The sequence below is a fragment of the Streptomyces sp. NPDC054770 genome (genome assembly GCF_053611985.1).
In genome coordinates this window covers 1-113,199 of the sequence record NZ_JBSHBL010000012.1, presented here as the reverse complement: position 1 = coordinate 113,199, position 113,199 = coordinate 1, and the positions used below count along the sequence as shown (strand labels likewise).

Genomic DNA, 113,199 nt, shown 5'->3' with positions numbered 1-113,199 from the left:
TACGTCGAGAACTTGAAGCCCTTGCGGTAGTCGAACTTCTCGACGGCGCGCACCAGGCCGGCGTTGCCCTCCTGGATCAGGTCGAGGAGGGGCAGCCCGCTCCTCGGGTAGCGCCGGGCGACGGCCACGACCAGGCGGAGGTTGGAGCGGATGAAGACGTCCTTCGCCCGCTCACCGGCGGCGACGAGCGCCTCCAGCTCCTCACGGGTGGCGTCCGACGCTGACTCCTCCTCGCCGTCGAGGACCTGCTGCGCGAACACACCCGCCTCTATGGTCTGGGACAGCTCGACTTCCTTGGCGGCGTCGAGGAGCGGTGTGCGCGCGATCTCGTCGAGGTACATGCCGACCAGATCGCGGTCGGCGATCTCGCCGCCATGGCCGCGAACGCCATGGGCGCGAACACTGCTTGCCGAGTCGGCCGTCTCGCCGGAGGCGGCGGACTGACGACGGGCGACGGCACGGGTTGCCATGCGTGCTCCCTTGCGATGGTGGGCGGGCGGGGTGGTCCTGTCCGGTTCTTCTCGGTCCTTCGGTGGATGCTCGGCACCAGGCCGGCAGTGCTCGGGAACTCCACTCCTGGAACTCCTGGGACTCTCGTCCAGTGCCCGGCATCCGAAGGAAACAACGACTGGAATCCGGACAGAATTCCCATGCTGCCCCCCGGATTTTCTGATCATGCAGTATCCTGCGCAACCACGTGAGGAGGCACGGTGTCGTCGGAACGTACAGAGGTGCAGGTCAGGCCGGGAGTCGAGGGAGACCTCGAAGCCCTCACGGAGATCTACAACCACTACGTTCGTGAGACGTCCATCACATTCGACACGGTGGTCTTCGCACCGGAAGAGCGTCGTCCGTGGCTGCTCTCCCACCCGGAAGACGGCCCGTACCGCCTGATGGTTGCCATGGCGGCGGACTCACAGGAGATTCTCGGGTACGCCACATCCAGCCCCTACCGCGCGAAACCGGCCTACCAGACGTCGGTGGAGGTGACGGTGTACGTCGCCCCGGACGCCGGCCGGCGCGGGGTCGGCACGCTTCTCTACAAGGCGCTCTTCGAGGCGCTCGCGGGCGAGGACCTGCACCGCGCCTACGCGGGCATCGCGCAGCCGAACGAGGCGTCCACCCGGCTGCACGAGCGCTTCGGCTTCCGGTACGTCGGCACGTACCGCGAGGTGGGCCGCAAGTTCGGCCGCTACTGGGACGTGGCCTGGTACGAGAAGGACCTCTGACCGGACCGGCTCAGCCGAACTGCACCGACCGCTTCGCCATCCCCATCCAGAACCCGTCGATCACCGAGTGCTGCGCGTCCAGTTCGCCGGCCGCCTCGGCCGCGCCCATGGTGACGAAGAGCGGTGCGAAGTGCTCGGTGCGCGGGTGGGCGTAGCGGCCGGCCGGGGCCTTGTCGAGGAAGTCGAGCAGGGCGTCCCAGTCGCGGTTCTCCAGCGCCCGGTGCCCCCAGTCGTCGAACTCGGAGGACCAGGAGGGCACCCCGCCGCCGGTGTGGCGCAGGGCGGCCAGGTTGTGGGTGAAGAAGCCGGAGCCGACGATCAGCACGCCCTCGTCGCGCAGCGGGGCGAGCCGGCGGCCGATCTCCATCAGGCGGACCGGGTCGAGGGTGGGCATGGAGATCTGCAGGACAGGGATGTCCGCGGCCGGGAACATCTCCACCAGGGGCACGTAGGCGCCGTGGTCGAGACCGCGGTCCGGGATGTCCTGCACCGGGGTGCCGGGCGCGTGCAGCAGCTTGCGCACGGACTCGGCCAGCTCGGGCGCGCCCGGGGCCGCGTACCGCACCTGGTAGTAGTGCTCGGGGAAGCCCCAGAAGTCGTAGACGAGGGGGACGGTCTGTACGGCACCGAGGGCGAGCGGGGCCTCCTCCCAGTGGGCGGAGACCATCAGGATCGCCTTGGGGCGAGGAAGGCCCGCACTCCAGGCCGCGAGTTCGCCGGGCCAGACGGGGTCGTCGGCGAGCGGCGGTGCGCCGTGGCTCAGGTAGAGGGCGGGCATGCGCTCCGGTACGGCGGCGGACATCGCGTCGACTCCCTCCGGGTGCCGGGCCCTCCCGGCCCCCACGGCTCCAGTGTTTTAACTCTCAAGCTTTCTGCGTACACCTTACGCCCCACTTGTTTAATCTTCAAGGAGAAGCCTCGTACAGTGGGTCCCATGAACCCGGCATCCGAATCCGCCACCGCGCAGAACCGTTGGCTCACCGACCACGAACAGCGCGTCTGGCGCTCGTACCTGAACGCCACGACCCTGCTGGAGGACCATCTGGACCGTCAGCTCCAGCGGGACGCGGGGATGCCGCACATCTACTACGGCCTGCTCGTCGGGCTCGCCGAGGCACCCGGGCGGCGGCTGCGGATGACCGAGCTGGCCATGCAGTCGAAGATCACCCGGTCCCGGCTCTCGCACGCCATCGCCCGCCTGGAGAAGAACGGCTGGGTACGGCGGGAGGACTGCCCCTCCGACAAGCGGGGCCAGTTCGCCGTCCTGACCGAAGAGGGCGCCGAGGTGCTGCGGCGCACCGCACCGGGTCATGTGACCGCCGTACGGCAGGCGCTGTTCGAGCGGCTGAGCCCGGAACAGCAGCAGGCCCTCGGCGAGATCATGCAGATCGTCGCCGAGGGCCTGCAGCCCAACGAAGCGGGCGCGGACCTGCCCTGGCTCCGCTGAGGAGCACAGGAACAGGTCCGCGTGCGGGTACCCGGTCGGTCGGTGACCGGCGGCCGGTCAGCGGCCGGTCACAGTGGTCGCTCTGAGGCTCAGTGGGCGACCACCGGGACCGCCACCTCGTCCTCCGCGCCGTCCCCGGAGGCCACCGTCGTGGTGTCCGGCTTGCCGGCGTTGACGAAGCTCACCACGATCACCGCGGCCAGCACCAGCATGCCGACGGCGACCCAGATCGCGTTGGCGTAGCCGTGCACCGCGCCCTCCATCTGGACCAGCTGCTGCTGCGACTTCGAGGTCGCGGTCGCGATGTGGTCCTTGATGTACGACGTCGTCGCGGACGCGGCGATCGTGTTCAGCAGGGCCGTACCGATGGCGCCGCCCACCTGCTGCGAGGTGTTGACCATCGCGGAGGCGACACCGGCGTCCCGGGGCTCGACGCCGAGCGTGGCCAGGGACATGGCCGGCATGAACGCCGTACCCATGCCGAGACCGAGCAGCAGCATCGCGGGCAGGATCGTCGAGGCGTACGACGAGCCGATCTCGATCTGGGTCATGACCAGCATGCCGGTCGCGGCGACCAGGAAGCCGGGGCCCATCAGGGTCCGGGCCGGGACCCGGGTCATCAGCCGGGCGCCGATCTGGGTCGAGCCGACCATCATGCCCGCGATCATCGGCAGGAAGGCGAAGCCGGTCTTGATCGGCGAGAAGCCCTTGATGACCTGGAGGTAGTAGGTCAGGAAGAGGAACGTGCCGAACATCGCGATGACCGCGATGCCGAGGGAGAGGTAGATACCGCCGCGGTTGCGGTCGAGGACCACGCGCAGCGGCAGCAGCGGGGCCTTGATCCGCATCTCGGTGACGACGAACGCGATCAGCAGCACCGCGGAGGCCACGAACAGGCCGACGGTGGTGGCGTCGCCCCAGCCGTCGGACTCGGCGCGGGTGAAGCCGTACACCAGGGAGACCAGGCCGAGGGTGGACAGGAGCACGCCCGGGATGTCGAGCGGGTTGCGGTTGCGGCCGCCCTCCGGCTCGCGGATGACGAAGTACGCGCCGAGCGCGGCGACGACGGCGAACGGGATGTTCACGAAGAACGTCCAGCGCCAGTCCAGGTACTCGGTGAGCACACCGCCGAGGATGAAGCCGACGGCGCCGCCGCCACCGGCGATCGCGCCGTAGATGCCGAACGCCTTGGCACGCTCCTTGGCGTCCGTGAACATCACGGCGAGCAGGGAGAGCGCGGCCGGGGCGAGCATGGCGCCGAAGACGCCCTGGAGGGCACGGGCGCCGAACATCATCGCGCCGCTGGTCGCCGCACCGCCGAGCGCGGAGGCGGCGGCGAAGCCGGTCAGGCCTATGACGAAGGCCCGCTTGCGGCCCCACAGGTCGGCGATCCGGCCGCCGAAGAGGAGGAGACCGCCGAAGGCGAGGGCGTAGGCGGTGACGACCCACTGCCGGTTGCCGTCGGAGATGCCCAGGTCGGCCTGGGCGGAGGGCAGCGCGATGTTCACGATGGTGGCGTCGAGGACGACCATCAGCTGGGCGAGCGCGATGAAGACGAGCGCTTTCCAGCGGTTGGCATCACCGGACGATGCCGGTGCGCCGGGAGCCTTGGCGGCTGTTTCTGACATGGGGGTACCCACTTCGTTACTTCGTGACGGAAAAAGTGATGCGTGCAGTAAGAGACCGGCGGACGGCCCCGAACTGATCGGCGATTCGCGGCTGAGTGGCTGGGTCGACTGTGTCGGCTGGTTCGACTGGTTCGACTGGTTCGACTGGTTCGGTTGTGTCGACTGGTTCGGCTGGGTCAGGCCTGGCGCAGGTCCTCCATGGTCACGGCCGTGCCGGGCAGGGCGGAGCGGGCCGGTGCCCGCAGCCCGTCCAGGAACAGTTGCAGATGGCGGTGGACGAAGCGGTCGTTGACCAGGCAGTCGGTGCCGGCCGGGGGCCGGCTGAGCTGGGCCGCGGCGATCATCACATCGCCGACGCCCACGTCCGGACGGAGCTGTCCGGCTGCCTTGGCGCGGTCCATGAGCTGCCCGATGAGCTCCTCGCACCGCTGCCGCGCCGCTTCCAGGTCGGGGTGGTTCTTGTCGAAGGTGCTGGCGACCATCGGGCACAGCGCGCTGACCCGCTCGTCGGCGGACGTGTGCACGAAGCGCTCCAGCGCCTCGAAGGCGTCCCCGCTCTCCGCGAGCGCCAGTTCGGCCGCTTCCGACGTCCGGTCCATCACGGAGCAGACGACCTCACGGACGAGCGCGTCACGGTCGGGGAAATTGCGGTACACCGTGGCGTTGCCGACGCCGGCCCGGCGGGCGATGTCGTCGAGCGGCACGTCGGGGCCGTACTCGGTGAACATCTCGCGGGCGGCGCTGACGATCCGCTCCCGGTTGCGCAGGGCGTCGGCGCGGGGCCGGGGTGCCTTGCGCACGGCGGGGACGGCAGTCGCGGTCTGCACGGCGTACTCCTGGTCTCCTGGTTTCCGCGATCCGGGGAGGCGTTCCCCGGTTCGCGCGGACACAGGTCTAAACGGGGAGGCGGTCCCCGGTTATTTCCACACCTTCTCCCAATCTCACGTGACCTGAGTCACACTCCCCTGCCCTCGGTGAATCCCACGTTCGGCCTCTCCAGCGCGCGCCCGCCGCCCCCTCGACACAGGGTGATCGAAAGGGTGCAGTCGGAGACCGGCGGCTGCCGTGGAGCGAGAGGTCCATGCATGCAGCCGCAGCCCAGCCGCCGGATATCCGCTCGCCTTCGTATCGCCGGTATCACCGGTATCACCGGAATCGCCACGAGTCTCACGCACCGCCGCACCTCGCCACGCCGTCGCACGCCGTCGATCCGTCGCTCGGCACCGACCCCTCGCGCGGCACCGGCCCTTCGATCGGCACCGGCCCGCGGGACAGGGCCGGGCCGCCGCATACGCTCCCGCCGTGCGGTCTGCCTCGCCGCCGTCGCCGCGCTGATCCTCGCGGTCGGTACCTCGGCGAGCACCGGGCACCTCACGGCGGCCCCCTCGCCGGCCGGCGCCGGACCGATCGCGCTGGCCCGCTCCTCCGTCTACGGCCCCTGCATGATCAGCGGCGGCCACGACATCCAGATGACCGAGGGCATCCCCACCCCGGGCGGCTACTCCCGCTCCACCGGCACCGTGCACGCCCTGACCCTGATGGTCGACTTCCCCGACGCGCCCGGCCAGGGCAACGCGCTCGACCGCTACCGGGAGTTCTTCCCGCAGACCCAGGACTGGTTCCGCACCGCCTCCTACGGCAAGCTCGACTACCGGCCCGTGGCCCCGATCGACCACTGGCTGCGGATGCCGAAGCCGTTCAGCGCGTACGGCATAGAGCGCGGCGCGCCCTTCGACCCCGGCTACCGGCAGCTGGTCCAGGACATCGTGGCCGCCGCCGACCCGGACGTGGACTTCCGGTCGTACGACCTCCTGAACGTGCTGGTCACCCCGAATGCAGGCCCCTCCGCCCTGGACACCGTGCTGTCGGTGACCTTCGCCGGCAACGGCGACGCCCCGGTCGCCGACGGCACGCCGGTCGCCAACGCCTCCTTCGTCTACTCCCGCCAGGACGACGGCTCCGGCTCCTACGACCGCACCGGCTACCGGGTCCTCCCCCACGAGAACGGCCATGTCTTCGGCCTGCCCGACCTCTACACCCAGGAGGGCGGGGGCGCGGTCGGGCACTGGGACATCATGAGCGAGGACTGGGGCGCCGACAACGACCTCCTCGCCTGGCACAAGTGGAAGCTGGGCTGGCTGGACGCCGACCAGGTCAGCTGCGCGTCGGCCCGGGGCACCGCCGAGTACCCGCTGACCCCGCTCTCCCGGGCCGGCGGACGCAAACTCGTCTTCGTCCCCGTCGACGCCCGCACCGGCTACGCCCTGGAGGTGCGCACCAAGGGCGGCAACGACGAGGAGGTCTGCCGCCCCGGCGTCCTCATCTACAAGGTCGACGCGAACGTCGACACCGGCCGCGGCCCGATCAAGGTGTACGACGCCCACCGCGACACCGGCGGCTGCACCCGCAGCCCCAACGTCCAGGCCGAACTCTCCGACGCCCCGTTCGGCCCGGGCGAGAGCTTCAAGGACCCGGCGCACGGGATCGAGGTGCGGGTGGAGGGGGTGGACGGGGAGGGGAACTACCGGGTGCGGGTGACGCGGGGGTAGCGGGCGCGGTGAGGGGTGAGGGTCGGGGACAGGCCGGTGGTGGTGGGGGTGGGTTGGCGGACCCGGCGCCGGTCAGGGGGGACACGGTTTACGGTAGGCGTGCGCTGATCGCCGTGACGGAGGTCGTCCAGCAGCCGTGTCGGAGATCGCCGGACCGCCGGATCGCCGGCACGAAGGTCACGGTGATCGCGGAAACCGTCGTACCGGAGCCGGAGAGCCGATGACCGCCCCCTTGTCCTCCTCCCCCGCGGCGCACCAGCCGCCCGCCGAGGCGGTGACGCCGTTGATCCGGGGCGTGGCGGTGCTGGAGGCGCTGACCGAGGCGGGCGGGACGCTGAGCGCGAGCGCGCTGGAACGGCGTACCGGCCTCGCCCGTTCCACGGTGGACCGGATCACCGCGACCCTCTCCCGCATGGGCTACGTCCGCCCGGACGGCCGGGAGGCGGTGCTCGCCCCCCGGGTGCTGGAGCTGGGCAACGCCTATCTGGCCGCCCTGCGCCTGCCCGCGTTGCTGGACGGGCACGCCGACGCGCTCGCCGACGAACTCGACGAGTCCGTCTCCCTCGCGGTGGCCGACCGGGACGGCATCCGGTTCATCCACCAGGCGACCCGGCGCCGCGCGATGTCCGTCAGCTTCCGCATCGGCGACCTGCTGCCGGCCGAACGCACCGCCCCCGGCCCGCTGTTCGCGGCCGAGTGGACGCAGCGGGAGTGGGCGGCCTGGCGGGCGCGGCGCGCGGCGGACCCGACCGACGCGGGCTTCCCGGCCGTACCGCCCCGGAACCCGGCCGCCGCCGACGACTTCGAGGCACGGGCCGAGCAGACCCGGCGCACCGGCTGGGCCCTGGACGACCAGCTGGTCGAACCGGGCCTGGTCGCGGTGTCCGTCCCGGTCCGCGAGCCCGGCACCGGCCGGGTCGCGTGCGTGGCGAGCGTCGTCAGCCACACCAGCCGCCACACGGCGGCGGACCTGCGCGAGACCCTGCTGCCCCGGCTGCGTACGGCGGTGACGGCGATGGAGGCGGAGCTGCGCGAGGACGCGGCCCGGCCCGCGCAGCCGGGGCCGCCCCCGTCCGGCCTCGCCGTGTGGACCACGGCCTCGAAGCACGAACTCGGCCGCGACTTCGTGGAGTCGCTGGCCCGGGGCCTCACCGTCCTGACGGCCTTCGGCGCGGGCCGCTCGGCGCTGACCCTGACGGATGTGGCGAAGGCGACGGGTCTGGCCCGGGCGACGGCCCGGCGGGCCCTGATCACGTACGAGCACCTGGGCCTGGTGACCGCGGCCGGCCGCGACTTCGCCCTCACCCCGCGGGTGCTGTCCCTCGGCTACCCGCCGCTGTCCCGCACCACTCTCGCCCGCCTGGCGGAACCCCGGCTGCGCGCCCTCGCGGACCGGCTCGACGAGCCGACGGCGTTGGCGGTTCTGGTCCCGGGGACCGATCCGGCGGAGATCCAGTACGTCGCGGTGGCGGCCGCGAGCCGGGTCCTGACGGTGGACATCACGGTGGGCACCCGGCTGCCGGCGAGCCGTACCGCGCTCGGCCGGGCCCTGCTGGGCCTCGCCGAACCGGGCGGATACGCCCTGGCGGACGAGGAGCTGGAGTCGGGCCTGCGGTCGATCGCGGTACCGGTACGGGACCGGACGGGCCGCCCGGTCGCCGCCCTGAACGTGGCCACCCACGCGGCCCGCCGCACCCTGGCGGAGTGCGTCAGCGAGGTGCTGCCCGCCCTGCACGCCACGGCGGACCAGGTCCAGGACGACCTCCACATCGCGTCCCGCTTCACCCACGTCCCGCTGTTCTGAGGCGCCTGGGACGCCTGGGACGTCTGGGACTTCTGAGGCGGCGGGCCCGGGAAATGCAGCGGGCGGTGCCGGACGTCCCTCCCGGCACCGCCCGGGACCGTGCGCCGCTCAGCCACGGTCCGTCCTGGGGTGGGTGCGGCTCAGGCGACGCCCGCCCGCTCCTCCCGCGGCTCGTCGGCCTCCGCCGCCGGCTCGGTCTCCCCCCGGAGTCCGGGCAGCACCGCGAGGACGATCATCGTCCCGGCGGCCATGATGATCCCGCCGATCAGGCTCGTCAGGGCAACACCGTGGGCGAAGGCCTCGTGGACGGCGTCGAGCAGTGCCCGGGCCTGCTCCGGTCCCCCGGCGGCCGGGTTCTTCGCGACCTGCCCGGCGACGGCGATCCCGCCGCCCACCGAGTCCTTGGCGGTGTCCAGCGCGGCGGCCGGGAGGCGGTTGCCGACCAGGTCGGCCAGCCTGTCGCGGTAGGCGGTGCCGAGCAGCGAGCCGAGGATCGCGATGCCCAGCGAGCCGCCGAGTTCGAGGGCGGTGTCGTTGGCACCGCCGCCCACGCCCAGCTCCGACTCGGGGAAGGAGCTCATGATGGTGTCGGTCGCCGGGGAGACGCTGAGGCCGATCGCGAAGCCGAGCATCGTCATCGTCGGCAGGAAGTCGGTGTAGCCCGAGCCCTCGTCGATCCGCGTGAGCAGGAAGACGGCCACGGTCCCGATCACCATCCCCGCCACGACCATCGGCTTCATACCCAGCCTCGGGGTCAGCCGCCCCGTGATCGCGGCGCCGACGAAGACCGCTCCGGCCAGCGGCAGCAGCCGTACGCCGGTCTCCAGCGCGCTGTAGCCGAGGACGAACTGGAGGAACTGGGTGGCGTAGTAGATCGCGCCGAACGTGCCGAAGAAGAAGAACAGCACGGCGAGCATCGACCCGGAGAACGGGCGCAGGCCGAACTTGCGGACGTTCAGCATGGGGTGCGGGTGCCGCAGTTCCCAGGCCACGAACGCCGCCAGACCGACACCCGCCACGACGGCCGCGATGACCGGACCCTTGCCCCAGCCGAAGTGCGGCCCCTCGATGGTCGCGTAGACCAGACTGCCCACCGACACGATCGACAGCAGCCCGCCGACGTAGTCGATGCGGCCCGGCTTCTCCGCCCTGGACGGCGGCACGAGCGCGAGGGCGCCGAAGACGGCGACGACGGCGATCGGGACGTTGATGAGGAACGTCGAACCCCAGGCGTGGTCCTCCAGCAGCCAGCCGGCGACCAGCGGCCCGACCGCGATGGCCAGGCCGGACGTCGCGGTCCACGCGGTGATGGCCTTGGCCCGCTCCCGCCTCGGGAAGATCGCGACGAGCAGCGACAGCGTGGCCGGCATGACGACAGCAGCCCCCACGCCCATGATCGCGCGGGCGGTGATGACCAGGTCGGTGTGGTGGACCTGGCTGCCCATGACCGAGCCGCCGGCGAAGACCAGCAGGCCGAGGACCAGGGCACCGCGGCGGCTGTACTTGTCGCCGATCGAGCCGAGCACGAGCATCAGCGCGGCGTAGGGGACGGTGTAGCCGTCGATCACCCATTGCAGGTCACTGCTGGACAGGCCCAGGTCCGTCGTCATGTCCGGCGCGGCCACGATCAGCGACGTGTTCGCCATGACGACGATCAGCAGGCTCAGGCACAGCACGACCAGGGCCCACCAGCGCCGTGGATACGGCTCGCTCATCTTCTCGACGGGGGTGTTGGCGGGGAACGGCACGGGAGTCTCCCAGGGACGTGGGGGGCGAGGGGTCACTTAATTACCCATCGATGTGCAGATTATTTTATTACTCACCCGTGTGCAACTATCGAGAGACGCCGAAGCACCGAGGCCCTCGAACTGCCCCCGGATGAAGGAACCCCGATGCACCACTCCCACCCGTACGACCCCCACGAGCCGTACGACCCCCACGACACCCCTCACACCTACGAACCGCCCGTCACACCCGCCCCGGCATCCGCACCCGCGCCCGCACCCCGAATCACCCGCCGAATCGCCCGACGACCGGCCACCCTCGTCCTCACCCTCGCCCTCCTCCTTCTCCTCGTCCCCGTCGCCGTCGACCGGTTCCTGGCGGCGCGGGTGGAGTCGCGCGCGGCGAAGGCGTTCCAGCAGGGCATGCACACCCCCACGGCCCCCGAGGTCCATGTGCACGGCTTCCCGGTCCTGACCCAGATCGCCTCCGGCAGCCTGCGGGACGTGGACATCACCGCCCACGACATCCCCGCCGCCGACTCGACCGGCCCACTGCCGGTGAGCGAACTCTCCCTGCACCTCACGGGGTTGACGAAGTCCGACGACGACCGGCGGGCGCAGGCCCGGTCGGCCGAGGCGACCGCCCACCTGACCTACGCGGACGTGTCCGACGCCCTCGGCCTGGAGGTCTCCCGGGACAGCCGGCCCGACCGGATCAGGGCGACGGCCGCCCTCCCCCTCGGCAACAGCGTGACCACGACGACCACCGTCTCGGCAGCCACCGGCAACCGCATCGCGTTCAGGGACTTCAAGGTCACCGGCAGCCTCCTGTCAGGGGCGGCGGAAACAGTCCTCGACGCGGCCTTCGAGCGGCCCGTCCAGCTCCGGAACATCCCCGACGGCCTGCACCTGCGCTCGATCACCGCCACGGACCACGGCCTCACCGCCCGCTTCTCGGGCACGTCGGTCACGTTCCACGCATAGGAGCGGTGGCTCAGGGTGAGGCCGGCCGGGGAGACGGGGTCGCGGAGGAACCGCGCAGGTCTGCCGTGGTGGCGCCCACCACGGCGACGGCGCCGAGGCAGAGCAGGCCACCACTGACAAGGGCCGCCGCTCCCGAGGTGGCGGCCGCGACGAGGCCGCCGCGCAGGTTTCCGATATCGGGTCCGGCCTGGCCGACGATCTGTTCGGCGGCGCTGACGCGGCCGAGCAGTTCCTTGGGGGTGTGCAGCTGGACGACGGTGCTCCGGGAGACGACGGAGACGGTGTCGGCGGCACCGGCCGCGACAAGGAAGGCCAGCCCGGCCCAGGGGTCGGTCGAGATCCCGAACAGCGTCAACGACGCGCCCCAGGCCGCGGATCCGCCGAGCATGACCAGGCCGGGGCGGGGGAGCCGGGTGAAGGTTCCGGAGAAGAGCGATGCGGCAACCCCGCCGACGGCGATGGCCGTGAGGAAGAGCCCGAGAGTGCGGGGGTTGCCGCCGAATCGTTCGGCGTTGACCAGGGGGAACAGGCTGACGGGCATGGACAGTACGGTGGCGGCCAGGTCCGTGAGCAGGGCCCCGCGGATGACGGGGGTACGGCCCAGGAAGGCCAGACCGTCCAGTACTCCGCGCAGACCGGGCCGCGCGGGTTCGCCCCCGGGGTCCATCCGGGGCAGGCCGAACGCGCCGTGGAGCGCGGCGAGGAAGCTCAGGGCGTCGATCAGATAGCAGGCGCCGACCCCCAGCCCGCCCACGAGCAGTCCGCCGAGCGCGGGACCGAGCAGCATGGCGCCCTGGAAGGCGATGCGCCCGAGCGCCAGGCCCGCGGCCAGTTGGTGCTTGGGCAGCAGGTGCGAGACGAAGGTACGCGAGGCCGGACCGCCGCCCGCACCGAAGCAGGACTGAAGCGCGACCAGCCCCAGCACACCGGCGACGGGGACGCCCCCGAGAAAGCTCTGCAACGCGAGGAGAAGCGAACACACGGCTTCCCCGCCGGTCGTGAGGAGATAGAGCCTCCGGCGGTCCACACGGTCGACGAGCGATCCGGCGAACAGCCCGAGTACGACGAGGGGGATCGCCTGCGCCAGCCCGACGGCGCCCGTCCAGGTGGTGCTCCTGGTCGCCTGCCAGACCTGGTACATCACGGCGACGAGAGTCATCTGACCGCCGAACCCGGACAGGGTCCGCCCGATCCACAACCGCCGGAACGGACGTGAGGACCGTAACGGGCTCACATCGACCAGCGCGCGCCCCACCCTCACGAAGGCTCCTCAACCTCAGCCTCGGCCAGCCTCCCGACGATCCGGTCATGGAAACTCTTGCGCTCGAGCGCCCGCTCGATATCGGTGACGACCCGGGAGAGCGGGTAGGGAATCTCGGCCTCCAGCTCCGCGAGGGCGGCTTCGGTGGCCCGCCATTCCGCCCCGAGACGACCCACAACACGACGGGCCTTCTCGGTGAGCGTCACCTTCCTGGTCCGCGCGTCGTCACCCACGACGGTCTCGACCCAGCCGGCCTCGCGCATCGCCGCGACCTTCTGACTGAGCGCCGAATGCGTGCGCTGAACCGACTCGGCCAGTTCCGCGATGGTCATGGGCCCACGAGCATGCAGCCGCAGCAACTCCATGACGAAGCTGGGCTTGAGCCCGTCGATCCGCTGCCCGGAGTAGACCCGGGCGATATCGGCATCCAGCGACGCCTGAAGCAGCCGCAACGGCCGCCAGAGGCTCTGCTGCGTCGGATCAGGTACAGACGAGTCGGCCACACACCAAACAATAACAGCACTTATATAAGCACTGTCCCTTCCCTACCCACCCAACCGACCCACACCCGCAGCCCCCAAGGCGCCCCCGCACAGAGGCCCCCACCACGCCCCACCCCCATACGCTGATCCGCTAGGCTGTCAACGACCGTCCCCAACGACGGTCCCCGCCTTCGTAGCTCAGGGGATAGAGCACCGCTCTCCTAAAGCGGGTGTCGCAGGTTCGAATCCTGCCGGGGGCACAGTGCCTGACCAGGCGCGGAGCATCGAACAGGGCCCTCGGAGTGATCTCCGAGGGGCCTGTTTCGTGCCTGGTGGGGACAGGGTGGGGACACGGCGTGTGTGCCGTATGTGGGCCGCATCCCGACGCAGGCCGACGGTCCAGCTACGCGGCGGACGCCTCGCCCTCCGTCTCGGGTGCGGTCTCTGGCGTGCCGACCTCGGCCGGCACGAGCTGAGGGCCCTGCGGCGGCGCGTCCTCCCCGCCCTTTCCGCCCCGCTGCCCCGCCTTACGCGGGACGATCGCCACTGGCGCATCTGCGGCCTCCAGCTCGAGCTGTGGGAGCACGCTGGTGTAGGTGTCGGCGGTGAGCTTGAACGAGGAGTGGCCGAGCAGGACCTGAATGGCCTTCATGTGGACGCCGGCCGCCAGGGACAGCGTCGCGGCGCAGTGGCGCAGGTCGTGCAGGCGGATCGGAGGCAGGCCGAGCCTCTGGATCAGCCTGTTGAAGATCTGGGAGACGTACTCCGGGTGGTACGGGCGGCCGTCCTCCCACGTGAAGACGCGGCCGGAGTCGACGTACGGCCCGTACTTCTTCGGCTTCTCGCGGTGCTTCTCCTCCCACTCCGCGCGCTCGGCCTGCTGGCGTCGCCGCCAGAACTTCAGGAGCTCGTGGGTCTGGCTGTCGAGCCGGACGGTGCGGGCGCCGCTGTCGCTCTTGGGGGTGTCCTCCCAGACGTCGTAGGAGGCCGCGACGAGCTGCTCGCTGATGTGGACGGTGCCGACGGTCATGTCGGTCTCGCGCCAGGGCAGGCCGCAGGACTCACCGCGCCGGGTGCCCCGGAAGACCATGAGGTGGAACATCGGGTAGAGCCGGTGTTCGGCGACGCCGTCGAGGAAGGCGCCGGTCTGCTCGGCCGTCCAGACCATGACGGGACCGGGCTTCTCTCCGATCTCCTTCCAGCGGGCCACGCGCTCGTCGGTCCATACGAGCGGCTTGGGCGGGCTGTACTTGGGCAGGACGAGGTGCTTGGCCCAGTTGTCGCTGATGAGCTTCTCGGTGTTCTTGGCGTAGTCGAGCGCCGCGCTGAGCTCGTTCTTCATCTTCAGTTGCACGCCCGGGCCGGTGATGTAGCGCGGCTTCCTGCGGGATCCGCGCAGCTTCTCCTTGGCGGCGTTCCAGTGCTGCCGCAGTTCGGGCGGCCGCGGCCTGGCGGCCCGCTTCCAGGCCCCATGGGCGGCCTCGCACTCCACCCTGGCGAGCTCGGCGGCGTCGGCGTTGGCGGCGTGCTGCTCGTTGTCGCGCCAGATCTGCTCGAACATCTCCTGGATGTGCCGGGTGCGCAGGTCCCGCATCCTGATGTGCCCGAGGTTCGGGACGAAGACCCGGTGGATGTGGTCGTGGTAGGTCTTCCAGGTGGACCGCTTGAGGTCGACGCGCTTGGCGAACCAGCGGAGCAGGAACTGCTCGACGGTCTCGTCCGACAGCACATCGATGCCGTCCTGGGCCTTGTCCCAGATCTCCTGGGCTGCCTCCTCGGCCTTCTTCTTGGTGAGGAATCCGCCCTTTCGCGGTCGACGCCGCTCCCCCCTGGGTCCCGGCGGTAGTTCGACGTAGTAGTACCAGCTGCCGTGGTCTCTCTTGCCGGCGTCTGGGCACTCAGCGCCGAGCTCCCGCATCTTCGGCCTGTTCCTGGCGTCGAGGACCGGAGCGCCGTCCTCACCTGTGACGGGTTCCTTGCAGCCACAGCGCTTGTAGACCGAGCCCTTGAACAAATCCCCTCCTGCGAATCTCGCGAGCGACACGAAGCGCTCATGTGTTGAGACAGACATTTACTCAATCGACTGCTGGCGCCTACGTGTCGGATCTTGTCCGGCCGCCAGGGAGAACTTAGACTCCGTCGGCACTTCCTGGGAGGCGCGGGGGCGGAACAGGAGAGTCCGAGCATGCGAGACCGAAACAATCCGGCCACCGACAACGCGGCGGTGCCTGCATGTCGATGACACGGAACGAGGTACTGGCCCTGCCCGTCACGGTCGACGTCCTGACGGCCGGCAAGGCGTTCGGCTTCAGCAGGAACACAACGTACGAGCTGATCAGGTCAGGCGAGTTCCCGGTACCGGTGCATCCGTACGGCAAGGGCAAGCGAAGGGTGCTGACCGCGGAGCTGTGGGAGGCGTTGGGAGTGCGGCCCCTGGAATAGGCCCGGACCCCGAGGCCGATCCGGCTCGGCAGAACCCTCCAGTAACCGACCTCCCCGCTGTACAGTCCCCCATGCTTGGCTGAGGCGGGGGGCCACAGGCCGCTGTCATGTCGGGGTGACAATGCTGCGCTTTGGCATACGCTGTCCAGGGGTAGCAGGGGGATCTGGGCTGGAGAGAGCATGAGGGCCTATGGCCACGACACGGACGGTGTCACCGCCGTCCCGGAGGAAGCCGTCCACTTGGCGGCGGCCGCCAAGCGCGTCCTCGCAGGGCACACGATCGCGGACACCGCGGACTGGATGACGGAGAATGCCGGGCCGACGGTGTCGGGGCGCGCCTGGTCTCCCACGACACTGCGCCGTCGGCTGCGCAACCCCGCTGTCGCCGGCCTTCGCGAGAACGCCGACGGCGAACTCGTGAAAGGCCCGGCGGAGCCGCTGCTCGACCGTGAGACGTTCGACGCGCTGCAGGAGCTGTTCACGCGGAACGGCCGGAGTCAGGGCACCAAGCCGAAGCACGTGCACTATCTGTCGGGTGGCATCGCGACCTGCAAGCTGTGCAAGAAGCCACTGGTGGCCCGGTCCACAGCGAACGGCGGGCGCGGATACGTCTGCGAGGGCGAGGGCTGCGGCAAGGTGCGGATCTCCGCGGAGCCGCTGGACGAGTACGTCGGTGACCGGGTCGTCGCCGCGCTGGCGAGCCCGGCGCGGCTCAAGAGGCTGGCCGCCATCCGGGACCGGTTCTCGGCGGAGGCCCGGGAGGCCGAGCGGTTCCAGCAGGAACTCCGCGGGCACAAGGAAGAGTTGGCGCAGGCGTTCGGCGCCAAGGACCTGAACCTGAGCGAGTTCCGGGCGGCGAAGGCGGCCCTGGAGGAGCGGCGCGGTGAGGCGATGGCCGCTGTTCGCCGGGGCAGGGCTCTCGACGAACTTCCGGAGTTGACCCCGCAGGGCGTCGAGACCTGGTGGAACGAGACGGCCGGCCGCGAGCAACGCCGCAACCTGGTCCAACTGACCGTACGGGAGGTGCGCGTTGGCCCCGCCACGGTGCGCGGTTCCCGGAAGTTCGACGAGACGCGGTTCGAGATCTTCTGGCGGTAGTGCCCGGATGGACCGCCGAACCCAGCTCCCCGCTCTACGAGTTGGGCCCGGCTGGTTCTCACCGACTTGCCGCGGGTCAGCTTCAGACCAGGCATTCGAAGACGCCACCGGCGACCAGGCAGCCAAGTGCCGTGCCGGCCGCCACCTGGCCCAGGGTGTGATCACGCAGCGCCACTCTCGACCAGCCGATCAGCGCGACCAGTGGAAGGGCAGCCGCCCACCAGTGGCTGACGCCCACGGTCAGGATCGTAATGGCGCCGGCGGCGACCGCCGTGTGCACGCTGATCTTCCAGAACGCCGTCACCGGCAGGATCGCCCCGAGCGTGGCCAGCATGGCCACGACGAGGGCGGTCATCTGCACGGGTGCGTCGAGCACCACCATGGCCGCGACGGCAACGCCGACGGACGCCATGATCACGGGTATGAGATGTAGCCGGCGTTCACGCTGGCCGACGTGGCGGTCGGTCCAACGTCCGGCACGTATGCCGTACTTGATGTACGCCACGGGGATCACCGCGGCGAACACGACGGCATGGACGGCCCAGGCCAGGCCGACGAGTCTGTCCTCCTGGGCTGCCCCGAGCAGAAGACACACGGCGAGGATGACGTTCTTCGGTTCCAGGCCGTCGGTGATGGCGCGAGCGGTGCGGTTCTCCGTCACCGGGGACGTGGTGGTCATGCCGTCTTCCTGTCGGGCGCGACACGGGCTTCGAGGGTGTCCATGAGCGGAGAGTGGTAGTGCTGGGCCACGCGGGTGAGCCAGGCCGCGTTGGCGTCGAGGTCGGTGCCCAGGGACAGCAGCGGGAGGGTCAGGGGCATGTCAGCACTGGCCATGTCGTCGGCCCGCCCGCGGCGACCGGTACGCAGGCACAGCGCCTGGGCGGCCGCCTCGGCATCGTTGTCTTCGAGGCCGCAGGCGTGGGCTGCATCCCGTGCCCTGCGCGGCAGCTCGGCCTCGATCCACGGGAGGACTTCGAGTGCGGAGTCGCTGATATCGAGCACCCGTTGGTCGAGCCGTTCCCAGAGGCCGCGGGGGTCGTACTGGTCCCGGAGCAGAGACGGCCCTTCGGCCAGGACGCGCATGACGGCCTCGGCAGGCAGGACGGAGACCAACTCCTGCCACAGGGGCCGCAGGGCGATCAGCTGCCGTCGGCGTTGGAGCAGGCGGGAGACGGCCTCCCAGCCCCGGAACGAGACACCGGCCAGGATCAGGCCGATGGCCACGATCTGGATGAGACTGGAGAGATCGTCGGCCTCCGCCGCGGACATGGGGTACGTGGCGTCCAGAAGGCCGTACGCCAGATAGCTGCCCCGGAAGAAGGCGTAGCCGACGCCTGTCCAGCAGCCCAGGGACATCACGTACATGCACGCGCTGAACATCCGCTGCCCTGAACGCCGGGCGGTCCGCGCGGCCACCGTGCACAGGGCTCCCGAGAAGGTCATCGCCAGGGCCAGGGTGCCGAGGTAGGCGGTCACATAGGCGGTTCCCGCCCGGTGGCCGAACTGCGCCCCGATGAAGTTCCGCCCTCCGTCGGCGTCGACGAGGGCGGGTACGGCGAACGGGAACAGCAGGCAGGCGGCAGAGAGAGCGACCACCGCGAAGACGGTTCGCGGCCACGCGGCCGTCAGCCTCTGCCAGCGCCTGCGGGGGCCCGCGGCGGCCGCGACGGAGTCCACCCACCGCCACAGCAGGAACGAACTGAGCATCACAGCCAGGTGCTTGACCAGTACGGCGAGATCGCCGACGCCGGTCCACTGTGTGACACCGCGCTCGAAGAAGCCCAGGCGCAGTGTGGCGGCGCCCGCGAGCAGCGCCAGGACGGCCCACAGCTCTCGTTGGCCGCGACTGCCGCGAAGGTAGCCGATCCGGGACAGGCACCAGGTCCAGAGCGGCACGATGGTGCATAACGCCATGACGTCGTCGCTGATCATGTGAAGGGGTTCCTCAACCGTCGGTCAGAGGCTGCGGTGCAGCCGGTCGAGCAGGGGGTCGGTGTGCCGGCCTGAGCTGTGTGCGCCGGCCCGCTGGCGGAGCAGCATGGCGAAGGACTCGGCCTCGTCCTCGCGCTCGATGTAGAGCGGATCCCGTCGGTTGTGCGGGGATCGGGTACGGACACCCAGGAGGTCGCCGCCAAGGAACGCCGGGGACAGCCAGGTGAACGTGACCGCCTCCTCCTCGGCCTCTGCTGGCTGGGGTGGCGTCTCGTCGGCCCGTACGACGGGGAGCGGAGGGTGGCCGAGGAGCTGGTGACCCAGCTCGTGGGCGTAGGTGTGGACCGCCTGAGCACCGGCGGCCTCCGGCGCCACCCAGATGTGGTCCGCCTCCTCCGTCGGCCACCACAGACCGCACGGGCGTTGCAGGCCCGGTGGGAACGGTTCGCGGTGCAACACCAGCGGCCGGTGGTGCTGCTCGACGGCGGCCTGGTGCAGCGTCTCCAGCGTCAGTGGGTGAGGGACTGGAAAGCCGTCAAGGGCTGCGGCGCAGCGGCGGCGGGAGGCGGGACCTAACACGCGCTGATCGCACCACCCTTGGGGGTTGGGACGTGGGGGATGATCACTGGGGACTTCCGGAAATCTCGGTGTCAGTTCTGGGGCTTCTGCATCTTCTGCAGGCTGGAGATGAACTCCATGGCGAGCTTCAGTCCGCGGGAGTCGAGCCGACGGGCGCTACGGGCCAGCAGCTGAACGCTCTCGGCCTCCTCGGCCACCTGACGGTCCACCTTCTCCGTGTGCCTGCGTCGCGCGTCGAGGAGCTTGTTCGCCTCGCCGGCCACTGCTTCGTGTGTGGCAGTGCCGTCCTTGAAGGCATCCAACGGCACCTGGAAGAAGGCCGCGATGTGCGCGACCTTGTCGAACGACGGTTGGGGACCGCCCGGTATACGCAGCTTGCGGATCGTCTCGTCGGAGATCACGCGCCGTCCCGCACGCCGGTTGATGGCGTCCGCCACCTCGGAGTTGCTGAACTCCACGCCGTTGCGGGCCGCCGCCGCGGCCTCGAACAGAAGGTTCAGCATTCGGGCGCTGAACGACCACTCGTCCGCGGCGGAGCCGACAGATCGTGTCACGCGCATCTCCTCTACCAACGACCACTCGCGCCACATGCTAGTCACTGCCACAAATCTTTGGTGGGCCATTCTCAGCCAACCAAAGATCCTTGACAGCTCATGAAGATGCTGTGTTGGATCCGTAACGCAAGTGTGCGGTTATGTTCCTGTCAAGTGCCTCTGATGCGCAACTCTGGTTCCGCGCGCAAGGACGCCGAGGGCCGACCGCACCGTTCTTCACGCCGTCTGCCATCGAAGGGGCCTCCTGATGCGAGCCGCCCGCAACTCGCCCGCTCCGTTATCCGGACCGCCCCACCCCGCGAACCCCGCGCACACGGAGCCCGAGCCGAGCCGGCATCGCCAGAGCCCCGCGATGCCGGATGGACACAGGGCGTCGGGGACCGGACCACAGAGGGACAACTCCGGCGACCAAGGCGCGGGCGCGCAGCGACCGAGCTCGCCAGACGCGAACGAACAGGCCGACGAGTCCGCCCGCACCACCCCGGAGGACGACCCCGAGATCACGGGCGACTGGCAGGACATGGAGATCCTGAAGGTCCTCATGGGGGCCGATGTCGAACTGGATGGAGATGACGAGGACCCCAACACCCATGACCTCGCACGGAGAGCAGGAGGGGACCCCGGGGCGGGCTTCAATATAAATAACACTTGACGTTCAAGATCGATTGACAATAGTATTTACCTATCACCTCACAGGAACCCCTCCTGCGAGACCAAGAGTGCGAGGAGTCAGCGACATGAACGTCACCGAGGCGAGCATCGAGGTCATCGCGGTTCCGCTCACGGACATCGAGCCCAACCCGGACCAGCCCCGGAAGTACTTCGACGAGACCAAGCTGGAGGAACTGGCGGCCCAGTTCCGCTCTGTGGGCCAACTGCAGCCCATCGTGGTCCGCCCAGCCGGCGACAAGCTCCAGATCGTGATGGGCGAGCGTCGCTGGCGGGCGATGCACCTGGTGGAGGGCGCCACCACCATCGAGGCCAAGATCGTGGGCAGCGTGGACGACGAGCAGGCGTTCGTGATGGGCATCTCCGAGAACATCGGCCGTGCGGACATGACGCTGATGGAGGAGGCGCAGGCATACGCGGATCTGGTCGGGTTCGGATACCAGGCGGAACGCATCGCGGAGATGTTCGGCAAGACCACCGACTACGTGCGGTGGCGGATGGACCTGCTGAACCTCACCACGGACATCGCGGAGCTGGTGGCCGAGGGGAAGATCAAGGCGGACTTCGCCTGGTACTTGTCGAAGCTGACGCCGGCGAACCAGAAGGTGGCGGTCACCCGGTACATGAAGGGCGACTTCAGGACGGAGACGGACGCCTCCACCTTCGCGCAGGCCCTGCGGATGAAGGAGAACCAGGAGGGCTTCTTCTCCGAGAAGGAGCTGTCGGAGAAGGAGAAGGAGGACAAGGCCAAGGAGCGCAAGCAGGCCAAGGGCAAGGTGGACCAGGTCGAGCGGGCCGGAACACTGCTGGAGGAACTGGCGAAGCTGACACCGTCGGAGCTGGCGGACCTGTTCCAGGGCGAGGTGGGCAAGCACCTGGACGCGGTGGAGCGGGTGCGCAGGACGGCCGCCGAGGCAGTGAAGAAGCTGCGGAAGGCGAAGGCGATGTCGGAGGCGAAGCAGCTGACGGTCCGCCCGGAACTGGAGGTCGAGCCGGAGGCGGAGGGCGCCACGGGCGAGGAGGAGCCGAGCGAGGCCGAGATCGCCGAGGCCGCGGCCGAGGAACCGCTGGAGGCGGAGCTCGAAGCCGCCGCCTGAGCTCGGTTGAGTGACAGCGGTCGGGAGTCCCGGGTGGGATTCCCGACCGCCTTTCGCGTGGATGGGCACGCTCACCTCTCGCGGTCCCACGGTGGCCGGTGTGGCGGACGTGGGGCAGGAGTGGGGCGGCGCGGCTCGACGGACGGGGCGACGGAGCGGGCCGGTACGACACCACACCGGCCGCCGATCCGACGGAGCGCCCGCGACCGCGCCGCTGGAACCACCTGCCCGGACACATGGCCGCGCACGAGGCCGCACCACCACACCCGGCGATAAATCAAACTTTCAATAAGGGAGGATTTAAAATAGAATTTAATTGACATCTCTACGTGCCTGCGGCAACGGAGCCAGGGGCACGGAGTCCAGCCAGAGCCATCCGCCACCGCGCGGAAGGCGGGCCGAGGAGGAACATGTTCGAACTGTTCACGCACAGATACCAGAGCTTCGAGCCGGCGACGGGCGTACCGGTGCGCGTCACCCTGGGCGCCCCGCGGTGGACGCTGCCGTACACACTGGAGCATCAGGTACGGGAGGCCGCGCCCAGCAGGAACTACTTCGATGCCGCGCGGTCGCTGTACGAGGCGGAGTATCTGGCCCAACTGGACCGGCATGGCGTCGAGTTCTTCGCTTCGCGGTTCCAGGAGATCGCGGTGACGGCCGGGGATCCGCGACTGGTACTGCTGTGCTTCGAGGATCTGTCGAAGCCGGAACAGTGGTGCCACCGGCGGATGTTCGCCGCGTGGTGGCAGGAGAAGACCGGCGCACAGGTGAGGGAGCTCGGGCCACTGGGACCCACGTACGAGCAGGGGGCACTGCTGTGAGTGCACAGCGCGGGCCCGACTGGACCGAGATGAGTCGCGAGGACTTCGAGGCCCCGCCCCAGCCAAAACCGGCACCGCCGGGACAGATGGAACTGTTCGAGCCCGGCCCAGGCAGGGCGAGGGCGAAGCCGAGGCTTCCGGAGGAGTGCCCGATGGGGACGCTGAGCCTCCTGGATCTCGTCGAGCCGGAGCAGTAGCGGCTCCCACCCTGGCCCGAATAGGGATCGGCCCATGTGGCGGGTGCGGTATCGCGCCCGCCACATGTGTTGTGACAGTCCTTAGTCTGATAGCGTCTAGTTGTCGGCGGGGCGATCTTCCGGGTCGGTCCAGCCACGCGCCGGTAGTGCATCTGGCAGCACACCCCGTCACCGGCGGGGAGGAGCCCGTTCGAGTCGGGCCCGGCGCTCGAGGACGCGTCCGCACAGGCACGTGGTGCGGAGCCCACCAGCCAAGGAACCATCCCCCTCCAGGCGTCCCCCGCGCCTCCTGGTTCCCGGGCGGCCCGGCACGGCAGGACCAGCCCCCTGCCCCTCCGGGCCCGCGTCCTTACCCACCAACCCCGCGCAGGGGAGGCAGCGTTGTTCCACGGCTCGATCCCCTCGGATCTCCGCGCGATCATCCACGAGCACGCGACCACATGGCGCGGCCAGGCCGAGGACGTCTACGTGGGCTGCTCCGGAAACTTCACGATCGAGCGAGTCCTGCACGACTCCGGCTTCCGTCTCCACGGGTGCGACGTGCAGCTGTACTCGTCGGCGATCGGCTGGTACCTCGCTGGGGAGCGGTTACCGATCGCGGTCCGCCCCGAGTCGGGAGACGGACTCGCCTGGCTGGAGCCATACCTGGACGGCCGGGCGGGGACTCTCGCGGTGGTGCTGCTCGGGTCCAGGTTCTTCCAGTGGATCGGACGGGACGACCACCCGTACTACGGCCGGATGTTGACGGCGTACCGGCAGCAGTTCCCCAACCTGCACGCGAAGACGGTCGCGAAGATCGAGGCGCTCCCGCTGCGGCTGGCGTCGTACGCGCCGATGGACGTGAACCAGTGGCTCACAGAACAGGTCCCTGCGGGCGCACCGGTCGTCGCCTTCCCGCCGTTCTACGCCGGCGACTACGAGGGCCAGTTCGCGGCGCTGGACAAGCACCTGGAGTGGCCGGCACCGGAGTACCCGACGCTGGACGAGGCGGCCAAGCAGACCCTGATCGAGCGCGTCACCGACCGGCCTCACTGGATGCTCGGGCTGCACTTCGACGTCGACGAACTGGCCGGCCACCTGCGCGGTCAGGTACAGACGGCCAACCGCGGGCTGCCGATCAACGTGTACTCGTCGGTGCCGCGGTCGCGGATCGTCCGGCCCAACCAGCGCCTGGAGCCGGTACGCGCGCCGCGCCTTGTGCCGGGCCAACGCCTCGGCGAGACCCTGACGCTGGCCCCGCTGTCGATGGGCCAGTTCGCGACCCTCCGCTCGCAGTACATGAACCACAACATCCGTCCGGGCACGCCGACGATGGCACTCGCGGTCCTGGTCGACGGGGTCGTGGTGGGCGCCTTCGCGTTCTCGACGCCGAAGTTCGACCCGCACAACGTGTACCTGCTCTCGGACTTCCCGGTGGCGCCGACGTCGTACGGCCGGCTGGCCAAGCTCGTGCTGTACGCCGCGCTGTCGACGGAGGCGCAGTTCCTGGCGCAGCGGACCATGAACACCCGCCTGACCCGGCTGAACACGACGGCGTTCACACAGCGCCCGGTCTCCATGAAGTACCGCGGACTGCTGCGGCTGAACTCCCGCAAGGCCTCTACCGATCCCGCCCACCGCTACCAGCTCGACTACGGCGGCGAGCTGGGTCGCTGGTCGCTGGACGAGGGATTCGCGCAGTGGAGGAGCAAGCACGGACACCCCGAGGGACTGAAGGAGGACCGGAAGCCATGACCGAGCCGCTCAAACCCCGCATGATCGAGGGCGACCCGCGGGAGCTGACACTGCTGGACGTCAACGCACGGTTCATGCGGCATGAGCAGTTCCAACGCCTCGTGGCGAACATCCGCGCCGACGGAGCGCTGACCTCCACCCCGCTGGTGTGGAACGACATCGGTTCAGGGCGACGAATCGTGCTGTCGGGCAACCACCGCACAAAGGCCGCCGTCGAGGCCGGCCTGGAGCGGATCTGGTGGATGGAGATCACCGAGCCGCTGCCGAGACAGCGGCAGATCGCGTTGCAGCTGGCCCACAACTCGATCGCGGGCGAGGACGACCCGGCCACGCTCAAGGCACTGTACGAGGAGCTGGAGGACGTCTCCATGCGCCTGTACTCCGGCCTGGACGACAAGACACTCGACCTGCTGGACGAGGTCACCGTGCCGAGCCTCGCGGAGGCCAACCTGGACTTCGCGACCGTGCAGATCGTGTTCCTGCCGGACGAGAAGGAGGCCGCGGAGAAAGCCTTCGAGGCCGCGCGGAAGGCCGCCACGGCCGACGCCCGCTGGCTGGCACGCATTGATCAGTACGAGAGCGTGCTCGACCTGCTCGACACGGTGAAGGGCGCGCACAACATCGGCAACGTCGCCACGGTGTTCGCGATCATCCTGGCCATCGTCGAACGCCACCTCGGCGAGCTGGCCGACGGCTGGTACGCCCCGGACGAGCAGACCGCCAGCCGCAAGGGCACCGCCCCTGTCGAGACGGTCCTGGCCACCCGCACCATGCCCGCCGACGCCGCGGCCGTCGTGCGGCGGGCCATCGACCGCATGGAGCGGGACGGCGACATCGAGGCCGGCCAGCGGTGGCGTGCCCTGGAGCTCTGGGCCGCCGACTACCTGGCAGGCGCAGCGTGAAGCAGCCCGACGTACGGGTCGGCCAGGTATGGGCGGACAACGACAAGCGCAGCGAGGGCCGCACCTTGCGCGTCGACGAGGTCGATGCCCGCTATGCGTACTGCACAGTGCTCACCGCCGCCACGACCGGCGGCCGGACCGGCCAGCGGACCCGGGTGTCACTGGAGCGCATGCTGCCGACGAGCACGGGCTACCGGCTCCTGGACGGCACGCCGTGAACGGGGAGCTGTACCGCAAGCTGCTCGCCGAACGGTACGGGCCACTCGACCGGCTGGAGACCGAGCGCTTCCCGCCGGCCATCGACCGGGCGGAGTCGGTCACCGGCACGACCGAGGAGCAGTGGCGCCGTCAGGTCCGCGACATCGCCATGCGCTACGGCTGGCGACTGCAGTACCACACGGCGGACTCCCGGCGCTCCGACCCGGGCTGGCCCGACGAGGTGTTCGGACACCCCGGCCAACGTCGCACTCTGTTCGTGGAGTTCAAGACCGACACCGGGCGGATACGACCAGCCCGGCGTGAGTGGCTGTCCCACCTCGCCGACAGCGGGTTCGAGGTCGCCGTATGGCGCCCTCACGACCTGCCCGCCGTCCTGCGGGTGCTGGGCCCGGCGCGGCAGAGGGCCACCCTGCCTTCGAACTTCCGCAGGCCGGCCCGGTGAGCGGCCCGTACACCGACGAGCTGAACCAGCTCCACGCCGAGATCGACCACCTGACCACCGTCCACCGCACGGCCGCAGGCCTGGCCCGTTCCCTGGCCGAACGCCTCGTCGGCGAACCGTTCCACCTCGCCGACGAGGTCGCGCGCCTCCTCGACGGCGCGTTGGAGCCCGACGACATCCCCGACTTTCCCGAAGGAGAGACCTGATGAACCTCGCCAAGGACTCCTCGTCGTGGGAGCGCACCGTCTCGGTCACGCCACTGCCCGACTCCGTACGCCGCAGAGCCGCCCTCCAGGTCGCCGCCCGTGCCACCGGCCGGGAGCGTGCACAGCGCCACGCCGACTGCGCGGACATCCTGGCGCACCTCGGCCTCCTCGACCCTGCCCTGCGCAGCGCATCGAGCTGAGGCGAGACGTCCCCTCGCAGGAGAGGAACGGGAGGGCAGACAGACCAGGCGGGAGAGCACTGATCGGATGGCGGACAGCGGCCAGGCATGGGAGCGGCAGCCGAGCGAGTCGGCAGCCGCGTGGGAGGCGTTCGCCTGCTACCGCGACCTCGGCCTGTCCCGCAGCATCGGCAAGGTCGCCGAGCGCCTGGCCAAGTCCCGCACGCTCATCGAACGCTGGTCGACCACACACCGCTGGGTGCCCCGCACCGAGGCGTGGGACCGGGAGCAGGACCGCCTCTGGCGGGCGGAGCGACAGCAGGCCGCCCGGGAGGTGGCCCGCCGGCACGCTCGCCTCGCCTCCGCCGCCCAGTCAAAAATCGTCGGCCAACTTCAGCAGCTCGACCCCGCGCGCCTCAGCCCGTCGGACGTGATCCGCTGGCTGGAAGTCACCATCCGCATCGAGCGCCAGGCGTACGGCATGGACCTGGCAGACGCCGCCACGTCGACCTCCAAGGGCCAGGAGACGGCGGACGTGTCGGCACTGACCGACGAGGAACGCCGGGCCCGCATGGAGCAACTCCGCCGCGAACTCGAGGCCCGCATCGGCGCATTGGGCGGCGAACAGCCGTGACCGCCGAACCGCCGGCCGCACTGCCTGACCCGACGGGCATGTCCGACGCCGAGCTGCACGCCGAGATCACCGCACTGATCGAGGCCGACGCGGTCTCGGCAAGCCGCTGGGCCTGCGACCGCCCCGACTGCGACGGCCTGCCCCACGCCGGCTGGCTGCACCGCCACGCCCGCGCCACGCAGCGCCTGCCCGAGGGCGCCTGGGCGGCATGGATGATGCTCACCGGCCGAGGCTGGGGCAAGACGAAGTCGGCGGCGGAGGCCGTACGAGAGTGGGCGACCACCCCAGGGACGATGATCGCGGTCGTCGCGAAGAACGCCACCCTGGTCAAGGAGATCTGCTTCGAGTCCCCCAAGTCCGGCCTTCTGGCTGTCATCCCACCCGAGGACATCCGCCGCTACAGCCCCGGCAACGGCCTGACCACCCTCCGCCTGAAGAACGGCTCGGCGATCTACGGCTTCGGCGCCGAGACCCCGGACAACCTGCGCGGGTTCGCCTTCGACAAGGGCTGGCTGGACGAGTACGCGGCCTGGAACCGCCACACCGCCCAGTCGGTGTACGACATGCTGTGGTTCTGCCTGCGCGAGGCCCCGAGCCCGCAGGTCGTTATCTCCACCACCCCCAAGCCCCTCCCCCACGTCAAGCGCCTGGTGGAGCGCGGCCGCCGCCCCGGCTCCACCGTCGTCCTGACCACCGGCCGCACCGAGGACAACCGCGCCAACCTCTCCCCCGCTGCGCTCGCCGAACTCGACTCCGAGTACGGCGGCACCCGCCTCGGCCGCCAGGAGCTGGACGGCGTCCTTCTCGAAGACGTCGAGGGCGCCCTGTGGAAGCAGTGGATGTTCGAGGTCGAGGGCTTCCGCGTCGCCCGCACCGCGGTCCCGCCGCTCGACCGCCTGGTCGTCGCCGTCGACCCGGCCGTCACGACGACGGACTCCGCGGACCTGACCGCATTCACGGTCGCCGGCCGCTCCTACCCGCTGGAGCAGATGTACGGCGACCGCCGTCCCCGCGGCTACGTCCTCCACGCCGAACAGGACCGCCACACCCCGACAGCCGCGATGCGCCGCGCCGCCGCCCTGTACCACGAGCACCAGGCCGACTGCGTGGTCATCGAGGCCAACAACGGCGGCGACTACCTCCCCGCTCTCCTCGCCGAGGTCGACCCGACCGTCCCGTGCCGAGTCGTCCACGCCACCCGCGGCAAGCGGGCCCGCGCGGCGCCGGTGGCGATGCTGTACGAGCAGTCCCGCATCAGCCACGCCGGCTCGCCGCGCACGTTCGCGGTGCTGGAGGAGCAGATGACGACGTACGTCGGTGCGTCGGAGGCCGAAGAGAAGTCCCCGGACCTGCTCGACTCGTGCGTGTGGGCGTTGACGGACCTCTTCCTCGACGGTTCAGTACCGGGTGCGCCGTCACGCCCCTCCGACAGTCGCCTGACCGGTCGTCGCTGACCCGCAGCCAGCGTTCGTGGAGCGCCTATGAAATGCGACCCAGTTGCCGTAGTGCCGTTAGCCAGGAATCATCCGGATCGTCGCCGACGATATTCCGATATCCGCTGCCGAAGACTTTGTCGAGCAGGAATTCGTTGAGGTCGTCGGCGAATTTCTCGAAGACCTCGCTCTGCCACCAGATTACGCCGGTGTCAGGGAAGCCCCAGATTTCTCCGGTCAATCGGCGAAGAAACACGGGATCCTCGCTGATCTTGCCGATGCAGAACCATTCATCCCGGTTCAGCTGGACCGGTGTCCCTTCCCTGGGATCCGCGTAGAACTGCGAGTCGACGACAACCTTTGCCTCGAAGAGCACCACGGAGCCGAAGATCCCCCCGTTGGCTCTGCTCAGGAAGTCCGCGTAGGTGGCAGGCACGTCAGAGGGGAGGGGGCGCCCGGAGTACCCGGCAGGGACATCGTTCATTATGCCCAGCTCGAAATCATCGGCGAGCAGGGTGCGTGCCGCCGCCAAGAGTTGTTCCAGTTCCCGGGAGATCATTCGGGACCCTCGATTCTAATCTTCAGGGGAGTATGGTCGGGAAGGTTCCTGATTTGTTGCCAAATCTGGTTTCCTATGCGCTGGTTGGTGAACGCATCCAGGATATGCAGATTGGTTGCGGCATCGGGTCCCCCCAATTGCAGTTCCCACACGTGATCCGGGTTCATCCTCTGGAGGATTCTACTACGGAGGGTGTCCGCGAACTCGCGGTTAGTCTTCCCGAACTGGTCATAAACGCGACGTATGAGGTCTCGTTTGTAGTTGTTGGTGATCGATGAGTCTCGGGCCACCGGGTTGGGCGCCTTGAAGAGAACTCCCGCGTCGCTCAGCTTCAGGAGCGCGTCGGCCTTCATTCTGAATTGCTGTTTGGGCATACCCTCGAGCCACTGGACGGTGATCTCGGCGGGACCGCCCTCCGTGCATTGCAGTCCCAGGGGATCCAGGAAGGCCAGCGGGTTTGGCACATATCCGTAGTTGTCCGGTCCTGCCTCCAGCCCCAGAGGATCCGGGCTGACGTACCGGCCGGCGTCGGGGGCGTAGTAGCGCTGGCAGTTGTAGTTCAGGCCGGTCTCGGAATCGTGGTACTGGCCGGGGAAGCGGAGAGGACAGTCCACGGACTCGGGGGCCGCTGTCGACGGCACCACGGACATTCCCCACAGCGTGGCCCGGCTGGACCAGGCGATACATCCATCCGGGCCGATGAGATCCGTGGGCGTGCCCACGGTGTCGGTGATCACTGCGTGAAAGCGGGGTGAGCCATCTCGCGCGGAGAGTTCAGCCCGTGATCTCGTGCGGTCGGTCTGCGCGAGCGGCCGGTGCGAATCGGGGGCGTAGTCCCAGGTGGTGACGCTGCCGTTCGGACCAATCTGTTCGGCGACACGGGATCCGTCCCAGCCGAACCGTATCTCCTCCACGGCTGAGCCGTCTTCTGACAGCAGTTGCTTCGCGGTACGGCGTCCCAAGGGGTCGTATCTGTACTGCCAGGTCTGGCCGCCCGGGTTGGTGGCGCGCGTCAGCCGATTCTCCGGACTCCACTCGTAGGTCCAGATCCGCCGCTGGCCGTTGAGCAGTTTCCGGGACAGTCGGACAACGCGGCCCTCGGCGTCGTAATGGAAGGTGGTGCGCCCGGATGTGCGCAGTTGGTTCCCTCTGTACTCGTGCTGCTGGGGAGCGGGGTCGTCGGGCAACACTGCCCGGGCGAGGCGGCCGGTGCTGTCGTAGGTGTAGTTCTCGCGCCAGTTATCCGCTCGAGCGGTTGTGACGCGGCCTGCCGAGTCCAGCTCGAATTGCCTTGTTCCGGAGAGGAGGTCATCGATCTCCGTGACGTAGCCGTCCGGGCGGTAGGCGTAGGTGCGTCTGTGGACCAGGTGCTCAGCGTCGGCGGCGAGTTGCGTGACGCTCTGGGCGGTCATGCGATCGGCGGCGTCCCACGACTGGGTCAGGGTGAGTGTCTCGCCGAGCTTTCGTGAGGTTTCGCGTCCTGCGGCGTCGTAGGCGAAGGTCAGGCTGCCTGTGTCCGTGACGAGTTCGGTGGGCAGGCCCTGTGCGTTGTACGACCAGGTCGACGTGTGGCCCGTCGGGGTGGTCCGGCGTATGCAGCGGCCGAGTTCGTCGTAGGAGTAGCGGGTCGCGCTGCCGTTCACGTCTTCGGAGAGCGTGCGGCCTGTCGCGTCCCGTCCGAACGTGATCTCGGCATCCGCGTTGGCCGTCCGCAGGAGGTGACCGCTCGCGTCGTAGGCGAAGGTGGTGACGTCGGTCTCGCTGCGCTGCTCCGTGACGCGGCCTCTTGGGTCACGCGTGTAGTGAATCGACTCGCCCAGCCCGTTCCTGCGCGTGACGAGCTGGCCGGCTTCGTCGTAGTCGTAGGTCAGTGCGCGGCCGTTGAAGTCCGTCTCGGCGATGAGTCGGCCGGCGGCGTCGTACTCGTAACGCCATGTGAGGCCCGCTGGGTTGGTGACCTCGGTCAGGCGGAGTTCGGTGTCGTAGCCGAAGGCGTACGTGGTGCCGCCGGGATCGGTTCGTGTGCCGGCCAAGCCGAAGTGCGTGCGGTAGTAGGAGGTCGCGGCGCCGGTCACGTCCGTGTGTGAGAGGAGATTTCCGTCCGCGTCCCATGACCAGGTTTCGCGGGTGCCGTCGGGGCGCCGACGCAGGGAAGGCAGACCTTCGACCGTCCATGACAGGTGCAAACTGCGCTCGAGGGGGTCGACAGCCTCGACGACCCGGCCGAAGGTGTCTCTGACGATCTGGGTGGTGTGGCCGAGCGCGTCGGTGACCCGGAGCGGGAGGCCGGCCTTGTCGTTCGTGATGCGCCGGTAGTTCCCCATCGCATCGATGATCTCCACCAGATGACCGGACTTGTTGTACCGGTAGCGGGTCTCAGCTCCCAGTGGATCCCGCGTCATCAGTGGACGGCCGTGCGTGTCGTATTCGTGGATCCACGTGGCCCCGTTCGGCTCGGTGACACGGACGGGGAGGTGGTGATCGTTGTACTCCGCGGTGCCGGTGGACCCGTCGGGAAGGACCGTTGAGGTGACGTTTCCGGACTGGTCGTAGGAGTAGCTGGTGGTGTGGCCGAGTGCGTTCGTGGAAGCGGTGAGGCGGTGTTCCGCGTCCCACTGGTACTCGGTGACGTTGCCGAGCGGGTCGGTCTCGCGGATGAGGCGCAGCGCTTCGTTGTGCTCGTAGACGCGGGTGTGGCCGAGGGAGTCGGTCACCCGGGTGGTGCGTGTGGTGTCGGCGTAGGTGAGGGTCGAGGCCAGCGCGTCGCCGGTGCCTCCGGTGGCTGTCACGCGGCCCTGCTCGTCGTAGGCGTACCAGTACGTGGTGCCGCCGCGGTCGGTCCAGGAGGTGATGCGGCCGTCCGCGTCGTAGGTGTAGCGCGTCGGCAGGCCCGAGGAGTTGGTCTCCTCGGTCAATCGGCCGGCCTCGTCGTAGCCGAAGGTGAGCAGGGTGGTGCCGGGCAAGTTCGGGGCTTCGGGGTCGAGGAGGCGAAGGCCGGTGATGCGGGAGAGGGCCGGGTGGCGATCCAGAGCGATGTGGTAGCCGCCGGAGTGGACCACGGTGATGGGGATGTCGCCGTCGGCGTAGGTGACGGTGATGCGGTTGCCGTTGCCGTCCTGGATGTGTTGCAGGGGCAGGTCCACGGCAGTGTCGCCGGCCGCTGGAACGGGGCTGTGGAAGACGTGGGCCAGGCCGGTGGCCGGATCGGTGATGCGGATTGCGCCGTCTGTCTCGTCGTCCCAGGCCAGGGTCAGGCGGGAGCCGGGGGTTTCCGGGCGGACAGGGGCATTGGTCTCCGGGTCGGGGACGGGGAAACAGAGGCGAGCGCCGTCCGGGGTCGCGTAGACGAGGCACTCGCCGTCCGCTTGAACCCGCTGGTCGAGTGTGGAGGCCCAGGACGGGCCGAACCAGCCGCCGAAGCGGTACGAGGATATGTGGGTGCGGCCCAACACCAACGGAAGTACACCGCCGAGTTGGACATCCGTGCGGGAGATGGCCATGTCGCCGGTGGCCACGTCGATGGGATCCCGGACGAACGTCTTGACCATGTCCTGGATCGAGGCGGGCAGCTTGTTGAACCCTGGGTTCAACTTGAGCCGCTCGAAGGTGGCGCAGTTCAGCTTCAGGCCCTTGCTGAGTTCGGCCAGCTCGGCCGGCTTGATGGCCTTCAGCCCCTTGCCGAGGGCCTTGCCGAGCACTCCGAAGCCGACGCCCATCAGGGCGCCTTCGGTGAGAAGCTTTGCCAACTTCTCCGAGTTCTTGAAGGCACCCGGGTCCTCGAGCAGCGTCTGGAACGTGGTGAACTCCATGCCGCCCTTGGCCATCTTGGCCACCTCGGCGACGCCACGGATCTCCTTGAGCGCCTTCAGCGCACGCTCCACGCCCCGGATGACCTCCATGATCCCGCGGATCACGGAGCCCAGCGCGGTGCCCTCCTCCTCGATCCGTCCGATCAGGGCGACGACCTTGAGGGCGCGTTCGCCGGCCATGAGGGTGGAGGCCACCGATGACGCGCCGGCGGTGAGGACGTCCAGCGCCAGACCAGCGATCTCGAACTCTGCGATCTCCGCGAGCATCACGCCAATCTCGGAGAGGAGCTCGTGGGCCTTGTCCGCGAAGTCGTCCAGGGCCTTCGCACCCTCGCGCAGGGAGTGGGCCATCTCCGTGGCGTTCTTACGGGCCGCCTTGGCCCGCTTGTTGTACGCCTTGGCCGCCTTGCCCTCCCACTCCACGTCCGCGAGCGCCTTGCGCGAAGCCTCCGCCGCGTCGTCCAGGCCATCGGCAAGGTGACGCCACTTCTCGGCGATCTCCCGCACGCCGTCCGGGTTCACCGCCGGATTGCTGATGCCCAGGAACTCCAGACCACTGGCGACGCTGTCGCCGAACATGTGGTTGAACTTGTTGATGTAGTGAAACGGGTTGAGGTCGACCATGGTTGCGCCTTCTCAGCCCTTCTTGTTCTGGGCTGCGGCCGCGATCAGCACATCCAGCAGGTCGAAGGCGTCGGACACCTCGCCGATCAGCTTGGCCTCCGCCTCCCACTCGTCCTCGAGCGCCTTGGTCAGCTTCACCAGGGTGGTCATGCCCTGCTCTATCTCGCTCTTCGCGCCGAGAAGGGAACCCAGCGCGCCGAGCGCGCCCAGGTCATGCGACTGCGCGTTGAACTCCTGCAGCGGCTTCGCCGTGTGATGTCCCACCGTTCGCAGCCCCGACGCGGCCTTGTGCATGGACGTGGCCTGCTTTTTCAGGTCCGACATGCCACCCCACCCCCGTACTTCACTCTGTGCACATGCCAACCCGACGACCGTAGTGAGGTCGGCCATAGGATGGGTAAAGCAACAGTCAAGCGATGACAAAGGTCGCCATCCCTTAGGCTGCGCCGTTCTTGACCGGCGGTGGGACAACGGGAGTTGGTACATGCGGAATTGGCGGCAGCTCGTCATCGACGCCTGGGGAGCGCTCGCGTACAAGCCGGCGTTCCAGGCCGCGGTCGAAGGGCGGCCGACGCGGCTGCCCGGCCCCATGGCCTCATCGTGGCTGCCGGTGTCGGAGCGTCGGCGGCTGGCGGCGTACACCGTGCTGGCCGCCTACGACCACAACCAAGCCGCCGCCCTGCTCGGCGAGGACGGCGCCGACCGCCGCGAATACGGCGACGCGTCCCTGATCGTCGACCAGACCCTCTCCCATCTGCTCGGCGAGTCCCAGAAGATCGTGGTCGAGGGCGTCGAGGACGGCGACATGGTTGCGCAGGAGCGGGAGGGGCTGTTGCGGGAGTGGGCGCAATCCGAGCATCTGCGCATGCGGATGCAGCATGCCGAGCGCGACGCCGTCCTGCTCGGCGACACCGTCTATCTCCTGGCCTGGTCGCGCGTTAAGGCCCGGCCGGTCCTCAAGACCGTCGACCCGGGCTTCTACTTCCCGGTGCTCCCGGACGGCGCACTCGACGCCGGCGAGTACCCCGACCGTGTGCACCTGGCGTGGGAGGTGCCGGAGGATCCCGCGACCGGTCGCAGGGGCACACTGCGCAGGGTCACCTACGAGCTGGCCCCGATCGGAGCGGACGCCGTCGCGACGCGCACATACCCGTGGTCGAGCCGCCCCGGCGCCGTCACCTGCTATCTCACCGACGCCGAATGGGACCTGGACCAGCTCGACAGGATGGACGACATCGACGCTCTGTCCCTGGCCCGTGCTCGCTTCCGCACAAACGCGGACGGCGAGGTCCTCAACCGTCTCGATCTCCAGCTGGACTTCATCCCGCTCGTCCACGTCCCCAACACGATCAACGCCGCCGAGCACTACGGCGAGTCCAGCCTGCTGTCCGCTGCCCAGCTCCTCGACGACCTCGCCGCGGCCGACACCGACAGCCAGCGCGCCTCCGCGACCACCGGCTCACCGATCATCGGCCTGTCCGGAGCGCGGCTGCCGGTGGACCGCAGGACGGGCAACCCATTGCCGGTCCAGGTCGAACCCGGGATGGTTTGGCCGCTCGGCGAGAGCGGGCAGCTCAGTACGGTCGACACCTCAGCCCAACTGGCCGAACTCCGTTCTTATGTCGATACGCTGAGGGATCGACTGTCCGTGGTGACCCGACTGCCCGCGAGCGTGCTCGGTACCGTCAGCCCCGCCGAGGTGCCTTCCGGGTACGCGCTGCAGCTGAGCTTCGGCCCGCTGGACGCCATGGTGCGCTCCATGCGGCTGGCGCGCGAGGCGAAGTACCCGCTCCTGCTGAAGATGGTGCAGCGGCTCTACCAGCTCGGCGGCGTCCTGCCACCGGGTGAGAACCCCCGGGCCGCGATCGCGTTCGGCGCCTACCTGCCAACTGATCTGTCCGCCGCCCTGGACCTGGTGGCGCGCGGGGTGCAGGCGGGCGTGCTGTCACTGGAAACAGGCGTACGGCTGCTGGTCGACGCCGGGTTCCCGATCGAGGATGCGGCGCTGGAAGTGGAGCGCATCCGGGCGGATACCGAGGCGCGGGCAGCACGGCAGAACACCGCAGACGACAGCGCGGGCGAGGCAGAGAACGGCGCCCACGGCTGATGAGGGCTCCAGGGTGGCCGCACGGCGCCGACTGCCCATTAGACTGCGCGCCGACGCGGGGGCGTCTGGGCGAGGAGAACGTCTGCCCATGACCGTACGAACGTGGGGTACACGTCCGCCGCTGCCACTTGCGCCCCTCGGTTACCGCCGTGACGGCCGCCCGATCCTCCCCATCATCGGGGCTTCCTCCGACGATCCCGACGCCCCGCCCACCGGCGATCCGACAACCGAAGACACCGGCACCACGGTGGTCTCGATCCCCCAGGACGAACTCTCCCGCCGCTTCGCCCGTGAGAAGGACCAGGGCCGCCGCGCCGCCGTCCGCGACCTTCTCGGCCAGCTCGGCTTCGAATCTGCCAAGGCCCTGACGGAGTACGTGCAGAACCAGCGTCAGGCGGAACAGCAGCAGAAGGACGCCGAACGCGAGCGCCTGTCCGAAGCTGAGCGGCGCGAGCGGGCCGCGGCGGAGCGCGAGCACCAGGCCCAGGAACGGGAAACAGCTGCCACGGCGCGGGAGCAGGACGCCGCCCGCCGGGCCACACTCGTCGGCCTGGGTGCCACCGGCCCGGAGCTGGAGGACGCAGCGCTTCTCCTGGCCCGCGAGATCGAACCGGACGCCGATCAAACGGCACTCGCCCAAGCCGCTGCGGGGCTCAAGCAGCGCCGCCCGGAACTCTTCAGCGCCGCAACCCCGCCGGCACCCGTGCCTCCTCCCTCGGGCAGCCCAACCGGGGTCCCTGCCCGCTCGGGCGGCATCCCGCCACGCCCAGGCCAGCTCGGCCTGGACATCGCCCGGCGCCGCGGTCACCTCAAGAGCTCCTGACCACGCGACCGCACACGGGAACCGCGGCCCCGCTCCACCTCCGCGGACTACGGCACAACCCGGTGACCGTACGCCACTCACCGAGACGCCCTACCCGGAGGAACCCGGCATGGATCTCCAACCGATCACCTACTCCGAGTCCGCCACCGCAGACCGCCCCTGGCTGGCCTCACGCCACGGACTCGACACCCCGCTCACCATCACCCTCGACACCGCGCTCTTCACCGAGAGCACCCACTACACGCAGCCCACCATCGGCCAGCCCCGCTACGTCATGAAGGCCGGCATCCCGCTCGGTCGCGTCACCGCCACCGGCCTGTACGGCCCGTGGGACACCGCCGTCGCGGACGGCCGCGCCACTTTTACCGGCGTCCTCCTCGCCGACGTGCCCTTCACGCAGAGCGGCAGCCGTGCCGGCGCGGCCCTGCTCTGGCACGGAGTGATCGCCGCCGCCCAGATTCCGGGCGGTCTCGACCCTGCGGCCATCACCACGTCGACCGCGCAGATCCACTTCATCTAACACACCCAGCCGCCGAGGAGCCCGCCCCATGCTCGACACCCTGCTGCGCGACATCGACGCGGCCGACCTCAACGCCTTCGCACGCACCATGACCACGCCGGCCGACTTCGAACTGACCCGCACGGTCATGCCCGAACGTCGCCTGAATTCCGTCAAGTTCCGCATCAAGAGCAGCAAGCGACGCGTGAACGCGGCCAAGTTCCGCGCGTACGACGCCCAGACCGCCGTCGCCCGCCGCCAGGCCGAGAAGATCATCACCGAGGGCATGCTGCCGCCCCTCGGCCAGAAACTGATCGTCGGCGAACTGGAGCAGATCCTCCTCGACACCGCCCGCGGCGCCGACTCCTCCGAGTTCGTCGAGCTGCTCTACGACGACATCGAGCGCCACGTCGAGTCCATCCACAACCGCATGGAACTGGCCGCCGGCGACCTCCTGGTCGACGGCAAGTTCAGCCTCAACGGAGAGAACGGCCTGACCCTGGAGGCCGACTTCGGCGTACCGGCGGCCAACATGCCCACGGCCGCGAAGCCCTGGTCGGACCCGACGAGCGACCCCATCGCCGACGAACTGCGCTGGATCGAGTACCTGCGCTCCATCGGCGCCCCGCTCCCGGCCCGCGTGATCACGTCCTACAAGGCACGTGCGACGCTGGCCGCGAACGACGCCTACCGAGCGGCGTACTACGGCAGCGTCAACGGCTCCAGCACCCCCACGGCGGTCCTCGCCCCCAACGAGGTGGAGGTCGTCCGCGCCCGCTACAACCTCCCGCCGATCACCGTCTACGACGTCCAGATCTCCGTCGACGATGCCTACCAGCGCGTCGTCCCGGAGGACCGCTGGGTCCTCCTGCCGCCCAACCCGGAGTCGTGGGCGGAGACGCAATACGGCATCACGGCCGAATCCCTGGTCCTGTCCTCCAGCACCAACCCGGCCATCACCCGCGAGGACGCCCCGGGAATCGTCATCACCGCCGGCCACCAGGACGACCCTGTCCAGGTCTGGACGAAGGGTTCCGCGGTCGCCATGCCAGTCATGTACGTCCCCGACATCCACATCACCGCCAAGGTTCTGTGATGCCCACTACTCGAACCCTCGCTACAGCGGTTTTCGTCACCCACCCGCAAACCCGCGAGACTCTGCTTCTCCAGCCCGGCGCCGAGGTCAGCGACCCGGCAATCGCTGAACAGGTCACCCACCCCGACGCCTGGGCACCAGAGCCGCCTCGGCAAACGCGACGCGCCAAGGCTGAAGCCCCATGAGTCTCACCGACGCCGAGTACGCCTACCTCCGCTCAGAACTTGGCGAAGCCGACCGCACCGACCTCGACACCCGCTACCAGCGCCTCGACTCACTCCAAGCCGTCGCCATAGAGGTCCTCCGGGAACGCAAGGCAGCACTCGTCTCGGATCCACTGGCAGTGACCGTCCAGGGCATCGCCACCGTGAACAACGCGGAGAACGTCAGAGCGCTTGAACGGCAGATCGCAGCACTCGGGGACGCCTGGCTGGACGAAAGCGCGTACGCGGTACCCGTCCCCCTGATGCGCCGACGCAGCCGCTGATTTACGCGGCCTGTGCACCTGGGCCCTTGAACACCTGCCCCCCGTGCCAGAGGACGTACTTCGGGTCGATGGTGGGTCGGCCGGGTCGGGGCGTCGCGACCAGCTGCCCGTGGAGGGCGTCTATGGCCTGTCCCGCCACGCTCCGGGCGACATACAGCTGCGACACCTGTATTCGAAGATCGGGCAAGAGCCCCAGCACGCCGAGATCGAAGAGGGAGTGGTGCAGGGAGCACAACGCCAGCCCGCTGTTCACCTCGTCCGGGCCGTCCTGACTGTGCCACCGCACATGGGCTGCCTCCAGTCCCACTGGATTTCGGCCGAGCGCGCCGTCGAACCCGCAGAATGCGCACGCGTACGCGTAGGCGTGGAGGACCTCCTCCGGAAACCCTGCCCGTCGCTTTCGTTGCTTCCTCTCCGCCGGGATGTACGTCACCTCGTCCAGCCCGGTCAGGTCGAGGCCGACGGCGTCACAGATGGGCACCTCCAGGGCTGGCGTGAAGTGCTGATCCATGAGGAGTCGGACGGCCGCCGTCAGTGTGCCCGGGTCCGCTAACACCACCTCGACCTCGGGGCGCAGCCTTCCGTGGGCGCCCTTGTTCCGCAACCAGGTGCCGCGCTCCGGAACGTCCGGGCCGAGGGCCTGGCCGTCACTGTCCCGAACATCCCACAGCTCGCGCTCCAGGTGCACGAACGGCATCGCAGCCCGCTCCCGTGCACGCGAGCGGCTCGTCACGGCGGGACCGAAGTCGTTGATGAGACGGCTGACAGGGGCTTCCGCCTCGTCGTACGTGACCGCGGTACTACCCGACTCGGCAAATCGCCCCAACAGCCACAGCATGAGCAGCGGCTTGTGTGGGGCACGGCGGCTCCCTATCTGCGCTCGCCGCATTCCCGATAGGGCGGTCATGAGTTCGACACGCGTCATCACGGGACCTACCTTGCCATTTAGTAGAGCAGCGCGGATCGCGAGGCCCGACGGAAGTGCGAGGGAGCCCGTCCAAAAGGTCGCGGATGACGCGAAGGGAGGCCGCGGCATCTCGGGGTTCGGGCTGTTCGCTCTGATGCATCATTGAAGCTCGTTATGCGCGTGGCCATGGGTGCAGTCGGCAGGAGGCTAAGATATGTCTGGACAAAGCCACCTCCGGCTTGAGGACCTTACGCCGGGCAGAGCGATATCGGGGATTGCTCCCAGTACGGACGTCGTGATCGTCGCGCTGCGGATGTTCGGCACGTCCGCGGCACAGGTCACCTACCGCCGCCCTGACGGGACGGTCGAGGAGACGATTCTCTACCGCGACCACGAGAGCAAGCTCGCGCTCGCTGCATCCACTCCTTCCCACGAGGGGTTCAACGCCGATCCCGAGCTGTTCCGCCTCGCTGCAGAGGCACTACGTATCCGCATGGCTGCGCGCGGTGATGCCATGCTGGCCGTCTCTACGAGCGTGCTCGATCCGCTGCCTCACCAGATCCAGGCCGTCTACAACGAGCTGCTACCTCGTACACCGCTCCGGTTCCTGCTAGCTGACGACCCCGGTGCCGGAAAGACGATCATGGCTGGCCTCTACGTCAAAGAGCTGGCCCTCCGCGGCGACCTGGAGCGCTGCTTGATCGTCGCCCCCGGTGGTCTCGTCGAACAGTGGCAGGACGAGCTTCTGGAGAAGTTCGGGCTCGACTTCACGCTGCTCACCAAGCAACTCATCGACTCCACCATCGACGGCAGCGTCTTCGACAAGCACCCTCGTCTGATCGCGCGCATGGATGCCCTGGCACGCTCCGAGGAGATCCAGCAACGTCTTGTCGAGTCGGCATGGGACCTGGTGGTCGTCGACGAGGCACACCGTATGAGCGCCAGCTATTTCGGGACCGAGCTCAAGACGACCAAGCGGTACGAGCTCGGCCGCCTCCTCGGCCGGATCACACGGCACTTCCTCCTGATGACCGCTACCCCGCACGCGGGCAAGGAGGAGGACTTCCAGCTGTTCATGGCGCTACTCGACGGCGACCGATTCGCTGGGAAGTACCGGGACGGAGTCCATCAGCACGACGCCTCTGGCCTGATGCGGCGCATGGTCAAGGAGGACCTGCTCACTTTCGATGGGCGGAAACTGTTCCCAGAGCGGCGCGCCTACACCGTTCCCTACGAGCTCTCGCACGCCGAGCAGGAACTGTACGAGCGGGTCACGGAGTACGTCCGTGACGAGATGAACCGTGCCGAGCGGCTGGACGGCCGCCGTGGTAACCAGGTCGGCTTCGCCCTAACCGTGCTGCAGCGCCGGCTCGCATCGAGTCCCGAGGCCATCGCAAGATCTCTGGAACGCCGCCGAAGACGACTCGAGGCTCGACGCGAGGAGATGCTCACTGCAAAACAGCAGGCCGAGCTTGCTGCCACGACTCCTCAGCCCATTACTTCCGTAGCGATGGCCGGGATGAACTCGCTCGACAGCGAGCTGGACGACTTGTCCGGTGAGGAACTGGAGAACCTGGAAGAGGAGGTCGTCGACTCGGCCTCCGCCGCGCTGACCATCGCCGAGCTGAAGCAGGAGATCGACAGCCTGCGGGAGCTGGAAAGCCTGGCCACCCGCGTCCTCGCGCTGGGCGAGGACCGTAAGTGGTTGGAACTCTCCACGTTGCTCCAGGACAATGAACACATGCGGGACGTCGAAGGCCAGCCTCGCAAGCTGATCGTCTTCACAGAACACCGGGACACCCTGGAGTACCTCTCCCGCCGAATCCGTGCACTCATTGGGCGCCCCGAGACCGTGGTGACCATCCATGGCGGCACGCCGCGACAGCAGCGACGTGACGTTCGGGACGCCTTCAACCAGGATCCCGACGTCCTGGTCCTCATTGCCACCGACGCGGCCGGGGAAGGTCTCAACCTCCAGCGCGCCCACCTCATGGTCAACTACGACCTGCCGTGGAACCCGAACAGGATCGAGCAGCGCTTCGGCCGTATCCATCGCATCGGCCAGACCGAGGTCTGCCACCTTTGGAATCTGGTCGCCGACAACACACGCGAGGGCCAGGTCTTCCAGCGGCTGCTGGACAAGATCGAACAGCAAAGCAAGGCATACCAGGGCAAGGTCTACAATGTCCTCGGCGAGATCTTCGAGGGGGAGCCGCTGCGTGAGCTGCTGGTCAAGGCGATCCGTTACGGCGACCGGCCCGAGGTGAAGGCCCAGCTCGACCAGGTCATCGATGCCCGAGTCGGTGAGCGTGCCGTCGAGCTGATCAAGGGCCTTGCCCTTGACGCTCAAGTCATGGGGATCGAGGACGTCCACAGGGTGCGGCTGCGCATGGAAGAGGCGCAGGCCCGCCGACTGCATCCGCACTACGTACAAGCGTTCTTCCGCGACGCCTTCGCCCGTCTAGGCGGTCACCTGAAGCCTCGCGAAGCCGGCCGCTCCGAGATCACCCACGTGCCAGTCATCCTGCGAGAGGCGGGACGTCTCGGTGACGGGCTCGGCGGCATGGTGCAGCGCAAGTATGAGCGAGTGTGCTTCGAGCGGGACTGCATCACCGTAGCGGGCAAGCCACGAGCCGACCTCATCGCACCAGGGCACCCCCTCTTCGACGCCGTACTGAACGAGACAGTGCGCCGCCACGGTCACCTTCTGGCCAAGGGCGCAGTCTTGGTCGACGCTGCAGACTCGAGCGACCAGCCACAGCTGCTCGTCGCTCTGGAACAGGACGTCCTGGATGGTCACCGGCGCGCGGTCGACCGAACCTTCGCGTTCACGGAGCTGCGGCCTGACGGCACGGCCCGAAACGCGGGTCCGGCCCCTTACCTCGATTACCGACCGCCGACGCCATTGGAGGCCAAAGCCATAAAGGTCCTGCTGGACGAAGAGTGGTTGCGCGACGGCGGCAGTGCACGGGCTCTGGACTGGGCGATCCAGGAAGCTGTTCCCGAGCATCTCTCTTCAGCTCGCGAACGCCTCCTGCCTGTCATCGACCGCACTCGCACTCAGGTCGAGCAGCGCCTCAAGCAGGAGATCAGCTACTGGTACGCGCAGGCTGGCAAGTTGGAGCAGGATCTCGCCGAAGGGAAGCGGGTCCGTCACAGGCCGGAGCGAGCGCGCTCATGGGCTGAGGAACTTGAACTGCGCCGCGAACAGCGGCTGGCTGATCTGGAGAAGGACGCATCGCTACAGCCCAAGCCACCAGTGGTGGCCGGCCACGCGTTGATCGTCCCGATTGGCTGGCTGGCCAAAGCAGTTGGAGCCGAGGACAGTAGCGGCGCTCTCGCACCGGTGCACGCGACAGACGGATACGAGACCGACCGCCGAGCAGTTGCCGCCGTGCTGAGAGCCGAGAGGTCGCTGGGGCGCGTTCCTGAAGAGATGGCCCACAACAACCCGGGATACGACATCCGTTCCCTGACGCCGGAAGGCAGACTCGTCCACATTGAGGTCAAGGGTCGCCGTGTCGGAGCGGACCAGTTCTATATCAGCCGAAACGAAATCCTGGTCGCCAAAAATCGCGGCGATCAACACCGACTCGCTCTCGTATCCGTGCACCAGGAAGGGCCGGAGCATGATGAGGTCCGGTACCTGAGTAACGCCTTCGCCGACACCGAGTTCGGGGATCTGAAAGCCGAGGGGCTCCTGCTGTCGTGGCCGGACGCCTGGACCAAGGGAGGAACTCCACTGTGAGTGCCGGGACGGACAACGAGTCAACGCCTCGGAAGCGCAAGCTCATTGAGGTCGCGCTGCCGACGGAGGCCATCAGCAGGGCCAGCAAGGCGGACAAGGACCGCAAGGTCGGGACCATCAAGAACATCCACAAGTGGTTCGCACCGATGCCTACGCCGGCATGGCGAGCGCTGCTGTTTGCGGCTGTTGTGGACGATCCGGGGGACGAAGAGAAGCGGGCGGATCTACTGGAGATCATCGAGGATCTGGTCCCCGGCAACGGGACGACTCCGTCGCTGGAAGCGCTGAAGCGTGCGAAGCAGGTGCTGGCCGAGCAGGAACAGGAACTTCCCACCGTCCTTGACCCATTCTGTGGTGGTGGATCCACCCTGGTCGAAGCGCAGAGACTCGGCTTCCCGACAGTTGCGAGTGACCTAAACCCAGTGCCGGCGCTGGTGACTCGTGTGGAGACGCAGCTCGTGCCCGCCGTACTCGGCAAGCCACCAGTCTCCGGCGACGACGGAGCGTTTAAAGGCATCGACGTCGACCCACTTGCCGGCCTGTTGGCAGATGTTCAACACTATGCGAAACGCGTCGAGGACGAAGTTAAGGCCAAGGTCAGCCACCTGTACGAGAAAGCGAAGGAGGGTGAAGTCGTCGCCTGGATCTGGGCGAGGACCGCTCCCTGCGCTAACCCCGCCTGCGGCGTAGCGATGCCCCTTTATAGCTCACCGTGGCTGAGTAAGCAAAAGGGGCGTGAGGCTTGGCTGAATCCCGTTTTGGAAAACAGACAGGTTCGCTTCGAGATCGGCACGGGTCTTAGGTCGAACGTGCCGAACGCAACCAAGCGAGCTGGCGTGCGTGGAAAATTCACGTGCCCGGCCTGCGGGAGCGAGGTTAACGAGGCCTATATCCGACAGTGCGGAACCTCGGGCCACATGGGGACGCAACTCCTTGCGATTGCGGTAGATAGTGCCGTAGGTCGACTTTTCCTTCCTGAGGCAGAAGGGAGCGTGTCGGAGAACATCACACCTCCCAATGAGGTTCCTGATCTGGAGTTTGCAAATAATTCGAAGCAATTCAGCACGACACTGTATGGGTTGCGGCGGCAAGCAGATATCTACACTTCCCGTCAACTCCATACAATCGGGACTTTCGCCGATACGGTGTCCAAGGTTCCAGAATGGGTCAAAAATGATGGCGGAGAAGACGAGCAGGCGACTGCGATCGCGTCGATCCTAGCCATCTGTGTCAGCAAATTGGCGCAATCCAATTCTTCACAAACGCGTTGGCGTCTAGACTCGCGTAACGGTGCATCCAAAGCGGAGCCAGGCTTCGGACGGCAAGCCATCGCTATGACGTGGGATTTTGCTGAAACCAACCCTCTTGGCGAATCGGTCGGAAGCTGGAAAGCGCAGGTCGCAAGCATTGCAAGTGGATTCTCTCCGTTGCCTCGCGAAGGCATCCAAGGGCTCGCCGTTCAAGCCGACGCCCGTAAGGCTGGTTCGCTTGTCGAACCAGGTAGCGCATTGATCGCGACCGATCCTCCCTATTTCGCCCAGATCCCCTATGCGGATCTGAGTGATTACTTCTATGTGTGGCTCAGGCGCGCAGCGAAAGAAATTCATCCCGATCTCTTCGGTACCATGGCGACACCGAAGACTGACGAGCTCATAGCGAACCCGTATCGCCACGGAGGCCCCGACAAGGCTCGTCAATACTTTATCGACGGATTCACGGAAACATTTGCTTCACTTAAGCAGGCATCCCGGCCGGATCTGCCAATAATCGTCATTTACGCCCATCGCCAAGAGGAAACTAAGGACGGTGAGCTGACTTCCTCAGCTTGGGACGCACTCCTTGAGGCCATGCTGGCCGCTGGCGTGAGCGTGGTTGGAACATGGCCTCTACATGCAACGAACAGTACCCGCCAGATTGGACAGGGAGCCAACTCTCTCGCCTCGTACATCGCAATGGTCTGTCGTCCTCGCCCAGACGGCGCTGGCACCCTGGATCGCCGTGGCTTTCTGCAGGCCCTCCGCCGCGAACTTCCCGGGCGAATAAAGCCGCTGCAGCAGAGTTCAATTCCTGCCAGTGACCTGGGCCAAGCAGCCATCGGCCCAGGTATGGAGATCTTCTCTCGGTATGTCCGGGTCACTGAGCCCGACGGCTCACCGATGCGCGTACGAACCGCACTCTCGCTGATCACAAAAGCCCTGGACGAGTTGCTTTCGGAATATGAAGAGGACTTCGACTCAGATAGCCGTTGGTGCATCAGGTGGTTTGAGGATCACCAATGGGAGACCGCGGACTCTGGCGAGGCCGACAAACTTGCAAACCGCTACAACACGTCTATCCCGGGTCTTGTGCACGCCGGAGTCGTGAAGTCTGCTGCCGGTAAGACGGAACTCATCAAGCCCGCCGACCTTCCTGCCAACTACGACCCGGTCACTGACAACCGCCTCACCGTCTGGGAGGTGGCCATGCACCTGTCTCGCCTCATCGAAGGCAAGGGACCAGGCAGTGGCATCGACGCGGCGGGGGAGCTACTCGCTCGCGCACGTACACGTCCAGAGATCGACGAGGACACAGTCAAGGGTCTGGCCTACCTCTTGCACAACGTTTGCGAGAGCCGAGGCTGGACGGAGAGCCAGCGATGGTTTAACAACCTCGTCAGTTCCTGGCCGGACCTGCAGACAGCGGCTCGGGGCGCAGACAGGCGAGGGGCGACAGCAGAGGAAGACGTGTTGTTCTGACCGGCGAGGCCGGGAATTGCACAAGGGGGCGGGCATGCAGAACAACCGAACGGCGTATGGCGTCAACAGCACAACGGACACCACGAGAGCGACAGAAGGCAGGACTGCGGACATCATGGCAATGAGCAACCTCGACCGCATCAGTCGCATGATCCAGCTGCTACCTGACGGGCTGCTCCCGCTCGTGGAGCGGGAGATGACCAAAAGGCAGGGGGCGACTTGGTTTGACGATGCAGCTGCCGAGGAGCGCGAGAAGGGGCGCAGCCTGGCGTCAAAGCGCGATCCGCAGTTCCTCTTGAACATAGTCCAGCGCTATTGGGGCTCGTACTTCCGTCATACGCTGCCAGGCGCCACACGCGGGTACGCCAGTGAGGTCAACGACGTGCGCAACCGGTGGGCGCACAACGAGCCGTTCAGCGCCGACGACACGGTACGCGCGTTGGACACCGCGGAGCGGCTGTTGATCGCTGTGGGGGCGACTGCTGAGTTGGTTGAGCAGGTCCGGAAGTCTCGTATCGACCTTCAGCGGACCATGATCGAGGCCGAGACCAAGCGACAGACCAAGCGCGCGGCAGCCATGCCCAGCGTGGCCGCTGACGGCCTCAAGCCCTGGCGTGATGTCCTCGTCCCGCATCAGGACGTGGCACGTGGCGACTTCAACGCCTCCGAGTTCGCGGCGAATCTCGCGCAGGTTGCGAAGGGTGAGGGTGCGCCGGAGTACACGGACCCGGAGGAGTTCTTCCAACGAACCTATCTGACCGACGGTCTGCGCGATTTGCTGAGCAAGTCGCTGCGGCGAGTCTCTGGCGATAACAACGCCTCGCCGACGGTGAATCTGCAGACCAACTTCGGCGGCGGCAAGACCCACTCAATGCTGGCGCTGTATCACCTCTACTCCGCGGGCCTTCAGCCGCAGCGGCTGCCGCAGGAGATGCAAGAACTCGTCGCATCCTCGCCCTCAGGGCTGCCCAAGGAGAAGGTGCGGCGCGCCGTACTCGTAGGGACGGCTCTGGCACCCGGCCAGCCTGATGAGAAGCCGGACGGAACCGTAGTCAACACCCTCTGGGGGGAGCTTGCCTGGCAGTTGGGCGGCCGGCAGGCGTACGACGTCATCGCCGAGGCCGACCGGACGCGTACCAGCCCGGGCTCGGAGTTGCTGCAGGACCTGCTCGCTGCCTACGCCCCGTGCCTGGTCCTCATCGACGAGTGGGTGGTCTACGCGCGCCAGCTCGTCAACAACGACGACCTTCCGGCCGGCACGTTCGAGACACACTTCTCGTTCGCCCAGTCCCTGACCGAGGCGGTCGAGGCGGTGACCGGTGCGCAGCTCGTTTTGTCCATCCCAGCTTCGGAGGATGGGCAGAACGAGAGGGCTGATGCTGACGAGATCGGCGGCGAAGCTGGACAGATCGCCCTGGACCGGCTTCAGAAGGTCATCCATCGTAAGGCGGATGCCTGGCGGCCAGCAAGCTCCGACGAGTCTTTCGAGATCGTGCGGCGTCGGCTCTTTGAGACTCCGACCGGCGACGTCCAGGCGGAGATAAACAAGGCTGCCCGGCTGTTCAGCCAGTTCTACGCGACGTACAAGCGGGAATTCCCGGCGGGTGTGGACAGGACCGACTATGAGCGGCGGATCAAGTCGACGTATCCGATCCACCCGGAGCTCTTTACTCGTCTCTACGAAGATTGGTCGACCCTCGACCGCTTCCAGCGCACCCGCGGTGTACTGAGGCTGATGAGCGCGGTCATCCATGCGCTATGGCGGGACCAGAACAAGAGCCCCATGATCATGCCCGGAGACATTCCGCTCGACGATCAGCGCGTCGCGAGCGAACTCACTCACTACCTGGAGGATCGCTGGAAGCCGATCATCGACGCTGACGTCGATGGTCCCGATTCGACCCCCGTCTCCATAGACAACGAGAAGACGGTGCTCGGCCAGCGGGCGATGAGCCGCCGCGTCGCGCGCACGGTCTTCATGGGTTCCGCCCCCACCATCAAGGCTGCCAAAAAGGGACTGTCAGAGCAGCACATCAGGCTCGGCATGGCAGTTCCAGGTGACGCTATGGGGAACTTTCGCACGGCGCTCAACACCCTCGCGGACCGCTCCACGTACCTGTACAGCGATGCCGACCGCTACTGGTTCGACACACAAACGAACATCACCCGCAGGGCCAAGGACGAGGCCGAGCGGCTCCTCGGCCGGGACGAGGACGTGTGGGCGGAGATCGTCCGACGGCTGAGCCCGATCCAGCACCGGCGCGGGGACTTCGGCGCCGTCCACATCGCACCGCTGCACACGAAGGAAGTCCCCGACGTCGAGCAAGCGCGGGTGGTGCTGCTCCACCCGAAGTACGTGCACCGCGGCGGCAAGGATGTCCCGGACACCCCGGCTCTGCAATTCGCGGTAGAAGCGTTGTCCTCCCACGGCACGAGGAACCGGACCCACCAGAACACGCTGGTGTTCCTGGCGCCGGACAAGAAGGACATGGGCGACCTCATGGAGGCGGCCCGCGAGTACCTCGGTTGGAAGAAGGTGCTGGACGCCCAGCTCGAACTCGATCTCACCGAGAGCCAGCGTCGCCAGGCGCAGACCCGGCGCGACCAGGCGAACGAGAAGGTCGAGCTGCGGATCGGCGACGCCTACCGGTGGGCGCTCATTCCCGAACAGAGCTCTGGCGGCCCGATCGTCTGGGAACACCTGAAGGTGGACGGTGGTCGCGCGAGCGACGCTGCGGTACGGACGGCCGACCGGCTCAGGCGGGAGGGACTGCTGTACATCCAGCAGGCTCCCGCGCTGCTGTATCAGAAGCTCAGTGGACCCCTGTCGCGGATCTGGGAACAGGGACACATCTCGGTGGGGCAGCTCTGGGAACTACACACCACGTACCCGTACATGAACCGACTGGTGAACCGCCTAGTCCTCGACCAAGGCATCGAGGACGTCCTGTCCATGGTGACGTGGGAGACAGAAGGCTTCGCCCTGGCCTCCGGATACGACGAGGACCGTGGCCGCTATCAAGGGCTGACGCTGCCGGGCGGCAACGCGAAGTTCGGCCAGATCACCGACAGCACTCTCCTTGTACGTCCGGATAGAGCGGTCAGGCAACAGCAGGAGGATGAGGAAGCGGCCGCGCAGAAGCGCGAACCCGCCACCACCGACCCGAACACCACAGCGTCGCCCGCCACAAGCCCGTCAACAGGCGGAACGACGACCAAGGCATCCGACGGTTTGCAGCAGCCGGTCATCCCTCGCATCCCCACCCGCTTCTACGCACATGCCCAGCTCACCTCTGAGCAGTACAGCAAGAACGCGACGAAGTACTTCTTCGAGATCATCCAGCACCTCGACGCGATCGGCACCGAGGTGGAGGTCACCGTCGAGATCCAGGCGAAGAACCCGGAAGGGTTCTCGGAAGACAAGGTGCGAATTCTCACCGAGAACGCCAACACCCTGAAGTTGAATGCCGAGTTCGAGAACGAGTAACAGCCCGTGTGGGGCCTGCACCTTCATCGATGGGAGCAGGCCCACAGGGTGTGATTCATCGAGCAGTCTGCGCTGGGCTCGCTATCCTGGTGGGTACACATCTTGATGGGGGAGCATGCGGGTGGCTGCACGAAACCGGGACAGAACTGTTCACTTCTACGAAATCGCCGACGCGAAGGAACCGAACTCCCGGATGGAGCACCGCGACTGGGGCACACAGCTTCGCCAGTTGCTCGACCTGCCGATTCCGCAACGCACGGTGGAGTCGGGCGGTGAGACCCTGATCGGTGCAGTTGACCCCAACCAGCCGGCCCCTCACCTGCTCCTGGCCAAGGTCCGCAAAGACGTACCACAGCAGATCAACTACGACGACGGGTCGTTCAGCTACTTGCAACTCGCTGCTAACCAAGGGCTTGTCGATGTCACGACGGTGTACTTCCTCTCCTTCGGGAACGTAGTGGCCACGATGGGCGGTGGCATCTCGGCCCCGCGCGTGCAGGCGATCCAGAGATGGTTCAACGGGATGCACCTCACCAGCGAGGAGATTCAGCTCCGACCGGTGATCGACGCTCGTTCACGCGACAAGCTCGCTCGAGCGACTGCGGTGGAGAAGCTAACCATCCGTGTGCAGCCCGAGCCCCACGACAGTCCGACTGCGCTCCGCAGCAGTTCGGACATCGGAACGGCGGTCAGCCGGATCCATGAGGAATACCCGGACATGACCATCACACTGACGCTGGAAGTCCCGAAGAAGCCCAAGTGGTACTCCGTTCGGCGCCGCTCGCGCGGCCACCGGCAGCTGCTGGATTCGACCTCTGCGCTTGCCGCGGACATCGGGGACTGGCTCGACAACACCGACGCGGTGGACGTCGCGCGAGCCGAGGCGCACATCGATGAATGGAACCAGCAAGCGACGGACGAGAAGATCGACTTCGTGGCCGAACGCATCACCGCGAAGTGCAGGGTGCCTCTCGAGTCAACAGACGGGCACTCGATCGACCTCCATGTAGCCCTGACCGAATTGGAGCGCGTTGCTCTTGAGCACAGGCGGACCCTGAAGGCCGCTGTCGGTGCCGACGTCTAGGCTGGAGTGCGACAGGGGGAAGTCTTTCTACTGGTCGCGCAGGGGGTATCGCGGTGTCTGGCACTGGGGGTGGACCACAGCGACTGCTCAACACGTGGCGTGCTCGACCAAGCGCTGACTGGCTGATTGTCATCGTGGTTCTCGGGCTGCACCTTGTCTGGGTGCACTCGACAGGTGGTGGCGACCTCTTTGGAAAGCCAGGACGTGAGCAACGCCTTGAGATCTATACGACGGGAGCCACAGTCGTGGCCCTGGTCGGCAGCTTCGTCACTGCTGCGATCGCGCAGTATGCGGCCGCGACGGGTAGGCGCATGCGAACGCTACGAACCGCCGGGCACTTGGCGTCCCAATTCCGGCGGAACTGGGTCAGTGTTCTTTCGGCGACCCTGCTGATCTCAGGGGTTTGCCTGCTGGCCACTGTCCTGGACATCACGGAGTCCGACCCGGGTGGCGTCCATTGGATGGTAGAAGCAGCGCTTCTCCTCGGTGTGACGAGGTCGTATCGGTTGCTGTGGTTGTTCAACGCGGTCATCATGGCCACGGATCGCGATCTGGCTGATCAGCCGCCGGAACCTCAACGGCTAGGCACGTAGAGCAGACACGCGCATCTACCTCAACGGCAGGCATGGCGCAGACGCGCCCTTGACCAAGGTCCACCCAGACTGTTCCGCTAGGCAAGTTGGGCGTCGGACTCGGGGGTGGCCTTCGTGACCAGGTCGGTTGGCGATGTGTGGTGTCTCGTCAGCGGCATCGGAGCGGAGTCGACCGCTCCCCCGGTTGTGGGAACCTCCGTATGAGGCTCCGGCGCGGACTCGCGATCGCCGGCGTCGCCGGAGGCGGCGCCGTGACCACGCTGCTGGTCGGGCTTGTCACGAACGCCGTGTCCAACGAGTCGCGGTGGCCCGGCTGGCTGGGGTGGTTACAGGAGCATGCCTGGTTCTCGTTCGTCGTGCTGGGCGTGACGATGGCGGGGCTGACGGCCCTGCTCGCCGGGCTCTCCGAGACCCGGCCTCCCACCACTCCGGGGCGATCGGAGGATGGAGCGGGGCCGCCGGGAGCCGCCCAGGTGCTGCGTTCGTTGCCGCGCGACACCGCCGCGTTCACCGACCGTGTCGGGGAGCTGGAGCGGCTGATGGGCTCCGTGCGGGCATCGCAGGAGCGTGGTGAGGGGCTGCCGGTTCATGTGATCGACGGGATGCCGGGCGTCGGGAAGACCACTTTCGCCGTGCACGCCGGTCACCTGCTCTCCGAGCGGTTTCCCGATGGTCAGCTGTTCGTGAACCTCAACGGGTACACGCCGGGGCGCACTCCCGTGCAGGCAGGCGAGGCGCTCGCCTCTCTTCTCGCGGCCGCCGGCGTGCCGACGCAGCAGATACCTGTCGGTGACGACGTCGGAGCGGTCACGGAGGCTCGGGCCGCGATGTGGCGAAGCAGGCTCGCGGACAAGAAGGCGCTGCTGATTCTCGACAACGCGGCCAGCTACCGGCAGCTGGAGCCGCTGCTCCCCGGTGGGAGCGGGTGCCTGGTGTTGGTGACCAGCCGCAGGCGGCTGGTGGCGAGCGAGGAGGTGGTCATGTCGGTGGAGGCGCTACCGCCGGATCACGCGGTCGACCTCTTCGTGCGGCTCAGTGGGCGGCCGGCCGATGGCCTCGACCGGGGTGTGGCGGACGAACTGGTGCGGCTGTGCGGGTGTCTGCCGCTGGGGGTGTCGCTGCTCGCGGCACGGCTGCGGCACCATCCGTCGTGGACTGCTGAGGACCTGCGCGGGCGGCTGGTGGCGGCACGGGACCGGCTGGGAGAGCTGCGGGCCGGGGAACGCGCCGTCACCGCGACGTTCGATCTGTCCTACCGGGATCTCGCGCCGGAGCGGCAGCGCTTCTTCAGACAGCTCGGCTTCTTCCCGGGCACCGATCTCGACGCGCACGTCGGCGCGGCTCTGGGTGAGGTTCCGGTGCTGGTGGCCCGTCGGCACCTCGAGGCGCTCTACGACGACAACCTGATCGACGAGCAGCCAGGGAGCCGCTACCGACTGCACGATCTCCTTCGCGACTACGCCCGGGGCCTCGCCGTCGAGGGGGACAGCATGGATGATCATGTACAGGCCGTCCAGCGTGTGTGCACCTACTACCTGGCCGCTCTCGCCGTCGCGAACGGGCACATCGTGCGCAGTGGAGCCGCGGTGCCTCCGGCGCCCGACGGCGCCTCGCGGGTGGAGACTCCGGCCATGGAATCGCGGGCGGGCGCCCTGAGCTGGCTGGAGGCCGAGCGGGCCAACATCCTCGCCTCTGTCCGGCAGGCGAACGGTCTCGCCCTGTACGACCTCGTGGTCCGGCTCGCCGCGGCCATGGCGCCCTTCCTGCGTCAGGCCGGCCCCTGGGACCAGGCCGTCGGCCTGCACCGGACCGCCGCCGAGGCCGCCCGCCACACCGGCGATCAGAGGGCCCGGGGTGACGCTCTCGCCGAACTTGGTGTCGTACGCCGCTTCATGGCGGCCTATCCGCAGGCGATCGAGGCACTGAACGACGCCGTGACGGCCTACGAAGCGGTCGCCGAGCGGCGGGGCAAGGCGGACGCTCTGAACCAGCTCGGCATCGTCTGGTACCTGACCGCGGACAACGAGGACGCGTCCCGCGCCCAGGCCGAGGCGCTCTCCCTCTACCGTGAGCTGGACTACCGGCTCGGACAGGCGAACGCTCTGGCCGATCTCGGCATGACACACCGGCAGATGAGCCGGTTCGACGCCGCGGTGGAGGCGCAGAGCGAGGCTCTGACGATCTACCGAGAGCTCGGTGACCGGTACGGGGAGGCGAACTCCCTGCGGGACCTGGGCGTCGTGCACTGCCTCATGGGTGCCTATGAAGTGGCCACTCGGCATCACCAGGAAGCGTTCGCCATCTACCTGGAGCTGGACGACCGTGAGCACCAGGCCTACGCGCTCAACGAGTTGGGCGTCGTCCGGCGGCTGACCGGAGACACCGAGGGAGCGCGGACGGCACACAGCCAGGCCTTGACGCACTTCACCGAGCTCGGTGACCGGTTCGGCCGCACCAATAGCATCCGCCACCTGGGCGTCGTGGAACGTGTGGCCGGGGATGCGACCGAGGCGATCCGGCTTCTGGATGAGGCCCTGGAGGTCTACCGCGAGCTCGGCAGTCGTGGGGGTGAGGCCGCCTCGCTGAGCGAGCTGGGCGTGGCTCGCAGCATCGCCGGTGAGAGCGCCCGAGCGGTCGAGGCGTTCCAGGATGGACTGCGGATCCTCCGAGGCCTGGGCGACCGGTGCGGGGAGGCAGAGGTGCTGAACCACTGGGGCAGGCTGCTGCTCAACTCCGGTGATCCGACGACCGCCCGCCAGCACTTCGATCAGGCCCTCACGCTCGCTCGGGACATCCGCTGCCCGTTGGAGGAGGCGCGGGCATTGGAGGGCATCGGCCGCGGTGACTGGATGGTTGACGGGCCTGGTCACGGCGTGGGCTCGTTGCGAGCCGCCGTGACGGTGTACCGGCGGTTGGGAGTGAGCGCGGCCGTGGACGACATCGAACAGTTGCTGGTGTAGCGGTCCGGTTGGCGCCGACCATGTGGCCGAATTCCCTGTGCCGGGTGGGTTGTTGAGGCTGGTACGGTTCCGGCTGGTCTGTCGCTTCGACCCAGTCTCACCGTGCCGTCTCCGGTACGTATCTCACGAGGAGCGTTGGATGCCGTCACCCACGTCCGTCACTGAGCCGCACACCATCACGGCCGTCGGCCCGGCGGCCGCGGAGCCGACGGCGGCCGGCATCGCCGTCCTGGACCGCGTGGCCGCCCGCGTGCGGCAGCGGCTGGAGGCGGAGGAGACCGCGGAGGGCGTGACGGGACGGTTCGGCGACGGTTCCCACGCGGCCTCGCTCATCTGGCCCTGGCCGCTGTGAGCACGTCCGGTCGATGACAGAACCCGAAGGCCTCGCACCTTTCCGGACGTTCATCCTCAAGGTCGCCAACCGCTGCAACATCGACTGCGACTATTGCTTCGTCTTCAACTCCAAGGACCAGGCGGCGCGACGCCTGCCCGCCCGCATGGACCTCGCCGTGGCCCGGGCCGCTGCCCGGCGGATTGGTGAGCACGCCTCCGCGCACGGCCTTCGGACCATCCACGTCGTACTGCACGGCGGGGAGCCGCTGCTTGCCGGCGTCGGGCACATGGCCGATCTGCTGGAGACCGTCCGGGAGGGTGCGCCGGCCGGGACCCGGGTTCTCTTCGAGCTCCAGACCAACGGGACGCTTCTGTCCGGCGCCTGGCTGGACCTCTTCGAGCGGTACGAGGTCGCGGTAGGCATCAGCCTCGACGGGCCGCCGCGTGCGAACGACCGGCACCGGTTGACCCATGCCGGGCGGTCGAGCGCGGCCTCCGCCGTGCGGGGCATTGAACTCCTGCGGTCGCGGCCGCACCTGTTCGCGGGGCTGCTCGCCGTCGTGGACCTGGCCAACGACCCCGCCGAGGTCCACGACTACCTGGCGGCCTTCGAACCGCCCGTGATCGACTTCGGACTACCGCACGCGACCCACGACGACCCGCCGTTCCGCACCGACCCTGGCGTGCCCGAGTACGGGCGGTGGATGAGCAGGGTGTACGACGCCTGGCTCGCCCGCCCCGAGTACCGGCACAGCATCCGGATGCTGGAGGACATCGTGGCCCTCAGCTCCGGCGTGCGCGGCTCGGTGGAGACGCTCGGCCTGGCGCCGCCGACGAGCGTCGTGATCGAGTCCGACGGCTCCGTCGAGGCGGTGGACACCCTGCGGTCGGTCGAGGAGGGCGCCTCCTGGCTCGGGCTCGACGTCCTCCGTCACTCCTTCGACGAAGCGCTGTCGCATCCGAAACTGCAGCACCGGCAGCACGGCAGGAACGCGCTGGCTGAGAAGTGCCGCGCCTGCCCGCTCGTGGACGTCTGCGGCGGCGGCTACCTCCCCCACCGCTTCAGTGCCGCCCGCGGCTACCGGAACCCGTCCGTCTACTGCGCGGACCTGGAGTACCTCATCCGGCACGTCCAGGGCTCTTTGCGGGAGTACGGCTGGAATCCCCAGACGGGGGCTGCTGCGTCACCGTAGGCGCCTGTGCCGTACCGCCGCGTGGGGATCGCGCGTTGGTACGAACGAGTGGGGTAGCGACCGAAGCAACCGAGGAACGAGAGGGAGGCACCGATGAGCGTGAAGATCCGCCCTGCGGAGAAGCGGGACGTCCCGGCCATGGCTGAGCTGATCGAGGAGATCGAGCGGTACTACGGCACGACCGACGCCGACATCCAGCCGCTGGACGAACGCCGCGTCCAGGTCGAGGAGGCCCTTTTCGGCTCGCCGCCGCTGGCCTCCGCGCTGCTGGTCGAGGACGACAGCGGGGACATCGTCGGACTCGCCGCCTACTCCTTCCTCTGGCCGGCCGCCGGCTCCACCCACTCCCTGTTCCTGAAGGAGCTGTACGTCCGCGGCACCCTGCGCCGACAGGGCATCGGCGCCCGCCTCATGGGCGAACTCCGTGCCCTGGCCGCCGCACGCCCCGGGTGCAGCCGGGTCGAGTGGATGGCTGACCGCGACAACCCAGGCGCGCCGGCCTTCTACGAGGCACTCGGGTTCACCGAGTCAGACGGAAAGATCGTCTACCGGGTCGACTCCGGCAACGCGTGAGGTGAGTGCGGCTGTGAAAGAGGAGCGCTGCGAGGAGTGCGGCAGCCGGGTCGTCATCGGGCTTGCGTGCGACTGCCCGCCGGGCTCACCACCTTCGGTGGGCTCTCGTTCGGTATCGACGTCCGTGAAGAGGGAGTGGCGTGCGCATCCGGACGACACGATCCTGATCTCTCCCGGGGAGTGCGCGCACCTGCCAGGCTGGTGCGACCACATGACCGAGGACGACGTTCGGCCCCCGCGGTGGGGGTGGATCCCGGATCCTCCGCACGGACTCTGGGAACGGTTGAGCAGCACCCACCCGGCGACTGCCACCGCGGGCAATCCGAAACGGACGGCCGTGCGGCGGTGCAGCACCTGCGAGGCGAACCTCGCCCAGGGCTGATCGCCGCCCTCCACGACGGCTCTGCTCTCGCTTCGGTGGGCGCGGCCGCACCTGCTGACAGCCACGCCCGCTCTCATCGGAATCAGCAGGATGTCAGTAGGTGATGATGAGCCGCGCGGAGGGCCGGTCGATCACGGCTCCGTCGACGAGGTCGCTGTCCGGCGTGTCCGCGGGGTAGGCCGTGATCACGGGGTCGACGGTCCTTGCCGGGCTCCAGGCACGGATCTGTGCGCAGATCCGCTCGGCGAGCTCAGCGCCGACGGGGCCGTAGCCGACGGCTCCCAGCCTGAACCGGGGTTCGGCACCCTGGCCTTCGGCGGTCCGCTCCAGAGTGAGGTAGGCGATGGAGCCCCCCTCGACGAGGGCGGGGCTCAGGGCAGGTGAGGCAGGTCGGTGGAGGCCGGCTTCCATCGCCGCGGCCTTCGCGGTGATGCGGCAGGTCGCTCGCTCGGCGGCGCTCAGGCGCAGCCAGACGCCGTCGAAGGACTCGACGGAGCCGACCGTCGCCTCTGTCCAGACGACCGACTTCGGACGGGTGAGGACGTCGCGCAGGAGGTCGGGGGCGACGGGCTGGTCCTCGTCCCAGTAGAGCCTGACGAGCCGGTTGTCGTCGATGTAGTCGTCGCGCTCTCCGTCCTGGCCGATCACCGGGAGGAAGCCGCACATCTTCACGGAGTCGGACCGCATCAGTTCCTTCTCCCGCCGGAACGCCACGGACCTGGACAACCCGCGCCATCGCAGCGGGACCACGAGGCGTCCGCCGACGGCGAGCTGGTCCCACCAGGCGCCGGGGAGGTCCCACATGCCGACCGCCGCGATCATCCGGTCGTAGGGGCCGAACTCCGGGGCGCCCAGGGCGCCGTCCCTCGTGACCACGCGAACGTCGCTGTATCCGTTGGCGTCCAGCATCCGGCGGGCGTAGGCGGTCACGTCGGGGGCGATGTCGCACGTGGTGACCTCTCCGGACGTTCCGGTGAGATGCTTGAGCAGGGCGGCGTTGTAGCCGGTGCCGGCGCCGATCTCGAAGACGTTGTCGCCTTCGCGGACCGCGAGCTGGACCAGCATGAAGTGCACGACGTCAGGCTGGGAGGCGCAGCTCAGCGGAAGTGCGTCCTCGTCCGGGTTCGCCTTGATGGTCACGCTCTTGTTGGCGTACGCCTCCTCGACGGTCGCGTCGGGGAGGAAGGCGTGGCGGGGTACGGCCCGCATGGCGGTTTCGACGCGTGCGTCGCGGAGGCCGGAGACCTCCTGCTTCAGGATGGCGTCGACCAGGCGGTTGCGCAGGTCCTCGGGGGAGGCACCGGTGGTGTTGTTCATCGCGTCCTTCCGGAAGGTGCCCGGCCGTGCGTACGGCAGGGGCAGATCGTACTCATTCGCTGTGGTTCGGGGTGCGGTCCGCGGCGTCATCCCGCCACGAGCAGGCAGCGGTCCCAGGGGGCGGTGATCGCCGTGCTGACGGGGTCACTGAGGCGGACCAGATGAATGCCCGACGTGCCGTCCATGAGGCCGACGCCGTCCGGTGGTCCGCTGTGGTCCAGGTGCTCGTCGAGCCGGGCCCGCAGACGGGGCAGGTGTCCATCGAGTTCGTCGTCGACTGCGTCGGCGGCGGCACGGGAGGCGGTCTGTACGAGCCCCGCCCAGCCGTGGCAGAGAGACGCGTCGGTGAGCTGGGCGAGCTGCTGGTCGTCCGCCAGGCATCCGACCAGGGCCTGTTCAGCCTGGCGTTGCCGGTCGCGGTCGCCGAGGGCGATACCTGCGAGTTGTTGGGCGCGGGCGATGCCGGGGGTGCCGTAGCACCAGGACGGGCGTCCGGGGCCATGGTGCTGGAGAACGCCGCGCCGGTGTTCGGCTCGGGTGATCAGGCCCGGCCACCAGGCGCGCGTGCCGGTGCCGTCGCGCCACCGATCAAGTCGTTCACAGATCCGGATGATGGCCTGCCGCTGTCCGGGCACGGTGTGGCCATGGCGCATGGCCGTGGCCAGCAGCGCGAGCGGTCCGCTGATGCCGTGGGCCAGGCCGAAGTTCAGGTGTCCGCCGAGCCATCGCGGCGACGGGCGCAGATCGGGGCTGTCGCTTGTCCACCAGCCAGGGAGGAGCTGAGCCTCGACGCTGATCGGCTCGGTCAGCCGCACCAGGTAGGCGAGGGTGTCCCGCAGCTCCGTACGGTGGCCGCGGTGCAGGTGGTACACGCCCAGCCCGGTCAGTCCGCTGATGAGGTCGTACTCGCCCAGGGTGGGCAGCGCACCGCGGTCGATGCGCGCGTGTGCCCGCCTGAGGCGGTGGCGTGTGACGTCGGCGAGGTGTGTGTCCAGGGTCGCCAGGGCGCGGGTGGCGGTGTCGGTGTGCGTGAAACTGAGGACGTACGCGACGGCCGGGGCGCCCTCGTACAGGCCGCATGCTTCGGGAGCGGCCTGGATCGGGCCCTTGACCATGGCGGCGGCCCACGGCCGGAGCGCGTCCCTGTCGTCTTCTCCGGTGCGGGTCCTGACGGCGTGTAACAGAGCGGCTCCCGCCGCGCCGGCGTACAGCGACTGACCCCAGCCGGGTCTGGTGGGTGTGGGCGGCGTGTCGTGGCTCATGGGCGGCTTTCCCTTGGCCAGGCAGCCCACGCGACGGCGGACTGACGGGCCAGGCGGCGGCAGATCCCCTCGTCCTCACGGTCCAGGCCTCGCAGGCGGTTGTGGTGCATGTGAAGCAGGGACTCCAGGACGGAGTCGCGGTCCATGCCCTCGGCGAGGTGCTCGCGATACAGCGCCAGGGCCACGGCGCGGCGGTGCCAGGCGCCGGCCAGCGCTTCGCTCCAGCCACGGGCCCGGGGCGTGGCGTGGCGAACGAGGTCAATGGTCTGGTCTCTGACGCCTCGCTCGCCGCGGGCCCCAGGTGCGGGGCGGCGCGCCAGCCATCGCATGCCCTCGTCTGGGCCGAGCAGGCCGCGGGCGATGTCCACCATGCCGACGGCGGCCAGCGCGCGACCGTCGACGCCGTCGGCTCGCAGGCCCCGCAGTGCGGCGAGGGCGTAGGCGGAGTCAGCCGTGAACACCGTCTCGGCACCGCGCAGGGCGGCGCCGGGGCCGTAGCGGCCGACCTCCGGGGTGTAGGTGTCGAACACGAGTCGACTGCTGAGCCCCTCGCGGCGCAGCGCCGCGGCCCATCGGGCGACGAGCTCGGTGCAGGCCGCGTACTGCCCGGGGCTGCGGGTGCGGATGCGCAGGCGCAGATGGTCGAGGTCGTGCGGGCTGCGGTATCGGACGAACCACCACTCGGGTTCGTCGGGGAGCTGGGCCGTGAGCTGCGCGAGGTGAGTGCCGATCAGCTCCTCGAACTGGTCGGGGTGGGTGTAGATCTTGGCGTTCAGCCAGGGTGCCCACCCCGACCCCGGTACGGGTCCGAGGGTGCTGTTGGTGAGCACGGGGAGAAAGCCGGAGAGCGGGTCAGGGGCCGGCGGGCGCGTGCTGGTCATCGGCAGGGCTATCTCGTGGACGTGGCCGTCGATCCAGCCGTAGCTCTCCTCGGGTGGCGCCTCGGTGAGCACGGCCTGGCCCTCCCGGGCGAGGTGGGCGCGCAGGACGGCGACGTGGGCCGGCACGTCGAGCCGCAGCCGCCGCGTCCGGTCGTCCTCTCGTAGCTCGACGGCACCGTGGCAGTGCCACCGCTTCCGCCATCGGCCGAGGGCGTCCGCCCACTCGCGCGTCTCCGCTCCACGACCTGGCAGAGCGTCTGCGGTCAGGTTCCAGCGGCTGAGCGAGAGGATCACGCGCCCGTGGCGGACGCGGGGCAGGAACGGCAGCCGCGCGCCGTGCGGTCCCCAGTCGAAGCCGGTCCAGGCGGGGCCGAAGGCGCGGGTCAGGTGCGCCAGGAACCGGGCCAGGGGCGGGGGCTGCTTGTCCAGGGCCATGGCGTGGAAGACCTGCGGGTCCACCACGCGGCGGCGGGAGATGCTGACCAGGTGCAGGCGGGTGTGCGTGGCCGTGACCGCGAGGTCGTCGACGTCGATGAGCGTCGGCCCGGTGTCGGCGGGGCCGCGGTGCTCGCCCAGCGGGATCACGTGCGGGAGATAGGCGGGGACGCGGGCGACGTTCTCGGTGTGCGGGTACAGCGGCGGAAAGGAGAGCTGGGCGGTCAGCGCGTTCTCGACGCTCGCGGGGACCTGGCGGTAGATCTCGTCGAGGCCGGAGCCGGTGGCGACCGGTGAGAACCGGGAGGTGAGCGTTCCCGCCGCGCGTGCCGGCGTCACGGTGAGCGTGAAGTCCCCGCGTTCCAGCGCGGGCAGGCTGTGAGCATGCAGGCGCGCGCACATCTCCACGTGGGGCGGCGCCTCCTGCGCGGCCATCGTCTCGTCGGCCAGACGCTCGACGAGGTCGTCGGTGAGGACGAGCTCCCTGTCGCCGTCGGCGAGCGCCTGCCAGGCCATGGCCAGCAGCCGCTCGTCGCGCTCGGAGACCACCGGTGGCGGCGCGGTCCGTCGGCTGCCGGGGTACTCGGCCGGGTAGCCGAGCCCGGAGGCCGGGTCGACTACCTCCTTGACCGGCACCAGCGTGCCGGTGCCGTACCGCTCCCAGAAGGCGACCTGGTACTCCTTCCACACACCCTGGCCGGCCGGTCGGCGCGTCAGCCTCAGCAGCACATCGGCGGCTCGTTCCATCTCGAGCGCGACGCTCTCGGGTATTCGTACCTCGACGTCCAGCCGCAGGTCGATGGCCAGCGGGTTTCGCCCCGCGCCGGAGAGCCGGCGCAACTGGGCTGTCAGCGCGTCCCGTTGCGGCCCTTGGTGGGTGGCGGGAAGCCGGTTGTGCTCGTGCACGGCACGCTGCACCGCTTCCAGTTCGTCCAGAACCTTCGCGACCTCCGGCACCGTACCGGCGTCCGCGACGTGGAGTCGTTCGATCAGGTGGGACAGCGGATCGATGTCGGTCATCGGCGGGCGCAGGCTGGTGATCAGGAACTTCTCGCGCACGAGCTCGCCGAGCAGTGTGCCGATGTGTCGCGGCTCGGTTCGGGGAAAGGCGGCGGCCAACTGCTCCGCGAGGACGGCGAAGCGGACCGGCTCCCGCGCGAGGTTCTCGATCAGGCGGATCGCGCTGGTGCGCCGGACGGTGGCCCCCATCGGTCCACCGTGTGGGACGTGCAGGCGTCCTCCGCGGGTTGCCGCCAGGTTGTTCAGCACCACGTCCAGGCTTTCCAGCAGGTCGGGGCACGCCTCCAGGCGGACGACAAGGTCGTCCAGCCACTCGGTGTCCACCCGTGCCACGGCCCGGTGCGCGTCCCCCCATCTCGCGTACGGCGTGGACCCCACGCTGACCGGCGCCACCCCGGCGAAGAGGCCGAACGGGGTCGGTCGCCCGGTGGCTCGCAGCACGTAGCGGACGGTGGCCAGGGCTGCGCGCTGGACCTGCTTGGGGCGTGCCGGCTGCCCGGCGAGGATCGCGTCGACCCGCGCGGCGAGGTCACCGCTCGTCTGCCGAACGGCGTCGGCGAACCGCTGGTCGGCCCACACCTGCTTCAGCCACCTGCCGCACGCGTCCGTGTCCGAAGGATCGGGCCACCATCCCGGCAGACTCGTCAGTGGCATCGCGGCGGCCCGGAGCAGGGCCGTGCCCGTGTGCTGGTAGAGCCTTCCGTCACTTCCCATTTCCAGTGCCTCCGCCAAAGTGCTGTGACCGGATGGGGCCGGGAGCGAAACCGCCCCCGGCCCCGCAGGAGCTGCTGTCAGACGGCGCTCGCGCAGGACGAGGCGCAGGACGGCTTGCAGCCGTCACCGGTGTCGCAGGCCCTGGGAAGCAGGTCGGAGTCGACCTCCGTGATGATGGTGAGGTCGATGTCGAAAGGGTCGGCGGGCCCGTCGATGGCGCCTGTCGCGACGGATGCCTCGGTGCCGGCCGTTACCGGCGGCGGCACGCTGATCGGGCTGAGTGTGGTTGCGGTCATCGCACTTCCTCTCGTGTCGGAAGGATCCGAACGGTTCGTCGTACTGCTGCCCGGCGGTTTGCGGCTCGCCGCGCCGCACACCGCCGGGGTCCTGCTTTCGCGCCTTGCGGCGCGGCCCCTCTCCGGCTGATCGGATTCCGTGGGGGAGTTGGATTCGGAGCATCCGGAGAGGGGGGTCAAGGACACGGGCCGGAGCTACCGGATCTGGCCCGCGTAGAGCGTGGTCAACGCTGTGCCGGTCACCAGGACAGGCAGGAACAGCATCTGGAAGGAGCCGAAGCCGAAGCGGCCGACGTACTTCGCCGGATGCCGCAGTGCTCGTCCGACCTGGTCCATTCGCTGGCGGAGAAACCCTTGCCGCACGGTGGTCATCACGTCGCCGGCCTCCGTGAGCCTGTGGCGTCGGTGGCCTCAGCAGGTGACGCGGGCAAACAGCCGTTCAACGCCAGGCGCGTGCCTGAGGACCTCTCGCTCGGTGCGATCTGCCTCGCTCTGCAGCTCATTCCGCGTCACCTCCAGCCGGGTGGGCCGAGACGCCAGGCCGGCGCCTCGAAGAAGAGCCTCGTCGGGTGCAGTTGGCGGGGGTACGCCGTCAGCACGCCGTTCGCACGCCGTCCGGCGGCGCGAAGAGGCGGAGGCGCGGCGTACCGCCGCGGCTCGCGCGTGGGGAAGCTGGTCGGTCCCGTGCCTACCGGAAACGAGAAGTGGCGATGGACGCAGTGGATGAACAACCCCTCTGCAGGCGGACACCCGTACGACGCCGTTGGGTCAAGCTGACCGAGTGTGCCGAGCCCGCGGGACTCGCGCGCCGACATGTCCGCGAGGCCCTTGCTGGATGCGCCCGGCTGGAGCGGGTCGAGGACGCCGTTCTGGTCGCCTCGGAGCTGGTGGGCAACGCGGTCAGACACACGGCCGGCGGCCCAGACCGCATGTGTGTGGAGGTCTACCGGAACGTGGCCGTGCTACGGGTCCTTGACTGGGGACGGGAGGTGTCCAGGGTCCGGGCACGGTCCGCGGAGATGTCCCTGGCAGAACTGGCGGACAGTGGCCTCGGGCTGCTGCTCGTGGAGGCCCTGACCTACGGGTGGTTGGCCCGGCCGACCGCGATCGGCAAGGAAGTGGTCGTGGTTCTCGCCCTGGACGCCGGTGCGCTATCCGAGCGGGACGTTCTTCCGTACATCCCAGCGGTACGTCCGCCCCTCGCGGCGGAGCTCCATCAGTTGGACAGCGGGGACGGAGAGTTCGACAGCGGGGAGGGTGCGGAGCCCTGAGACGGCCGCCACGACGGGGGCGGCGGGGCGCCGACGGTTGTTGTACGCAAGGCTCAGGTGCGGCCGGAAGGCGGACGTCGGCTTCTTCGGGGCCAGCCCGACGCCGCTCCCCGCCTCGGCCAGCGCGTGGTGCAGCCGCAGGAGAGGTTCCCAAGGGCCGAGGGACAGGCGGACGGCGCCGCGGGACCCGGCCAGCGGCATGGCGCGTATGGAGAACGCCGAGGGCAGCGACGCCTCGGCGTCCCGCGCCAGGTTGTGCAGCTGGCCGGTGGTGACGGCGTCCGGTGCTCCCACGCGGGCGAGGGTGATGTGCAGTCCGTCCGTCGGCACCGGGTCGAGGCCGAGCGGAGCCAGCTCCTCCTGGCAGTGTTCGGCGAGAGTCGCGAGACGCTGATCACCCGGGAAGGTCAGCATCCAGTAGTACGCCCGGCTGCCGTCCGACCAGCCGGGGCGCGCCCAGTGGTCGGTCATCTCGTCCAGTGCGCTGAACGCCGCCCAGTCGTGGGCCGCGGTGACCGCCGGATCGTGCGTGTCGGCGGGAGGCTCGGCGGGGAACGCGGCGGGGTCGGCGCTGAGCAGGGGCACCCGGCGTACTCCTTCGGCATCGCACTGCCCCGGCGTACGACGACACCGACGGCGCCTACGACACGGACGACGCCATGGCCAGGGCCGCTGGCTGTGAGCTCCAGGTCCGGAACTCGTCGCCATAATCGCGCACGGCTGGGTGATCACGCCACGGCCCGGCCTGCTCGCGCAGGTCTCGGGAGCGTTGGTAGACGGAGCTGATCGGCGTGTCCCCGCACAGCCGCAGGGCCTCACGGCCCAGCGCCATCGCGTGGTCGACGTCGGGTGTGCGCTGCTGCAGTAGCGCGGTGGCGACGTCGAGGCGTACGAGCGAACGGCTCCAGGCGGAGGTCGAGTGCTCCACGAGGTCGTCGATGTGCTCGGCATCGCGCAGAACCTGCGCCGTGTTGCGGAGCGCCACGTGTGACGTGACGGCGTTGGCCAGTGTCCGGGCCCGTCCGTACGGCTCGAAGGAGATGCAGGAGGTCAGCCCGACGGGTACATCGTGGAGGTCGGAGAGCCGGAGCGCCTGTCCCACGGCCTGCTCGACGGCACGCCGGTCGCCGGTCTTGCCAAGGGCCCGGGCCCGGCCGTTGGCGAGCAGGCGGATGGACTGGGCGTGGCGCGGGGCCCGCTCGACGGCCGCGACGGCGCAGGCGTCCGCTTCGTCGTACCGGCCGGCGTAGTAGAGGCTGAAGGAGAGGGTGCCGCACGCCCAGAGGTCCGTGTCCAGGTCACCGATCTCGCGGCTGAGCTCGCGGGATTCGGTGCAGTACGCCTCCGAGAGCGCGAAGTCGCCCATGTTCACCGCCATGTAGCCGAGCAGGCCGGAGGCACGGGCCGCGAGGCGGAAGAGTTCCCGGCGCGCGCGTGGGGGCTGGCGGCCATCGAGGAGGGTGTGGGCGAGCTGGCGCACCTGGCGGGCCTGCGGGCGGAGGACGTACGGCCCGTCCTGTTCGTACCGGCCGGCGATGCCCTGCAGGGATGAGTCGAGGAAGGCGAGGGTCGCGTCGTCGGCGTTGCTGGCCGTGAGCTGCTGGGTCCGGGCGACGATGTCCAGTGGGTTCTCGTCGTCCTCGCGTGGCGGAGGGGGACTCGGGGTCCGCCGGCGTGTGGGCGGTCGGCGCGTGTAGGGCTCCTCGGCGCGGTCGTGCGCGAGGTCGCCGCGATCGTTCGTGAGGTCACTCTCGTACACGGAGTCGTCGTACGCCGGGGAGAACAGCTCGGACACGGGTCTGCCCAGCATGTGCTCCAGCACCCGGCAGGCGTCAGGGCGGGGCATAGTCAGTAACTCCCCGCCGTACCAACGGTCGTACTGGCGCGGAGAGACCTGGAGGGACGCCAGGCGAGGGTCGCGGTCGAGCTCCGCAAGTCGGGCGGCGGCGCGCTCGTACTGGGCGGCGAAGGCCTCGTGCGTCGTCAGGTGCCTCTGCTGCAGCAGCTGCCGGAACAGCGTTGTCCGTGGCATGGCCCACCCTCCCGGTGCGGCGTGCAGGACCGACGCGGAGGCACGTGCGGGTAGCAGGGCGTGGCGCGTCGCCCATCGGTCGGCTGCGGCGCGCACCCGTGCGAACGCGCGCCGTGACTCCTGACAGCATGCCGACGCAACCACCAACTAGGCAATATGTCTTGAGAAGTTGACCCGTATGGCTTGTAGAGGCGTCGCCGGTACGGAGAGACTTCGAGCATGGCCTTGAAGAGAAGCCTGGTCCCGCAGTCCGTGTACCGGCGACAGCTCGCGGCACGGCTGAAGGAGCTGCGCGACGCGACCGGGCTCACCCTCACCGAGGTCGCCGATCAACTGGAGGTCAACCAGGGGTCGCTGAGCCGGATCGAGAACGGCGAACGCGGTACGACACCGGTCCTCGTCCGAGCCCTGCTGGACCTGTATGGCGTCGCAGACGAAGACCGGCGCGCTGACGTGCTCGACCTCGTACGGGCGGACAAGGAACAGCAGAAGCCCTGGTGGCGGAAGTACTCCACGGTGCTCACCCCGACCCGCTACGACGGCTACCTCGCGCTGGAGGCCGGCGCGACGCACCTCGCCAACTACCAGCCGATGCTCGTGCCGGGGCTGCTCCAGACCGAGGACTACGCCCGCGCCGTGATCTCCCAGATGAGGAAGGACCTGTCCCCGCCGCAGGTCGAGTCCCTGGTCAGAGTCCGCATGGAGCGGCAGAGCAGCCGCCTGGGTGGCGAAGCCCCCGCCAGGCTCTGGGCGATCCTTGACGAAGCCGTGCTGCGCAGGACGGTCGGCTCCGCCGAGGTGATGCGCGACCAGGCTCGGAAGCTGGTGGAGGTGGGCGAGCAGCCGAACGTCACCGTGCAGCTGCTGCCGTTCTCGCTCGGCGCGCATCCCGGGCTGTACGGCCCGTTCGTCATCCTGACCTTCCCGCACCCCACGCCGGATCTGGTGTGGCTGGAGAATCCCAAGAACTCCGTGTACCTCGAGTCCCCGGAGGACGTGGACAACTACACGGCTATCTTCGACCAGTTGAGGGACACCGCCCTTGATCCGTCGGAGACCCGCACCCGCATCGCACGCATCAGCAAGGAGTTCGAAGAGTGAGCACGCCCAGCATGACCGCCCCGCACGACGTCACGACAGCTCATCACGGCGTCGACCTCGCGAACGCGCGGTGGCGGAAGAGCTCGTACAGCGGGGGTGCTAACGACTGCGTTGAGATCTCGGAAGTGAGCGAGTGCGTCGCAGTACGCGACTCCAAGGACATCGGTCGTCCACCGTTGCTGTTCTCTACGGCGGCGATGCGTGCGCTGGTCAACGAGGTCGCCCGCGCGCCAATCGGGGAGCACTGGGGCTGAGCAGAGGGCTGGGCACGAGGAGGGAGCGTGATGGTCGTCGGGGCGGATGAATTCGTTTCGGGTCACCGCTTCGTTGCCCCTCGCCGGCATGCCGGTCGGCACTGCAACGTCGGCGTAAGGCTGCCTCGGGAGGTGCGAACGGCAGGTTACGCAACTGCTTGCTGGTGACGGATGGTCACGGCGTAGACTCCCGTTGTGGCTGTAGGAGAGGATGCCCATCTCAAGGGGATCTCAGGGGCGAAGAGAGCCAAGCGCTACCTTGAGGGCACGATGAGGGTATCGGGGGCTTTCGCAAACACGGACTCGCCCTCGTGTGCCAGGAAGTTGACCCTCGATTGGCCGCGTGGCGGTCAGACCTTCTCGTTCGATCTGGGCGGCTCCATGAGGGGCAAGCCCTATCATTCCGACCACTTCTGCGCCGAGGTCAAGAACTACCAAGGGCCGGGCGACCAGGGCCCCCATTTCGTTGAGTTCCTAGCCAAATGCTACGTCGCCCAAACACAGGGCTACCTCTTCGGCGACCATTACATGTGGATCACGTGGGCTCCCTTTGCAGTAAAGACCTGGTCACAGCTGAACTCAACAGAGAAAATCGAAGCAGCAGTCATTCAACATCGGGAGCGCATCTTCGGGGACGTCTCGGAAACTGAGGCCAGGAGCCTTATTGACCAATCAACAGTGAAGGACGTCTCTGCGAGAGTCTGGTTGATCGTCCTGTCTGAAAAGCAGGAAACGCTCCTTCCTCTCGATGAGTGGCGAGCCATCGTGGCAGGCGAACTGACGCGAAAGGGGGAATGGTGAGCACCGTCACAGAGTCGATCTCTGAAGCACTCGAAGAAATTGACCCGAATCGCTCATTCGCACAGATCAAGCGGATCCTTGTCACGACGCTGCGAGATATGAATCCACAGATCCAGGTCACGAGCACGAGTTACTTCAACCACACACACGTGCCCGACATGGTCGTGCGCTGGCCGAACGATGACGACCTGACCGACCGCTACATTTACCTCCGCACAGCCACCGAAGCAAACGACCTAAAATCCGACATCGCTTTCCTAGCTCGCGAAAACCGTCCCATTGTCCTGGCACTCGGCAATTTCGAGGAGTCGACCGGCACTCGCGCACTGAATTCGATCTCCGTTGATCAAAACGCTTTGGTCCTGGACCTGGCGGCTTTGTCGGTGTTGACCTCCGCATCGACGGCGGACTCTTCACTAACGCGTCTTGTCTCTAAGTCCGTCATCGAAGGAGGCCAGGGCGTCCTCGACGAGCGCACAGCCGCCAGGCTTACCGACACCGTGACAACGGGAGCACGCGCCGCCCGGCGCGGCGAACGACTGGCCACCGACGAAGCCCTTGCAGTGGCGTCGACCACGTTGTCTCCACCGATTGCCCGGCGCCTGACCGCGTTCCTGACAACTCTGTGGCAAGGAAGTGGTGCACCGGTAGGTGCGCTGGAGCGTGCACCCAGATATCAACAGAAGCTCGATGAATCGTCACTCGAATACCTTCTCCAGGGTGAGGAGATCCTCGACGAGGAGTTCTGGCATCGGATCACACGCAGTCTCACGTTGTACGACCTCCTACGAATGAGGAGAGTCCCCCCTGCGGACAACCTCCAACACCTCATGCGCGCAGCGCTCATTTCCTGGGATGCGCGCGCCTGTTCTATTACCTCTCATTTCACCGCTGCAGCACCACGCGGGGTAGCCCCTTGGCGCTGGTCAGTTAATTCGGGGATTTTGACCTTCCATGCACCGAGCTTCATCCTGAGCGTAGCTCAAAAGGTGTCCCAACTAACATCGGTGGGGGAACAGCGCGAATACGAACTGCCGCCAGTCGAATGGGTACGCGAGCGCGTTCAACTGCTTGGTCTGAGTTTGAAGGCCGTCACGCTGCTCAACGGCGGGAGAAAGTTGTCCTATCAAGGGAAGGAAGGCCGACTGCATCACGAGCAGCTAAACAAGCTAAGCCAGACCCTCGGCCTTGGCGCTACAGTCAAGGACATTGAGGCTTGGCCCCCTTCCGGTATGCCATTGAGATACAATTTCTCCGCGCACACTTCATCTGTCAAATCGCCCCGCGGTAGCGTGCCGCTGCTTGAACTCGTGAACACATCCGTCCACCTCTTTACTCACCTTTCCAGTGAAGAAGAGGAACTCTTGATGGATGTAATTCCGCCAGGCAGTTTCGATCTGCGTAACCGAAGGGACCTACTGACGCGTCCGGAAGCAGAGCCACCTGACACGCCGGGCCACCGCTAAAAGCTGAGCTCACTGCACTACACGTCGCAATGAGCCGTCGTGCACCGCAACATCGTTGGGCTTAGGCTCCGCCGGTGACAACGCCGAATCGTTTTCAACTCGCCTTCGACGGACGTTCCTACTCCCTTGCGATCGATGGCCAAGACGTGAGCGAGCACGTGGCAGCGGTCGACGTCCGTGCCGTGCCACACGATCTACCACGCGTCGTGCTGCACCTAAGCCCGACTGAGACGTGGCCAACCTCGCTGGATCTGCTCGCCCAGGTCGAGATCGGCGTGCCTCCGGCCCCCGGGCCTTCGGTCGCCGCATTCCTGGAGGCCCTCGATCCGCTGGAAGTTGAGCAGGCGGCGCTCGCGCGGATGGACCTTGAGAACGTACCGGGTGGCGGCACAGCAGCTGTGCTGCGGCAGTTGGCGGAGTGGGCTCGTGGCGCTTGACCTTTCGGGTGTGCGCCGTGTCGTGGAAGGGCTTCTCGACGACCAGCTCCAGTTGTGGCGGGATGCAAACGGTGAATCGGGCGACGAACTGGATGAGGAAACAGGTCAGTTGAGGCTAACTGGCCAGGTGCCTGTGTCTGTGCCTCTGTGGGAGGGGCCTGGGGCCATCGTGCGTCCAGGGCAGCTCACGGCCACTCCATCGCTGGACGGGGTGATCGCCTCGCTCCCCACACCGACCGCGTATCAGGCGCTGCTGCCGCTCTCCGCGCCGCAGCTGATGGTCGACGATGTGCTGAGCGTTTCTCGTTCCGTACGTGACGAGCAGCTGGTGGGCCGCCGGTTTCGGGTTGCCGAAGTCGCTGTCGGTACCTATGCGGTGGTGCGCGTTGTGCGCCTGGAGGCGACCGGCTGATGACGCTGAACCCTCATCCCAACGCGCACCCCGACGCGGCCGCGTTCCGGGACCCCATCGAGTTGGCTGCGGCGCTGTCGCGCATGGGGCCGGCCGTTCGGGCCCGGACGCGGGCGATCACCCGGCATCACGCCATGCTCCTGCGGGTCCGCATCCAGAAGAACGCCTCCGGGCGACCTGGGCCCAACGTCATCACCGGTCAGTACCGGGCGTCCTGGGACGTCAGGGTGACCGTGACCGGAGGGCAGGTGAGCGCCGTGGTGTTCACCGAGGCCCCGCAGTCCCGTCGGCTGGAGTACGGCTTCGTCGGTGTCGACCGGCTGGGGCGCCAGTACCGGCAACCGCCGTACCCGCACATCGAGCCGGCCTTCCGGCAGACCGAGCCCGGCTTCCTGGAGGCCCTGCGCAGCGGAGTGCTGCCACGGTGAGCCCTCCTCGGCTGCCGCTCACCCGGGCGCTCGTCGACGTGCTCACCGCAGGGACCGGGCGGCCCTGCGGGCTCACCGTTCTGCCACGCGCGACGGACGGCGGGCCGGCGGCGTTCCCGTACCTGATCCTCGACAGCCTACCCGGCGAGTTCGCCGGCCCGTCGTTCGGCGACTGGCACGCGGACGCGACGTGGACGTACCAGGCGACCAGCGTCGGTGAGCGGGCGGACCAGGTGCAGTGGCTCGGCGACCGGGTCCGTGGCACGCTCTTCGACCGTACGCCGGGCGGCTGGCGTACGGACATCCGAGTCGCCGGGATGCGGGTCATCGACCGGGAGTTGACTTACGACGCCGATGGAGAACCGGTTGACGGTTCGCAGGGCAGTATCGTTACCTACGTGCAGCGGTTCACGATCACCGTGACGCCCGCCGCCTGATCCCCTTCGATTCACGACACCTCACCGCGGAGCCACGCGGACGCCCGGCCGACCAGCCCGGCGCAGCACCCGTCCAGGAGTGCCCCGTGGCTCAGCAGCGCTTCATGCGGCGCGGCATCACCAAGATCCTGTGGTTGACAAAGGTGGCCTCCGCCGGCCTCGTCCCAACCCGTGCGGAGATCTCTGCGCCGAACGCCACCGACCTCACCGAGGCGATCAGCGACGTCGACGGCTGGTCGCTGACGAACGAGGCGATCGAGACGCCGGACATGGCGTCGACCTTCTCGTCCTCCATCCCGGGCAACGACAAAGCCGAGAACTCCTCGATCACCTTCTACGAGGACCAGCTCAGCGACACCATCGAGACGCTGCTGCCCAAGGGCGCCGTCGGCTACGTCGTCTTCCTCCGCAAGGGCGACATCCCCGGGTCGAAGTCGATGGACACCTTCCAGGTCCAAGTGGCCTCCCGCACCGCTCAGTACAACGCCGGCAACGAGGCCGCGAAGTTCCAAGCGGTCTTCTCCATCACCTCTCCGCCGGCCCTCGACGCCGCTGTCCCGGCCGCCTCCTCCGCCTCCTCCGCTTCCTCCTCGTCCTCGTCTGGAGGCAGCTGATGGCCGCCGGAAAGCCTCAGGGCCTGGTGACGTGGGAGCAGAAGATGGAGCGGCTGCGGCGCCGCTCTCTGCCAGAGCGCGTTCTGCGGATCTGCGACAACGCAGCCTTGCGGGCAGAGTACGACGAGGCCAGACGAGCCGCCGACCGTGCGCGGGTCCTGGCCAGGAGCGACGCGGACAACGGCCTCCTCGCCGAGCGAGCCGCGGAGACAGGTCGGCGGTACGACGCCGCGGCCAAGGCTCTGCGCGCGGCCTCGATCCACCTCACCTTCCGCGCACTGCCGCGCCCGGTCCTCGAGGAGCTCCTCCACGCGCACCCGCCCACCGACGAACAGGCTGCCGACGGGTCGGCGTTCAACCCCGAGACCTTCCCAGCCGCGCTCATCTCTGCGTCGTCCACGGACGGCATGACCGAGGCCGAGGCCCGCGAGCTGCTGGACGCCTGGTCGGCCCCGGACGCGAACGCCCTGTGGGAGGCCGCCTGGGAAGTGCAGCAGGAGGCCCGCACTGACCGGGTCGACCTGGGAAAAGGCTGAAGGCCGACCCGCGGCTGCGAGCCGAACTGGAGCTGTGCGAGCAGTACGGCATCCCGCATTCACAGTTCCTCGGCGGGGACGGCCGCTGGAGTGACCTGGACCGGGCCAAGGCCCTGGCCTGGCAACAGTGGCAGCGCTCCGTATGCCCGGACTGCCGTACGCGGCTCGACGAGTGGGACCAGGCCGTGGGCGGGCACCGGCACGCGTACGTCACGGACACCATGCGCTGTCCTGGCTGCGAGCTGATCGCCCAGGAGCGCGACCAGGTGCCCGAAGGACGCGCCGGATACGGCATCAAGGTCACCCTGCTGCCCCGGCCGGCCTACGAAGCGCTGCCCCGCGACACCCCGCCAGACCAGTCCGGCCAGTCCAACCAGCCCGACCTGTCCCATCTGACGACGGGCGGGCGGTGAGCGGGCCGGATGGCGACCTACAACCTCACCGTCCAGCTGACAGCTCAGGCCAACAGCCTCATCTCCGGCCTGCGCTCGGCCGCCGACGCAGCCCAGGACCTGGGCCGCCGCACCCGCGAACTCGACCGCCGCCTCGACACGCTGGACGCCACCAGCCACCGCACCGCCCAGCAGATCAACACCCTCGGCGCCCAGGCTCGTACCGCCGCCACCCGACTCGGCGCCCTCGGCGCACGCGGCAGCCAGACCGGCCGCGGCCTGCGTCAGGCGGGCAACGACGCCCACACGCTTGAGCGCTCTCTCCGCGGCGCCGGCCGCCAGGCCACCGCCCTCACCAGCCTTCTCGCCGGTGGCGCCCTGGTCCTCGGCACCGAACAGCTCGTCGAGGAGGGCAACCGCTACCAGCGGCAGATGAACACCTTCCAGGCGGTGACGGGGGCCACCGCCGGGCAGATGCAACGTGCCGCCTGGATGGCCAACCGGCTCGGCAACGACCTCACCCTGCCGACCACGACCGCGGCCGACGCCGCCGAGGCGATGGTGGAGCTGGCGAGGGCGGGCTTCCGCACCGACCAGGCCATCACAGCCACCCGCGCCTCGCTCGAACTCGCCTCCGCCGCCGGGGTCAACGCGGCCGACTCGGCCCGCTACCTCGGCGACATCATGGACCAGTTCGGCCTCGGAGCCGACCAGGCCGCCCGTGCCTCCGACATCCTCGCCGCCACCGCGAACAACGCCTCCGGCGGCATCATCGACATCTACTACGCGATGCGCTACGCCGGTCCGGTCGCCGCCGGCCTCGGCGTGAGCATGGAGGACGCGGCCAGCGCGATCGGCATGCTCGGCAAGGCCGGCATCCTCGGCCAGACCGCCGGCACCGCGCTCCGGGGCATGATGGCCAACCTCGCCGCGCCCACCAAGGAGATGCGCGACGGCCTGGAGGCTCTGGGCATCGAGGCCTGGGACGCGCAGGGCCGGTTCAAGGGCCTGCGGTACGTCATCGAGGAGCTGAGCCGAGCCCAGCACGAGATGTCCCAGCAGGACTTCACCGCCGCGGTGAAGAAGGCGATGGGCAAGCCCGCCATGTCGGGTGCCATCGCGCTGGCCCACCAGGGCACCGAGTCCTTCGACGCGCTCAGCCAGGCCGTACGGGAGAGTGGCGCGGCCGCGCAGATCACCGCCGCCCGCGGACAAGGGCTCGCGGGCGCGATGACAGTGCTGCGCAAGCAGGCCCAGCAGACTGGGCTCGCGCTGTACGACGCGATGGCCCCGGGCCTGGAGTACGTCACCCGACTCCTGACGCGCGGCATGTCCGGCGCGACCCCGTACCTCGTCGCCGCGATCGAGTACGGGCGCGACCTAGCCACCCTCTACGGCCCGGAGCTCAGGGACAGCGCGCGCGGCGGACTCGGCGAACTGGTCGAGGAGGCCAAGCAGCTCCTCGGCCCGCTGCAGGCCCTCGGCGAGCATGGCCTGGCCACTGGGCTGAACCTCCTCGTCAACGCGGCCCGCACCCTGGGCGAGGTCCTCGGCAATGCCGCCGAGGGCGCCGCACCGGTCGCCTCCGCGCTCGGTCTGCTCGGCGACGAGTCCAGCGGGGCCAGCACCAGCCTCGACGTTCTCGTCACGACCGCCGACCTCGCCATGTCCGCGGTCGCCGGGCTGTCCGCTGTATTCGTCCCGGTGGGTGAGGTGGTCGGATCTCTGGTGCGGGCGTTCGGGTCGCTGCCCGGGCCCGTGCAGACGGCGATCGCCGCGATGTTCCTCGCCCGCCGCCTCACGCCGGTGCTGGGTGGGCTCGCCTCGACCGTGAGCGGTCGGCTGACCGGCGCGTGGCGGGGCTTCGGTGCGCAGATGCGGGTCCAGCAGAACCTGGCCGCGCGGTCCGGGGTGTCACTGTCGAGGTACGCGGCGGCGTTCGCGGTGCTGCAGACGCGGATCCCCGTGGTGGGTCAGATGGCTGCCGCCTTCCGCGGCGCCCAGGGCCCGACGTCCGGTTTCGCCGGCACGCTCAGCGGCGTGGCCCGTGCGGCCGGGGCGGGGCTCCTCGGCGCCGGCCGCGGACTCGTGGCCTTCATGGGCGGCCCATGGGGCGCCGCCATGGTCGCCGCGACCTTCGGTCTCGGGCTGCTCGCCGACCAGCAGCGGAAGGCCGCCCAGGCGGCGGCCGAACACGAACAACGGGTGAGCACGCTCACCGACGCGTTGCGCGAGTCCAACGGCGTCGTCGACGACAACGTGCGCCGGGCCGCCGCCCAGACCTTGCTCGACACCAAGGTCCGTAACGGCAAGGAGAAGCTCGTGGACGTCATGGAGAGTGCCGGCGTCTCCATGCGCGAGCTCACCGACGTCTACCTGGGACAGGGGCAGTCGCTGGAAGACCTGCAGGCGGAGCTGGACGCGACCGCCGAGGCGAACGTCAAGTGGATCGCCACGCAGAGCGGCGCCGCGAAGACGTACACCGACACCGGCCTGAAGGCTCGGATCGCCGCGGACGCGCTCGGTGAGGTCAAGGGCGAGATGGCCGAGAGCGTCAGGAACGCCAGACGTCTCGCCGACGCCAGCAGCGACACGAAGACCGGGACGAGCGCGTACGACCGGCTCAGGACCGCCGTGGGCGACCTCGCCGACAGGACCGCCGACGCCGACACCCGGACGCGTGCGCTGAAGGACGCCCTCGATCTCCTCTCCAGCGGCAGCATCTCCCTCCAAGCCGCCGAAGCCCGCGTCAACAGCGCCGTCCTGGACGTGAACGAGGCCATGGCAGACGGCATCGACAAGGCCGACGGCTACGGCAAGGCCCTGCTGAACAACAACGGCACCCTGAACACCGCCAGCCGCAACGGCCAGCAGCTCTACCAGTCCCTCACCTCCCTGAGCGACGCCGCCGCCGACGCGTCCGTCTCCGCGTACGCCCTCGCCCAGCAGAACGGTCGGCCGCTCACCGATTCCCTGTCCGCGGCCCGCGCGGAGATGACGAAGGCGAGGGCGGCCGCGATCGAGGCGGCCCAGGGCTACGGGCTGACGCGCGCGCAGGCCGAGGCGGTGGCCGACAGTCTCGGCCTGCTGCCGTCGAGGGTCTCGCTCCTGCTGGAGACGGAGGGCATGGACTCCACGCTGGCCGATCTCCTCGCCGTCCAAGCCGAGTTCGACCGGTTCCCGAAGAAGGCCACCATCCAGGTGGACTCCCTCAGCACCGAGGCACAGAAGGACCTCAAGGACCTGGGCTACAAGGTCGAGACCATCCCGGGCACCCGCCAGATCAGGATCACGGCTCCGACGAAGAGCGCCCGCGGCGCACTTCAAGCCCTCATCGACCAGCTCAGCTCCACTCCCGACCACAAGACGGTGAAGGTCAGTGCCGCCACCGTCGGCGCGCTCACCAGCCTGAAGGCCGTGGAAGCCCAGCTGACCAAGACGCCGTACGCCAGGACCGTCACCATCAGCGCGCCAACAGCCGCCGCTCGCAAGGCACTTCAGGACCTCGGCTTCCAGGTGCAGAACATGCCGGACGGCCAGGCCGAGGTCACCGTCCCCGTCCAGCCGCCGCTGACCGCGCTCCACACCATCCAGGGCGCGATCAACAACATCACCGGCAACAACGTCGGCGTGGGCGTCTACCTCAAGGCCACGTCCTGGGACCGGGACGGCAACGGCATCCCCGACGCCATCCAGGCCCGCGCGGACGGCGCGGTCGTCGACTACTTCGCCAACGGCGGCGTACGGCGTGAGAACCACGTCGCGCAGATCGCCCCCGCCGGCTCCTGGCGGGTGTGGGCCGAGCCGGAGACGCAGGGCGAGGCGTACGTGCCGCTCGCCGCGAGCAAGCGCCCGCGCAGCAAGACGATCGTCGAGGAGGTCGTCCGGCGCTTCGGCGGTGACGTCACCTGGTACGCGGGCGGCGGCCTGTCCGGCTGGTCCTACGGCCCCTCCAGCGGGAGCGAGCTGATCTCGGTGACGACGATCCGGTCGGACTCCATGCGCACCGTGAAGAGGAAGGGCAAGGAGGTCGAGGTCTTCGACCTGTCGAAGTTCGAGAAGAACCTCGACAAGGCGGTGAAGAGGTCCGAGCGGTGGCGCAAGGACCTGCGAACCGTAGCCGGTCGCGCGGGCCAGGACGTGGCCGACGCGTTGGAGGCGATGGGCGAGGACGGCATCGAACTGACCCACAAGATGGCCACCGGCTCGTCGAAGTACCTCAAGGAGATGGCCTCCGACCTGGAACGGCTGGGACTGGTCGCGAAGGCGTCCCTGGGCGACTTCACCACCCAGCTCAAGCGGGCCGTGAAGGACCAGAGCGCCTTCGAGAAGAACCTGACCAAACTCGCCGCCCTCGGCTACGGGGACCTCGCCGCGAGGCTCGCCGAACAGGGTGACGAATCCGCCGAGGACCTGGCCGCCGAGGCGGTGAAGGACAAGAAGAAGGCGAAGAAAGCCGACGACGCGGCGAAGGCGGCCGACAGGACGCTCGCGGCCGAGGACCTCACCGACCTCCTCGACATCATCGGCGCGATCAAGTCGAGCAGCACAGGCATCCACAAGGTCGCCGACACCACCGGCCTGGAGGAGGACCGCGTCATCGAGGTCGGCAACCTCGGCAAGACCCGCATCAAGTCCGCCCTCGGCTCCCGCGCAACGAAGTTCCTCGATGACCTTGCCAAGGCGACCAAGGGCCTGGCCTACGCGAACGGTGGCGTCTGGGAGCCCGGCATCTACTCCTCGCCCACCGCGCTGATCAAGTTCGCGGAGGCGAGTACGGGTGGGGAGGCGTTCATCCCGCTCGCCTCCGCCAAGCGCACGGCGGCGACGGCGGTACTCGCCGACGTGGCCCAGCGCTTCGGTCTCCAACTCGCCTCAGAAGTAAGACCAGTTGGCCCCGTGCACACGGTCGACGCCCGCCCGGCCGGATCCGTTCAGGTCGTCGTCGTACGGGAGCAGCAGCCGCTGATCGGCACCATGCCGGTCACCGTGTCCTCGGCTCAGGCCAGTCCACAGCAGATCGGTGCCGAGGTCATGCGCCGCCTGCGCAACGCACGGAGAGGAGGCCGGCTGTGACGGCGGAACTCGCCGAGTGGCAGATCGAGGTCGCCGGAGTCCTGATCGGCGCAGGAACCGACGTCCTGGTGAGCGAGGTCGAAGGTCTCGGTATCCCCGAACTTCGTACACAGGATGTGGACAACCCCGTCGGGGACGGCGCGTTCCCCGGCGTCGACCTCTACAGCGTACGGACAATCCGTGTCGAGGCGGGCATCCGCACCGCAGGCAATCCGGCCGCGGCCCTCGACGTGCTGGGCCGGCTTCACCGCGCCGCCGACGATCCCGCGGTACGGACGGACGCGGGTGCGCAGTCCGTGCTGCGCCTGCGCTGGCCGGGCCGTACGACGCGTCGCCTCTACGGCCGTCTGCGCCGAGTGGAGGCCACGAGCACCGCGAACACGCTGCACGGCTGGATCCCCCTCGACCTGGAGTTCGCGGCACTCGACCCCCGCTTCCACGCCGACGACGCCTCCGCTCTCACCCTCGCCCTGTCCGCCGACGGCCTGGGCGGCTTCCGCGCGCCGCTCGTCGCCCCGCTGACGACCGGTGTCGCGATCCCCGACGAACGGCGTGGCTGGGTACGCAACGACGGCGACCTGCCCGCCTGGCCGTCCCTCCGCATCACCGGCCCGTGCACCAACCCGCGTATCCGCCACGTCGAGTCGGGCGAGGTCATCGAGCTGTCCGTCGCACTGCGGAGCGGCGAACAGGTCGACATCGAGACGCGGCCCGGCACCCGCTGGATCCTCCGCGACGGGACCGGCAACCTCGCCCCCGCGCTCTCCCCCGCCTCCCGACTGGACACCTTCGTCATCCCGCCCGGCGCCTCGGAGATCTGGTGGACCGCCCGCGACTACACCAACACCACCCGACTGGCCGTGACGTGGCGTGCGGCCTACGCGGCCCTGTAGCCCACCGAGGAGTTCCTACGTGACCCTGATCAACCCGCCGCTGCTCACCCACGGCGGCACGCACGCCGCCCGGGCCTTCCGCATGATGGTCCGCGATCTCGCCCGCGGTTCGCAGGGGGTGACCGAGGGCGACGACCTGAAGGTGAGGCAGCTGTCCACGCCCGGCGCCGGGGTGCGGGTGGTGGACGGCTCGGCGGTGGTCCGAGGCGCGGCGTGGGGGCAGGGCTCGTACACGCAGTACAACGTCGGCGACGCCACCGTGCCCATCGCGCCAACGGGAGCCAGCGCCCGCTCGGACCTGGTCTGCCTGCGGGTGGAGGACCCGGAGTACGAGGGCACCCGGAACCCGGAGGCCGACGAGATCGGCTACTTCCACGTGGTCAGCAACGTGTCGGCCACGGCGACGACCGTGCCGGCCGGGATGACCGCGATCCCGCTGGCTCGCGTCGACATCCCGGCCAACACCACCGTGCTCACGGATTCGGTGATCACCGACCTGCGACAGATCGCGAACCCACGCCGTGAGCGACGCCTGTACACCGCCTTCCCCGGCTCCGTGAGCACGCTGACGTACTCCGACAACAAGTGGCACACCTGGCCGGTGGCGGCCAGATGGTCGGTGCCCGTGCCCTCCTGGGCGACCACGGCGAAGCTGGTCACCACGGTCGCCGGCCTGCGGCTGACCCGCGCGGATGTGTACGCGAGGATGCAGAACGTCCTGGGCGGTACCGTCTTCGGCCAGGACACCGCCATCGACGACGACCAGGGATCCGGAACCCGCCGCAACACCGTCGTCATCGCCGACAGCATCACCGTCACCGCCACCATGCGCGGCACCACGCAGAGCTTGTACGTGCAGACGTACATGTCGAAGAGCGAGACCGGCGACCTGTCAGTCGATGCCGCCACCTCACTGGTCGCGGACATCGAGTTCACCGAGAGTGTGCGGTGAGGCCGAGCCGATGACGACGTCGTACCGCTACCGCAGCTGGCACGCCCTGACCGGCGAACCGCTGGCCGCCGATCTTCCGCTTTCCGAGGTCGAGTTCGGCCTGTCCCTCAACGCGACCGGGGACCTCACCGGCCGTCTGGAGCCGCGCTTCGCCCACCTCCTCCCCGCCCAGCTCGATCCCGGCAACACGCTGCTCACCGCCGAGCGGGACGGCACCCTGCTGTGGGGCGGCGTCGTCTGGCGCGCGGAGCCGGAGGGCGCCGCATACCCCATCGAGGCGGCGGGGTGGGGCAGCTACCTGCACCGCCGCCACGACGTCCACGGCAACCTGAACGGCCGAGGGCCGTACACCTACGCCGACCCATGCCAGGTCATCCGCGACGTCTGGGCCTACGCACAGTCCCAGCCCGACGGCGACCTCCGAGTGACCGTCGACGGCACCACCGGCAAGGCCAAGGCCGGCACCCCTGCCGAGCCGTACACCACCGACTGGTGGGAGGCCCCGCTGCTCGGCGAGGTCGTCGACGACATGGCGCAGGTCGACGGCGGCCCCCAGTGGACCGAGACCACCGCCTGGACGCCCATCGGCCGCCCGGGCGGCCGCATCCGTCTCGGCTGGCCCCGCCTGGGCACCCGTCGCACCGACATCTCCTTCACGTCCGGTATCAACGTGGCCGCCACCGTCCCGGTGGTCTACGACGCCGACGAGTACGCCCAGGTCGTCATCGCCCTCGGTGCCGGAGAGGGCCGCAACCGACGCCGCGCCGTCGACGCGATCCGAAACGGCCGCCTCCGTCTGGAACACGTCCTCGAAGTCCTCGCCGAGAAGGCCAACGACCGGCTGGCCGCCCGTGCCCGCGCCGAACGCACCGCCCGCCAGGTCCTCGGTGAGGTCACCGAGATCCGGGTCCTTGACCACCCGGCCGCCCCGACCGGCAGCTGGCAGATCGGCGACGACGTCCGCGTGTCCCTCCACGACCAGTGGTCGGACTACGACGGCTGGTGCCGCGTCACCGCCTGGACCCTCCGCCCGCCCCAGGGCAACGACCCCGAACGCATCACCCTCACCCTCGCCCGCGCCGACCGCTTCACCTACGGGAGCTGACCGACTGCCATGGCCAACGATCTCGCGAAACTGGCGGCCCGCATCGCCGCCCTCGAACGCCGCCTCACCCAGCAGACCCGCACCTCCCGCCTCGCCTACTCCTCGCTCGAGAACGGCGCGCTGGACGTGTACGACGAGGACGGCTCCCTGCGCGCCGTCATCGGCCAGCAGCCCGACGGCACCACCGGTGTGAACATCGTCAACGGCCCGCCGCCCTCACAACCCACCGCGCCGATCGTCGCATCCGTCCTCGGCGGCATCACCGTCTCCTGGGACGGAGGCTTCACCGACGGCTCCACCGTCCCCCTGGACTGGGCCCGGCTCGAAATCCACGCCTCTACCGACGCCACCTACGACCCGAGCCCGGCCACACTCCAGGCAACGATGGAGACCGCCCAAGGCGCGACCGTTGTCGTGCCCTGCGATACCGACGTCTACGTGCGCACGCTGGCCCGGAACACCTCCGGCGCCGCCTCCGCGCCCACGGTGACGGTGGGACCGTACGGGCCGGCGCCCGTCATCGCCGACGACGTCCTGGACGGCATCGTCACCACGGTGAAGTTGGCCGACGACGCGGTGACGGACGCCAAGGTCGCGGTCGCCGCGATCGACTCCGCCGCGCTCGCCGACAACGCGGTCACTGCCGGGAAAATCGCGGCCGGTCAGATCCTGGCCAGGCACCTGACCGTGGGCTCCGTACAGGCCGACGCGCTGGCCGCGTCCTCCGTCTCCGCCGACAAGATCGCGGCGAACTCGGTGACGACGGGGAAGATCGCCGCGCTGGCGGTGACCGCTGACCAGCTGGCCGCGAACTCGGTGACAGCAGCCAAGATCGCGGTCGGGTCCATCGACGCCACGCACATCAAGGCCGGAGCGATCACCACGGACAAGCTCGACGCCAACGCGATCAACGGCAAGGTGATCACCGGTGCCACCGTGCAGACGGCCACCTCGGGGGCCCGCATCGTCCTGAACGCCTCCAACCTGACCGGGTACGGCACCGGCGGCAGCAAGATCGGCATCGAACCCAACTCCACGTACCCGTACATCTACTGGTCGTCGAGTGACGGCACGAACAAGGCGGTCGCCAACGTCTCGGGCGGCAGCGCCGACGCCAACCTGGGTTTCAACAGCGGAACGTTCGTCGACTCCGCCGACAGCGTCACCTACAAATGGCGCACGTGGTTCGGCAACGACTTCTGGGTCGCCGAGCGCATCAACGCCTCTACCAGCGCGCCCAACGGTGGCCGCCTCTACCTGGGCAAGAGCACGGCACAGCTCAGCGCCGGCCCCAGCGGAACCATGACCCTGACGGCAGAGGCCGGAATCCGCGCCGCAGGGACCTTCCGCGCCGACAACATCAGTGTGGGCACGGTGTCGATCAGCCCCGTGGCGGGCACCCCCACGTCCGTCACTCTCTCTGGCGGCAGTATCAGAGGCACCAGTTTCCGTGGATTCGTCACGCCCATCACGTCTCTGCCCGGGACCCAGGTCCTCGGGGTCAGCTGCAACAACGTGAGTTCCGCCGGGATGACGATCTGGCTCACCCGCACCAACACCACCACGACAGGCGTCTACTGGATGATCATCGGAGAGGACTAGCCCATGGCGACTCAAGACGACGAAACCGAGCCCGAGCCGGTCACTCTCGTGGCCACATGTCGAACTTCCGGCTGCCCATCGCAGGACCAGCCATTCGTCGGCACCTACTACGCCAACGCGGAGCCGCCGCTCTATCGAGGCCTGTGCATGGGGTGCGGCCAGCCGGTCAGCGACCTGGTGACGCCGCTGAACGGCCCCGTGAGTTAGGCTCCGCGCGGTGGGTGACCCTCTACCCAGCACGTGCAGCCCGATCTTGAGGGACCGCCGGTTGGCCACTGGCGCAGTTCACGCATGCGGAGGCGCGGGGGAGAAAGCGTCCTGACGTGGCTCAGCCACTGTCCGCAGACCAGTTCCTCGCCGTCCTGAAGAGGTCCGGCGTCCGCGTCGTCGAGCACGGCAACTGGCGTACCCACAACCGCAACCACAAGGGCGCCTGGGGCCCGGTCCACGGCGTGATGATCCACCACACCGGCCCGTACTCCACCGAGGCCGGCATGGTGGAACTCTGCCGTACCGGCTACACCTCGCTCCCCGGGCCGCTGTGCCACGGCGTCATCGACCGCTCCGGCACCGTGCACCTCGTCGGCTACGGCCGCGCCAACCACGCCGGCTCCGGCGACGACGACGTCCTCAAGGCCGTCATCGCCGAGAAGCCGCTGCCGCCGGACGACGAGGCCAACACCGACGGCAACCCCCACTTCTACGGCTTCGAGTGCATCAACACCGGCGGCGAACAGGCGTGGCCACAGGCTCAACTCGACGCCATGCACAGTGTCAGCGCGGCCCTGTGCCAGGCCCACGGCTGGAGTGCACGGTCGGTGATCGGCCACAAGGAGTGGCAGCCCGGCAAGCCAGACCCGGCCGGCATCTCGATGGACGACTTCCGCACCGCGGTCGCCAAGCACCTCAGCGGAAAGCCGGCCAGCAGCACGCCGACCGAGGACGAGCCCGGGTACGCGCCGTTTCCCGGCGCTGGCTACTTCCGTACTGGCCGCAGCTCCGCCCTGGTCACCGCGATGGGCAAACGGCTCGTCGCCGAGGGCTGCGGCAGGTACGCCAATGGCCCGGGCCCGAGCTGGACGGACGCCGACCGGCGCTCGTACGCCGCCTGGCAGCGCAAGCTCGGCTACTCCGGCGACGACGCAGACGGCATCCCCGGCCCGACCAGCTGGGCCAAGCTCCGCGTCCCCAAGCCCTGACCCAATCGTCGAGAGGACGTCTTCCCCGTGGTCACCTCCACCAGAACACCCAAGCTCCTCGCCGACATCGCCGAACGCGCCGTGCTGACGTACGTCGAATCGTTCCTCGGCCTTCTCCTCGCGTCCGGAGCGACCAACGTCGTCACCCTCTCCGCGCTCGAGTCGGCGGCCATCGCCGCGATTCCCGCGGGCCTCGCCGTCGCCAAGGGCGCAGTCGGCTCCCTCCTCGGTCGCGCCGGCACGGCTTCGTGGCTCCCGGCCGACAGCGACCCGGCCTCCACCACCATCAACTGATCAGGAGCAGCAAGCGCCATGCCCGACGGAGAGATCGCCCTGGAGCTCGCCGAGCTCCGCCGTGCGCTCGAAGTCGGGCTCGCGCGGATCGACGGCCAACTCGCGCTCCTGGTCCAGCGTTCCGACCAGATTGACAAGGCCATCGAGGAACTGGACGGCCGGGTCACCGCCCTCGAGCGCTCCCGCTGGCCCCTCCCTGCCATCAGCGCGCTCACCGGTGTTGCCGCGTTCGCTGTCGCCGTCTGGTCGGCACTCGGTCGGTGACCTGGCCGGGCCCACCTGTGTTCGAAACCGCGTCAGTGCGTGGCAGTAATCACGCCCTTGATCGGAGCAACACGTTCTTATGAAGATGCTATGAGATCACCTGTTCGATAAGTTGTGCCGCGACCATCACTTTCAGTCGCAGGGGGAACAACTTTGCGTACACGCAGGAGACTTGCGGCCCTCTTATCCATCGCAGGCGTGGGCATAGCCATGCCGCTCGCCGGAGCGGCACCAGCCCAGGCGGCCCCTCCAACGACCGCCTGCAACACCATGTACAGCGCCCAGATCACCTTCTGGGCCATGACGTGCAGCCGACCGGGCCAGCCCGTGATCGGCGGCTTCGCGACCTGGCGGAACGTACCGATCACCTACGACCAGGTCAGCACCGACGCGACCGTCCAGACGGCGAACTACCTGCGCGTGACGCCCAACACCGACGGCGACGAGTTCGGCCGGAACATCGAGATCGGCCTGTACGCCGAGAAGACCGGCAAGACCACGATGAAGTACGGGCCCCGCTGGACCGAACTCGGCAAGGACGGCGGACGCACCAAGGCCATCACCGCCGGCGTGAACCCGGGCAAACCGGACAAGCGGAACCACACGTACATGCTGGTTCGCCAGGACACCGGCAACCAGTGGGACGTGCTGTACGACTTCAACACCGTCGGCAGCACCACCGACCAGCTCAAGGTCATCGGGGGCGCCACCAACCGCGTCGACGTCGGTCTCGAGGTGACGGGCCCGCAGTACACGAACGTTCCGGACATCGCCAACCGCATGCAGTTCATGGACGGCAACAAGTCCTGGCACCAGGTTGCCACGAACAACGTCGCCAAGGTTCTCTCGCTGCCCACCTGCAGCAGCACGAACAAGCCGCCGTACTGCTTCACGAGCAAGCTGACGGACAACACCACGTTCACCCAGTGGACGGCGAGCAAGCCGCGCAAGCCCACGCCCTCCGTCGCTGTCACGCGGGACGCAGACGACCCGACGTCATGGGCATCTCTGCTGGAAACCGAGGACGTACCGGCCACCTTCAACGGCGTCGACCAGAAGGCCCTGTCCGCGTGCCTGGACCAGGACCCTGACAGCTGCCTCCAGACGGTTCCCGGCCTGTCCGAGTGCGTGCAGACCGCCCACGTCTGCAACGCCGTCGCTCTGGAGGCCAAGCCAGAGGTCATGGCCGCCCGCGCTGCCGGCGGCACGCCCAGCGCAGCGTCCCTCCGCGAGCGCGCCGCGCACTCCTTCGCCATCGACCCGCAGCACATCGACCTGGCCCGGTCGTCGACCACCGGGCAACGGTCCCTGGGCACCGGGACAGAGCCGACATGGACCGTCAGCTCCCAGCAGATGACAGCGGGACTCGAACACGACCACCGGCGCTACCGGGGCTTCACCGCCGTGTACTCGGCCCGGACCGGCCAGCTCCTCGAAGCCTGCTGGGGCGGGATGTGCCGTTCCTGAGCGGACGGAACCAGCAAGGCACCACCCGCGACGGCCGCCGCCACGAGCGATCCCGGCCGAGGCCTTCCACCATCCGAGACTTCACCACGCTTCCCAGGGAGCAACTCCGTATGCAGCACCCCAACCACCGAATACGACTGGTCCGCTGGGCCCGCCGAGCAGCAGCCGCCTGCGCCGTGACCCTCCTGACCACCACCGCCGCGACCGCGGCGCCCACTCAGGCGCACACACCGCGACCCGCCACGACCGCAGGGTTCGTGAACTCCTCGTCCGTTCCCAAGTCCGAGCTCCAAAAGCTGAACCACCCGGTTCCGTTCGCCGTCTACCGGCGCTCGCACGGCAAGCAGACGCGGCACGGGCACACGGTCCGGCGCGCACCCGCGGACGAACAGTCGGACCTGCGCCAGCAGTGCGAGCAGCAGGCGGCAGCCGCGAAGACCCAGGCCGGCTGGCTCAAGAGCCGCTTCGAGAGCTGTCAGAAGAAGCCGTACGACCTGATCCTGCGCGACAAGAACGGCACCGAGGCCATCGGCCGTCTCTGGTTCGACATGTGGACCCTGGGCTTCGCCTACGACGGAAGCCGCAGGGTCGACTACCTGGCCAGCGTCGAGAACATCCGCGTCCAGACCGCGCCTCCCGAGGACGCCACCAAGTGGAGCATCGCGCAGTCTTTCCGGGACGACGTCAACGCCAGCGCCAGCGACCCCAATCCGCAGATCACCGCTCCCAGCACGGTCCAGCGCGACGAACTTCTCGGGGTCTGGAACGACAAACCGACGTGGGCGCTCACCTACACCTCCCCCGACCTGGGAGCCCAGTTCAACAACGGCAACCAGCAGAAGGTCGCGGGAACGGTCTCTATGGACCTCGGCGTCTCGTCGCCCAGCGTCTCCCCGTACAGCGAGGTCGACGCCTACCACTCCGGCGTCCGCTTCGACTACGCCGGACGCGTGGCAGGCAAGTTCAAAGGTACTGTCTTCACCGGAGCCCACGTTGAACTGGTCATGAGCCGCAAGGACTCCGAGGTGAAGGAGAGCGCCCTGCACATCTACGACGCCTTGAAGCGCCCGGAGCGCACCTTCCCGTCCTTCGCGGGCAAGACCGTCCCGGGTGAGAAGGAGCCCCTTCACCGGCTGATCGACCAGGACAAGCAGGATGCGAACCGCACCAAGTCCATCAAGGAGTGCAAGAAGGTGTGGGGCGACTACTCGGGGAGTGGGCTTGAATGCGACGAGTATCCCTTCGCCAGCACCAAAGAAGGCTCGACCAAAGGTGACAACAGGTACTCCGTCCGCCTGATCACCGGCACGGACAACCACGCTGGCGGCCAGCGGATCGACGCGATGTACACAGCCAACCGAGTCCTGGACGGCGACCCCTTCTACGTCAAGATCACCGACTGACAGAAAGGTTTCTCATGGCGCTCCTCGCCGAATACGGCGTCACCGCACGGCCCGACCGCAGCATCGTCGAGGTCCATGACGCCGACGCCTACCTCGGCGACCAGGCCGCCCTGAGTGCCGCCGAGGTACAGGTGGTGGCGGGCAACGGCTACCACCTGTACCTCCTCAGCCTGCAAGCGGACATCAAGGTGCGCGTCACCATCCGCGTCTGGGACACACCACCCGAGCCCCCTGCCGACGCGGAAGGACACGTCCCGGTCAGCATCGAGTCCGAAACCGGCATCCTCGTCGTCAACCAGCTCACCCTTGGCCCGGCGGGCGAGATGACTCTGCCTCGCCCGGGCGTGTACGAAGGCTACGCGTGGTGGGCCGGACGGAAAGCGGCCTCCGCCTACTACGACGACGTCCTGAGCAGGATCGACGACGACTGGACCCCCGAACTGATCCGTCAGGCCTGGGACCGATGCCCGGCCGACGAACGCTACGTACTCGACCTGGCCTTCGTCCGGGAGTCTGAACCGGACGACGAGGATGACGACTGACAGCGCGCACTTGTCGTGCACCGGGACTCTTCGCGGAGAGTCGCGCCAGGTCAGGCAACTGTGGTTGACGCAAGCGGAGACAGAGCCAACGGTCAGGGTTCCGGTGACCGCTGTCACTGCCCGAGTTGAGCGGCCAGGAACACCGCCGCCACCGAGGGGCGGACCGCGTACGTTGCTCCAGCGCTCCCCTCAGGGGCCTCCCACCAGTAGAACGGCAAGCGCCGCCCACTGTTGCTGTCCGCCTTGCTCATCCCATTCAGCACACCGGCCACGCGGCGAGCGATATCGCCCTCGTTCGACCACCCCAGAGCCTTGTCCGCCAGCTCTGTGCAGTGGATCGCCCGGCCAGGGTTACGCAGCAAGTACTCGAACATCTGCCGGGCCTGCGGCGCGAGTTCAAGCAGGAACGTCGCGGCGCGCTCCAAGTCCTCCGGGCCCCATTCCGGGGCACGGTAGTGCCCCTCTTCGCCACCTGCGACGTCGGTCAACCGCTGAGCGGCATCAGCCGAAGATCATCAGTAGTGGGGGTCGATCCGGCGCTTGGCGGCGCGGATGAAGCGGGTCATGAGGTCGCTCTGCCAGTCGGCGAGAACGCTGCTGGTCACACTGCCACCCGGCCGCCGCGGTCTGCGCCTTCGGTCCTGCTCGGCGGGGGCGCCCCTGAGCCGTGCCCTGAGGTCGGCCGCCCGTTCCTTACGCTCCCGCTCGAATCGGGATGCAAGGGCGTCCCGAAGGTCTCCGATACCGATCGTGGCGCCCATCGCCGTGAGCAGGTCGTCCAGTTGCCACGACACGAGGGTGCCGCTGCGAGCGAGATAGAAGCCGGCGGACTCCAGTTGGTAGCCGTCGTCGTAGTCGAGGAGGGCGTAGCCGACGAGCTGATACAGCTCCACGCGCCCGATCCGGCGGGGATCCGCGTAGGCCTTGATGTCGATGAGCGTGCGGTTCAGGATCAGGTCCGCATCGGCACCGCCAACATCCCGCGTGCCGGCAAACCACGGACCGGCGAGCTTGTCTTGGGTCGGCATCTGCGCCAGAGGATGGAAGACCGGTGCGGCCAACGCTGCCAGTTGTACGAGATCATCGACGGCAGCCGGTGGCACACGGGTCACCCACGACTCAAGGCTGGTTGCGGCGCCGTCGCAAAGGAGCCAGTCAACCGCCTGCGAGATCCCCCCGCGGACGTCAAACAGGGCGGCCAGGTAGCAGTAGCGTGCCAGCAACTCCTCGTCCTGGGCGGCAGAGCCCTGTGCTACGCACAACGCCGCAGTGAGGTCTGCGGGGGCCGCATTGACGGCCGCGCGTATCTCATCGGGAGCGCGCCGCAATTTCGCCTGCAATGCGGGCAGGACCCGACCGAGACCGATCCCATCCGACGTGCCGACTCCGTCACTGGGCCGTCCGTTTCGACGGTCGATGCTCTGGGTCGGCCCGACCATGAGACGGACGCGTTCATCGATCGCTCGACCGATCAACTGCCAGGGATGGTGAGTGCCAACGGGTACATCCGGCCTGAATGGCGCGGGCGCGTCGGCCAACGAACGGCGGAGCTTGGACCGGGCGGCTTCCCAGTCCGGGAGGTAGCCGTCCATGAAGACCGTAACCGTCGATGTGCGACTTCCGAGTTGGGAAGACAGGGACATGGCGGACCAAGGTAGCGAAGTTGTCTATCCGTTCGCACGGGAATGTGATCCACGCCGCCAGGCAGTTCCTGATGATCTTCGCGTGGTGTCGCTCGCTGGCTGTCCGTCCTCGCAGGTCAGGACATGCGGGCCGCGACATCGCGTATAGAAGCTCAGTAACCGTGACCGGACGGCCCTCGCCCAGCAACTATGCTTGACGCATCAAGTCAGTTTTATGTGGTCGACGGTCCCGGAGGGCGTTGTGGCGAAGAAGCGGTTCCCCTATCTCCTGGGGCACGGCGAGATCGCGTCCCTCTACGACGTGGAACGGCAGACCTCCCAGCTGTGGAAGACCCGCGGGGTGCTGGGCGAGCCGGACGTGGTGATCTCCGGAAACCCGTACTGGCTGCTGCCGACCGTGCTCGGTCTCGCCGAGGACGGGTCACGGGAGTACCTGCCGGAGCGGCTGAAGGAGTACAAGGCCGGCATCGACGGCGGGTACGAGGTCAGCGACGAGGCGGAGCTGCCGCACATCGTCGGCCTGAAGGAGATCCCCTGGATCTTCGGCAAGAAGTACATGGACATCTACCAGTGGCGGGTCCGCAGGAGTTTCGCGCCCGAGGACGCGATGGTCTCCGGCTCACCTCTGTGGCTGCTGGAAACCGTACTGGAGGACGCCGAGCGCCGCGGCCGGGTGACTGTCCGGGACGGCATCGACCGGATTCGGGCGGGCGAGCGCGAACAGATCAAGCCCCGAGGCCGGAAGCCCACGACCGAGCCGAAGCCGACTCCACCGCCGCTGCCGGAAACCAGGACCTTCCGACCGGGTGAGCACTCGGCTGAGGAGGTCACGGCGTTCGCGGCGGAGCTGTTGGGAGCCGGCTTCTCGCTCTCGGTACGGCCGAAGCGATAGCGGAGTTCGCGACGCGACCGAGCACGGCCGTCAACCGAGCCCTCTCCCCACCGCAGGGTGTCAATCCACGCTCGACACGCTTAGGGTGTGCGTCAACATGTGTGGAGACGGAGCATGAATCTTCGATGACTGGAGGGCGCACCAAGAACAAGCCCCGTCCGACCGTGAACGCGCACCTGTCGACCGAGCGACATTCACAGCACCGCACTCCATTTCCAGCAGCACAGCCACCGCTCCGGCGTGCGCCCGACATCTAAGCGGAACTTGACGCAAGAGATCAAGTGAAATAGATTTATATCACTCCTCAGCTAGCAATGACATGTGTTGCAACAGTTGAGGGATTCTTGAAGTTTCTGATCACCTGGAGGGGACGTGGCCGACACTCCGGTCACCTGGCTCGCGATCCGCGAGGACCAGAAGGCGTTCGAGGACCAGCAGTTACGCGCGCTGCGCGCGGCCTTCCCGGACCTGGCGGAGGCCAGTCCGGCACAGCTGGGGATCTTCTTCCACTACTGCAAGGCGTCCGGGCTGGACCCGTTCGGCCGGCAGATCTACATGATCAAACGCAAGTCGCGCAGCGAGATCCGTTGGACCATCCAGACCGGGATTGACGGCTACCGGCTCATCGCGCGCCGAGCCGCCGACCGGGCCGGACAGTCCATCGCCTACGAGGACTTCGTCTGGTACGACGCCGAGGGCGGCGAGCACACGGTGTGGCTGCGCGAGGAGCCCCCGGCCGCGTGCAGGCTCGTCGTCTGGCGCGGCGGCTCCCGCTTCCCCGCCGTCGCCCACTGGCGCGAGTACGCGCCGAAGGTGTGGGACTACGAGGCTCAGGAGTACAAGCTCGGCGGGTTGTGGCCGCAGATGCCCGCCAGCCAGCTGAGCAAGGTCGCCGAGGCGCTCGCCCTGCGCCGGGCCTGCCCCGCGGACCTGTCCGGCCTGCACGTCGACGAGGAGATGCACGCGGCCGACGCGGCGGAGTCCCGCGAGCGCGTCCAGGCCGCCGCCGCACGACTGGGGAACGGCGGGAAGGCCCAGCACGCTGACGAGTCCCGGCGGGACGGGGAAGCCTCCTCGTCCGGCAACGTGGTCGAAGGGGAGGTCCTCGAAACCGGTAGCGGCAAGGAGGCGCCTGAAGCCACATCAGCACAGGACAGCGAGAGGCCGCCGCCAGCCGATCCACGCGCCGAACTGGACCAGGCACGCAGGGAGGTCCAGCAACTGGCCAGCAGCCTGGACATGGGCTTCGACACCGTCAACGAGCGGTCCTTCGAGGACTTCGGCGTCTCCTTCCAGGACGCCAGCACTGATCAACTGCGCGCCCTACTCAACACGCTGCGGCCGGACGACGGAGAGACGGCCTCCGACAGCCCCGCCGATCCCGACTCGACGGCCGGCACCCCACCCACGCGCAGACGCGCCCCAGCCAAGAAGGCAACGCCCCGCAAGGCCACGGCGAAGAAGACCGCCACGCGGAAGAGCACCGCGGAGAAGCCGACGGCCCGGACCCGGAAGTCCTCCCGGAGCGGGACCACCACCGACTCGGCCCAGTAGCCCTGCCTGCCCGTCAGGCGGCAGGACAGTCCAGCCAACAGAGTGCGAGATCACCATGCCCACCGACGACAGCATCGCCGGACAAGCCACCGTCCCGGTCCCCGACCTGTGGAAGGGCGCCCACCGCGACGACCGCGCCAGACCCCGCTCCCGCCAGCGCCTCCTTGGCCCCTCCTCGATCGGCCTGTGCAGACGCCGCGCCGCCTACGAGGTCCACGGCACGTGGCCGACGGACCTCGCCGACAACATGCACGCCGCGATCCTCGGCACCTGGCTGCACGAGGGGATCCTGCGCGTGCTGCGGGAACAGTACGGCGCCCACACCGAGTTGGAGCTCACCAACGGCGTGATCCTCGGCCACGCGGACGCCTACTGGGCTCCGACCGACCCCCGCCGGCGAACCCCGGGGGCCCAGGCCGTCGACATGGGCGTCGTGGAGGACGTGAAGACCAAGAGCACCCGCGCCCTCGACGTCGTCGTACGCCAGGGACCCAGCCAGGCCGAGTGGTTCCAGGTCCACCTCTACGCGCACCTTCTCCGCACCGGTGGTCTCAAGGACCACCCCGACCTCCCCGCGGGTGAGCCGCTGCCGGTCGACGTCGTACGGCTGCGCTACGTCGGCCGTGAGTACGGGCAGGTCGTCGTCCACCAACGCCCGTACGACGAGGACGTCACGACGCAGGCCCTGGCGTGGGCCGAGGACGTCCTGGACAGCTCCGAGCCAGAGGCCATGCCGCGCGACCTCGACGGCCCGGGACTGTCGATCATCTGCGACAACTGCCCTTTCAGAACGGCCTGTTGGAATCTCGACCGGCTCGCCGACGACCGGGCCCCGCAGACGATCCTCGTCGAGGACACGGCGGCCGTCACCGAGGCCCTGCGCGCCTACGCCGACGCCGCCGAGGTGGAGAGCGCCGCGAAGAAGCGCAAGGCCAAGGCCCGCAAGATGCTGGACGTGGCAGACGCCGGTACGTACGGCGCCTTCAAGCTGTCCTGGTCCGGCGGCCACCCACGTCCTCCCGAGCCCGACCCCGAGGCGATGATCCGCATCATCGAGGGCCTCGGCGTCGACCTTCCCATGCGGCCCGGCGGGCGGACGTCGCGCACCATCAACGTCTCCCGCGTTCCCGAGGCCGGCTGACCCGGACGTCCTGACCACGACCACAGGTCGAGGTCATCTCACCGCCGTTACCGGCTGCCGGTGGCCCATCCACATCTGCTCACCGGACACACCCTGGAGGGGGAACCATGTCATCACCCACGCCCCGCGAACGGCTCGCGGGCAGCGGAGAGTCGCCCGACGCGGAGTTGCTCGGCGCCTGGGCACGCATCGAGCGGACGCTGCAGGAGATCGCGAACTTCGATACGAACGACCTCGGCGTCATCGCTCTGTTGCTGCGCCTCACAGAGGTCCTTGAGGGGCGGGCGCCCCTCGCCGAGCTGGCCGAACCGCCGTACCCGCTCACCGCCGACATCATCCGGCGGCTCCTGGCCGACGCGCTCACCGCGAGCTGGCCGCGCATGGCGCACGATGGCCACGCCGACGACGTCGCCAATTCCCTTATGAGTGTCGTCCTGCCGATCGTCTCCCTGTCGCGGGACGTGTCGTTCGGCTGGCGCGGCAAGGCTGTTCGGGCTCTCGACGAACGTGACCGGGCACGCGCGGCCGCGGTCGCCCTGGAGCAGTTGGGCGCCGAAGCCGCCCGTCTCCTGCGTGTTGGGCTGCCGGGGCAGGCCCTCGCTGTCCTGGAGAGCGACGGTCGGCCTCTCGGCCCCTGTGCTGCCCCAGGGCTCGTCGACGACACGGTGCCATCTGCCCGCCCCCTCAAAGACCGCGGGGCACACAACGGCGACCCCCGGTACGTCGACACGCCCGGCGGGGGTGTGTGGCTCCCGGAGCGCATGTTCGTCGTGATCGCCACCCGGCGTTGCTTCGACGGTGACTTCCCGGTCCTCGATCTGCATGGTGCCTATCCGCTGGTGGAGGACGCCAACGGCCGTGCCCGTGACCTCGTGCTCGAGCTGTCGCCCGCCGACCCCGCCGTGACGACCAACCCGGTCGACGGCTCGGTCGCGCTCACCGTCCCGCCGAACGGCTCGTTCACCGGGCTCGTCGAAGTGGTCGAGTTGGAGGTCGACCCGTACTCGTCGGAATCGACGCGGATCGTTCAGTACAAGCCCACACGCGAGGACACGTACGCCCCGGACGGCGGCCGCGGCCTCGACGGTGAGGAATGAGGGGATCGTGCGCCCCGCCTTCACGCCCCGGCCGCGCACCGCGGCGTCCGCGTTCGTCCTCAGCGGCACTGATCCCACCCGCGGGCCCAGACCCCGCGTCCACGTCAGCACCACCGCCACAGGCGAGCCCGGGGTCGACTTCCTCGCGGTCGAGCGGGTCGTCAACGGAGATCTCCCGCTGCCCGGCCTCAACGAGGCCGAGCAGGAACTCGCCGCACGTCTCATGACCCGCAAGGGCCTGGGCGCGGAGGAGATCGCCGAGCGCCTCCGCGTGGAGCCCCGCACCGTCACCCGCTGGCGGGCAGCCTGGAAAAAGGAAGAGGGGGAAGGCAGTTGAGCATCGAGGCCATGGCGTGGGCCTTCCGGCAGGACATCCCGAAGCCGGGCGCGAAGCTGGTGCTGCTGGCCCTGTGTGACTTCGCCGACGAGCAGTGGTCCTGCTTCCCGGGGCAGGCCACTCTGGCGCAGAAGACGAGCCAGGGGGAACGCACGGTCCGCCGGCACCTGGACTGGCTGGAGGCGGAGGGGTTCATCGTCTCGCACGCCCGTTTCTCGGACGGGCGACGCACCAGCAACCGCTACACGATCCATGCCCCTCGCCCGCAGGCGCCACCACCGTCGGGTTCGTCGGCGTCCGGTTCCGAGGCTCCCGCCCGGGAGGCGAGGAAGGGTGGGCAGAAACGCGTCGGCAGACGGACAAAGCAGGCGGCCAAAACGGCCACCGGTCAGACTGGCCAGCGGCCAGGTGCGACAGAGGAACCGGCCAAACTGGCCGGGGAACCGTCAGAGAACCACCAGAGAGACCCCCTGCCCCCGGCGGATGGTGACGGCCGCCGCGGGGCTGGCGGCTGTGCGGCGCATCCGGATTCCCCTGCCGCCAACTGCCGCGGCTGTGGCACGAGTCCGCGCGCCCTTCGCGACGCCGCTACGGCTCGGGAGAAGCGTGAGAAGGACGAACGCGCCCGCAGCCGGGACCGCCGCTGGTTCCGGGAAGACCAGGCGCGGCGCGCCCGCGCCGCGGAGCTCGAAGCCCAGGGCGCCCTCGAGGGGCCTCGCCAGGCGGCGCGCGAGGCGCTCAGACGCGGTCGCCCCCGAGGTGACAGACCGACTAGATAAATGAAACTTGACGACAATTAAGCAAGATTGATAAAATGTTATCAACATAATCAATCAATTTCCGTACATCCCGAAGGGCTTGATCATGTTCCGACATCTCACCCCCGACGAACAGCAGGCGCTCACCGCCAGACTCGCCACTCGCGGCGTCACACCCGAGCAGTTCGAGCAGGCCAAAGAGCAGGCACGCGCGATCGGCGAAGCCCTGGCCCGCGCCTACGGCGACGCGATCGGCCGCCCGGTGACCCCCCTGCAGTTCGTCACCGACGTTCTCGGCGTCGAGGGTGCCGACCGACTCCTCGTCCGCGCCCTGCGCGAGACGACCGGCCGACCGGACCTGTATGGCGACCTCTGAACAGGAAGGGCGGCTTCACACGCGTTTGACATGTGTGGTGACAGACAACTGCCGTCAGCCATAGATCTGCAGGCCCCGACCAGAGTGCGAGGAAACCGATGAGCATCCCCCTGTCCGACATCGCCGCGATAGTGACTGCCGCCCGCCTCCAGGGCCCGCCCACCGTCCGTGCCGACCCTGACGGCAGGCCTGTGCGCGCCCTGACGCTGCGCGGCCTACGCCCCGGCGAGTTGTACGACTTCACGCTCGACGACGGCCACCGCCGCTGGCACCTGGAGTCCGTCACCCACGAGAGCGGCATCGACATGCACGGCCGCACGCTCGGCAAACGCCTGTCGGCTCGGCTCGACGTCCTGCACGGCACCGCGGCCGAGCACTTCGACCAGCGCCCCCCGGCCCATCCGTAACGCCCCCACCAGCCTGCGGCCCGGGAGCACCGGAGCCCGGCATCCACGAAGGAGAGAGCGAAGTGGACCAGCCCACCCGCGAGCGCTTACTGCACGCCGAAGCCGCCAGGTACGGCATCGCCCCGGACGTGATCGACCGCGCGGTCGGCGTCATCGCCGCCGTCCAGCGTCGCGACCGCGCCGACTTCCGGGAGAACTTCGGCGGTGAACTGACGCCCGACCGGTGGCTCGCCGCGCACGGGGTCTCCGGCTTCAAGGAGCTGTGCGCGTACGCGGCCCGCAAGGCCGGCCTCGCCGACGACGGCGGCCTGATCATGCGCATCGTCTCCGCCGTCGCGCCGCAGCCCGAGCAGCGCGCCGACGATCGCCCCGTCCAGTTCTGGGCCCGCCCCCTCACCGACCCGGCCGAGGCGGCCTTCCCCGCGTACCGCGTCACCTACGAGGACCCACAGGACGGCATCAGCCCTGGCTTCGACTGGTCCGGAGCCCTCCTGCGCCGCACCCTGCGCGAGGCCGCCGCACGCGGCCGGGGCGCGGTGAGCCTCGAGGAGGCCACCGGGGTCGTCGCCTTCACCGAGGGCGACCTGAGTGGCGCCTACGTCGCACGCCCCGCCCCGGGCCACACCCAGCCCACCTGTACCCGCTGCGGCCAGTGGGAGAAGGAACACACGCTGCACGACCGCTTCGGCTCCTGCCCGGAGTTCATCGCTCCGGCCGTTCGCCTCGCTCCGGTTCCTGTGCCGTAGCGACTGCTCCGCCCGGGGCCGCGCGCCGGTGCGAGCAGCCCGGCCCCGGGCGGGCCCCTGCACTCCCCTCACACGCAAAGGAGTCAGTCCAGTCATGTCCCGAACACCCTGGCACGTTGGCGGCGCCCAGCGGCAAGGCCGCCGCGAGGTTCAGGCGGACGCCTTCGCCGTCGCGGTCGATCAGGCCACCGGTCGTATCGCCGTCGCCGTCACCGACGGAATCGGTGACACCACGGCCGCGGCCGGCGCGGCCGGTCTGGCCGCGGAGGAGGCGGCCGACGCCGCGCTCGGCGCCACGCCCGAGACCGGCTGCATCAGCGCGCGTGACCAACTCGCCGCCAGCGGCATCACCGCGGACGCGTCGATCGTCACCGCGCTGTTCGATCCCGCCCACAGCCGTGTCCGGCTCGCCTGGGCGGGGCTGTGCCGCGCCTACGTCCTCACCTCCGAGGGACAGCTCCAGCGCGCCACATACGACCACTCGCTCGGTGAGCGCATCCGCCGTCACACCGCTCAGCGCGGCCCGTTGCCGCTCTACGACCGCAAGGTGACACGCACCGTCGCACGCCACGAGTTCGTGACCACGTCCCTGCCCGTGCGCGGCACCACCGCGGTCCTGCTGTGCACCGACGGCGTCAGCCAAGGCGTCGACGAGCGGACGATCACCGCCGCGCTCCTCCGTGACAACCCGGACGAAGCCGCCGAACTCCTCGCCGGAACGGCCGGCATCAACGGCCCGGACAACGCGACCGCCATCGTCGTGCGCCGCGCGCACTGACCATCCCAACCAACTCTCTCAGGAGCCAACACCCATGCAGGAACGGGAACTTCGCCCGACTCAGATCCCCCTGAAGGACCTCGCGATGGCCTACCTCCAGGCCGGCGAGACCCTCTACCTCGCCATTCACGACGACATCACCGCCCGCGTACGCCTGGCCCACCCGGATGCCGAGCACCTGGAGGTCAGCGTCGATACCGACGGCCACGTCCGCCTGCACGGCATCTGGAGTGCCCAGGGCTCCGCGAGCGACAACCACCGCCTCCTCTACGACGCCCAGAACGACCCGAAGCAGAGCTGGCGCGACGGACCGCTGGACATCGACGAACTCCTCAGCGACCTCGAACGCGTTCTGAGCGGTGCCTTCCTCTACCGCTGGGGTCTCCTCGAACCGCACCCCGTCCACGAGCACCGCGACCGCCGTTGGCTCACCCTCCCGCCCGCTGACCGCGTCGCCGCCGTCGCTGCGATCGTGCGTCGCCACGTGCCCGACGCCGAATCGCTGGTCTGCCGCTTCGAGGCAGACCACCGGGGCGTCGCCGTCGGCTTCGAGCAGATCACGCTCGCGGGCGGCGAGACCGTCGGCATCCCGTGCCCCCGCTGCTCGCCGGAGTCCGACGACAACCTCTGGCCGCACGACATCTCCCACGAACTGGCCCGCCTCCTCGCCCACCTCTACGCCCTGCCCCACCTGCGCAGCCGTCACCTGAGCCCGTGCATGGCCGTCGCCTCCGCGCACGAGGGACAGCTGTGGCAGCTGGTCTTCCCGTACCGCGAGCACCCCTCCGCCGTAACCGTCCACGGCTGACCTCAGCGCCCCGGAAGGACACAGCCCTCATGACCGACACCGCAGCGAACCGGGCCGCCACAGCCCTGCGCCACCGCAATCTCGCCATCGACGCCTTCAACGCGGCCCAGGCCCAGTACGAGGTCGCGGTCCTCGACCACGTCACCGCGCGCATCGTCGAGGCGTACCCGGAGGCAACCCACCTCACCTTCGACCACTCCCCCCACGACCGGACCATCGAACTGCACGGCCTGTGGACCACGCACCGGGGCGGGACGGAGGAACTGGTCCTCGATGTCCGTAGGGACTCCGACACCACCACCCTGGACCTGGAGGAGCTCGCCGACGACCTGAGCGACGCGCTCGCCGGACTCCACTCGGCCACCTGGAGCGCCGTACGCCCGGCCCCAGGACCGGACCGACGCCGGACGCTCGATCTCCCGCCGGCCGACCGGATCGCGGGGATCGCCGAGCTCGCCCGCGCACACCATCCCCACGCCCAGATGATCACGGTCGAGTTCACCGGTGACACGTGCCGCGTACTCGACGTCATCTGCGCGGACATCCCCATGAGCGAGGGCGGCGCCATCCGGCTGATCCGCGCCACCGACGAGTGCCTCTTGTGGCCGCCGAGCGCCGAGCGACGGATCACGGCGCTCGCCCGGCAGATCCACGCCCTTCCGCACCTGCGTGCACGACACCTGGCGCGCTTCGGCGCCCCGGACGAGCACACGGCGTTCCTCCTGCTCCCCCAGACCGGCACCGACAGCGGCGCCGACAGCAAATGAGATGACATGCACATGACTTGCGAGCGCCCGTCGGGGCCATCCGTTCCCGCCACCCACGCCCAGACCATCGCGGCGAACGTGCTGAAGACCTGGCCGACGATCAACGACCTGACCATCGAGTACGTCGCCCACCACGACCAAGGCCCGCAGAGCTCCGTCACCTTCGCCATCGTGCGCGCCAGTGAGCCCTGGCCGGGCCAGGTCCTGATCCGCTGCGACGGCTACGGCCACATCACCCGCGGCTGCGAGCACCCGCGCCCCGACGGACAGCCCTGCTGGCACCCGTCGGCCTCCCACCTCTCGCTCCGCGACCCCGGCCAGTGCCCCCAGCACCTGCCGCCCCTCACCGAACACGAGTGGGTTCGGCACCCCGAACAGCCCCTCTACGGCCGCGTCACCCGCGTCGACCCGGACGGCACCGTGCTCATCGACTTCGCGAGCGGCGAACTCGCCCTCCACGACGCGCAGGTGCCCCGCGTTCCCCGGCACATCGCCACGGAACTCGACCGCGGCCCGGTCAACGGCACCCGACGCGTGCTCGACGAGTAGCCGGAACTCCGCCCGGTGCCGCGCGCGAGACGCCACCGAGCGGCCGACCACCCCACAACCACAACGGAAAGAGATCCCTGAGCATGAGCAACCACGCCGTGGTCACCCTCGACTTCACCAGACCTGTACACGCGCACGAACTGCGCCCCGGCGACGTGTTCGCCTTCCCCGACGCGGCGCACACGCCCCTCACCGTGGTCAGCGTCGAGAAGACCGTCGTCTCGCCCGAGCTCACCCTGCTCACGCTGGCCGTCCGCGGGAGCGCCGTGCCCCTCCGCCTCCCTGCCGGCACCCCCGTCCGCCCCCTGCGCATGGTCCGCACCGTCTCCTTGCCCTGCCTCCTCTGCCGCAGGCCCCAGGACGTCGAGCTCGACCTCCCGCACGACGGCGAACCCCTCTCCCTCGTCTGCGGCGACCACATCTCCGACACGGACCAGACGACGGAGGACAAGTGATGGCCCTCCACTACCTCAGCGCCGTGCGCCTCCTCCGCCGCGCCGACGAGGAAAAGGCTCGTGCCCTGTACGCCGACGTCATCGAGGCCCTCGAACAGCACTGCACGGACGTGGGCGTGGACTGGTGCGGCAACGAGCTGAACATCACCGTCCAGCTCACGACCGACGGTGAGCAGTACGTCGCCGTCACCGGCCGCGAGTCGCTCCCCTGGCACAGCGACCGAACCGAGATCGGCGGCTGGAAGGCCGTGCACATCGACAACACCTTCGGCACAGCGAAGGTCGTCTACGACACCACGACGGCCGCGGGCGACCCGCCCGGCGACATGTCCCTCGAACCTCTCGCCGAAGAGGTCGGGTCGTACGTCAACGGCTGGCGCGCCGAACGCGGCGGATAACCCGCCCCACCCACACCAACCAGGGGGCCGAGCGCACGCCATCGGCCGGCCCCCTACCCCACCCATGCCTCCATCACGAGCATCACGAGAGAGAGCCCCTTGTGCTGACCTTCACCGTCGGCAGCGGCCCGGCCCTCGCAGTCACCGAGTTCGCCGACTTCGACACCGGCCAAGCCGTGTACCGCGTCACCGGCATCGGCGCCTTCACCCTCGGCTGGGATCCCGACCACCACCCCGAAGCCGACCAGGACCCCGTGCAGGAGATCCTCCAGGTCGCCTACGGCACCGGCCCGCTCGGCTTCCGCATGGCCGAGGCCCCGGTCATCTTCGGCATCACACTCGCCGGCGCCGAGCCCTTCACCCGCACCGCCCTGGACGCCGGAGCCCTACGCCTCCGCCCGTACCGCCTCATCGTCAGTGCCCCCGTGCGCGTCCCGAAAGGCACCGCCCTCCGCACCTCCGACATCGTCGCCGCCCTGGCACGACACTGGCTCGCCCAGCCCTGGACCCCAGAACTCCGCCGCGCCCACGAACACCACTGCGCGCCCGACTCCCTGCACCGCTACGGCGGCCTCATCGCCCAACACGAGGAACGCATGCGCCGCCTCCACGAGGACCACGGCTACTACATCCAACGCGCCGACCGCGCCACGTCGATCCTCCAGGCGGGCCCCGTTCCGGCACCCGCCGGTGCCCCACCGCACCCGTTCGCGTCGCCGGGCGCAACGACCGATCCGGCGGGGAAGTGAGCGCCGTGGTCCAGTTCGATCTGTTCGGCGAGGTGGAGCAGAAGCTCGAAGAGCGCGCCCAGCAGCGCGAGGAGGAAGCCTCCAATCCGCCGAAGCCACCCTCCGCCCTCGCGTGGCGCCGTAAGCGCATCGTCTTCCCGGGCGACCCCAACCGACTAGCCAGAGAAGTCGCCGAGAACGTCATCGCCGCCTGGTTCAGCCACTACGGCGGCAACCGCATGGATGTCCCACTCGGCACCATCGCCGCGTTGTCCTTCTTCCGGGAGCCGCTCGTCAGCGACTGGCTCCTCACCCTCGAACCGGCCCAGCTCCCGCCGCTCCTGCGCGAGATCTGGGGATCCCAGTGGATGGCCCGCCCCGACCTCATCGAGGTCGCGCGTCCCCTGCACGACTGGGTGGAGGAGGAACCCGACGAGTACCAGTTGCGTGCCGTCCAGGCCGTCATCCATACGGCGATCTACAACGGGCTGTTCGACCTCACTGCCAGCGGCGACCCCTACGAGCGGTCGGAGGCCGACGTCCTGAGCCCCCTGCTCACGGGCCTACGCCACAAGAGCGACAAGAAATGGCGCGGCGAATACCACACCCCACCCGGTGTCACCGACCTCATGGCCGAGATCCTCGTCGGCGACGACGACCACGGCCCCACCATCCGCGACCCGGTCCTCGGCAGCGGCGGCATGTTCCGCTCCGTCGCCCAGACGCTGCGCAACCGCGGCCTCAACCCGCACGACTACACCTGGTTCGGCAACGACATCGACCCGCTGGCCACCGCCTGTGCCGCTGTCAACGCGATCATCTGGGACCTCGGCCCCCGGACCGTCATCTGGTGCGCGGACTCCCTCGCCACCGACGACGCCGGCCTCTCAACGGCACTGGCCGAGCGCGAGGCGGTCATCAAGCACCGCAACGCGGTCGTGGAGCAAGCCCTGTTCGAGCACAGAGCCAGCCGGATGCTCCACGCCTTCAACCAGCTCCTCGACGGAGCGGCGGCGTGATCGTCGCCCCCGCACCACACCTGCACAACCAGGAGGGATGCTTCGTGAGCCCGACCAAGCCCACCGCAACTGACGACGAGGCCGCCAAGAAGCAGCGCGTCTCCCCCGCCGACTTCGACGAGTTCGTCATCACGACCGTGGCGAGCCTCGGCGACGGCTGGACCGTGGACGCCGACGACAAGCCTCATCCCGACCTGTCCGCGTATCTCATCCACCCCGACGGCCGCCGCATCGGCATCAAGCACATCTGGCGCGGCGCGGCCGTCCAGACGTGGGCGCTCGACGTCCCGATCCGTGAGTTCGACAACGACGGGGATGCCGAGACGTACGCCGAAAGCCTCAAGCACCTGACCCCGGGGGTCCGTTACAACGTCGGCGTCTGCTTCACGAACAACCCGCCCGCCGCGACCACCGCGCGCAACATCCGCACCCGGCTCCTGCCGTCCTTCGGCGGCAAGCGCCCAGCTCTCCGCGCCTTTCCGAAGAAGTCCTCGCGCCGTATCGCAGCAGCACCGGAACCCCCGGCAGCCGCCAAGGTGACGACAAACAGCGCGCCCTCGCAGACCACGGACCAGCCCGAGCCGGACAAGGCCACCGCAAAGACCCCGGCAAGGAATCCACGCCGTACGGCCCAAAAGGCCCAGTCCACCGCCAAGAAGACCGAGCCGAAGAAACAACCGGTGGCCAGCGGGTCAAAGCGCTCCACGGCGAAGACCACCAACGCGGCCGCGGCGAAGAAGAAGTCGCAGCCGACCAAGAAGCCCACCACCAGCTGATCAACGCCCCGGGGTGCGGGGCGATCCACGTATCGCCCCGCACCTACCACCCATCAACTGATCTGAGCATTGCCATGACACAACTCGACTTCTTCGGTGAGAAGCAGGCCGCCCTGGACCGCAGTTCCGCCCGCGAGGCAGAACGCGACGCCCGAGCCAGCCGCCATGCCGCCTACCGCGAATCCCTGAAGATCGACTGCTGCACCGGCGAGCCCATCCCGCCCGACGAGCACGGCTGCCCGCAGTACCGCTGCGGACGCTGCGGCGCCCTCGCCTTCGCCGGGACCTTCCACTTCAACCACGACTGCGGTTGGGCCGGCTGCTTCGCCGACACCGAGCCCACCCGCGGCACCGGCCAGACAATCCACCGGGTCGGCCTGTCCGCCCATCGCCACGACAACCAGCACCACCCCCACTGCGCCCGCGCAGGCTGCGGCCACGCCCGCGGCGCCCACCAGCACGTCCCGCCCACCGCCCCGGAGGACTCTCGCTGCTACGAGTACTGCCGCTGCCGGGGCTACGTCGCACCCACCGAACCCGCCGAGGAGGCCACCGGTGCTCACTCCTGACGAACTCGCCGCCATCGCAGCACTGCGCGACAAGACCGTTCCCGGTCCCTGGGGAGTCATCAGGATCGACCTCGACGAGGAGGTGACCAGCTTCCTCATCGCCAACAGCGACGACGACCGCATCGCCTCCGTCGACGTCGCCCATGAGGGAGACGCCGGAGCACTGGCCGGCGCCGAGGCGGACGCGCACTTCATCGCCGAAGCGCGCGTCGTCGTCGACCTGCTCCTGGACGAGGTGACCGAGCTCCGCACCCAGCTCGCCCATGCACCGACGCCTCGGCGCCGCAACTGGAGCAACCGGCTTCGCCTCAGGAACCGAACGGACACCTGATGTCGGTTACGGCACCGGTCTTCGCTGGCCACACAGCACATCGGAGGCGCTGACAAGAATGGCCGGATTCGAACGACCGTGAGGTCACCCGAAACGGACACGTTGGACGGCTCACGACACGCCTCGCCCAAGAAGACGCGTGACCGCGAGGGCGGCCCGGACAGGAGTCCGGGCCGCCCTTCGGCCGTTACTCACAGACCCTCTGCCTCGATCGCGCGCGGCGCGTCATCCCAGTCCCGCCACCCGACTGGAACTGAACGAGGGCCACTGAAAGCAGATGGCACGTCGACGTCCTCGCAATCCGGCAAAGAGTCGCCGAGGGCCGAAGGCACGTCATCGTCCTCCCAGACCGGCAGAGGGTCACTGAGGGCCGAAGGCGCGTCGCCGTCCTCCCAAGCCGTCGTAGGCGTCTCTGCCTGAAAAGGTGAGGTAGGGCGGTCAGGGTTCATTTCTCTCCTCCAACTGTCGCAGCGAACTTCTGGCAGAACTGGTTCAAACCTTGAGATACAGAGCGAGCGCCACCCAAACGGCGACGGCCAGCGTCATCGCCGGGATGAGCGCGGGGTGCGACACGGCGATGATCCCGGCAACCACGGCACCCAGCGCAGCAATCGCGGTGCGTTCGGCCTTCACGTATTTCCTCCATCACATCGACACGGCGCCCGTCATCGGGGCCAAGGCCGACGATCGAGGACGGAGGGGTTAGCGGCGCAACCCCGCTCACCGGCACCGAGGTCGACCGTGCCGCGAAGGCCGAGCGGTGCTCACTGAATCGTGAAGCCGGGCCCCACCTGACCCGTTGGTCGACTCTGGTCGGCCAGTCACACCATTCGGCCTTAATGAGGACGGAGTGGGGACAGAACGGGGACACGAGGTCCTGGTGGGGACAGTGCGGGGACGTAGTGCTTGGTACGACGGAGGACCGACAGGGACCGTCTGGGACTCGCCGGGACACCATCCGCGCAGGTCAGGGGCCATTCCGAGGCTGATGGTGACACCTCACCGCCATCGAGCCTGGTCAAGCCGCTCCCGCCCGGCCGCCCCCAAACTCGATCTTGTCTTTCTCCTAAAGCGGGTGTCGCAGGTTCGAATCCTGCCGGGGGCACCAGGCAAAAGGCCCCGGACCGATCATGGTCCGGGGCCTTTGACATCCACTTTTGACATCAACGGGGGCGGTCAGCCACGACCGGGGCGCCGCTTTCGGAGTAGCCGGTCCATGTGGCTCATGGCCTCGCGCTGGGTGTCCTGGACGACGTGGGTGTACACGTCCATGGTGATGCTGATCTGGGAGTGCCCCAAGATCTCCATCACGACGCGGGGAGCCACCCCAGCCGCCGTGAGGAGGGTGGCGGTGCCGTGCCGGGCGTCGTGCAGCCGGATGACGCGGAGGCCGGCGGACTCGGCGACGCGGGTGAAGGAGCGATAGAGGTTGCGCGGCTCGACGGGGCGGCCGGTGCGGGTGGCGAAGACGTAGTCCGACGCCTGCCACCTCTCCCCCGCCTTGTTTCGGGCGGCTGCTTGCCGCATGCGGTGCCAGCGCAGGGGCGCGATACAGAGGGCGGGCAGCGGGACGGCGCGGCGACGGCGGCTCTTGGGGTCGTCGTCGTAGAGGACGCCACGGCGGCGCTGGACCTGGTGGCGGACGTAGAGGACGCGGTTGTCGAGGTCGAGGTCAGACCAGCGGAGACCGACGATCTCTCCCCGGCGGAGGCCCATGGCGATGGCGAGGACGAATGCAGCGTAGAGCGGGTCCTTGCGTGACGCGGCGAGGAAGTCGAGCGTCTCGTCCAGGGTCCAGGGGTGCAGTTCGGGCGTGTCCGTGCGCGGCGGCTCGACCAGCTTGGCGACGTTGCGCGTGATGAGTTCCTCCCGGCAGGCAGAGGACAGCGCGGATCGCAGAACTCGGTGCGATTCCTTGGCGGTTGCGGCGGTCGTCTCCTTCTCCAGACGGACGAGGAAGCGGCGGACGTCGGCGACGCCGAGGGATTCGAGGCGCTTGGAGCCGAGGAGGGGGACCAGGTAGAGCCTGACGTGCGTCTCGTACTTGTCGAAGGTGCTGAGCTTTCGCCGGGGCTTGATGACGCTGTCCAGCCAGTACGGCAGCCACTCGGAGAGCTTGGCGGACTTGGTAGGCACGGGCACGCCCTGGTCGACCTTGTCGAGCAGCTCGCGGCGCTTGGCGTCGCACTCGGCCCATGTCTTGCCGTAGGCGAACTTGCGGGCGCGGGTGCCGTCCGGCTGGAGGACGTACACCGCGCACTGAAAGCGGCCGTCCTTGCGCTTGGTGATGGTCCCGGCGCCGTTCGGGTTGCGCTTGCGCTGCTGGGCCATCAGGCGGCCGCCTCCAGTTCGTTGGTGATGTAGTCGCGGACAGCTCGCGCCGGGATACGGCGGCACCGGCCGATGGTGAGGGAGGGCAGGCGCCGGGAGCGGATCAGGTCGTAGACCGTGGAGCGGCCGAGCTTGAGCCGGGCCATAACGTCCGGGACCGTCAGCAGCTCTTCGTCAGCCATACGTGGGCTCTCCTTCCGTTCCGGGGGCTGGTTCGAGGGATGCGGCGATCCAGGTCTCGGCGGCGCTGAGGCCGGTGCCGGCGAAGACCCAGTGGGCGAGGACGTACGTCGTCTCGGCGGTTGTAGGGCTGTTGGCTGCTGCCGCTTGTGCTCGGCGCCATTCGGCGCGGGCGTCACGGAGGGCGCCCAGGGTGGTGGAGTAGCGGCGGGACTTCGTGGAGAAGTGGCCGCGGAAGCCGAGCATGTGGGCCCAGGCACGCAGGCGGAGGTGTTCGAGGCTCTTGCGGGCGCCGAGGGTCCAGGCGGTTCGGATGAGGCGGCGGGCGTGGTCGCTGATGTCGAGCTGGGCGAGTTCGGCGGCGAACTTCAGCGGCCGGTCGAGAGCTCCCGTGGCGGTCTCGGCGCCCTTGGTGGCGTACTTGGCGATGTACGCCGCTACAGCTCGTTCGGTGAGTTCCTGGCCGTCGTTGAAGTCGGCGGATCGGATGGTGCGGACGTCGAGTTGGCGGCCGAAGGTGAAGACGTGGGTACGGCCGTCGAGGGTCGGGCCGTCGACGCGAACCTTGGCGGCGGCGGCTTGGATGGCGTCGGTGAGGAGTTCGGCGGTGGCCCAGGGCGGAGGCGGGGTGTCGCCGCCTTGCGGGCCGTCGAGGCGGATAACGGCGTGGAAGTGGACGGCGCCGCGCTTCTGGTATTCGGCGACCTTGGCGAAGGAGACGCGGGCGTGGTCGCGTAGGCGTCGCTGCGAGAGGCCCGCGCGCTTGGCGACCTCCCTGCGGAGGTAGATCGAGAAGCGTCGCCAGAGGGCGCCAGCGTGGGCGTTCCAGAGAACGGCCGCTTCGTAGTCGTAGGTGTCCGGGTCGAGTGGAGTGCCGACGGCGTCGTCGTCCTGGTCGTGGTGAGTGCCGCAGCGGCAGACGCGACCGTCGGTGCGGCGGTTGTGGACCGGGCCGAAGCCGGGGGCGGTGAAGGTGGCGAAGACGCGGGGGTGGGTGGCGACGTGTTCGGGGGTGCCCTTGCCGCCCCGGAGTCCGGTGGTGATCAGGTGGAAGGTGTCGCGGCGGTAGACCTCGGCGCAGGCCGCGCAGCGGGTGGTGCGGCGGTTGTTGCAGCGGACGAGGAGTTGGCCGGCGGGCATGTCGGTGGAGTCGAGGTGCTGGAGGATGCGGCCGATCTCGCCGGTGGTGGTGTCGACGTCGTATTCGGTGCGGTGGCCGTCGAGGCGGATGGGGTTGGTGCAGCCACCGAGGCCGGAGAGTTGGCGGAGGATACCGGGCAGGGTGCCGCCCGAGGCGAGGTTGGTGAGTTCGCGGAGCGGGGGCGGGGTGGTGCGGGTGAAGATGGCGGGCTCCTTCTGGCTGGCTCGGTCAGAAGTGACGGGCCCCGGGGCGGCCGGATGCTTGGCGGTGTCGTGGCCGCCCCAGGGGTCGGGCACGGTTCAGCGCCGGTTGTGTTCGCGCAGCAGGGAGCGCAGGACCACGGCGGCGATGGCCACGGAGATGGCCGAGACGGCGACGGCGGTCAGCAGCGCGGTGAGGACCACGCCACCCGTGAGCACGGCGACGACGGCGCCGGTACTGACGGAGACGGCCGGGAGCGCGGAGCGCCGGACGGGGGCCGGGCCGGTCGGGGCGTGGGTGTGCGAGGGCGGCGGTGTGGGACTGTCGGGGTACTTGGGCAGGAACACGGCTGAGAACTCCTTATCTACTCGTCTAGTCATGTGAGCCGTTTATGACGGTCACGCCGGAGCGCGTACCGGACTCGATGGCAGGGGCCAGGAAGGTGTGGGAGAGCCAGAAGCCGAAGAGGGCGACCAGGACGACGATCCAGGTGCGGACGCCGAGGTACTTGATGGCCGCCCAGGCGAAGAAGCCGAGGACGACGACGAGCGGCAGGTTGAGGGTCATGGGGTGCGAGGTCCTTTCAGCGGACGGGGCAGCGGTGGGTGCGGGCGGCGAGTTCGGCGGCGGCCCGGCTGTCGTAGTCGGCGGAGAAGCCGCAGCGGGGTGCGGTGCAGGCGGCGGTGTGCTTCTCGCGGCCTCGGTCGTCGTAGGCGGTGCCGACCTGGACGGGGCCGATGCGGGTGATGCTGCGGAAGCGGCGGTTGGCGGTCACGGTGAGTCCTCCTGTCGCAGGCTGGAGCCGGTGAATTCGTTCAGGATCCGGGAGGCTTCGGCAGGGTCCGTCGTGCGATCGGCGGCCTCTTCGGCGAGGAGCCGGGCCAGCGTCGGGCGCCCGGTGTCGGCCATCTCGCGGGCCGCTTCGAGGTAGTCGGCGGCTGTGTTGAAGCAGAGCGGCATGGTTCCTCCTGTTCAGGTGAGTTGGGCGGCGATGGCTTCGGCCATGGGTGCCGGGACCCCGAGGCGGGCGCGGAGGGTCGGGGTGTCGATCGGGGCGCCGGTGCGGGTGTGGTGTTCTGCGGCGACCTTTCGGGCGTGGTCGACCAGGGCGGCCGGGACCGGGACGGGCGGACGATCCGGCAGCGCCTCGATGGCGGGTTGGACAGGCGGCGGGGCGGGCGTGGCTTCGGGCTCGTCCTCCTGGTCCTCGACGACGTCAGCGCCGATCTCGTCGGTATCCGCCTTTGGTGCCGAGTGGGCGAGAAGGGTGCCGCCGAGGAAGGCGACGGCGGGCCATCCGGCGACGAGGATTCGCAGCCAGGCCGGGACGTCGTCCAGGTCGAGGAGGCCGGCGGTGGCGACGTTCGCTCCGAGGGACGCGACGAGGGCGATGACGAACCAGCACCAGGCCGCCGCCTTGGCCGTGCCGGAGCGGAGACGACGCCATGCGGCGACGAGCAGCAGGTCAACGCTGATCGGGTAGGCCCAGGCCTTCCACCCGTCTTGCCCAGCCGCCATGGCTACGTCATGGAGGTGGGCGAAGGACAACGCGGCAGCGATGAGCGCCTGAACCAACACCGCGTCGACGCGGCCGAGGTGGACGCGCACGATCCGGCTCCTTTCGGTTTCGGGCATGGGAGGGGTAGGGACATGGCGCGAGGCGGTCACGCCGACCGATGCGAGGAAGGAACGACGGTCAGTCGGTCACCGGACGCGGCCGGACGACCGGGGCCGGAGCTTCGACCGGGTGCACCGGCACGGCGGGCCGGAAGGGCTTGAGGGCGGGGACGTCCGGGACCAGGTCAGCCGCGTCCTGGCAGATGGCGGCAGCGTCGGCGAGGGAGAGGTAGGGGGTGCGGATGCGGGACCAGCCACCGGAGGTGTCGCCCGCGACGGCGAGGCCGGGCATCTCAGGAGCGATGGAGCAGGCGGCGTAGACGGCCTCGGGGGCGATGTCGCCGAGGGCCATCTTGGCGGAGGCTTCGTCGTTGACGCGGTGGCAGACACGGCCGGTGAGCTGGGCGCGGAGCATGGTGGCGCCCTTGCCGAGTTCGGCACCGAAGCGCTGCCCGCAGACTTCGAGGTAGATGCCGGCCGCGCGGCCGAGTTGGGCGAGGCGGATGAGCTGGGTGACCATCTCGTCGCGGCGTTCCTCGTCCTTGCGGGTGGCGGTGAGGAAGAGTTCGGCCACCTCGTCGACGAACAGGACGATGGGCACGGGGCGTTCGCTCTTGGGCAGGCCCCAGATGTCGGAGGTGATCTCCTCGTCCGGGATGCCGGGCGCGATGCCTTGGCGGGCCTTGATCAGGTCGTATCGGTCCTCCATTTCCTTGACCAGGACGGGCAGGAGTTCGGCGGCTTCGTCGGGGTCGGTGGCGAGTGCGGAGAGGCGGGCGGCGAAGGGCGCCAGTTCGACGCCCCGCTTGCAGTCGATGCCGACGAGCGCGACGCCGTCCTGCCGGGCGAGTCCGGAAATGAGGTGGCGCAGGTACATGGACTTGCCGGACAGGGTCGCGCCGAGAGTGAGTTGGTGGGGAACGGTGCGGTAGTCGCGGACGAAGGGCATGGCGTCCTCGCGCAGCGCGACCGGCACTTTGAGGAAGCCGCCGCCGGTCTTGCGAGGCATCCGGACGCGGCGCAGGACGTCGTATCCGACAAGCCGCAGTTCGACGACACCGGGCTTGATCGTGGTGACGTACACGGCGTGGACTCCCCAGGCGTGCCGGAGACGTTCGGCCGAGGCGGCGACGTCGGCGGGTTCCTGCCCCGGAGCGAGCCGTAGGCGAAGCCGCAGCCCGGTCGAGGTGGGACGGAGGACGCCTCGGCGGGGCGGGACCGGCCGGACCTCCCGCCGGGTGGTGGCTTTGACGGCGAGGACCCGCAGCCGGGAGGGCGCAACGGTCAGGCCGCAGGCCTCCATGACAGAGCTGTACGAGCTGAGCAGGCGGACCGTGGATATCGGCCCGCCGACTGCGGACCAGTAGACCGCCGGGTGCTTGGCCCGGGTGAAGGCAGCCCCGCCACCGAGCGCGGCGACAGGACCACCCACCTCCAGGAGCGTTGTCAGGTCGGTCATCAGGCGGTGGCCCCCATGGTGGCCGGGAACGCGGCCGGCGTGACGGCGGCGGCCCGGTAGGCGATGCCGTGACGCTGCTGGCCGTTGAACACGGACTCCCACGGCCGGGCAACGAGGCCGGGGAGCGAGACCGGCGCACCGAGGTTCAGTCCCTCGGAGACACCGCCCTCCGGCACGGTGACCTTGATCAGCGAGGACTCCCCGTCCTCGATGTAGACGACGCCGATGGTCATCAGCGCCTCACCACTCACGGCGTCCTTGGCGATCTCGCCGGTCTGGCGGTCGCGGACCTTGGGCTCAGGAGCCTCGGTGAGGAGGATCGTGGCGGCGGTGGTCTCCACACGGATGGTGCGCACAGCACACTTCCTATCTACTCGTCTATACATGTAGCGATCCGTGAACCCGATCTCCCGGGCTCACGACGATCACCCTGTCACACAACTTGCCCACTCGTCTATACGAGTATGCGTGTTGGGGTGTACGAGTTCAGGGAAGCGTGCCCGCGCACCACCGCAAACCATGACGATCAGGTCGCCGGGAGCTGGTACGACAGCACGTAGGCGTCCGCCGCCATGACCGTGTCGCAGACTTCGACGGGTCGCCCCTCGGTGTCGAAGGCGGTCCGGATCAGGTGAATGACCGGCACACCGGAAGCCAGCCGGAGCGTCTTCACCTCGTCCGGCGAGGGCATCCGGGCGCGGATCTCCTCCTCGAAGTGGTCGAGGTGGTGGCCCAGCTCTTCGAGGCGGGCGTAGATGCCGCCGGGACCGGGGTTGGGTTCGGCGATCCGGGTACCGCGCGCGATGTCGAGGGGGAGGTAGGAGGTGGCGAACTCCACCGGCCGGCCGTCGAGGAGGTACCGGCGCCGCCGGGCCAGCACCCGCCGCACGGACCCGAGCCGGGTGGAGACGTCCTGGCCGGCCTTCTCTTCCTTGACCTCAAGACTGTCGACCTGAGGATGACTGCCGGCCGCGTCCGCCTCCACGATGAACGCGGACTTCCCCTGCTCCCGATGACGGCGGGCGAACCGGTCGGAGGCGAGCCGCCGCACGGGAGGCCGGGGCCGGACGAACACACCCTTGCCGTGCTCGGCATGGACGAGCCCTTCCCCCTGAAGGATGGAGAAGGAGTTCCGGACCGTCATTCGGGACACCCCGTAGTGCTCGACAAGCTCAGCCTCTGAAGGCAGCTTCTCGCCTTCTCTGAACCGCCCACGGTCGATGGCTTCGCGCAGCTGGTCGGCGATCTGCCGGAAGACCGCACGATCGCTCGTGGGGTCGAGATCTCCGAGCAGGCCCGAAGGAAGAGCAGGACTCACTTGTACTCCTTTAGGTATCTAGACGAGTGGGCGAGTGTTGTTGCTACGGTGGAGAGCCTAGTCAGCCGAGAGGGCCGAGGAACGTGAGCACAGAACGCCCGCACTCCGTGAGCGTCGCCGGGGTCGTCATGGACACCCGCGGCCGGGCCCTCCTGATCCAGCGCCGTGACAACGGCAAGTGGGAACCGCCGGGCGGTGTTCTCGAACGCGAGGAGACCATTCCCGAGGCCCTGCAACGCGAAGTCCTCGAAGAGACCGGCATCAAGATCGCCCTTCCGGCGACCCTGACCGGCGTCTACAAGAACATGACGGGCCTGATCGTCTCCCTGGTCTTCCGCTGCGAGGCCGCCGACGGCACGCCCACGACCGGCGACGAGACCCGCGCACTGCGCTGGGTCATCCGCGAAGAAGTCTCCGAGCTTGCCGACGAGGCATACGCCATCCGCGTCCTGGACGCGATGGACGCGGTGTCTCCACCGGCGATCCGCGCCCACGATGGCGTGAAACTCGTCTAGCCCGAACCCGCTGCACATGGCGGCCTACCAGCATGAAGGAACTTGTATGCACGAGTATACGAGTACAGCCCGGGTCTGGGGGCTCAGTTGCCCAGGTTTCCCGGAAGAGGTCAGCCGGGCCCGCCGCTGGACCCGCGACATCCTGCGTGGCTCCCCTTTAGCCGAAGACGCCGAACTGATCGTGAGCGAGCTGAGCGCCAACGCGATCCTCCACACGGCCAGCGGTCAGGAGTCGGGCAGCTTCCATCTGGCCCTTGCGGTGTCAGCGCAAGTGATCGCGTTGTCGGTCACGGACGACGGAGCCGCCGGCACAGCACCGAAGATCAAGCGCCAGGACCAGGAGGCCGAACACGGCCGAGGGTTGGGCATGGTCAGCGCAATCGCCCATCGCGTCGTCGTCCACGAAAGCGACGGAGGCTACACGGTCACTGCCGAGCTGTTCGCGGGCCGACCGACCGGAGGCCACCCGTGCTGATGGACAAGCCGCAGCGGGGCTACTGGTGCGAGTGCTGGACGGAGGACACCACTGACGGGACGGGATGGCCGGCGCTCCGGGCATCCTTCGACGCCTACTCTGCACCCCAGGCAGACAGATGGGTCGCCATCGCACTCCGCACGATCTCACCGGCACTTGACCCCGACGCATCTCAGGAAGCGTGGGAATGGCTGTACGACGGCCGCATAGCGACGAGGAAAGCTCTCCTGCGAGCCGAGCCCTGCACGGTGACAGTCACCCAGGCCAGCACCCGCATCACATGGACGATCCGGCCCGTGATCTTCCTACCGCTGGCACACCGCCAGGGAGTGGAACTCCCATCCTGCACGCAGGACTTCAAACCGCACACAGCACCTCAGGCGCCCCACACGCCCGACTGAGTTACAACCTTCTTTACAGGTTCAAGGCGGCTCGCTCCGCTCCCCGCGCGCGGCCCGGCCGTCGGCCGGGCCTGCGCTCCTGTCTCCGCCCCGCTCCAGCCCGGCCGACGGCCGGACCGCGCGCACGGGAATCAGCCGAGTGACGTCAGGCAGGAAGATGCCACGTCTGCGGTGGTCGGCCCCGCGTTCAGAAGTTGTTGTCTTTCAGGACGTGATCGACGCGTTTCCGCTGGTCGGGGATAGGAGTGGTGGTTCCGTGGGAGTGGTGGCCTGTCGGGTTGTCG

The 113,199-nt window shown here is 68.8% G+C and carries 112 protein-coding genes, 3 tRNA genes and 2 pseudogenes (1 of these 117 only partly in view); 80 read left to right on the top strand and 37 right to left on the bottom strand.

What is annotated here, in order from left to right; genetic code table 11:
• Window positions 1-470, bottom strand: the start of a protein-coding gene (locus tag ACWGKQ_RS13940) for a sigma-70 family RNA polymerase sigma factor (RefSeq protein ID WP_453292146.1). The gene continues 547 nt to the left of window position 1, outside the view; the window shows 470 of its 1,017 coding nt (coding positions 1-470); its start codon is at window positions 468-470; its stop codon lies off the left edge, out of view.
• Window positions 471-710: 240 nt separating this feature from the next.
• On the opposite strand from ACWGKQ_RS13940, the gene ACWGKQ_RS13935 reads away from it, so the two are divergent.
• Window positions 711-1,229 (top strand): N-acetyltransferase family protein, encoded by a 519-nt coding sequence (locus ACWGKQ_RS13935; RefSeq protein ID WP_453292145.1) that lies wholly within the window; start codon window positions 711-713, stop codon window positions 1,227-1,229.
• Between the two features lie 10 nt (window positions 1,230-1,239).
• Here ACWGKQ_RS13935 and ACWGKQ_RS13930 read toward each other — a convergent pair whose 3' ends face one another.
• On the bottom strand, window positions 1,240-2,031 hold the full coding sequence (locus tag ACWGKQ_RS13930) for a dioxygenase family protein (RefSeq protein WP_453292144.1): 792 nt from the start codon (window positions 2,029-2,031) through the stop codon (window positions 1,240-1,242).
• 132 nt (window positions 2,032-2,163) lie between these two features.
• Between ACWGKQ_RS13930 and ACWGKQ_RS13925 the strand changes: the two genes are divergently transcribed.
• Entirely contained in the window at window positions 2,164-2,676 is a 513-nt protein-coding gene (locus tag ACWGKQ_RS13925) for a MarR family winged helix-turn-helix transcriptional regulator (RefSeq protein WP_453292143.1), read from the top strand.
• Window positions 2,677-2,765: 89 nt separating this feature from the next.
• Here the strand turns inward: ACWGKQ_RS13925 and ACWGKQ_RS13920 are convergent, their stop codons facing one another.
• Window positions 2,766-4,304, bottom strand: coding sequence for an MFS transporter (locus ACWGKQ_RS13920; RefSeq protein WP_453292142.1), 1,539 nt, complete (start codon window positions 4,302-4,304; stop codon window positions 2,766-2,768).
• A gap of 176 nt (window positions 4,305-4,480) precedes the next feature.
• Window positions 4,481-5,131 carry a TetR/AcrR family transcriptional regulator gene (locus ACWGKQ_RS13915; RefSeq protein WP_453292141.1) on the bottom strand — a complete coding sequence of 217 codons (651 nt, stop codon included), beginning with the start codon at window positions 5,129-5,131 and terminating at the stop codon, window positions 4,481-4,483.
• A gap of 258 nt (window positions 5,132-5,389) precedes the next feature.
• On the opposite strand from ACWGKQ_RS13915, the gene ACWGKQ_RS13910 reads away from it, so the two are divergent.
• Complete coding sequence (locus tag ACWGKQ_RS13910) at window positions 5,390-6,853, top strand: M6 family metalloprotease domain-containing protein (protein WP_453292140.1); 1,464 nt, start codon at window positions 5,390-5,392, stop codon at window positions 6,851-6,853.
• A gap of 220 nt (window positions 6,854-7,073) precedes the next feature.
• The gene (locus ACWGKQ_RS13905) at window positions 7,074-8,657 is read left to right on the top strand and encodes an IclR family transcriptional regulator domain-containing protein (protein WP_453292139.1); all 1,584 of its coding nucleotides are present in this window, start codon (window positions 7,074-7,076) and stop codon (window positions 8,655-8,657) included.
• Window positions 8,658-8,797: 140 nt separating this feature from the next.
• On the opposite strand, the gene ACWGKQ_RS13900 is transcribed toward ACWGKQ_RS13905, so the two are convergent.
• Window positions 8,798-10,405, bottom strand: coding sequence for an MFS transporter (locus ACWGKQ_RS13900; protein WP_453292138.1), 1,608 nt, complete (start codon window positions 10,403-10,405; stop codon window positions 8,798-8,800).
• A gap of 144 nt (window positions 10,406-10,549) precedes the next feature.
• Here ACWGKQ_RS13900 and ACWGKQ_RS13895 point away from each other — a divergent pair, with 144 nt between their 5' ends.
• The gene (locus ACWGKQ_RS13895) at window positions 10,550-11,365 is read left to right on the top strand and encodes an LmeA family phospholipid-binding protein (protein ID WP_453292137.1); all 816 of its coding nucleotides are present in this window, start codon (window positions 10,550-10,552) and stop codon (window positions 11,363-11,365) included.
• Between the two features lie 10 nt (window positions 11,366-11,375).
• Here ACWGKQ_RS13895 and ACWGKQ_RS13890 read toward each other — a convergent pair whose 3' ends face one another.
• Both ACWGKQ_RS13890 and ACWGKQ_RS13885 read right to left on the bottom strand, forming a co-directional pair.
• Window positions 11,376-12,626, bottom strand: a complete 1,251-nt coding sequence (locus ACWGKQ_RS13890) for an MFS transporter (protein WP_453292136.1) — start codon at window positions 12,624-12,626, stop codon at window positions 11,376-11,378.
• The gene (locus ACWGKQ_RS13885; protein ID WP_453292135.1) at window positions 12,623-13,129 is read right to left on the bottom strand and encodes a MarR family winged helix-turn-helix transcriptional regulator; all 507 of its coding nucleotides are present in this window, start codon (window positions 13,127-13,129) and stop codon (window positions 12,623-12,625) included. Before ACWGKQ_RS13885 ends, ACWGKQ_RS13890 begins: the two co-directional genes overlap by 4 nt.
• Window positions 13,130-13,295: 166 nt before the next feature.
• On the opposite strand from ACWGKQ_RS13885, the gene ACWGKQ_RS13880 reads away from it, so the two are divergent.
• A tRNA-Arg gene (locus ACWGKQ_RS13880) sits at window positions 13,296-13,368 on the top strand.
• A 143-nt stretch (window positions 13,369-13,511) separates the two neighbouring features.
• Here ACWGKQ_RS13880 and ACWGKQ_RS13875 read toward each other — a convergent pair.
• Complete coding sequence (locus ACWGKQ_RS13875; RefSeq protein ID WP_453292134.1) at window positions 13,512-15,122, bottom strand: tyrosine-type recombinase/integrase; 1,611 nt, start codon at window positions 15,120-15,122, stop codon at window positions 13,512-13,514.
• Between the two features lie 218 nt (window positions 15,123-15,340).
• On the opposite strand from ACWGKQ_RS13875, the gene ACWGKQ_RS13870 reads away from it, so the two are divergent.
• Together ACWGKQ_RS13870 and ACWGKQ_RS13865 are read left to right on the top strand one after the other, a co-directional pair.
• On the top strand, window positions 15,341-15,550 hold the full coding sequence (locus tag ACWGKQ_RS13870; RefSeq protein WP_453292133.1) for a DNA-binding protein: 210 nt from the start codon (window positions 15,341-15,343) through the stop codon (window positions 15,548-15,550).
• 180 nt (window positions 15,551-15,730) lie between these two features.
• On the top strand, window positions 15,731-16,648 hold the full coding sequence (locus ACWGKQ_RS13865; RefSeq protein WP_453292132.1) for a recombinase family protein: 918 nt from the start codon (window positions 15,731-15,733) through the stop codon (window positions 16,646-16,648).
• An 82-nt stretch (window positions 16,649-16,730) separates the two neighbouring features.
• On the opposite strand, the gene ACWGKQ_RS13860 is transcribed toward ACWGKQ_RS13865, so the two are convergent.
• The 4 genes from ACWGKQ_RS13860 to ACWGKQ_RS13845 form a co-directional block, all read right to left on the bottom strand.
• Window positions 16,731-17,327, bottom strand: coding sequence for a hypothetical protein (locus tag ACWGKQ_RS13860; RefSeq protein WP_453292131.1), 597 nt, complete (start codon window positions 17,325-17,327; stop codon window positions 16,731-16,733).
• A complete protein-coding gene (locus tag ACWGKQ_RS13855) occupies window positions 17,324-18,580 on the bottom strand; it encodes a DUF6545 domain-containing protein (RefSeq protein ID WP_453292130.1) in 1,257 nt (418 codons plus the stop codon). The genes ACWGKQ_RS13860 and ACWGKQ_RS13855 overlap by 4 nt, the downstream gene beginning before the upstream one ends.
• 24 nt (window positions 18,581-18,604) lie before the next feature.
• Window positions 18,605-19,159, bottom strand: coding sequence for a hypothetical protein (locus tag ACWGKQ_RS13850; protein WP_453292129.1), 555 nt, complete (start codon window positions 19,157-19,159; stop codon window positions 18,605-18,607).
• 71 nt (window positions 19,160-19,230) lie between these two features.
• On the bottom strand, window positions 19,231-19,713 hold the full coding sequence (locus tag ACWGKQ_RS13845; protein WP_366889572.1) for a hypothetical protein: 483 nt from the start codon (window positions 19,711-19,713) through the stop codon (window positions 19,231-19,233).
• Window positions 19,714-20,450: 737 nt separating this feature from the next.
• Between ACWGKQ_RS13845 and ACWGKQ_RS13840 the strand changes: the two genes are divergently transcribed.
• From ACWGKQ_RS13840 to ACWGKQ_RS13790, 11 genes are all read left to right on the top strand, one after another.
• Entirely contained in the window at window positions 20,451-21,479 is a 1,029-nt protein-coding gene (locus tag ACWGKQ_RS13840) for a ParB/RepB/Spo0J family partition protein (RefSeq protein WP_453292128.1), read from the top strand.
• Between the two features lie 410 nt (window positions 21,480-21,889).
• A complete protein-coding gene (locus ACWGKQ_RS13835) occupies window positions 21,890-22,300 on the top strand; it encodes a hypothetical protein (protein WP_453292127.1) in 411 nt (136 codons plus the stop codon).
• Window positions 22,301-22,634: 334 nt separating this feature from the next.
• Window positions 22,635-22,706: transfer RNA gene (locus ACWGKQ_RS13830), tRNA-Gly, on the top strand.
• Window positions 22,707-22,878: 172 nt separating this feature from the next.
• Complete coding sequence (locus tag ACWGKQ_RS13825) at window positions 22,879-24,231, top strand: putative antirestriction adenine methyltransferase (protein ID WP_453292126.1); 1,353 nt, start codon at window positions 22,879-22,881, stop codon at window positions 24,229-24,231.
• On the top strand, window positions 24,228-25,133 hold the full coding sequence (locus ACWGKQ_RS13820) for a ParB/Srx family N-terminal domain-containing protein (RefSeq protein WP_453292125.1): 906 nt from the start codon (window positions 24,228-24,230) through the stop codon (window positions 25,131-25,133). Before ACWGKQ_RS13825 ends, ACWGKQ_RS13820 begins: the two co-directional genes overlap by 4 nt.
• Entirely contained in the window at window positions 25,130-25,351 is a 222-nt protein-coding gene (locus ACWGKQ_RS13815; RefSeq protein WP_453292124.1) for a DUF6354 family protein, read from the top strand. The genes ACWGKQ_RS13820 and ACWGKQ_RS13815 overlap by 4 nt, the downstream gene beginning before the upstream one ends.
• Window positions 25,348-25,794 (top strand): VRR-NUC domain-containing protein, encoded by a 447-nt coding sequence (locus ACWGKQ_RS13810; RefSeq protein WP_453292123.1) that lies wholly within the window; start codon window positions 25,348-25,350, stop codon window positions 25,792-25,794. Before ACWGKQ_RS13815 ends, ACWGKQ_RS13810 begins: the two co-directional genes overlap by 4 nt.
• Window positions 25,791-26,000, top strand: coding sequence for a hypothetical protein (locus tag ACWGKQ_RS13805; protein WP_453292122.1), 210 nt, complete (start codon window positions 25,791-25,793; stop codon window positions 25,998-26,000). The genes ACWGKQ_RS13810 and ACWGKQ_RS13805 overlap by 4 nt, the downstream gene beginning before the upstream one ends.
• The gene (locus ACWGKQ_RS13800) at window positions 26,000-26,200 is read left to right on the top strand and encodes a hypothetical protein (protein ID WP_453292121.1); all 201 of its coding nucleotides are present in this window, start codon (window positions 26,000-26,002) and stop codon (window positions 26,198-26,200) included. The genes ACWGKQ_RS13805 and ACWGKQ_RS13800 overlap by 1 nt, the downstream gene beginning before the upstream one ends.
• A gap of 67 nt (window positions 26,201-26,267) precedes the next feature.
• Window positions 26,268-26,813, top strand: coding sequence for a hypothetical protein (locus ACWGKQ_RS13795; RefSeq protein ID WP_453292120.1), 546 nt, complete (start codon window positions 26,268-26,270; stop codon window positions 26,811-26,813).
• Window positions 26,814-26,851: 38 nt separating this feature from the next.
• A complete protein-coding gene (locus tag ACWGKQ_RS13790) occupies window positions 26,852-28,267 on the top strand; it encodes a terminase large subunit domain-containing protein (RefSeq protein WP_453292119.1) in 1,416 nt (471 codons plus the stop codon).
• A gap of 25 nt (window positions 28,268-28,292) precedes the next feature.
• Here ACWGKQ_RS13790 and ACWGKQ_RS13785 read toward each other — a convergent pair whose 3' ends face one another.
• Genes ACWGKQ_RS13785 through ACWGKQ_RS13775 form a run of 3 tightly spaced genes read right to left on the bottom strand, consistent with a single transcriptional unit; the run spans window position 28,293 to window position 33,562 of the window.
• Window positions 28,293-28,805 carry a hypothetical protein gene (locus ACWGKQ_RS13785; protein WP_453292118.1) on the bottom strand — a complete coding sequence of 171 codons (513 nt, stop codon included), beginning with the start codon at window positions 28,803-28,805 and terminating at the stop codon, window positions 28,293-28,295.
• Window positions 28,802-33,238 (bottom strand): RHS repeat-associated core domain-containing protein, encoded by a 4,437-nt coding sequence (locus ACWGKQ_RS13780; protein WP_453292117.1) that lies wholly within the window; start codon window positions 33,236-33,238, stop codon window positions 28,802-28,804. The genes ACWGKQ_RS13785 and ACWGKQ_RS13780 overlap by 4 nt, the downstream gene beginning before the upstream one ends.
• Window positions 33,239-33,250: 12 nt before the next feature.
• On the bottom strand, window positions 33,251-33,562 hold the full coding sequence (locus tag ACWGKQ_RS13775; RefSeq protein WP_453292116.1) for a hypothetical protein: 312 nt from the start codon (window positions 33,560-33,562) through the stop codon (window positions 33,251-33,253).
• A gap of 160 nt (window positions 33,563-33,722) precedes the next feature.
• Between ACWGKQ_RS13775 and ACWGKQ_RS13770 the strand changes: the two genes are divergently transcribed.
• The 5 genes from ACWGKQ_RS13770 to ACWGKQ_RS13750 all read left to right on the top strand — a co-directional run bounded on the left by ACWGKQ_RS13770 (window position 33,723) and on the right by ACWGKQ_RS13750 (window position 38,250).
• Window positions 33,723-35,345, top strand: a complete 1,623-nt coding sequence (locus tag ACWGKQ_RS13770) for a hypothetical protein (RefSeq protein WP_453292115.1) — start codon at window positions 33,723-33,725, stop codon at window positions 35,343-35,345.
• A gap of 88 nt (window positions 35,346-35,433) precedes the next feature.
• Window positions 35,434-36,168 carry a hypothetical protein gene (locus ACWGKQ_RS13765; protein ID WP_453292114.1) on the top strand — a complete coding sequence of 245 codons (735 nt, stop codon included), beginning with the start codon at window positions 35,434-35,436 and terminating at the stop codon, window positions 36,166-36,168.
• Window positions 36,169-36,277: 109 nt separating this feature from the next.
• A complete protein-coding gene (locus tag ACWGKQ_RS13760) occupies window positions 36,278-36,688 on the top strand; it encodes a head decoration protein (RefSeq protein WP_453292113.1) in 411 nt (136 codons plus the stop codon).
• 28 nt (window positions 36,689-36,716) lie between these two features.
• Entirely contained in the window at window positions 36,717-37,763 is a 1,047-nt protein-coding gene (locus tag ACWGKQ_RS13755; RefSeq protein ID WP_453292112.1) for a major capsid protein, read from the top strand.
• A gap of 181 nt (window positions 37,764-37,944) precedes the next feature.
• The gene (locus ACWGKQ_RS13750; protein ID WP_453292111.1) at window positions 37,945-38,250 is read left to right on the top strand and encodes a hypothetical protein; all 306 of its coding nucleotides are present in this window, start codon (window positions 37,945-37,947) and stop codon (window positions 38,248-38,250) included.
• Window position 38,251: 1 nt separating this feature from the next.
• Here ACWGKQ_RS13750 and ACWGKQ_RS13745 read toward each other — a convergent pair whose 3' ends face one another.
• Window positions 38,252-39,175: a phosphorothioated DNA-binding restriction endonuclease gene (locus ACWGKQ_RS13745; RefSeq protein WP_453292110.1), complete on the bottom strand. Its 924-nt coding sequence runs from the start codon at window positions 39,173-39,175 to the stop codon at window positions 38,252-38,254.
• 277 nt (window positions 39,176-39,452) lie between these two features.
• On the opposite strand from ACWGKQ_RS13745, the gene ACWGKQ_RS13740 reads away from it, so the two are divergent.
• The 8 genes from ACWGKQ_RS13740 (at window position 39,453) to haaN (ending at window position 55,863) form a co-directional block, all read left to right on the top strand.
• Entirely contained in the window at window positions 39,453-42,905 is a 3,453-nt protein-coding gene (locus ACWGKQ_RS13740; RefSeq protein WP_453292109.1) for a helicase-related protein, read from the top strand.
• Window positions 42,902-45,640 (top strand): DUF1156 domain-containing protein, encoded by a 2,739-nt coding sequence (locus ACWGKQ_RS13735; RefSeq protein WP_453292108.1) that lies wholly within the window; start codon window positions 42,902-42,904, stop codon window positions 45,638-45,640. The genes ACWGKQ_RS13740 and ACWGKQ_RS13735 overlap by 4 nt, the downstream gene beginning before the upstream one ends.
• 34 nt (window positions 45,641-45,674) lie before the next feature.
• Window positions 45,675-49,127, top strand: coding sequence for a DUF499 domain-containing protein (locus ACWGKQ_RS13730; protein ID WP_453292107.1), 3,453 nt, complete (start codon window positions 45,675-45,677; stop codon window positions 49,125-49,127).
• Between the two features lie 121 nt (window positions 49,128-49,248).
• Entirely contained in the window at window positions 49,249-50,211 is a 963-nt protein-coding gene (locus ACWGKQ_RS13725; protein ID WP_453292106.1) for a hypothetical protein, read from the top strand.
• Between the two features lie 793 nt (window positions 50,212-51,004).
• The gene (gene haaT / locus ACWGKQ_RS13720) at window positions 51,005-53,764 is read left to right on the top strand and encodes a cyclophane-containing RiPP biosynthesis TPR protein HaaT (RefSeq protein ID WP_453292105.1); all 2,760 of its coding nucleotides are present in this window, start codon (window positions 51,005-51,007) and stop codon (window positions 53,762-53,764) included.
• 139 nt (window positions 53,765-53,903) lie between these two features.
• Entirely contained in the window at window positions 53,904-54,116 is a 213-nt protein-coding gene (gene haaA / locus ACWGKQ_RS13715) for a HaaA family cyclophane-containing RiPP peptide (RefSeq protein WP_453292104.1), read from the top strand.
• A gap of 13 nt (window positions 54,117-54,129) precedes the next feature.
• Window positions 54,130-55,290 (top strand): FxsB family cyclophane-forming radical SAM/SPASM peptide maturase, encoded by a 1,161-nt coding sequence (locus ACWGKQ_RS13710; RefSeq protein ID WP_453292103.1) that lies wholly within the window; start codon window positions 54,130-54,132, stop codon window positions 55,288-55,290.
• A 93-nt stretch (window positions 55,291-55,383) separates the two neighbouring features.
• Window positions 55,384-55,863, top strand: a complete 480-nt coding sequence (gene haaN, locus ACWGKQ_RS13705; protein WP_453292102.1) for a cyclophane-containing RiPP N-acetyltransferase HaaN — start codon at window positions 55,384-55,386, stop codon at window positions 55,861-55,863.
• A 475-nt stretch (window positions 55,864-56,338) separates the two neighbouring features.
• Here haaN and fxlM read toward each other — a convergent pair whose 3' ends face one another.
• The 5 genes from fxlM to ACWGKQ_RS13680 form a co-directional block, all read right to left on the bottom strand.
• Entirely contained in the window at window positions 56,339-57,562 is a 1,224-nt protein-coding gene (gene fxlM, locus ACWGKQ_RS13700; protein WP_453292101.1) for a methyltransferase, FxLD system, read from the bottom strand.
• A gap of 86 nt (window positions 57,563-57,648) precedes the next feature.
• On the bottom strand, window positions 57,649-58,824 hold the full coding sequence (locus ACWGKQ_RS13695; RefSeq protein WP_453292100.1) for a lanthionine synthetase C family protein: 1,176 nt from the start codon (window positions 58,822-58,824) through the stop codon (window positions 57,649-57,651).
• Window positions 58,821-61,874 carry a lantibiotic dehydratase gene (locus ACWGKQ_RS13690; protein WP_453292099.1) on the bottom strand — a complete coding sequence of 1,018 codons (3,054 nt, stop codon included), beginning with the start codon at window positions 61,872-61,874 and terminating at the stop codon, window positions 58,821-58,823. Before ACWGKQ_RS13690 ends, ACWGKQ_RS13695 begins: the two co-directional genes overlap by 4 nt.
• A 77-nt stretch (window positions 61,875-61,951) precedes the next feature.
• Window positions 61,952-62,170 carry an FxLD family lanthipeptide gene (locus ACWGKQ_RS13685; RefSeq protein WP_453292098.1) on the bottom strand — a complete coding sequence of 73 codons (219 nt, stop codon included), beginning with the start codon at window positions 62,168-62,170 and terminating at the stop codon, window positions 61,952-61,954.
• A 195-nt stretch (window positions 62,171-62,365) separates the two neighbouring features.
• A complete protein-coding gene (locus ACWGKQ_RS13680) occupies window positions 62,366-62,545 on the bottom strand; it encodes a hypothetical protein (protein WP_453292097.1) in 180 nt (59 codons plus the stop codon).
• A gap of 335 nt (window positions 62,546-62,880) precedes the next feature.
• Here ACWGKQ_RS13680 and ACWGKQ_RS13675 point away from each other — a divergent pair, with 335 nt between their 5' ends.
• Entirely contained in the window at window positions 62,881-63,441 is a 561-nt protein-coding gene (locus ACWGKQ_RS13675; protein WP_453292096.1) for an ATP-binding protein, read from the top strand.
• On the opposite strand, the gene ACWGKQ_RS13670 is transcribed toward ACWGKQ_RS13675, so the two are convergent.
• Window positions 63,322-64,026 (bottom strand): 2'-5' RNA ligase family protein, encoded by a 705-nt coding sequence (locus ACWGKQ_RS13670; protein WP_453292095.1) that lies wholly within the window; start codon window positions 64,024-64,026, stop codon window positions 63,322-63,324. The two genes, ACWGKQ_RS13675 and ACWGKQ_RS13670, sit on opposite strands and share 120 nt — an antisense overlap.
• 55 nt (window positions 64,027-64,081) lie before the next feature.
• On the bottom strand, window positions 64,082-65,473 hold the full coding sequence (locus ACWGKQ_RS13665; protein ID WP_453292094.1) for a hypothetical protein: 1,392 nt from the start codon (window positions 65,471-65,473) through the stop codon (window positions 64,082-64,084).
• A 219-nt stretch (window positions 65,474-65,692) separates the two neighbouring features.
• Between ACWGKQ_RS13665 and ACWGKQ_RS13660 the strand changes: the two genes are divergently transcribed.
• The 22 genes from ACWGKQ_RS13660 (at window position 65,693) to ACWGKQ_RS13555 (ending at window position 87,148) form a co-directional block, all read left to right on the top strand.
• Window positions 65,693-66,574, top strand: coding sequence for a helix-turn-helix domain-containing protein (locus ACWGKQ_RS13660; RefSeq protein ID WP_453292093.1), 882 nt, complete (start codon window positions 65,693-65,695; stop codon window positions 66,572-66,574).
• The gene (locus ACWGKQ_RS13655) at window positions 66,571-66,828 is read left to right on the top strand and encodes a DUF397 domain-containing protein (RefSeq protein ID WP_453292092.1); all 258 of its coding nucleotides are present in this window, start codon (window positions 66,571-66,573) and stop codon (window positions 66,826-66,828) included. The genes ACWGKQ_RS13660 and ACWGKQ_RS13655 overlap by 4 nt, the downstream gene beginning before the upstream one ends.
• A gap of 195 nt (window positions 66,829-67,023) precedes the next feature.
• Entirely contained in the window at window positions 67,024-67,629 is a 606-nt protein-coding gene (locus tag ACWGKQ_RS13650) for a hypothetical protein (protein WP_453292091.1), read from the top strand.
• A complete protein-coding gene (locus ACWGKQ_RS13645) occupies window positions 67,623-69,095 on the top strand; it encodes a hypothetical protein (protein ID WP_453292090.1) in 1,473 nt (490 codons plus the stop codon). The genes ACWGKQ_RS13650 and ACWGKQ_RS13645 overlap by 7 nt, the downstream gene beginning before the upstream one ends.
• 74 nt (window positions 69,096-69,169) lie before the next feature.
• Complete coding sequence (locus ACWGKQ_RS13640; RefSeq protein ID WP_453292089.1) at window positions 69,170-69,532, top strand: hypothetical protein; 363 nt, start codon at window positions 69,170-69,172, stop codon at window positions 69,530-69,532.
• On the top strand, window positions 69,522-69,944 hold the full coding sequence (locus ACWGKQ_RS13635) for a DUF6093 family protein (RefSeq protein ID WP_453292088.1): 423 nt from the start codon (window positions 69,522-69,524) through the stop codon (window positions 69,942-69,944). Before ACWGKQ_RS13640 ends, ACWGKQ_RS13635 begins: the two co-directional genes overlap by 11 nt.
• A complete protein-coding gene (locus ACWGKQ_RS13630; RefSeq protein ID WP_453292087.1) occupies window positions 69,944-70,372 on the top strand; it encodes an HK97 gp10 family phage protein in 429 nt (142 codons plus the stop codon). Before ACWGKQ_RS13635 ends, ACWGKQ_RS13630 begins: the two co-directional genes overlap by 1 nt.
• Window positions 70,369-70,809 carry a hypothetical protein gene (locus tag ACWGKQ_RS13625; protein ID WP_453292086.1) on the top strand — a complete coding sequence of 147 codons (441 nt, stop codon included), beginning with the start codon at window positions 70,369-70,371 and terminating at the stop codon, window positions 70,807-70,809. The genes ACWGKQ_RS13630 and ACWGKQ_RS13625 overlap by 4 nt, the downstream gene beginning before the upstream one ends.
• An 86-nt stretch (window positions 70,810-70,895) precedes the next feature.
• On the top strand, window positions 70,896-71,423 hold the full coding sequence (locus tag ACWGKQ_RS13620) for a phage tail tube protein (protein ID WP_453292085.1): 528 nt from the start codon (window positions 70,896-70,898) through the stop codon (window positions 71,421-71,423).
• The gene (locus ACWGKQ_RS13615; protein WP_453292084.1) at window positions 71,423-71,959 is read left to right on the top strand and encodes a hypothetical protein; all 537 of its coding nucleotides are present in this window, start codon (window positions 71,423-71,425) and stop codon (window positions 71,957-71,959) included. The genes ACWGKQ_RS13620 and ACWGKQ_RS13615 overlap by 1 nt, the downstream gene beginning before the upstream one ends.
• Window positions 71,960-72,144: 185 nt before the next feature.
• Window positions 72,145-72,372, top strand: coding sequence for a hypothetical protein (locus ACWGKQ_RS13610; RefSeq protein ID WP_453292083.1), 228 nt, complete (start codon window positions 72,145-72,147; stop codon window positions 72,370-72,372).
• Window positions 72,373-72,381: 9 nt separating this feature from the next.
• The gene (locus ACWGKQ_RS13605) at window positions 72,382-77,427 is read left to right on the top strand and encodes a phage tail tape measure protein (protein WP_453292082.1); all 5,046 of its coding nucleotides are present in this window, start codon (window positions 72,382-72,384) and stop codon (window positions 77,425-77,427) included.
• Complete coding sequence (locus ACWGKQ_RS13600; protein ID WP_453292081.1) at window positions 77,424-78,320, top strand: phage distal tail protein; 897 nt, start codon at window positions 77,424-77,426, stop codon at window positions 78,318-78,320. Before ACWGKQ_RS13605 ends, ACWGKQ_RS13600 begins: the two co-directional genes overlap by 4 nt.
• A 19-nt stretch (window positions 78,321-78,339) precedes the next feature.
• Window positions 78,340-79,272, top strand: a complete 933-nt coding sequence (locus tag ACWGKQ_RS13595; RefSeq protein WP_453292080.1) for a hypothetical protein — start codon at window positions 78,340-78,342, stop codon at window positions 79,270-79,272.
• Between the two features lie 10 nt (window positions 79,273-79,282).
• Window positions 79,283-80,377, top strand: coding sequence for a hypothetical protein (locus tag ACWGKQ_RS13590; RefSeq protein WP_453292079.1), 1,095 nt, complete (start codon window positions 79,283-79,285; stop codon window positions 80,375-80,377).
• Window positions 80,378-80,386: 9 nt separating this feature from the next.
• Complete coding sequence (locus ACWGKQ_RS13585) at window positions 80,387-81,979, top strand: hypothetical protein (RefSeq protein ID WP_453292078.1); 1,593 nt, start codon at window positions 80,387-80,389, stop codon at window positions 81,977-81,979.
• Window positions 81,980-82,302: 323 nt separating this feature from the next.
• Entirely contained in the window at window positions 82,303-83,178 is an 876-nt protein-coding gene (locus ACWGKQ_RS13580) for a peptidoglycan-binding protein (RefSeq protein ID WP_453292077.1), read from the top strand.
• A 27-nt stretch (window positions 83,179-83,205) separates the two neighbouring features.
• Window positions 83,206-83,472, top strand: a complete 267-nt coding sequence (locus tag ACWGKQ_RS13575) for a holin (protein ID WP_453292076.1) — start codon at window positions 83,206-83,208, stop codon at window positions 83,470-83,472.
• A gap of 18 nt (window positions 83,473-83,490) precedes the next feature.
• Window positions 83,491-83,736 carry a hypothetical protein gene (locus ACWGKQ_RS13570; protein ID WP_453292075.1) on the top strand — a complete coding sequence of 82 codons (246 nt, stop codon included), beginning with the start codon at window positions 83,491-83,493 and terminating at the stop codon, window positions 83,734-83,736.
• Window positions 83,737-84,036: 300 nt separating this feature from the next.
• Window positions 84,037-85,203, top strand: a complete 1,167-nt coding sequence (locus ACWGKQ_RS13565; RefSeq protein ID WP_453292074.1) for a hypothetical protein — start codon at window positions 84,037-84,039, stop codon at window positions 85,201-85,203.
• Between the two features lie 110 nt (window positions 85,204-85,313).
• Complete coding sequence (locus ACWGKQ_RS13560; RefSeq protein ID WP_453292073.1) at window positions 85,314-86,606, top strand: NucA/NucB deoxyribonuclease domain-containing protein; 1,293 nt, start codon at window positions 85,314-85,316, stop codon at window positions 86,604-86,606.
• Between the two features lie 14 nt (window positions 86,607-86,620).
• The gene (locus ACWGKQ_RS13555; protein ID WP_453292072.1) at window positions 86,621-87,148 is read left to right on the top strand and encodes a hypothetical protein; all 528 of its coding nucleotides are present in this window, start codon (window positions 86,621-86,623) and stop codon (window positions 87,146-87,148) included.
• Between the two features lie 113 nt (window positions 87,149-87,261).
• On the opposite strand, the gene ACWGKQ_RS13550 is transcribed toward ACWGKQ_RS13555, so the two are convergent.
• Window positions 87,262-87,636, bottom strand: coding sequence for a DUF6416 domain-containing protein (locus ACWGKQ_RS13550; RefSeq protein ID WP_453292071.1), 375 nt, complete (start codon window positions 87,634-87,636; stop codon window positions 87,262-87,264).
• A 27-nt stretch (window positions 87,637-87,663) separates the two neighbouring features.
• Window positions 87,664-88,740 carry a hypothetical protein gene (locus ACWGKQ_RS13545; RefSeq protein ID WP_453292070.1) on the bottom strand — a complete coding sequence of 359 codons (1,077 nt, stop codon included), beginning with the start codon at window positions 88,738-88,740 and terminating at the stop codon, window positions 87,664-87,666.
• 292 nt (window positions 88,741-89,032) lie between these two features.
• Between ACWGKQ_RS13545 and ACWGKQ_RS13540 the strand changes: the two genes are divergently transcribed.
• From ACWGKQ_RS13540 to ACWGKQ_RS13445, 20 genes are all read left to right on the top strand, one after another.
• A complete protein-coding gene (locus ACWGKQ_RS13540; protein WP_453292069.1) occupies window positions 89,033-89,683 on the top strand; it encodes a hypothetical protein in 651 nt (216 codons plus the stop codon).
• 372 nt (window positions 89,684-90,055) lie between these two features.
• On the top strand, window positions 90,056-91,237 hold the full coding sequence (locus ACWGKQ_RS13535; RefSeq protein WP_453292068.1) for a recombinase RecT: 1,182 nt from the start codon (window positions 90,056-90,058) through the stop codon (window positions 91,235-91,237).
• Window positions 91,238-91,292: 55 nt separating this feature from the next.
• Window positions 91,293-92,378 carry a PD-(D/E)XK nuclease family protein gene (locus tag ACWGKQ_RS13530; RefSeq protein ID WP_453292067.1) on the top strand — a complete coding sequence of 362 codons (1,086 nt, stop codon included), beginning with the start codon at window positions 91,293-91,295 and terminating at the stop codon, window positions 92,376-92,378.
• Between the two features lie 107 nt (window positions 92,379-92,485).
• On the top strand, window positions 92,486-93,475 hold the full coding sequence (locus tag ACWGKQ_RS13525; protein ID WP_453292066.1) for a hypothetical protein: 990 nt from the start codon (window positions 92,486-92,488) through the stop codon (window positions 93,473-93,475).
• Between the two features lie 7 nt (window positions 93,476-93,482).
• Window positions 93,483-93,812 (top strand): helix-turn-helix domain-containing protein, encoded by a 330-nt coding sequence (locus ACWGKQ_RS13520; RefSeq protein WP_453292065.1) that lies wholly within the window; start codon window positions 93,483-93,485, stop codon window positions 93,810-93,812.
• Window positions 93,809-94,591 (top strand): helix-turn-helix domain-containing protein, encoded by a 783-nt coding sequence (locus ACWGKQ_RS13515; RefSeq protein ID WP_453292064.1) that lies wholly within the window; start codon window positions 93,809-93,811, stop codon window positions 94,589-94,591. The genes ACWGKQ_RS13520 and ACWGKQ_RS13515 overlap by 4 nt, the downstream gene beginning before the upstream one ends.
• Window positions 94,592-94,676: 85 nt before the next feature.
• A complete protein-coding gene (locus tag ACWGKQ_RS13510) occupies window positions 94,677-94,946 on the top strand; it encodes a hypothetical protein (protein WP_453292063.1) in 270 nt (89 codons plus the stop codon).
• Between the two features lie 98 nt (window positions 94,947-95,044).
• Complete coding sequence (locus tag ACWGKQ_RS13505; RefSeq protein ID WP_453292062.1) at window positions 95,045-95,353, top strand: hypothetical protein; 309 nt, start codon at window positions 95,045-95,047, stop codon at window positions 95,351-95,353.
• 62 nt (window positions 95,354-95,415) lie between these two features.
• Complete coding sequence (locus ACWGKQ_RS13500; RefSeq protein ID WP_453292061.1) at window positions 95,416-96,099, top strand: hypothetical protein; 684 nt, start codon at window positions 95,416-95,418, stop codon at window positions 96,097-96,099.
• A 94-nt stretch (window positions 96,100-96,193) separates the two neighbouring features.
• Window positions 96,194-96,877: a PP2C family protein-serine/threonine phosphatase gene (locus ACWGKQ_RS13495; RefSeq protein WP_453292060.1), complete on the top strand. Its 684-nt coding sequence runs from the start codon at window positions 96,194-96,196 to the stop codon at window positions 96,875-96,877.
• 34 nt (window positions 96,878-96,911) lie between these two features.
• Window positions 96,912-97,685, top strand: coding sequence for a hypothetical protein (locus tag ACWGKQ_RS13490; protein WP_453292059.1), 774 nt, complete (start codon window positions 96,912-96,914; stop codon window positions 97,683-97,685).
• Window positions 97,686-97,714: 29 nt separating this feature from the next.
• Window positions 97,715-98,452, top strand: coding sequence for a hypothetical protein (locus ACWGKQ_RS13485; RefSeq protein ID WP_453292058.1), 738 nt, complete (start codon window positions 97,715-97,717; stop codon window positions 98,450-98,452).
• A gap of 6 nt (window positions 98,453-98,458) precedes the next feature.
• Window positions 98,459-99,001, top strand: a complete 543-nt coding sequence (locus tag ACWGKQ_RS13480) for a hypothetical protein (RefSeq protein ID WP_453292057.1) — start codon at window positions 98,459-98,461, stop codon at window positions 98,999-99,001.
• Between the two features lie 83 nt (window positions 99,002-99,084).
• Window positions 99,085-99,456 (top strand): hypothetical protein, encoded by a 372-nt coding sequence (locus ACWGKQ_RS13475; RefSeq protein WP_453292056.1) that lies wholly within the window; start codon window positions 99,085-99,087, stop codon window positions 99,454-99,456.
• Window positions 99,456-99,854 carry a hypothetical protein gene (locus ACWGKQ_RS13470; protein ID WP_453292055.1) on the top strand — a complete coding sequence of 133 codons (399 nt, stop codon included), beginning with the start codon at window positions 99,456-99,458 and terminating at the stop codon, window positions 99,852-99,854. The genes ACWGKQ_RS13475 and ACWGKQ_RS13470 overlap by 1 nt, the downstream gene beginning before the upstream one ends.
• A 101-nt stretch (window positions 99,855-99,955) precedes the next feature.
• A complete protein-coding gene (locus ACWGKQ_RS13465; protein ID WP_453292054.1) occupies window positions 99,956-100,603 on the top strand; it encodes a hypothetical protein in 648 nt (215 codons plus the stop codon).
• Between the two features lie 5 nt (window positions 100,604-100,608).
• Complete coding sequence (locus tag ACWGKQ_RS13460; RefSeq protein WP_453292053.1) at window positions 100,609-101,601, top strand: N-6 DNA methylase; 993 nt, start codon at window positions 100,609-100,611, stop codon at window positions 101,599-101,601.
• Window positions 101,602-101,645: 44 nt separating this feature from the next.
• Entirely contained in the window at window positions 101,646-102,377 is a 732-nt protein-coding gene (locus tag ACWGKQ_RS13455) for a hypothetical protein (RefSeq protein WP_453292052.1), read from the top strand.
• Window positions 102,378-102,451: 74 nt separating this feature from the next.
• Window positions 102,452-102,946, top strand: coding sequence for a hypothetical protein (locus ACWGKQ_RS13450; RefSeq protein WP_453292051.1), 495 nt, complete (start codon window positions 102,452-102,454; stop codon window positions 102,944-102,946).
• Entirely contained in the window at window positions 102,933-103,277 is a 345-nt protein-coding gene (locus ACWGKQ_RS13445) for a hypothetical protein (protein ID WP_453292050.1), read from the top strand. The genes ACWGKQ_RS13450 and ACWGKQ_RS13445 overlap by 14 nt, the downstream gene beginning before the upstream one ends.
• A gap of 492 nt (window positions 103,278-103,769) precedes the next feature.
• Here ACWGKQ_RS13445 and ACWGKQ_RS13440 read toward each other — a convergent pair whose 3' ends face one another.
• Window positions 103,770-103,910, bottom strand: coding sequence for a hypothetical protein (locus tag ACWGKQ_RS13440; protein WP_453292049.1), 141 nt, complete (start codon window positions 103,908-103,910; stop codon window positions 103,770-103,772).
• Window positions 103,911-104,281: 371 nt separating this feature from the next.
• On the opposite strand from ACWGKQ_RS13440, the gene ACWGKQ_RS13435 reads away from it, so the two are divergent.
• Window positions 104,282-104,385: transfer RNA gene (locus tag ACWGKQ_RS13435), tRNA-OTHER, on the top strand.
• Window positions 104,386-104,453: 68 nt separating this feature from the next.
• On the opposite strand, the gene ACWGKQ_RS13430 is transcribed toward ACWGKQ_RS13435, so the two are convergent.
• Together ACWGKQ_RS13430 and ACWGKQ_RS13425 are read right to left on the bottom strand one after the other, a co-directional pair.
• Window positions 104,454-105,608, bottom strand: coding sequence for a tyrosine-type recombinase/integrase (locus ACWGKQ_RS13430; protein WP_453292048.1), 1,155 nt, complete (start codon window positions 105,606-105,608; stop codon window positions 104,454-104,456).
• Window positions 105,608-105,790 carry a helix-turn-helix domain-containing protein gene (locus ACWGKQ_RS13425; protein ID WP_289933434.1) on the bottom strand — a complete coding sequence of 61 codons (183 nt, stop codon included), beginning with the start codon at window positions 105,788-105,790 and terminating at the stop codon, window positions 105,608-105,610. The genes ACWGKQ_RS13430 and ACWGKQ_RS13425 overlap by 1 nt, the downstream gene beginning before the upstream one ends.
• 2 nt (window positions 105,791-105,792) lie before the next feature.
• Here ACWGKQ_RS13425 and ACWGKQ_RS13420 point away from each other — a divergent pair.
• Window positions 105,793-105,927, top strand: a pseudogene (locus tag ACWGKQ_RS13420) (hypothetical protein); the annotation flags it as partial.
• Here ACWGKQ_RS13420 and ACWGKQ_RS13415 read toward each other — a convergent pair.
• The 9 genes and pseudogenes from ACWGKQ_RS13415 to ACWGKQ_RS13375 all read right to left on the bottom strand — a co-directional run.
• Window positions 105,888-107,225, bottom strand: a pseudogene (locus ACWGKQ_RS13415) (replication initiator); the annotation flags it as partial. The pseudogenes ACWGKQ_RS13420 and ACWGKQ_RS13415 sit on opposite strands and share 40 nt — an antisense overlap.
• A gap of 3 nt (window positions 107,226-107,228) precedes the next feature.
• Window positions 107,229-107,477, bottom strand: coding sequence for a SpdD protein (locus ACWGKQ_RS13410; RefSeq protein WP_453292047.1), 249 nt, complete (start codon window positions 107,475-107,477; stop codon window positions 107,229-107,231).
• Between the two features lie 25 nt (window positions 107,478-107,502).
• Window positions 107,503-107,697 carry a hypothetical protein gene (locus ACWGKQ_RS13405; protein WP_093500520.1) on the bottom strand — a complete coding sequence of 65 codons (195 nt, stop codon included), beginning with the start codon at window positions 107,695-107,697 and terminating at the stop codon, window positions 107,503-107,505.
• Window positions 107,698-107,713: 16 nt separating this feature from the next.
• Window positions 107,714-107,905, bottom strand: coding sequence for a mobile element transfer protein (locus ACWGKQ_RS13400; protein WP_453292046.1), 192 nt, complete (start codon window positions 107,903-107,905; stop codon window positions 107,714-107,716).
• On the bottom strand, window positions 107,902-108,090 hold the full coding sequence (locus ACWGKQ_RS13395; RefSeq protein WP_453292045.1) for a hypothetical protein: 189 nt from the start codon (window positions 108,088-108,090) through the stop codon (window positions 107,902-107,904). The genes ACWGKQ_RS13400 and ACWGKQ_RS13395 overlap by 4 nt, the downstream gene beginning before the upstream one ends.
• A 12-nt stretch (window positions 108,091-108,102) precedes the next feature.
• Window positions 108,103-108,738 carry a DUF2637 domain-containing protein gene (locus ACWGKQ_RS13390; protein ID WP_453292044.1) on the bottom strand — a complete coding sequence of 212 codons (636 nt, stop codon included), beginning with the start codon at window positions 108,736-108,738 and terminating at the stop codon, window positions 108,103-108,105.
• A gap of 88 nt (window positions 108,739-108,826) precedes the next feature.
• On the bottom strand, window positions 108,827-110,206 hold the full coding sequence (locus ACWGKQ_RS13385; protein ID WP_453292043.1) for an FtsK/SpoIIIE domain-containing protein: 1,380 nt from the start codon (window positions 110,204-110,206) through the stop codon (window positions 108,827-108,829).
• Window positions 110,206-110,562 carry an SCO3933 family regulatory protein gene (locus ACWGKQ_RS13380; protein ID WP_089100240.1) on the bottom strand — a complete coding sequence of 119 codons (357 nt, stop codon included), beginning with the start codon at window positions 110,560-110,562 and terminating at the stop codon, window positions 110,206-110,208. Before ACWGKQ_RS13380 ends, ACWGKQ_RS13385 begins: the two co-directional genes overlap by 1 nt.
• A gap of 170 nt (window positions 110,563-110,732) precedes the next feature.
• A complete protein-coding gene (locus ACWGKQ_RS13375; protein WP_453292042.1) occupies window positions 110,733-111,524 on the bottom strand; it encodes a GntR family transcriptional regulator in 792 nt (263 codons plus the stop codon).
• A 107-nt stretch (window positions 111,525-111,631) separates the two neighbouring features.
• Between ACWGKQ_RS13375 and ACWGKQ_RS13370 the strand changes: the two genes are divergently transcribed.
• Genes ACWGKQ_RS13370 through ACWGKQ_RS13360 form a run of 3 tightly spaced genes read left to right on the top strand, consistent with a single transcriptional unit; the run spans window position 111,632 to window position 112,915 of the window.
• A complete protein-coding gene (locus tag ACWGKQ_RS13370) occupies window positions 111,632-112,039 on the top strand; it encodes an NUDIX hydrolase (RefSeq protein ID WP_453292199.1) in 408 nt (135 codons plus the stop codon).
• 46 nt (window positions 112,040-112,085) lie between these two features.
• Window positions 112,086-112,514, top strand: coding sequence for an ATP-binding protein (locus ACWGKQ_RS13365; protein ID WP_393536546.1), 429 nt, complete (start codon window positions 112,086-112,088; stop codon window positions 112,512-112,514).
• Entirely contained in the window at window positions 112,514-112,915 is a 402-nt protein-coding gene (locus tag ACWGKQ_RS13360) for a hypothetical protein (protein ID WP_453292198.1), read from the top strand. Before ACWGKQ_RS13365 ends, ACWGKQ_RS13360 begins: the two co-directional genes overlap by 1 nt.
• Window positions 112,916-113,199 lie beyond the last annotated feature (284 nt).

What these genes read in the sequence shown, in the direction of transcription:
- ACWGKQ_RS13800 (WP_453292121.1), top strand. Translation starts at nt 26,000, where the DNA reads ATGAACCTCGCCAAGGACTCCTCGTCGTGGGAGCGCACCGTCTCGGTC.
- ACWGKQ_RS13505 (WP_453292062.1), top strand. Translation starts at nt 95,045, where the DNA reads ATGAGCATCCCCCTGTCCGACATCGCCGCGATAGTGACTGCCGCCCGC.
- ACWGKQ_RS13485 (WP_453292058.1), top strand. Translation starts at nt 97,715, where the DNA reads ATGACCGACACCGCAGCGAACCGGGCCGCCACAGCCCTGCGCCACCGC.
- ACWGKQ_RS13765 (WP_453292114.1), top strand. Translation starts at nt 35,434, where the DNA reads ATGACCGTACGAACGTGGGGTACACGTCCGCCGCTGCCACTTGCGCCC.
- ACWGKQ_RS13835 (WP_453292127.1), top strand. Translation starts at nt 21,890, where the DNA reads ATGTTCGAACTGTTCACGCACAGATACCAGAGCTTCGAGCCGGCGACG.
- ACWGKQ_RS13360 (WP_453292198.1), top strand. Translation starts at nt 112,514, where the DNA reads ATGGACAAGCCGCAGCGGGGCTACTGGTGCGAGTGCTGGACGGAGGAC.
- ACWGKQ_RS13925 (WP_453292143.1), top strand. Translation starts at nt 2,164, where the DNA reads ATGAACCCGGCATCCGAATCCGCCACCGCGCAGAACCGTTGGCTCACC.
- ACWGKQ_RS13685 (WP_453292098.1), bottom strand. Translation starts at nt 62,170, where the DNA reads ATGACCGCAACCACACTCAGCCCGATCAGCGTGCCGCCGCCGGTAACG.
- ACWGKQ_RS13920 (WP_453292142.1), bottom strand. Translation starts at nt 4,304, where the DNA reads ATGTCAGAAACAGCCGCCAAGGCTCCCGGCGCACCGGCATCGTCCGGT.
- ACWGKQ_RS13405 (WP_093500520.1), bottom strand. Translation starts at nt 107,697, where the DNA reads ATGACCCTCAACCTGCCGCTCGTCGTCGTCCTCGGCTTCTTCGCCTGG.
- ACWGKQ_RS13870 (WP_453292133.1), top strand. Translation starts at nt 15,341, where the DNA reads ATGTCGATGACACGGAACGAGGTACTGGCCCTGCCCGTCACGGTCGAC.
- ACWGKQ_RS13585 (WP_453292078.1), top strand. Translation starts at nt 80,387, where the DNA reads ATGGCCAACGATCTCGCGAAACTGGCGGCCCGCATCGCCGCCCTCGAA.
- ACWGKQ_RS13555 (WP_453292072.1), top strand. Translation starts at nt 86,621, where the DNA reads ATGGCGCTCCTCGCCGAATACGGCGTCACCGCACGGCCCGACCGCAGC.
- ACWGKQ_RS13525 (WP_453292066.1), top strand. Translation starts at nt 92,486, where the DNA reads ATGTCATCACCCACGCCCCGCGAACGGCTCGCGGGCAGCGGAGAGTCG.
- ACWGKQ_RS13910 (WP_453292140.1), top strand. Translation starts at nt 5,390, where the DNA reads ATGCAGCCGCAGCCCAGCCGCCGGATATCCGCTCGCCTTCGTATCGCC.
- ACWGKQ_RS13495 (WP_453292060.1), top strand. Translation starts at nt 96,194, where the DNA reads ATGTCCCGAACACCCTGGCACGTTGGCGGCGCCCAGCGGCAAGGCCGC.
- ACWGKQ_RS13775 (WP_453292116.1), bottom strand. Translation starts at nt 33,562, where the DNA reads ATGTCGGACCTGAAAAAGCAGGCCACGTCCATGCACAAGGCCGCGTCG.
- ACWGKQ_RS13430 (WP_453292048.1), bottom strand. Translation starts at nt 105,608, where the DNA reads ATGGCCCAGCAGCGCAAGCGCAACCCGAACGGCGCCGGGACCATCACC.
- ACWGKQ_RS13590 (WP_453292079.1), top strand. Translation starts at nt 79,283, where the DNA reads ATGACGACGTCGTACCGCTACCGCAGCTGGCACGCCCTGACCGGCGAA.
- ACWGKQ_RS13755 (WP_453292112.1), top strand. Translation starts at nt 36,717, where the DNA reads ATGCTCGACACCCTGCTGCGCGACATCGACGCGGCCGACCTCAACGCC.
- ACWGKQ_RS13425 (WP_289933434.1), bottom strand. Translation starts at nt 105,790, where the DNA reads ATGGCTGACGAAGAGCTGCTGACGGTCCCGGACGTTATGGCCCGGCTC.
- ACWGKQ_RS13780 (WP_453292117.1), bottom strand. Translation starts at nt 33,238, where the DNA reads ATGGTCGACCTCAACCCGTTTCACTACATCAACAAGTTCAACCACATG.
- ACWGKQ_RS13695 (WP_453292100.1), bottom strand. Translation starts at nt 58,824, where the DNA reads ATGAGCCACGACACGCCGCCCACACCCACCAGACCCGGCTGGGGTCAG.
- ACWGKQ_RS13860 (WP_453292131.1), bottom strand. Translation starts at nt 17,327, where the DNA reads ATGACCACCACGTCCCCGGTGACGGAGAACCGCACCGCTCGCGCCATC.
- ACWGKQ_RS13790 (WP_453292119.1), top strand. Translation starts at nt 26,852, where the DNA reads ATGTCCGACGCCGAGCTGCACGCCGAGATCACCGCACTGATCGAGGCC.
- ACWGKQ_RS13760 (WP_453292113.1), top strand. Translation starts at nt 36,278, where the DNA reads ATGGATCTCCAACCGATCACCTACTCCGAGTCCGCCACCGCAGACCGC.
- ACWGKQ_RS13615 (WP_453292084.1), top strand. Translation starts at nt 71,423, where the DNA reads ATGGCCGCCGGAAAGCCTCAGGGCCTGGTGACGTGGGAGCAGAAGATG.
- ACWGKQ_RS13770 (WP_453292115.1), top strand. Translation starts at nt 33,723, where the DNA reads ATGCGGAATTGGCGGCAGCTCGTCATCGACGCCTGGGGAGCGCTCGCG.
- ACWGKQ_RS13470 (WP_453292055.1), top strand. Translation starts at nt 99,456, where the DNA reads ATGGCCCTCCACTACCTCAGCGCCGTGCGCCTCCTCCGCCGCGCCGAC.
- ACWGKQ_RS13565 (WP_453292074.1), top strand. Translation starts at nt 84,037, where the DNA reads ATGACGTGCAGCCGACCGGGCCAGCCCGTGATCGGCGGCTTCGCGACC.
- haaT (WP_453292105.1), top strand. Translation starts at nt 51,005, where the DNA reads ATGAGGCTCCGGCGCGGACTCGCGATCGCCGGCGTCGCCGGAGGCGGC.
- ACWGKQ_RS13905 (WP_453292139.1), top strand. Translation starts at nt 7,074, where the DNA reads ATGACCGCCCCCTTGTCCTCCTCCCCCGCGGCGCACCAGCCGCCCGCC.
- ACWGKQ_RS13730 (WP_453292107.1), top strand. Translation starts at nt 45,675, where the DNA reads ATGCAGAACAACCGAACGGCGTATGGCGTCAACAGCACAACGGACACC.
- ACWGKQ_RS13605 (WP_453292082.1), top strand. Translation starts at nt 72,382, where the DNA reads ATGGCGACCTACAACCTCACCGTCCAGCTGACAGCTCAGGCCAACAGC.
- ACWGKQ_RS13895 (WP_453292137.1), top strand. Translation starts at nt 10,550, where the DNA reads ATGCACCACTCCCACCCGTACGACCCCCACGAGCCGTACGACCCCCAC.
- ACWGKQ_RS13710 (WP_453292103.1), top strand. Translation starts at nt 54,130, where the DNA reads ATGACAGAACCCGAAGGCCTCGCACCTTTCCGGACGTTCATCCTCAAG.
- ACWGKQ_RS13630 (WP_453292087.1), top strand. Translation starts at nt 69,944, where the DNA reads ATGACGCTGAACCCTCATCCCAACGCGCACCCCGACGCGGCCGCGTTC.
- ACWGKQ_RS13645 (WP_453292090.1), top strand. Translation starts at nt 67,623, where the DNA reads ATGGTGAGCACCGTCACAGAGTCGATCTCTGAAGCACTCGAAGAAATT.
- ACWGKQ_RS13750 (WP_453292111.1), top strand. Translation starts at nt 37,945, where the DNA reads ATGAGTCTCACCGACGCCGAGTACGCCTACCTCCGCTCAGAACTTGGC.
- haaN (WP_453292102.1), top strand. Translation starts at nt 55,384, where the DNA reads ATGAGCGTGAAGATCCGCCCTGCGGAGAAGCGGGACGTCCCGGCCATG.
- ACWGKQ_RS13660 (WP_453292093.1), top strand. Translation starts at nt 65,693, where the DNA reads ATGGCCTTGAAGAGAAGCCTGGTCCCGCAGTCCGTGTACCGGCGACAG.
- haaA (WP_453292104.1), top strand. Translation starts at nt 53,904, where the DNA reads ATGCCGTCACCCACGTCCGTCACTGAGCCGCACACCATCACGGCCGTC.
- ACWGKQ_RS13475 (WP_453292056.1), top strand. Translation starts at nt 99,085, where the DNA reads ATGAGCAACCACGCCGTGGTCACCCTCGACTTCACCAGACCTGTACAC.
- ACWGKQ_RS13560 (WP_453292073.1), top strand. Translation starts at nt 85,314, where the DNA reads ATGCAGCACCCCAACCACCGAATACGACTGGTCCGCTGGGCCCGCCGA.
- ACWGKQ_RS13820 (WP_453292125.1), top strand. Translation starts at nt 24,228, where the DNA reads ATGACCGAGCCGCTCAAACCCCGCATGATCGAGGGCGACCCGCGGGAG.
- ACWGKQ_RS13490 (WP_453292059.1), top strand. Translation starts at nt 96,912, where the DNA reads ATGCAGGAACGGGAACTTCGCCCGACTCAGATCCCCCTGAAGGACCTC.
- ACWGKQ_RS13365 (WP_393536546.1), top strand. Translation starts at nt 112,086, where the DNA reads ATGCACGAGTATACGAGTACAGCCCGGGTCTGGGGGCTCAGTTGCCCA.
- ACWGKQ_RS13450 (WP_453292051.1), top strand. Translation starts at nt 102,452, where the DNA reads ATGACACAACTCGACTTCTTCGGTGAGAAGCAGGCCGCCCTGGACCGC.
- ACWGKQ_RS13690 (WP_453292099.1), bottom strand. Translation starts at nt 61,874, where the DNA reads ATGGGAAGTGACGGAAGGCTCTACCAGCACACGGGCACGGCCCTGCTC.
- ACWGKQ_RS13530 (WP_453292067.1), top strand. Translation starts at nt 91,293, where the DNA reads ATGCCCACCGACGACAGCATCGCCGGACAAGCCACCGTCCCGGTCCCC.
- ACWGKQ_RS13930 (WP_453292144.1), bottom strand. Translation starts at nt 2,031, where the DNA reads ATGTCCGCCGCCGTACCGGAGCGCATGCCCGCCCTCTACCTGAGCCAC.
- ACWGKQ_RS13745 (WP_453292110.1), bottom strand. Translation starts at nt 39,175, where the DNA reads ATGACGCGTGTCGAACTCATGACCGCCCTATCGGGAATGCGGCGAGCG.
- ACWGKQ_RS13855 (WP_453292130.1), bottom strand. Translation starts at nt 18,580, where the DNA reads ATGATCAGCGACGACGTCATGGCGTTATGCACCATCGTGCCGCTCTGG.
- ACWGKQ_RS13510 (WP_453292063.1), top strand. Translation starts at nt 94,677, where the DNA reads ATGTTCCGACATCTCACCCCCGACGAACAGCAGGCGCTCACCGCCAGA.
- ACWGKQ_RS13795 (WP_453292120.1), top strand. Translation starts at nt 26,268, where the DNA reads ATGGCGGACAGCGGCCAGGCATGGGAGCGGCAGCCGAGCGAGTCGGCA.
- ACWGKQ_RS13840 (WP_453292128.1), top strand. Translation starts at nt 20,451, where the DNA reads ATGAACGTCACCGAGGCGAGCATCGAGGTCATCGCGGTTCCGCTCACG.
- fxlM (WP_453292101.1), bottom strand. Translation starts at nt 57,562, where the DNA reads ATGAACAACACCACCGGTGCCTCCCCCGAGGACCTGCGCAACCGCCTG.
- ACWGKQ_RS13545 (WP_453292070.1), bottom strand. Translation starts at nt 88,740, where the DNA reads ATGGACGGCTACCTCCCGGACTGGGAAGCCGCCCGGTCCAAGCTCCGC.
- ACWGKQ_RS13480 (WP_453292057.1), top strand. Translation starts at nt 98,459, where the DNA reads ATGCACATGACTTGCGAGCGCCCGTCGGGGCCATCCGTTCCCGCCACC.
- ACWGKQ_RS13675 (WP_453292096.1), top strand. Translation starts at nt 62,881, where the DNA reads ATGGACGCAGTGGATGAACAACCCCTCTGCAGGCGGACACCCGTACGA.
- ACWGKQ_RS13395 (WP_453292045.1), bottom strand. Translation starts at nt 108,090, where the DNA reads ATGCCGCTCTGCTTCAACACAGCCGCCGACTACCTCGAAGCGGCCCGC.
- ACWGKQ_RS13665 (WP_453292094.1), bottom strand. Translation starts at nt 65,473, where the DNA reads ATGCCACGGACAACGCTGTTCCGGCAGCTGCTGCAGCAGAGGCACCTG.
- ACWGKQ_RS13570 (WP_453292075.1), top strand. Translation starts at nt 83,491, where the DNA reads ATGCCCGACGGAGAGATCGCCCTGGAGCTCGCCGAGCTCCGCCGTGCG.
- ACWGKQ_RS13865 (WP_453292132.1), top strand. Translation starts at nt 15,731, where the DNA reads ATGAGGGCCTATGGCCACGACACGGACGGTGTCACCGCCGTCCCGGAG.
- ACWGKQ_RS13385 (WP_453292043.1), bottom strand. Translation starts at nt 110,206, where the DNA reads ATGACCGACCTGACAACGCTCCTGGAGGTGGGTGGTCCTGTCGCCGCG.
- ACWGKQ_RS13785 (WP_453292118.1), bottom strand. Translation starts at nt 28,805, where the DNA reads ATGATCTCCCGGGAACTGGAACAACTCTTGGCGGCGGCACGCACCCTG.